Origin of the sequence: Streptomyces sp. NRRL S-646, assembly GCF_000720765.1 — a bacterium.
Lineage (GTDB): Bacteria > Actinomycetota > Actinomycetes > Streptomycetales > Streptomycetaceae > Streptomyces.
This window is the reverse complement of record NZ_JODC01000013.1, coordinates 1-112,595: the sequence shown is the minus strand read 5'-3', so window position 1 is coordinate 112,595 and position 112,595 is coordinate 1. Positions and strand designations below refer to the sequence as shown.

Here is a 112,595-nt window from a genome sequence, read left to right as displayed (position 1 = left end):
CCTGCACGATGGGAGCTGACCTGAGGCGACACCGATTACCCTGCCTTGACCGACTTGCCGTGTGAGGAGCCTTCTTTGGCCTGTGACCTGTGGCTGGTACCGCTCGTCGACGTGTTGTGCCACACCCCCGACAATCCGTTCGCCGAGGAACTCGCGCAGTACAACAACGTGCTCGCCGCCGCCGGGCTGCCTCCGGTGCCGGTGTACCAGTACATGCCCGGCCTGTCCGGGGAGGTCGCCCCGGTGGCCGGCTTCGACTACGACGCGCTGCACTTCCTGCGCCGTGTCTACCTGCTCCAGGTGTGCGGGCTGCCGGTGACGCCGGTCGACGAACTGGGCGGCGACTACGAGCAGTTGCTGGAGATGTTCGAGGCGACGGCCCAGCAGTCGCACCTCGTCTGGCACTACGACCACGCGGGCGCCTACGTCCCCGTGGACTTCCCCCAGCCCCTGTCGAACGACGAGCTCCTCGCCGGCGGCGGCCCGCTGGGCTCTGCCCAGGCCCTGCTGCGTGAACTGGAGTACGTCGCCCCGTCGATCGGCATAGATCCGGCCAACCCTCCGACGCCACCGGAACCACCGCGCGCCCCCACGGAGCTGGAGGAGCCCGCCGTCCCCGCGCCGTACGACCCCAGCCCCTTCGCCCGCGAACGCCATGTGTGGCTCGGCCTGCACGCGGCGGCGACACGGAGCCTGGCCCAGGGGTCGATGATCGTCTTCAGCTGAGGCTCGGAGGATCGTCAGACGCCGGGCAGCTCGGCCAGCAGTGCGCCCGTGGCCAGCACGATGTACGCGCAGACCGTGACCGAGGTGGTCGCCAGCAGCGTGGCGCGCGGCGGCTGACGCACCAGCTGGTAGGCGATCAGGCCGGGCACGATGTAGCCGAGCGTCTGGCTGAAGAGGTACGGGAACTGGTGCCGGAGCGCGAGAGACAGCGCCCCCTGGATCAGCACACCGCACATCAGCACGGCCGCGAACAGCCGCTTGCCGTAAAGGATCACCAGGCGCTGCAGCACCCGTGTGCAGCCGTACGTCACCGCGCTCACCCCGAGCACCATCATGAACAGCCGCCAGTCCGCGAACAGGGTCAGCGTCAGCCAGCCGGGGGTGATCATGCCGCCGGGCGAGAGGTGCGTGGTGAGGTAGCAGATCAGCGAGAAGAACAAGCCGAGTCCGATGGCGATCGCGGCCATGTCGGGGCTGAGGTCGGCGGGGGTCACAGGTCGTTGCCTTCGTTGTATCCGTATCCGTATCCGGAATCGGTGCTGCGCGTGCGCTGAGCGGAGAGGGTGAGGCCGTCGGCCGCCGGGAGCTGCGCGAGCCGCTCCAGGAGGCGCTCGCCCAGGTCGGCGGTGAGCGCGTCGGGGTCGCGGTCCTCGCCGCCGAGGTCGAGGCCAGGGACGAGCCGGCCCATCCGGACGTTGCGTTCGACGAGTGCGAGGCGGCGGCCACGACGGCGAGTCCGCGTCACTTGCCGAAGGCAGACGCAAGGGAGGCCGGCACGGCGTCCGGGGACTGCCGCCCGCCCCGCTCCAGCAGCGAAACGGTGTCGTGCAGATCCGCCGAACTCTGCTTCAGGCAGGGGCCAAGAGAACGGGCGGAATCGACGGCGATATCGCCCTGTGAATCGACGATCGCGCCTGAAACCGCCTGGTCTTCGGATTTCCCGACCGCGCACCGGGCAAGCAGGGAAACAGAAACCGACAAGAGCAGCAGAACCGCTGCGGGAGGCCGGAGACCGCCGAGCAACGGCACGTCCACACGCCTTCGCCGCAGCAGGCGTCGGCGACGGGCAGGCCCGACTGATGCCTGCATGAAATCACTCCTGAGCAGGGGACCAGAAGGGCAGGTGAATTTCCCCGGACCGAAAGGCCCGGGTAAGCATCCTGCAAGACGAAGGAAAGAGCGGACAGGTTCATCAACGCGAGCAAATCAATGCCCGGTTGCCACTGTGATCGACCCCACGCCATTCCTGGGCAACCAGGGTCTAGGCTCGGCGCATCATGCAATTCGCGAGCGAATTCCAGCCGCGCCGCCGCGCGCTCCTGATCGCCCTCGCCGCGGTCGGCACGGCGGCCGCCGTGCCGACGACATACGCCCTTCTCACCCCGGACTCCCCCGCCCCCGGCCCGAGGCTCCGCCTCACCGACGAACTCCGTGAGTACGTCGATCACTTCCCCCGCAACGGCGGCTACCGCACCCCCACCCGCAGCGAACGCACGGCCGTGGCCGAGGCCGTGACGGGCACCCTGCGAGGCCGTCGCTCCATCGCCGCGCAGCACCTGCTACGGCAGATCGACTACCGCCTGACGAGGCATCAACTGGCGGACTCAGGCCGCGAGGTGGCCGAGATCGCCGAGCCGACCGAGCACGGGGTGGGGACGGGTCGCGGCTGGGGCAGGGTCTACGTGGACCTCAGCACCCCGGTCCGCTGGAGCGTCCAGATCCCGCACCCGCGCTCCGACCTGCACACCGAGCTGATCGGCGCCGACCTGTTCGCCCGGGTGCCCGGCGGCGTGCTCGTCCTCGCCGGTGCACCCCGCGACGCCGCCCAGGGCCGCACGGCCGACATGGCCCACCGCAGCCGTACGGTCTTCAACGAGGTGTGCGACGCGCTGGTCACCCGGCGTATCCCGGGCCTCCAGGTGCACGGGTTCGCCGATGACAGCTCCCCGGGCCACGACGTGGTGCTCTCGACGGGTCCCGCCGGCCGCACACCGACGGCCCGCACGGCGGCCGACCGGATCGAGGCGCAGGGCTTCACGGTCTGCCGGGCCTGGTCCGGCGACTGCGGCGGGCTGGAGGGCAGGACGAACGTCCAGGCCGGCACGGCGGCCGACCTGGGCGTCGACTTCCTGCACGTGGAGAACAGCTACAGCCTCCGCTCCACCCCGGCGGCCCGCTCCCGTCTGGTCACGGCGCTCGCCGAGGTCGCGCGGGGCTGGTCGGGCTGATCACACGCGATCAGTGCAACTGGGACTGGGAGAGGCCCTTCTCCACGTCCTCGAGGTTCATCAGCGGGGTGTAATCGATCTTGGCACCCAGGTTGAGGAAGAACGGCTCGCTGATGACCGGGATCTGGGCGACGTCCTGCAGGTCGAAGACCAGGAAGGCGGTGCGTTCGCCCTCGTCGGCGGTGAAGTAGGCCGCTTCGGGCTTGATCTGCTCCACCGACGACTGGATCATCTTCCCGAGGGTGCCGTTCCGGATGGCCTCGTTCGACTTCTCCGTGTCGAAGTGCGCCCTGAGCAGTACACGCATGACTCTCACCTTCTTCGGGTCGGCGCAGACACGTGTACACGTCCACCGTATGCCCGACTTGTACACCATGCCCTGTTATGCCTCGTGGGTGCTCCCTACTCCCCAAGGAGCAGAACAGCTGCATCCCCGCGTGCGACGCGGCGGGCGGCCGGCGCGCGCAGGCTGGGGTCACGACGAGAGGAGACGGCGATGATCCTGGTGACCGGGGCGACAGGGCACGTGGGCGGCGAGCTGGTACGGCGGCTGACGGCCGCCGCCCACCCGGTACGGGCGATGACCCGCCGCCCGGCCGGGGCGGAGCTCCCGGCCGGCGCCGAGGCGGTGTACGGCGACGCGGACGACCCGGCGAGCCTGGACGCCGCGTTCGCGGGCGCGGAGGGCGCCTTCCTGATGTCGGCGCAGGGCGTCGGCACGGCCCCCGGCCCGACCCACGACCTCGCGCTCGCCGAGGCGGCGGCAAGGGCGGGGGTGCGACGCCTGGTGAAGCTGTCCGTCCTGGACGCGGGCGCCGACGCGGGCGCGGACGTGATCGCCCGCTGGCACGCAGAGGCGGAGGCCGCCGTGACGGACCCGGCCCGCGACTGGGCGTGGACCCTGCTGCGCCCCGGCCGCTTCATGTCGAACGCCCTGCAGTGGGCGGGGCAGTTGCGCGCGGGCGACGAAGTGGCCGTCCCCTTCGCGGACCGCCCGGCGGCGAGCATCGACCCGGCGGACCTGGCGGAGGTGGCAGCACTGGCCCTCACGGCGGCCTCGGCCGACGAACACGCGGGCGCAGCCTACGAGTTGAGCGGCCCGCAGTCCCTGACCCCGAGGCAGGAACTGGCCATCCTGGGCGAGACCCTGGGCCGCGACCTGCACGTCCGCCCGGTCCCGGACGACGCGGCCCGCGCGGGAATGACCGAGTACGGATTCCCGCCCGAGGTCGTCGACGCGATCATGCAGCGGACGCTGGAGAGCGACCGTGGCGCGGAGGTCCTCCCGACGGTGGAGAAGGTCCTGGGCCGCCCGGCGCGGACGTTCGCCCAGTGGGCAGGGGCGCACGCGGGGGCGTTTTCGCGCTGACGCGAGTGAGGGGCGCCCGCCGAACGGGCGCCCCTCAACCACGGGCTCAAGACTGCTTCAGTCGCCGACGACCACCCGGACAGCCCGGTACTGAAAGCCGTCCTGCTCAGCGGCTTCCCATTCCAGGGTGACCTTCTCCCCCGCCGCGAGAGACCGGAATCCCTCCCCCTCCACGGCGGAGAGGTGGGCCCAGCACCCGCCGGGCGTCTCCGGGGAATCGAGGACCCCCCAGCCCTCCTCGTCGTCCCATTCGCGAACCGTCGCCAGAATCATGAGAGAAGGCTACGAGAGGAAGGGCGGGCTACGAGAACACCGCCGTCCCGTCCTGCGTCAGCTTCCAGTTGGTCACCGCGAAGTCCTTCGGGTCCAACGCACCCTTGGCCGTCACGTAGTCGATCATCAGCTGGCGGATCTCGTTGGTCGAGCTGTACGCGATGTCGGCGGTGGCGATGTGCGGGTAGCCGGAGCCGCCGTTCGCGCGGTAGTTGTTGACCGCGACGACGAAGACCTGGTCGTCGGCGACCGCCTTGCCGTTGTACGTGAGGTTCTTGATCCGCGAACCCTCCGCCTGTGCGATGTCGATGTCGTACGAGACGCCGGCGGCCGTGTCGTACATGTAGTCCCAGAAGTTGTTGGCGTTGGTCAGCGTCGCGGTGTCGACCTTCGTGCCCGAGGGGACCTGGTAGTAGTACTTCGCCGCGAACTCCAGGTAGTCCTTGAGCTGGGCGCCCGTGAGCTTCTTGCCGTAGAGCGTGTTGTCGTAGATGTAGAGCCCGGCGATGTCCTTGATGGTCACGCTCCCGGCCGGGATGTCGGCGGTGCGGCTGAACGGCGCGGCGACCGAGATCAGGGGCAGCGCGGCGTCGCTCGTCGACAGCCCCGCCTTCACCGACTGCATCTGGACCTCGTGGATGAAGTCCATGATCGGGACGTCCTTCCAGCAGGACTCCGCCGCCGGGAGGTCCTGAGTGCAGGTGCCCACGGCCGTGTTGACGTACTTGACGACGAGGTCGTGGTCGGCCTTGAGGAGCTTGGTGATCTCCGGGTCCTCCTCGACGCCCTTCGGGTCGAGGGTCTGGGCCGTCTTCTTCGTCACCTTCCACTGCCCGTGGTGCAGTTCGAGCTCGAAGTCGAAGACGGTGAGGCGGTAGCCCCAGCAGTACGGCTCGGAGAGGAGGACGTCCTCGCCGGTCTCCTCGTTCTTGACGGTGTACGAGGAGACCTCCTTGTGCGTGTGGCCGACCAGGATCGCGTCGATGCCGGGGACCTGCTCGGCGACGAGGTTGGAGGCGTTCTCGACGTACGGGAGCGCGTCGCCCCAGGAGGTCGACCCGTCGAGCCCGGAGTGGTCCGTCAGGAAGACGACGTCACACCCCATCGCGCGCAGCCGCGGCACGTACTTCTTCGCCTGCTCGACCAGGCCCGGGAAGACCATCTTTCCGCTGACGTTGTCCTTGTCCCACAGCGCGATACCGGGGTTGGTCAGGCCGAGGATGCCGACCTTGATGTCGGGGGCGCCGGGCACGCAGATGCGCTTCACCGTGTACGGGTGGAAGGCCGGCCGCAGGGTCTTCGCGTCGAGGGCGTTCGCGCCGAGCAGCGGGAAGTGGCACTGCTTCTCGAACTTGCGCAGCGTGTCGATGCCGTAGTTGAACTCGTGGTTGCCGAGGGCGGCGGCGTCGTAGCGCATGTGGTTCATGGCGACGGCCATGGGGTGCCTCGGCCCCTTCTTGCCGTCCTTGCCGGTGATCGGGTCGACCCGGGCGAAGTAGTACGCGAGGGAGGTCCCCTGGATGATGTCGCCGGCGTCGACGAGCAGGACGTGCTCTTCGCCCTTGGCCGCGCGCTGCTGCTTGATGAGGGTGGCGACACGGGCCACACCGACGGAGTTGCCTGCCTTGTCGCTGTAGGCGGCGTCCTTGTAGTAGTCCCAGTCGAAGACGTGGCTGTGCAGGTCGGTGGTGCCCAGGATGGAGAAGGTCCAGGTCTTGGGGGACTTCCCCGGCTTCTGGTCGGCGGCTTCGGCGGTGCCGGTGCCGATCGCTCCCGCGGCGGCCACCGCCGCACCGGTGACGGCCGACTTCTTCACGAACTCCCGGCGGTTCAGGGGACTGACGGGCATGTGGGGCTCCTGGAACTGGAGAGAGGTGGAGAGGGACGCGGGACGGCGGCGGGCTACCCGCGTAGATAGTTGCGCCCGCCCCCTCTGCAAAGAACCAGTAACAGGTCATGGACCGGTCAAAGAAGTCCATGACTGGTCCCGGACCGTCAGTCCGGACGGCTGCCGACCGGTCCGTCACCGTCGGCGAACCGTCTGAACGCCGTCCGGGTGGCCTGGTCGACGACGCCTTCGGTCGGGCCCGTGTAGCCGTAGCGGGCCGCCGGCATGCGCTGCAGCGCCGCCACCGTGTCGGTGCCTACGACGCCGTTGACCGCTCCCGTGTAACCCCAGTTCGCCCGCAGACAGCGCTGGAACGCCATCCAGCTGTCGGGCCGCAGCACCCCGTCGACGCGGCCGCTGAAACCCCAGAACCTCTTCAGCCACTGCTGGACGTTCCCGGCTTCCGCCGTGCTCAGGCCGAGGTTGGGATCGGACAGCGGGAGGACGGCCTCGGAGACCGCCGTCGGCCCGGCGTACGCCGCGGATGCCGCGAAGCTCACGCCGGAGCCTCCCGGACGTACTCGCGCACGGCCTTCAGCGGGCTGCCGTACGGCTCTCCCATGACGCCGCGCTGGTACTCCACGCCCCCGGGCCCGTACGCGGCGACGACCGGGAGGCCGGTGGTCAGCGCGGTCGACCGGGCCTCCATGGCCGCGTGGCTGGGCGACCGCAGCGGGGTCAGGTTGACGCCGAAGCCGCTGGGGACGCGGATGCCGATCCCCGCGAGCCAGCTGACCAGTTGGTGGTTGTCGATGATCTGGACTGCCCCTGCCAAAGCCGCTCGGCCCGTGTCCAGTGGACCAAGTTGGCGAAGGTGACGGCCTGTTCCGGCCGGGTGGGGGCGATGGGCAGCACGATCGAGCAGCGCACGCCGGTGTCTGCTTAACAGGTCAGAGCGGTCGGTATCCCGTGCGCGGCGGCCGGAGCGGCGAGCATCAGGTCGGTGTCGGCCACGCCGGACCAGCCGAGCAGATAGCCGACCAGCGACGTACGGCCCGCGGCGCCGGTGTAGAACCCGTGGCGGCGTGCGAGGTCGAGCACCCGGCCCTGGTAGGCGCGGGCCCGGTCGACGAGCCCCGTGGCGCCGGTGAACGCCGAGGCCGTCAGCAGAGCCTGGACCACGCCGCTGGTGCCGTGGCAGACCGACAGCTCCACCGGACCGTCGGCCAGAGCGGTCGCGGCCGCAACGAGGGAGCCGAGCGGTTAGCCCGCCAGCCAGTCACCCCGTCCGGCCGCCTGACAGATCTCGCTCGCCGCGAGGAGGACGCCGGCGGCGCCCTTGCACCAGCCGGTCACGGGTGGCCGGTACCGCTCCAGCCGCGCGGTCAGGTCGGCTGGTCGAGGCCGGTCATGGCACGCATGGTCGTGGACTTGCCCGCGCCGTTGGGCCCGAGAAACCCGGTCACCCGGCCCGGCTCGACACGGAAGGAGAGCGCATCGACGGCGAGCGTTCTCCCGTAGTACTTGGTCAGTTCCTGTACCTCGATCATGCCTTTCATCCCCGTATCAGCCATGCATCGGTCTCGTACGTCGTACGTCGGTCAGAAGTCCTCGCCCGGCTGCTCGCTCACGCGGGCCAGCGCGGCGATCCGTTCGAGTGCGGCGGCATGCCGCCGGAACGCCGCGCGCCCCTCGGGGGTCAGCCGTGCCAGGGTGCGGCGGATGCCCACACCCCGTTCCTTGCGGACCTCGACGTACCCCTCGGTGACGAGCGCGGACAGCTGCTTGGAGAGTGCGGAGTCGCTGGTCTCCAGCGACTCCCGCAGAAACCCGAACTCCGCCCAGCGCACCGGCGCCAGCAGAGCGACGATCGCCAGCCGCGCAGGCACGTGCAGGAACTCGTTGAAGTCACTGTCCATCAGGTGTCGCCCCGCTCTCCGGGCGGCGCACCGGCGGCCGGCGCGCGGCGCACGACCAGTAGACCCAGTGCACACACCACGGCAGCGGCGACCGTGTGCGGCACGGGAACTCCGCCGGCGTGCGCGGCGTCCGACAGCACGGTGAACAGCCCCACCAGGGCCGCGCCGACGCAGGCCGACAGCACAGCGGCACGTCCGCTGAGCGTCACACGAACGCGTGCCCGGCGCAGATAGAGCGCGAACTGCCACGCCAGCACCGCCGCCACCGGGAACAGGACCGCGCCGCCCCACGGGTTCGGCAGGTCGAAGGAGGCGAAGGAGACGAACACGATCAGCGCCGACACCAGCAGCCGCCCGCGGGAGAACTCGTATCCCAGGTACTCGGCATGGGACTGCTTCTGCCTCAGGCGCACATGGTCCAGTGCGGCCTGTGCCTCGTCGGGCTCCATCGGTTTCCGCCCTTCTACGGCCGACGTACTTTCCTAACAGGAAAGTAGCACGTACTTTCCCGACAGGAAAGTGAACAGCCCACCGCCGCCCGGCACGGACGGCCGGACGGCGGTGGGCTGGTGAACGACGCCCAGCGGGCGGATGCGGTCAGATGAACGAGTTGATCTCGATCGTCTCGTCCCGGCCGGGGCCGACGCCGATCGCGGAGATCGGCGCGCCCGACATCTCCTCGAGCGCCTTGACGTAGTTCTGCGCGTTCTTCGGCAGGTCGGAGAAGGACTTCGCCTTGGTGATGTCCTCGGACCAGCCGGGCAGGGTCTCGTAGACCGGCTTCGCGTGGTGGAAGTCCGACTGCGAGTACGGGAGTTCCTCGACGCGCCTGCCGTCGATCTCGTACGCCACGCAGACCGGGATCTCCTCCCAGCCGGTCAGGACGTCCAGCTTGGTAAGGAAGAAGTCGGTCAGGCCGTTCACCCGGGTCGCGTAGCGGGCGATGACGGCGTCGAACCAGCCGCAACGCCGGTCACGGCCGGTCGTCACGCCCCGCTCGCCGCCGATGCGGCGCAGCGCCTCGCCGTCCTCGTCGAACAGCTCGGTCGGGAAGGGGCCGGAGCCGACACGGGTCGTGTACGCCTTCAGGATGCCGATGACCCGGCTGATCTTCGTGGGGCCGACACCGGCGCCGGTGCAGGCGCCGCCCGCGGTGGGGTTGCTGGACGTCACGAAGGGATACGTGCCGTGGTCGATGTCGAGCAGCGTGCCCTGGCCGCCCTCGAACAGCACCACCTTGTCCTGCTCCAGCGCCTGGTTGAGGACGAGGACCGTGTCGGCGACGTACGGCGCGAGCTTGTCGGCGTAGCCCAGCAGCTCCTCGACCACCTGGTCGATGGCGATCGCGCGGCGGTTGTAGAGCTTGGTGAGGATCTGGTTCTTGACGTCGAGGGCCGCCTCCACCTTCTGGGTGAGGATGGACTCGTCGTAGAGATCCTGTACACGAATACCGACGCGGTTGATCTTGTCCGCGTAGGTCGGGCCGATGCCGCGCCCGGTGGTCCCGATCTTCCGCTTCCCGAGGAAGCGCTCGGTCACCTTGTCCACCGTCACGTTGTACGGCGTGATGATGTGAGCGTTACCGCTGATCAGGAGCTTGGACGTGTCGACGCCGCGCTCGTTCAGCCCGTTCAGCTCGGAGAACAGGACCGACGGGTCGACGACGACACCGTTGCCGATGACCGGGGTGCACCCCGGGGACAGGATTCCGGAAGGGAGCAGGTGAAGGGCGTACTTCTGGTCGCCCACGACTACCGTGTGGCCGGCGTTATTGCCGCCCTGGTAGCGCACCACATAGTCGACGGATCCGCCTAGCAGGTCCGTCGCCTTTCCCTTGCCTTCGTCACCCCACTGAGCACCGAGCAGCACAAGTGCGGGCACGCGCGTACACCCCTTCCGGGCGGGGCATGTCCAAGGTCAGGGGCGTACGCGTAAGGTTCACCGCCGCGTGCACCGCGGCCGTCGTTGGCCGCAAACCGTCGGACCGGATGCCCCGGAATAGACGAAGCCCCTGGCGCAATAGCGCAAGGGGCTCTTGCACAAAGATGCTACCCGAGGAAGCGAGGCAGGACCGAGGTGGTGACTTCCGCGACTTCCGATCAGCTGTTGGTGGTCATCGATCCGGTCGCCCGGCGGACGGACGGGGAGTCGGTACGCATCGCAAAAGACGTGCTCAGCGCGGGTGCGCACACCAAGGTGTGTCTGCCGGACGGCCCGGAGGAGTTCGCCCGGGCACTGGCCCGGCGGGGGTCGAGACGGCCGGTGGTCGTGGGCGACGACCGTGCCCTGGTCCGCGCGGTGTCCCTCTTGCACCGGCAGCGGGAGCTGGCCGGTTGTGCACTGTCGGTGGTGCCGGTGGGCAGTCTGCTGTCCGTGGCGCGTTCCCTGGGGGTCCCCACGGGGGCGGTGGCGGCGGCGAGGGCGGTCCTGGACGGGGCCGAGCGGCGCCTGGACCTGCTGGTGGACGAGAGCGACGGGGTGGTGCTGGGCGCGCTCCACATCCCGCCGGTGACCGGGCACACCCAGTCGGTGGAGGCGGGTCGCCCCTGGCTGCGCACGGCCCAGTCCCTCGTACGCACCCTGGTCCCCGCCCGCGAGACCACGGTCCCGCCACCCCGGCCCGCCCGGCTGCGGGTGGAGGTCGACGGCGTGACCCTGCTGGACCTGGACCAGCCGGTGGAGGCGGTGTCGGTGACGCCGGGCTCCTGCGGGGTGGCCGAGGTGGAGGTACGCCCGCTGTCGGTGGGCGCGGAGGCCTCCCCGCTACGGGCCCAGGGCCGGACCGTGAGCGTCTCCGGCGCGGACTTCCGCTACCGGGCCGATGCGGGCGTGTGGGGGCCGGTACGGAGGCGGACGTGGACGGTGCGGGAGGGGGCGCTGGGGCTGGTGCTGCCCGGGGCGTGAACCGGAAAACCAGGGGCGATCCGGGGAGGGGCCCGGTTACGCTGCCCGGCCGTCGAGCGAAACGGGGGCCGCGATGAGCCAGTACTACGAGGTGGACAGAGAGCCCGTCTGGAATCCGGGGACCTTGTCGTCGGAGATGTTTCTGGCGAACGTGCGGGTTTACGAGGGGCTGCTGGAGGTTCCCTCGGGGTTCGGCCCGATGCGCAACGACGAGTGCCAGATCGACCCGCCCGCCTTCGAGGGGTTCGTGAACGCCATGCTCGAGTGGTGGGACCGCACGGGGAGCGTCGTGATCGACGCGCTCGTCCAGGGCTTCATCGCCACGCTGGTGACGCTCGCGGAGCAGGTCGGGGTCGAGGTGCGGTGGCCGGAGCGGAGCGAGGTCGAGGGGCGGGCGGAGGGGGTGCGGCGGCTGGTCGGGGTGCTGCGGGGCTCGATGACCGGTTGAGTACGTCAGGTCTCGGGCTGGTCTTCGGGTTCCGCTTGCGGGGCCTGGAAGCCCGAGGTGTCGAGGACACAGTCGAAAGGAGCTGGGATGGACAGCCTTTCCCCGAACGGCCTGGTGTCCCGTGACTCGTATCCCTTGGACGAGGGGTTCCAGAACACGGTTGCCAGCTCCTCCTGCATGTCGAGGAGGAGGTAGACGGGAACTCCGGCCCTTCCGTAGACCATGACCTTGTCCGTCAGGTCGTCGTCTCGGGTGGACATGGATGTCAGCTCACACGCCAGGAGCAAGGCCTCGCCGTCCCGACGGGTACTGGTCGTCCGGGAGATTCGTCGGGGCGATACGTGGATATCCGGCCCGTACGCGCGTTCGTCCCCTGGAAAGACGTAGAGGAACGGGCCGACGCTGATGCGGTGTCCCTCGGGGAGATGCGGACGCAGCTGATCACAGACCAGCTCCATGACGTCCTCGTAATAAGACTTCGACCACGGCGACAAGACGATGCTCCCCGTGATGATCTCGGCCTTGTAGCCGTCGGGCACAACCAGCTCGTCGAGGGCGTCCAGAAGACCCTCAAAGCTGCGGGGCTCGGTGCGGCTTATCGTCGGTCGCTCAGTCATCAGTGTCATGATGCGCCCTCCCCTTGATGCAGACCAGCCACCACTCAGAGTGGCCGATCGATCACATCAATCTGATCGTCTTCGTCCTTGAGCTCCACCCCCGTCCGCCCCAACTCCCGCCCCCTCCCCATCAACCCCGCCAACTTCCCCGCCGCCACCTCATACGTCAGCCCCAGCGGCGGCCGGATGTTGCTCAGGCAGTTGCGGTCCGCGTCCGTGGTCACACCCGGGACCGGCCGGTACGTCAGATACGCCCCCAGCGAGTCCGCCGCCGACATTCCGGGACGCTCCCCGACCAGGACGACCACCATCGCCGCACCCATCGCGGACGCGATGTCGTCACCGAGAGCGACCCGTGCCTGTTCCGCCAGCACCACCGGTGCGACGCTCCACCCCGGCAGCCGCGCCACCGTCTCCCGCACCATCGTTGCCGCGTGCTCGTGCACCGCCCGGCTGGACAGCCCGTCCGCAACGACGAACACGACATCCCAGTCGCCGCCGGGGAGATGCGCGCGGTCCGTCGCATCCAACCGCCGCCCCAGGTCGGGACGTTGGAGATACGTCAGCCGGTCACCCGCCGCACTGCGCACCCGTACCGTCGGCATCGCGCCCAGACCCGCCGCGACCACCTCCGGCTCGAACGGCGAGTGCACCGCGTCCCGAGCCGCCGCGTGCGCGGTCTGGAGTTCAAGGCGGTGGCGGGTCGGCAGCGCCGAGCCCGCGCGGCCGAGGCCGATACGGGCCTGGGTGTGCCGGCGCATGGCGACCCACAAGTCATCTGTGGCCACAGCGATTTGAGTTTCCGTCATGCCGCAAGTTCCCTTCCGATCGCCGTCAGCGGATGGGACGCCACCTCGCGGATCCCGCCCCCCTCGTCCAGCAGCCCGCTCGACTCCAGCCAGGCCTCGAACTCCGGTGCCGGGCGCAGACCGAGCACCTCGCGGACGTACAACGCGTCGTGGTACGAGGCCGATTGGTAGTTGAGCATGATGTCGTCGCCGCCCGGCGTGCAGATCACGAAGGACGCGCCCGCGACGCCGAGCATCGTCAGCATGGTCGCGACGTCGTCGTCATCGGCGTCCGCGTGGTTCGTGTAGCAGATGTCCAGGCCCATCGGCAGGCCGAGCAGCTTGCCGCAGAAGTGGTCCTCCAGGGCCGCCCGGAGGATCTGGCGGCCGTCATACAGGTACTCCGGGCCGATGAAGCCCACCACCGTGTTCACCAGCAGCGGGTCGTAGCGGCGCGCCACCGCGTACGCCCGCGCCTCCACCGTCTGCTGGTCCACCCCGTGGTGCGCGTCCGCCGACAGGGCGCTGCCCTGGCCGGTCTCGAAGTACATGACGTTGCGGCCGACCGTCCCCCGGTCCAGCGCGAGCGCCGCCTCGTACGCCTCGTCGAGCAGGCCCAGCGTGACGCCGAAGGACGCGTTCGCCGCCTGCGTGCCCGCGATGGACTGGAAGACCAGGTCCACCGGTGCGCCCCGCTCCATCAGGTCCACGCTCGTCGTGACATGGCACAGGACGCAGGACTGGGTGGGGATCGCGTACCGGCCGATGACACCGTCGAGGAGCTCCAGCAGGTCCCGTACGGCCTTCGGGCTGTCCGTCGCCGGGTTGATGCCGATCACCGCGTCGCCGGAGCCGAGCAGCAGGCCGTCGAGCAACGCGGCCGCCACTCCCGCCGGGTCGTCCGTCGGGTGGTTGGGCTGCAGTCGCGTGGCCAGACGGCCCGGCAGGCCGATCGTCGAGCGGAAGGCGGTGACCACCCGCACCTTGCGGGCGACGGCCACCAGGTCGGCGTTCCCCATCAGCTTGGACACGGCCGCGACCATTTCCGGCGTCAGCCCGGGGGCCAGCGCCGTCAGGGCCTGGCCGTCCGCCGCCAGCAGCCACTCCCGCAGCTCTCCGACCGTCAGCCCGGCCACCGGCGCGAAGGCGGCCGCGTCATGCGTGTCGAGGATCAGCCGGGTCACGTCGTCGCTCTCGTACGGGATCACCGGCTCGGTCAGGAAGGTCGCCAGCGGCACCTCCGCGAGGGCCCACCGCGCGGCCACCCGCTCCCGGGCGCTGCCGGCGGCGAGCCCGGCGAGACGGTCGCCGGAGCGCTCGGGGCTCGCGGCGGCGAGCAGCCGCGCGAGGGAGTCGAAGCGGTGGCGCTCGCCGCCGACAGTGGCCGTGTATGTGCTCATGACGGCGACCGTACGAGGGGCGTGTTGCCGCCAGATTTCTAAAGGTCTGGTTGACAAACATTTAACGCCCCGACACCCTTGACCGACTCATTCGGGCTACAGAGTTCCGGTCCAGTACAGCAACGGACCACCAGGAGAGGGGCCACCCGATGGCAGTGGATGAGGGCGTCGCCCCGGCGACGAAGACGGACGGCGACGGCACGGTCCACCGGCTCAAGCCCAACGCCGTGGGCCTGCTGGGGGTGGTCTTCATGGCCGTCGCGACCGCCGCCCCGATCACGGCGATGACGGGCAACGTGCCCTTCATGGTGTCGTCGGGCAACGGCATCGGCGCCCCGGCGAGCTATCTCGTCGCAATGGTCGTCCTGGCAATCTTTTCCATCGGCTTCACTTCGATGGCGAAGCACATCACGTCGACGGGCGCCTTCTACGGCTTCATCTCCTACGGCCTCGGCCGCACCGCGGGCCTCGCGTCGGGCCTCCTCGCGACCTTCGCGTACGCCGTGTTCGAGCCCGCACTGATCGGCATCTTCTCGACCTTCGCCACCGGAACCCTCAAGGACCAGACGGGACTCGACATCCCGTGGTGGGCCTTCGCGCTGCTGATGCTCGCCGTCAACGCGACGGGCACCTGGTTCGGCGTCTCGGTCGCCGAGAAGCTCCTCGTGGTCCTGCTCGGCACCGAGGTGACGGTCCTCGCGGCGATGGCGATCTCGGTCGCCCTGCACGGCGGCGGCCCGCACGGCTTCACCTTCGGCCCGGTCAACCCCATCAACGCCTTCAAGGGCACGTCCGCCGGTCTCGGCTTGTTCTTCGCCTTCTGGTCCTGGGTCGGCTTCGAGTCGACGGCGATGTACGGCGAGGAGTCCCGCGACCCGAAGCGGATCATCCCCAAGGCCACGATGATCAGCGTCCTGGGCGTCGGCGTCTTCTACGTCTTCGTCTCCTGGATGGCCATCATCGGCAACGGCGAGACCGAGGCCGTCAAGGTCGCCTCGTCGGCGAACCCCCTCGCCCTGTTCTTCAACCCCACCGAGCACTACGTCGGCCACTGGGCGGTCGACCTCATGCAGTGGCTGATGATCACCGGCTCGCTCGCCTGCGGCATGGCCTTCCACAACTGCGCCGCCCGCTACATGTACGCGCTGGGCCGCGAGGGAGTCCTGCCCTCCCTGCGGAACACCATCGGCCGCACCCACCCCCGGCACGGCTCCCCGCACATCGCGGGCCTGGTGCAGACGGTGGTGAGCGCCGTACTGATCCTCGTGTTCTGGGCCACGAGCAAGGACCCGGCGAACGCCCTCTACGTCCTGCTCGCCATCCTCGGCACGATGGCGATCCTGATCGTGCAGGCGGTGTGCTCCTTCGCGGTCCTCGTCTACTTCCGCAAGAACCACCCCGAGAGCCGGCACTGGTTCAAGACGTTCACCGCCCCGCTCGTCGGCGGCATCGCGATGCTCGCAGTGGTGCTGCTCCTGGTGTCCAACATGAGCGTCGCGGCCGGCTCGGAGTCCGGCTCGCTGCTGCTGAAGGCGACGCCGTGGCTGGTGGCCCTGGTCGCGGCGACGGGCATCGGCTGTGCGCAGTACCTGAAGTACCGGGCGCCGGAGCGGTACGCGCTGCTGGGGCGGACGGTGCTGGAGGAGACCAAGGAGCGGTAACTACCCGTCCCCGAACATCTCTCGGCGGTGCACCCGCCACCGCTCCATCATGGCCGCGACCTCGCCCTCGACGAACTCGAAGAAGGCGAGCGTCTCGGCCATGCGGCGTCCGGCCGGGGTCTCGGCGCCCAGACTGCTGACACCCTCCCGCAGGGCCCCCTCCCACCGCTTGATGATGGCCTCGCGGTTGGTCAGGGCCTCGTACCACTGATCGCCGTGGACCCGGTAGCGCTCGCGGCGCGAACCGGGCTCCCGCTCGCGCGAGACCATGTGCGTCATGGTCAGATAGCGCACCGCCCCGGAGACCGCCGCGGGGCTGATCTGCAGCTGTTCACCCAGTTCGGCGGAGGTCATCGAGCCTTCGTCGGAGGAGAGCAACGCGGCGAAGACACGGGCGGGCATCCGCTGCATCCCGGCCTCGACCAGCTGCGCCGCGAAACTCTCCACGAACTTGGAGACCGCCTCCGGGTCCCGCCCCACCGCGTTCGACTCCGTCATGGTCACCACCCTAACCGGGCTTCACAGGCTTCCTTAACTTCACAATTTTCTGAAAGAAGCGTACATTCTGAAGAATGACGAAGGCAATCAGCGTCTCCGGCCTCCACAAGTCGTTCGGCCGCACCCCCGCCCTGGACGGCCTCGACCTGGAGGTGGAGTCCGGCGAGGTCCACGGCTTCCTCGGCCCGAACGGCGCCGGCAAGTCCACGACGATCCGCGTCCTGCTCGGCCTGCTGCGCGCCGACTCCGGCGCCGCGCAGGTGCTGGGACGCGACCCGTGGCAGGACGCGGTGGAGGTGCACCGCCGGATCGCGTACGTCCCCGGGGACGTGACCCTGTGGCGGAACCTGTCCGGCGGCGAGGTCATCGACCTGTACGGCCGTCTGCGCGGCGGCCTCGATGCCGGGCGCCGGGCCGATCTGATCGAGCGCTTCGAGCTGGACCCCACCAAGAAGGGCCGTACGTACTCGAAGGGCAACCGGCAGAAGGTCGCCCTGGTGGCCGCGTTCGCGTCGGACGTGGACCTGCTGATCCTGGACGAGCCGACGTCCGGCCTGGACCCGCTGATGGAGGAGGTCTTCCAGCGCTGCGTGGAGGAGGAGCGGGACCGGGGCCGGACGATCCTGCTCTCGTCCCACATCCTCAGCGAGATCGAGGAGCTGTGCGACCGCGTGAGCATCATCCGCAGGGGCCGGACGGTGGAGAGCGGCTCGCTGGCCGACCTGCGCCATCTGACGCGGACGAACGTGACGGCCGAACTCGCCGGTCCGCCCAACGGGTTGGCGCACCTGCCCGGCGTCCACGACCTGGACGTACAGGGAAAGCGGGTGCGGCTGCAGGTCGACACGGACCAACTCGACGCGGTGCTGCGCTCGTTGAGCGAGTCGGGCGTTCGGTCCCTGACGTCGACGCCGCCGACGCTGGAGGAGCTGTTCCTGCGGCACTACCAGGACGAGGTGGCCCGATGACCTCCCTCGTGGGCACCGGGGTGCTGCTGCGTTTCAACCTGCGCCGCGACCGGCTGATGATCCCGGTGTGGGTGGCGGTGAACGCCCTGATGGTCCTCTCCATGCCGAACACCCTGAAGAACCTTTACGGCACCCCGGCCGAACGCGCCGACCTGGTCCACCAGGTGGCGGCCAACGCCTCCTTCCGCGCACTGATCGGTCCCGTCTTCGACACCTCCGTCGGCGCGCTGACGGCCTGGCGCGTCGGCGTGTACGCGGGTGCGCTGGCCGCCGCGATGAGCCTGATGATCGTCGTACGGCACACCAGGGACGAGGAGGAGAGCGGGCGGCACGAACTGGTGGCGTCCGGGATGGTGGGCCGCAGGGCCTCCCTCACGGCGGCTCTGCTGGCGGCGGGGGCCGCAAATGCCGTACTGGCACTGCTGGTTGCGGCCGGACTGGCGGGTCAGGGGGCGTCCGGTGCGGTGGCCTTCGGCCTCGGTCTCGCGGCCGTCGGCATGGTCTTCGCGACGATGGCGGCGATCGTCGCCCAGCTGACGGAGAGCGCACGGCTGGCCCGCGGGCTGACCGCGGGCGTCCTAGGTGCGGCCTTCGTTCTGCGCGCGGCCGGCGACTCGGCGACGGACGACGGCTCCTCGGCCCTGACCTGGATCTCCCCACTCGGCTGGCTGGAGAACCTGCGCCCGTACGCCGACGAACGCTGGTGGGTGCTGGCGCTGTTCGCGGCGGCGGTGGCGCTCCAGGCCGGGGCGGCCTACGAGTTGGCGGGCCGCAGGGATGTCGGCATGAGTTTCCTTCCCACGCGCCCCGGACCGGCGTCCGGCCGCCTGGGCACGGCGGGAGCGCTGGCCTGGCGGCTGCAACGGGGCGCTGTCGCCGGCTGGTCGATCGCCTTCTTCGTCGTGGGCGTCGTCTACGGCGGCCTGACGGACGGCGTGACGAACCTGGTCGGCGACAACGAGAACGCCCGGAAGATCTTCGAGCGGATGGGCGGCCAGAGTGGTCTGACGGACGCCTTCCTGGCCTCGATGATCGGCATGATGGGCCTGATCGCGGCGCTCTACGTCGTGTCGAGCGTGCTGAGGCTGTACGGCGAGGAGACGTCGGGGCGGGCGGAGCCGGTGCTGGCGAACGCGGTGGGACGGCTGCGGTGGGCCTGCGGCCACTTGACGGTCGCGTTCGGCGGGGCGGTGCTGATCATGCTGCTCGCCGGGCTGGGCTTCATCGTCGGCTACGGCAAGGAGGCCGGGCCGATCCTCGGCGCGTGCCTGGTGCAGGTGGCCGCGGTGTGGGTGATCGGCGGGGTGGCGGTCCTGGTCTACGGCCTGGTCCCGCGGGCGGCGATGGCGGCGTGGGGTGTCGCGGGGGCGGTGCTGCTGATCGGCTGGGTGGGGCCTGCGCTGGATGCTCCGCAGGCGGTGCTGGATCTGTCGCCGTTCGGGCATCTGCCGAAGCTGCCGGGTGGGGGGATGGAGTGGGGGGCGGTGCTGGTCCTGATGGGGCTGGCGGTGGTGCTGGTAGCCGGGGGACTCGCAGGGTTGCGGCGGCGGGACTTGACCACGTGACCGGGATCAGTCGGCGTACTGCTTGAGCTCCTCGGTGTCCAGCTCGATGCGGACGGGGTCGGGGAGGGTCACCTTGCCACCGAGCCTGACCACGTGGATGTCTCGATAGCCGTCGTCCAGATCCGGATCGCTATGAACAAGAATGGACAGGTTGTCCCGGTCAATCAGCAGATAGACCGGGATGCCCGCCTCGGCATACGCCCGAGGCTTCTCGACCCGGTCACGCTTGTGGGTGTCCGAGTCGTACGACGTGATCTCGACTGCCATCAGCACGCCGCGGGGATCGGCCCACTCCCCCTGGCCCACGAAGTGATCGACAGGGGCGAGCACTCCATCCGGCCGGGCCCGGCCCTTGCGGTAGGCCTCCACCTTGAGCCCTTGCAGAGGGTTGAGGTCCAACTCGGGCCGAGCACGCATGCACTGACGGATCAGCCACATGGTGATCGTGTTGTGGTTGCCGTTCGTCACTTTCTTGAGCCCGATCCGTCCGTCGATGAACTCGAACCTGACGGTCTCGTCCTCCCTCTCGGCGAACTCGGCGATCCGCTCGAACATGTCCACCGACAACTGAGACGACGCACGCTCTGCCATAACCGTCATGGTGCCTCCCTTCGCAGGCAGGCACCAGCTTGACGAGCCGCTGTCGACCATCGACCGGGATTCGCTCAGCGATCATCCGAACGAGTGATCACCTCACCTCGATGCTCAGCCCTTCCAACCCCCGGATCACAAAGTTCGGCTTCCGCTCCGGCTCCGCCGCCAACCGCAGCGTCGGCGCCTTCTCCAGCAGAGCCGTCATCGAGGCAGCCAACTCGATGCGGGCCAGCGGGGCACCGATGCAGTAGTGGATGCCGGCGGAGAAGGAGATGTGCGGATTGTCCGTGCGGGTCAGGTCGAGCCGCTCGGGGTCCCGGAAGACCTCGGGGTCATGGTTGGCGGAGCCGAAGAGCATGGCGATCTCGGCACCGCGCGGGATGACGGTCCCGTCGATCTCGATCTCGTCCAGCACCCAGCGCTCGAACAGCTGGAGCGGGGTGTCGTAGCGCATGAGCTCTTCTACGGCGGTGGGGACGAGGGAGTGATCAGCGCGGAGCTGTGAGAGCTGGTCGGGGTGCCGGAACAGGGCGTACCAGCCGTTCACGGTGGCGTTCACGGTGGCCTCGTGACCGGCGTTGAGCAGCAGAACGCAGGTCGAGATCATCTCCTGCTCGGTGAGGCGGTCACCCTCGTCGTGGGCGGCGATGAGCCCGGAGATGAGATCGTCGCCGGGATCCTTGCGCCGCTCGGCGATCAGCTCGCGGAGGTAGTCGGAGAACTCGACCGAGGCACGCACCGCGCGGGTGGCCGTCTCCTCGGAGGGGTTCAGCTCGTACATCCCGCAGATGTCGGCCGACCAGGGGCGGAGAGGGCCGCGATCGGCCTCGGGGAACCCCAGCATCTCGGCGATGACGGCGACGGGGAGCGGCTCGGCGACCTCGCTGAGCAGGTCGCCGCCGCCGTTCTCGACGAGCCGGTCCACGAGCTCCCCGGCGAGGTTGCCGACGTACGGCCCCAGCCGCTCGACCGTCCGCGGTGTGAACGCCTTCGACACCAGCCGCCGGATCCGGGTGTGGTCCGGCGGCTCCAGGTCCAGCATCCCGTGGTCGTTGAGGGTGTGGAACGGCTCGTGTTCGTCGGGCGGCGCGGTCCGCCCGAAGTCCTCGTGCGTGAACCGGTGCTGGTACGTCCGCCCGAGCCGCCGGTCACGCAGCAGCGCGGAGACGTCGGCGTGATGCGGGACGAGCCACTGGTTCGTGGGCTCGTAGTAGTGCACGCGGCCCCGGGCGCGGAGGTCGGCGTAGGCGGGGTAGGGGTCGGCGAGGAACGCCGGGTCCCAGGGGTCGAAGGCGGTCATGGACGGACGCTAACCCGGTATCCACCCGCCTGACCAGGGATGTCAGTACTCCGGCACGAGGTGGCGCTGGTACCAGGTCCCCGGATTGCCGCCGACGTGGGCCGGGTCGGCCGGGCCGACCGGAACGAACCCGGCCTTGGTCAGGACCTTCTGGGACGCCACGTTCTGGTGGGCGGTGGCCGCCCGCAGGGTGCGCAGCCCGTGCCGGTCCGCCGCCAGCCGGCACAGCTCCTGGACGGTCGCGGTCGCCACGCCCCGGCCTGCGACGTGCTCCGCGACCCGGTAGCCGAGCTCCGCACCGTGGTCTTCGATGTCGACCAGATTGAACCGGCCGAGTACCGAACCGTCCTCCGCGACGAGCACGTGGAAGGCGCAGATGCCGGCCTCCTGCTCGGCCAGCAAGGCGTCGTACCGATCCGTGAACTGCTCGAAGTAGTCGTCGCCGCGGTCGGTGATCGAGGCGGCGAAGTAGGCGCGGTTCGCCAGCTCGAAGGCCAGGACCGCCGGGGCATGACCGGCATGCAGCCGTTTCAGCTCGGGCACCTGCCCGACCCTACGCAGGTGGTACGCCGAGGCCACCAGGTTTTCCACCGGTGGCCCACGACGACCCCATGCGACGACACCAACGGCCTCAGCCGACGGCGTACGCCCGGTACACGGTCTCCACCGAGCGGTCCCCGGCGGAGTCGGTCACCTCGGAGCGCAGGGCGACGGCGCCGGAGGCGGGGTTGTGGACGGACGCCTGCCAGGTCGAGCCGACGTGCTTGACGGTCGCCGCCTGCCAGGTCCTGCCGCCGTCGGCGGACGACCAGACCCGGACGGACTTGGCGGTCACGTTGGTGAACTTCACGTCCGGGCCCTGGGAGCCGCGCCCGGCACTCACGTCGACGGTCGTGGTGCTGTTGGCTGCGGCCTGGTTGTGGCTGTTCAGCCCGGTGGGCAGGAAGCGGGTCAGGAAGACGGGGGCGACGATCGCCCTGGCCGGATCGGCCACCTTGAAGTGCCAGTCGAGGGTGGCGCGAGACGACAGCATGCCGGCGGGGAAGGTGATGCCCGGACGGTGGCGATGGGCGTCAACGGTCAGGCGGTACCAGCCGGCCGAGCGGATGCCTGCGGAGAACTCCGCGTCGCCACCCCAGTTGGTCAGCGTCTTCTTCTTGATGGTGGTGCTGCCCTTGGACAGGACCACCGTCTCCTGCGTCGGGTCGCCCCAGCCGGCGCCGACGTCGGGGTCACCGATCAGGCCGTCCGGAATGAAGGTGACGGACTTCCGTCCGAGCAACGGCAGATAGTGCATCGGACTCCACACGGCCCGCCCGAAGGACTGGGTGAAGCTCTGCCCCGCCTTCAGCGTCCTGAGCTTCGGGAAACCGCCGCCGACGTCGTCGCCGTTGCTCGCCATGATGTCGTCACGCGGCTGCCAGGTCCCGGGAGTCACGTGGACGGTGGCGCTGTACGGCGCGTTGTCGTCGCGGACCGTGGCCATCAGGTCGGTCGTGCAGTCGTCGGTCTTCGGCTGTGCCTGGAGCGCGGTGTCGTTCTGACGGGCCATCTGTGTACCGCTGCGTACCGAGAAGCGCATCGTCGCCAGCTTCGACCGCTTGAACGACCCACCGGGCGCGGCCGGGATGCCCGTGGTGTTCTTCGCGGCGACGTAGCTGTCGTTGCCCGACCACTGCGCCAGATACCCGAACTGCAGCAGCCTGGACGAGTTCGGGATGGCGTAGAGGGCTCCCTCGTCGTTCCAGCCGCCCGTGCTGAAGGCGGAGGGCATGTTGCCGACGGTGGCGGCGCACACCTGCGCGGAGATCTTCGGCGGTTCGGTCACGTCGGCGGGCGTGTCGAGCGACACCTTGACGGCCTTGCCCTTGCGCGCGTCGAGCGCCACCGACTTGCTGCCCGAGACCTGTACGACCTGCGCGCCGATGGTGTCGGTGCCCAGACCGTCGGTGGTGCTCTCGTAAATGTCGGTCATCGCGAGGTAGCGCCCCGCCGGCAGGCTGATCCGCTTGCCGGACTTCACGCTGTACGTCTGCCCGGACGGCACGGCGACGACGTTGACCGTCGTGGAGACCTTGGCACCGTGCCGCCCCAGCGTGGTGACGACCAGCGAGGCCGACGCCGCCTGCGCCGAAGCGGCGAAAACACCGGAAGCGACCAGCGGCACCAGCGCGGCCACACCGACGAGGCCGAGCGATCTCCGTCGCACCATCATCCTCAATTCCCCCTCCACCCCCCGAAGTCGGCCAATCGTAGCCGTGACACGGACATGGCAGACGGGTCGGGGAACTACGCCTGGTCAAGCTGTGACAAATACTTCAGATGGTCGATGAGGGCGGTGAAGGCGGCGGGCGGGAAGGAGAGGGTGGCGCGAGCCGGGGCCTTGGAGTCGCGGACGGCTATGCGGGTGGGGAGGGGGGCGATCTCGACGCAGGTGTCGCCGTCGCCGCCGCCGGAGTAGGTGGACTTACGCCAGTGCATCACAGCTCCTTTGTCAGGCGGTGGATGAAGTCCCGCGACTCAGCGGGTTCCAGGGACGCCGCCTGCATCTTAAGGAAGAGTGTTCGAAGCTGTTTGAGCTGAGCCTCCGCATCGATGAACGCCACGCCGGTGGGAGCGTCCCGTAGTCCGGTGTCCAATCGAGGCACCGGGCCCCCGGCGTACATCATCGAGATCCCTGCACCGCCAAACCCGTCCTGATCGATGGGGATGACCCGCACTGTGGCGTGCCGCTGCTCGATCTGATCGAGGATCTGCCGGAGTTGGGCGCGGCAGACCCGACGGTCCGCCACACGGGTCCGGAGCGCGAATTCGTGGATCAACGTTTCGTACGGCGTCGGCTTGTCACCTTCGATGACAGCGCGCCGCCTGATCCGGTGCTCCACCCGAGGCTCCAACTCGCTGTCGGGCAGACCGGGATGCACGTACGCATAGACCGCCCGAGCATAGTCGGCGGTCTGCAGCAGCCCTGGAACGTACGTGATCACGACCTCGCGCAGAGACGTCGCATGATGTTCGGTCTCGGCGGTGTCCTGGAACGCCGGTGGCAGCACCCCCCGGTACTCCTCCCACCAGCCACGCGTGCGGTCGGTCGCCATGGCCACGAGGGCATCGATCAATGCCTGGTCCGTGCAGGCATAATGCGCCGCGAGCCGCCGCACTCGCTCCTCGCTGGCACCCGAGAGGCCCAGTTCCACCTGGCTTATCTGAGCGGAGGTCGAGTTCAGCAGCCCGGCCACCTCACGCGCCTTCAGCCCAGCTGCCTCACGCAGTCGACGCAGCTCGGCGCCCAACCGCACCTGCCTCGCGGTGGCGTGACTCCTCGGCGCCATACGCCCTCCTCAACAGCCTTGCTGTGGTGCCTCGTTCGAGCGTCAGGCTACGCCAACCAGTTGCGCGAGGAGTAATTACTCCTCTACCGTCGGTGACGCAACGCACACGCTGCGGAAGCGCACCGCTTCGTCCTGCCGTGACGGTCGCGGCGATGCCACCGCCAAACCCCCACCAGCGAACCGGAGTTGCCGCATGCCCGAAAACGAATCCGAACCGTGGGAGTACACCCTCCACATCCCCAACGACCCCCGCGCCGTCACCGTCTGCCGCCGCACCCTCCGCTTGATCCTGACCCTGCACGGCCTGATCACCTGGCCGACACAGCGGAGCTGGTGTCCAACGCCGTACTGCACACGAAGGGCCCGGCCGCGCTACGGGTGCGCTGGTCACCGCCCGGCACACTGCACCTCGGCGCGTGGGACGCGGACCCCGAGCCGCCGGAGCCCCCGCGACCGCTGGACCGCCTCGCCGACGCCGAGGACGGCCGCGGCCTCGCCCTGGTCCGCGCCTGCGCCGACGTGTGGGGCTGGCAGCCGCAGTCGAGGAACGGCAGCCGGGGCAAGTACGTGTGGTGCGAATTGGCCGCGGCGTGAGTCGCCCCCCGGCGAGGCCGTCAGACGGACCAGGCGAACGGCGCGGAGTGCCCGTTGTGACCCGCCAGGTCGAGGTCGAGACCGAACGCCCGTATCCGGGCAACATTGGACTTCGCGATCGTAACGACCGGGTTGGGCGTGATGGTCATGCCATGCAGAGTCGCGCCTTCGCTCGCGCCTTCATGGAAGAAGTCCTCGACCTCGATGTCGACCGCGTCCCCGATGGTGACGCGGTGGACCCGACCCTCGGAGTCGAACGTGATCGGAGCGGTTTCCACCCCGACGATCTCGCCCACCAGAGGAGTGAGGATCTCCGGCGGCCCGCCCATCGCTCCGCTGAACACCCCCTGCAGCTTCTCGGCCTGCTCGGCCGAGGCCGCCTCGTCGAGGAACAGCCCCACACGCCAGCCGCCCAGGGACATCTGCCCTGGCGCGTCCGCCAGCAGCGCGACGGTGAGCCCACCGACGTCGACACCCTCGACGTCCCCCCGGTCGACGTGGAACACCAGCGTCACCTGACACCGCTCGGTATCCGCCGGCATCGCCAAGGCCGAGACGGTGCACGGACACACCACGTCACAAGGACATGCTTCGAAATACCGGCCTTCCAGACTCCATCCCATCGCCCGCTCCGCTTCACTACTCGTCGGTACTCAGACGGGATCCGTTCTCCGGATATGACTCCAGCATATGTCTGGACCAAGCGGCTCGACAGCCGGTGCGGACGGCCGGCCGTCTTCGTCAGCCCGGCGTCACCAACCGAGCCTCATAAGCGAACACCGCCGCCTGTGTCCGGTCCCGCAGACCCAGTTTCACCAGGATCCTGCTGACGTGGGTCTTGATCGTCGACTCGGCGACCACCAGCTGTTCGGCGATCTCCGCGTTGGACAGGCCCTGGGCGATGAGGACCAGGACCTCCGTCTCGCGTTCGGTGAGGTCGCCGTAGGCCTGGTGGGCGGAGTGCATGGCGCGGGGGGACTCGGAGAGTTTGGAGAACTCCGTGATCAGGCGCTTCGTCACCGAGGGGGCGAGCAGGGCCTCGCCGGAGGCCACCACCCTTACGCCGTCGGCGAGTTGGCGGGCCGAGGCGTCCTTCAGGAGGAAGCCGGAGGCGCCTGCGCGCAGGGCCTGGTAGACATACTCGTCGAGGTCGAAGGTCGTCAGGACGAGGACCTTTGCCGTGCTGTTGGCGGCCACGATCTCGCGGGTCGCCTCTATGCCGTTCAGCTCCGGCATGCGGATGTCCATCAGGACGACGTCGGGGGACAGTTCGCGGACGCGGTCCACGGCCTCGCGGCCGTTCACCGCCTCGCCAACGACCTCGATGTCCGGCATCGCATTGAGCAGGACCGAGAAGCCCTCGCGCACCATCATCTGGTCGTCCGCGATCAGGACACGGATGGTCATGCGTCACCTTCGCCCGCCGGGGCGACCGGCAGGAACACCGTCACCTCATAGCCTCCCTCGTCCGTCCGGGCCGCTGTCATCTCGCCGTTCAGCATGGTGACGCGCTCCCGCATGCCGGTGATGCCGTGGCCGGCGCCCGGTGAGGGCTTCACCAGGGACGGCTCGGGCGGCGGGCCGTTCACTATGCGCAGGCCCAGGCCGCCCAGGACGTACGAGACCTCCACCTTGGCAGCGGCGCCCGGTGCATGGCGCAGGGTGTTGCTCAGCGCCTCCTGCACTATGCGGTATGCCGACAGCTCGACGCCCTGCGGGAGTTCCCGTACCGCTCCGGTCTGCGTCTTGTCGACGCTCAGGCCCGTCTCGCGCACATTGGCGAGCAGGGCGTCCAGGTCACAGAGGGTGGGCTGCGGGGCGTCCGGGGCCTCGTAGTCCTCGGCGCGGACCACGCCCAGCACGCGGCGCAGTTCGGTGAGCGCCGCCACCGCGTTCTCCCGGATCGTGGCGAACGCCTTCTCCAGTTCCGGGGGCGGGTTCTCGACCCGGTAGGGGGCTGCCTCCGCCTGGATGGCGACCACCGACATGTGGTGGGCGACCACGTCGTGCAGCTCGCGGGCGATCGTCGTGCGCTCCTCCAGCAGGGTGCGCCGGGAACGCTCGTGCGCGGTCACCGTCTGCTGGGCGGTCACCTCCTGGCGCGCCTCGCGGCGGATGTGCCTGAGGGAGACGGCGAGGAGGAACATGGCGGAGACGAACAGCAGCTCCATGGTGTCCGAGCCGTACGGGCTGTAGTGGTTGTAGCGGCTGGGGAAGAGCTCCGCCCCGGCGCCGTACACCCCCGTCAGGACCCACATCCACGCCGCCGTGCGCGGCCTCGTGCGGATGGCCACGATCGTGAGCACCATCAGGTGGCAGGCGAAGCTGCCGGGCAGCCACGGCCATTCGCTGCTCCAGTCACCGCCGACTGCGGCGGCGACGGGGGTCGCGATCATCGACAGCCAGAACGCACCGACCGGCCGGACCATGGTCAGCAGGACCGGGGCCAGGGCAAGCAGGCCCAGGACCATGTTGGTGGCCGCGCCGGTGACGCTGCTGTTCGACGCGATCAGCGTCGCGAAGAGGCCGGCCGCCGTGATCAGGGCGTGCGGGGCCCAGATCGCGTACTCCCGCATCCGCCCCAGCCGCCGGGCGAGCGGGCCGTCGGCGCTCGCGCGCGGCAGCGGGCGGTAGGCGAAGGCGTCGTGGAACAGGTCCTGCCGCAGTCCGCGCAGGACGTCCGCCGCCGCCCGGGCCTCCGGGCTGCGCGGCTTGTACGACTCGAACACGCTGTCCGGCGGCTCCACGTGTCTGGTGGGCTCCGGGGGCAGCGGCTGCGTGTGGGGCGTCTCGGTCACGTGGAAAAGGTAGGCCGCGGCGGGGGTCGCGGTCGTCACCAGTGAGAAGGGTCCTTCGGCCTCCCCCTCAGGTACTACGGGTACGGGCTGCGGGACGGACGGGTCAGTAGCCGGACGGGCGTACCAGTCCCGACTCGTACGCGAACACCGCCGCCTGTGTGCGGTCCCTGAGGCCCAGCTTCACCAGGATGCGGCCCACGTGGGTCTTCACTGTCTGCTCGGCGACGACCAGGCGCTGGGCGATCTCCGCGTTGGACAGGCCCTGCGCGATCAGTGCGAGGACCTCCGTCTCCCGCTCGGTCAGGTCGCCGACGCGCTCCTTCAGCGGGGCGCGGGGCTTGTCGTCCAGGCGGGAGAACTGGGCGATCAGCCGCCGGGTGATGCCGGGCGCGAGCAGCGCGTCACCGGCCGCCACCACCCGTACCGCCTCCGCCAGTTGGTCCACCGACGCGTCCTTGAGGAGGAACCCGGACGCCCCCGCGCGCAGCGCCTCGTACACGTACTCGTCGAGGTCGAAGGTGGTGAGAACCAGCACCCTGATGTGCGGTGTCTCGGTGGTGATGCGGCGGGTGGCCTCGATGCCGCCGAGCTCGGGCATGCGGATGTCCATGAGGACGACGTCCGGGGCGAGTTCGGCGACCTTGGCGACGGCGTCCAGGCCGTCGACCGCCTGGCCGACCACCTCGATGTCCGGTTTGGTGTTGAGCAGCACGGTGAAGCCCTGCCGGACCATCTGCTGGTCGTCGGCGATCACTACCCGGATGGGGCTGTTGCTGCTGCTCGTCATGCGGTGTGGTCCTTCGGGTCGGTGGCGGGGTCGGGGGCATCGGGCCGGTCCGCGCCGTCGGCACGCGGGTCGACCGGCAGGAAGGCGGAGACCTGGTAGCCGCCGTTCGGCCGGGGGTGTGCGGACAGGTCGCCGCCGAGCATCGCCGCCCGTTCCCGCATACCTAGCAGACCATGCCCCGCGCCCGGCGAGGACGGAGCCTCATGCAGCGGACGCGAGTTGACGACCTCCACGCGCAGTCCGAAGGGCACGTAGGCGACTTCGACGCTCGCGCTCGCGCCGGGTGCGTGGCGCAGCACGTTGCTGAGAGCCTCCTGCACGATCCGGTACGCCGACAGCTCCACGCCCGACGGCAGCGGGCGCCGGTCCCCCGTGGTCCGCGTGGTCACGGCCAGTCCGGCGGCCCGGGTGTTCTCGACGAGCGCGTCGAGCCGGTCCAGGGTGGGCTGCGGGCTGTGCGGGTCGTTGCCGCCGTCGGCCGGTGCGTCCGTGCCGGGGTCCTCCGAGCGCAGCACGCCCAGCACCCGGCGCAGTTCGGTCAGTGCCTCCAGCGCGTTGTGCCGTATGCCTTCGAGGTTCTCCCTGAGCTCGTCGGGCGGGTTCTCGACGAGGTGCGGGGCGACCTGGGCCTGGATGGAGATGACGGACATGTGGTGGGCGACCACGTCGTGCAGTTCGCGCGCGATGCGGTTGCGCTCCTCAAGGAGGGTGCGCCGGGCCCGCTCCTCGGCGGTGAGCGTGGTCAGCCGTCCGACCTCCGCGCGTGCCTCGCGGCGGCTGCGCAGCACGATGCCGAGCAGGACGGCGACGGCGGACAGGGCGATCGCGAGCGGGCCCGTCGACTGCTGCGGGCCGGCGGACTGCGGGTGCGGCGCCTCCCACAGGCCCTCAAGGACAAGGGTGACGAGCACCGTCAGTGCCAGTGCCTCCACGGACACGCGGGTAGGCACACGCAGGGCGAGGAGCAGCAGCACCAGCAGCTGGGCGATGATCCCGGCCGCGGTCCAGGGCCAGGTGAAGTCGTGCGCCGCGCCTCCGGTCAGGCTGAAGTGCACCACAACGGCCCCCACGACGGAGCCCGTTGTCGACAGCCACCAGGCCGGGATCGGCCGCCACAGCGCCAGCGCCACCGAGCCGCCCTGCGCGAGTCCGATCAGGAAGCCGTAGCCGAAGCCCAGATGTCCGTTGTCGGTGAGCTGCGCGACACCGCCGAACGTGATCCCGAACGCGGCAACACACAGCACGCCGTGCGGGACCCGCCGCAGCCGCCCGAAGGCGGGCAACGGGTCCGCGCGGGCCGTCCACAGGTCGTCGCGGAGCACGCGCAGCCAGCGCAGGACGCGGCCGCCGAACGCCCGCTGGATCCCCGTTTCCGTCACGCGGCCAACCCTAGGCACGATGGGCGGTCCTCGCTCCCGTCCCGTCCGGGCCGCGGTGACGGCGGACCACCCTGGAGGGGCCGGTGCTTCTGCCGCGCGGGCCCCGGCGTTCGTAGGAGTGGAAGGCCGTCCAGCAGACCGTGAGCGCGAGGGCGAACACGGGGAGCCAGGCCAGGCGGAACGCCACCCAGCCGAGGCCGTCGGGGGAGGTGTGCAGGCCTGGCAGACGGCCCGCAGTGAGGGCGGTGGCCGTGGTCGCCATCATGGCCGTCTGGTGCCAGAGGAAGATCGTCATCGCGGAGAGGTTCACGAAGGCCACCGCCGCCCAGGCCAGGGGACGCCGCATCGTGCGGCGCAGCCGGTCGCGCAGGAGCAGGGCCAGGCCGCACTGGGCCAGGCCGAAGGTGACCGCGGCCAGCGTCGGCGGGTTGAGGTTCGAGATCGTCTGCCCCGGGACGCCGACCATCGAGGCCGGGTAGCCCGCGAAGGCGACCAGCAGGGCCGTCGCCGCCGCACCTCCGGCGAGCAGGATCCAGCCCGCGCGGGCGCGTTCCAGTTCGCCGCGGGTCCAGGCCGCGCCCAGGGTGTACGGCACGAGCCAGCCCGCCGCCAGGTTCACCCAGCCGAGGCTCTGCGGGGCGCCGAGGCCGAAGCGGAGAAGGTCCACATGGAGGACGACGGCCAGCGGCCACAGGGGGTTGAGCCGGGTGAGGAGCGGGGTCGCCGCGGTCAGCGCCGCGAAGACCAGCAGGAACCAGAGGGGGGACAGGGCGAGTTTGACCAGCGTGTGGATCGTGTCGGGTTCCGCGCCGGAGAGGAACAGGGCCGTCGCGGCGATCGTCCACAGGACCAGTACCGCGGCCACCGGCTTGAACAGCCGCGACAGACGGGCGGTCAGCCACTGCCGGTACGGCGTGCCCTTGGCCCGGGCCGCCGTGTGGCTACGGGTCGCCACGTGGCCGCCCACCAGGAAGAACACGGCCAGGGTCTGGAAGGCCCAGGAGATCGGGGCCAGCCAGGGCATGTGCTGGAGGGGGCTCGAGGCGTGCAGGGAGCCGCCGTCCGCCACCAGGGCCGTGACCAGCCAGTGGCCGAGGACCACACCGAGGATCGCGAAGGCACGCAGGGCGTCCACGGCGCGGTCGCGGTCGATGGGGGTGGCGGCGTCGATGCGGCCGGCGGCCTCTCGTAGGGCGCTCTGTCGTACGGCGCTCTGTCGTACGGCGCTCTGTCCCGCGGCGCCCTGTCCCAGGGTGCTTTCTCGTACGGCGCCCTGTCCTACGGTGCTTTCGCGTACGGCGCTCGCTCGTACGGTGCGCTCTCGTACGGCGCGGGGTCGTATGCCGTCCCACGCGTGGCGCACGCTCGACTCACGCACGGGTCACCTCCTTTGTGTCGCCCAGGACGATGCGGGTGAGGTTGGCCAGGGAGACCGAGCCCGGCCTGAAGTAGTCGCTGTGGCCGCCGGGGCCCGCCGCGAAGACTCGGGCGCCGAAGGCCGGGGACACGGGGTCCGTGCCGAAGCCGACGGTCCAGCCGAAGAGGTCCGCCCTCACGTGCGGCACCTCCTTGATCCAGTCGTCGGCGCCGCGGGCCGCCCAGACGCGGGCCCTGGTGTGCAGGGCCGCCGCCGTGTCCGCGCCGGTGCCGGGGCTGCCGACGAAGGCGATGTCCTGCACGTCCAGGCCGGCGGCGGCGCGGGCGCAGACGACCGTGCCGTAGGAGTGGCAGAGGAGGGAGATGTTCGCCTTCCGGCCTGCTATGTGGCGTAGTCCGGCGATGAACTCGCGCAGGTGCGGGGCCGCTTCGTCTGCGCGGTCCGTGGTGAGGACGGTGGTGCTGACCGTGCCGGGGGTGCTGTAGCCGAGCCAGGCGACTACGGCGGTGCGGGTGCCCTTCGGGGCCTGCCGGAGCAGGCGGTTGTGCAGGGCGACTGCTGTTGCGCGGAAGCGGTCGTAGGTGTCGAGGGAGGTGTCCGAGCCCGGGATCAGGACGGCGATGCGGGTGGCGTGGGTGAGGTCGCCGAAGACCTCGGTGGCCTGGCCCTCGCCGCGGCCGTCGAAGGTGAGGAATCGGCGGGTGGGGGAGGCCATGGAGTGGTCCGCTGCGGCGCGTTTGTGGTCGCCGTGGGCTGCGGCCATGCGGGACGCTTGCGTGGCGTTGGTGCGGTTGGCCTTGTAGGCCGCGTCGAGGGTGGCTGCGGTGAGGGGGGCGAGGGTTGCCGGGGGTGGGGCGGGGATCTGCGGGCGGGCTGCGCCCGAGAGCGGGGCGACCACGGCGGCGGTGATGAGGGCTGCGAGGGTGGCTCGGCGCCAGTTGTGGGTGCGGCGCCGCTTGGGCTTGGGTGGCGGGGTGTCACTTGCCGGCGCTTGCCGGGTGCCGCCTTTCTTTGGGTCGGGAGCCGCCCTAGGCGGCACGAATGCCCGCAGGCTGCGGCGGCCGTTCGCCGGCGCCCCAGACCGCACAACCGCTCGCAGGCTCCGCAGAGTTGTCTCAAGCCCCATGACGGTCTCCCCCTCCAGTTCGCCCGGCCATCGGGCTTGTCTGGATGGGAAGTTACGGATCGTGATCTGTCGCCCGCGTCACGCCAGGGAGCTGTCCTGAGTCGTAGCTCTCAGGTACTACGGGTATGAAGGGGGCGGGTCACCAGGCCAGTTGGGCGATTTCCTCCGCCACCACCGCGCAGGCGTCCACCGCCGGGTCGATCAGGGGGAAGTGGCCGACGTCCTCCAGGAGCGTGAGGCCCACGACCTCGCCGGCCTTCGCTGCCGCGTCGGCGTACGACTCGGCGACCGCCTGCGGGACGGTGACGTCCGTGCGGCCCTGGACCAGGGTGGTCGCGATGCCCGTCGGCAGCAGGAGCGACGGGTCGGCGTACGGGCGGCGTTCGGCGAACTTCTCGTCGCCGCCCAGCAGTTGACGCGAAGCGCCCCCGCACACGTCCAGTTTGTCGGCGACCTCGAAGTCGGCGATCGGGGCCAGGGCGACGACACCGCGCAGCGGTGCGGGGCGGTCGATGCGCCAGGGGGCGTCGTCGGGCAGCAGATGGCGGGCCGCCGCCCACAGGGCGAGGTGGCCGCCGGCCGAGTGCCCGGTGATCACCATGCGGCGCGGGTCGGCCTGCGGAAGGGCCTCGCGTACGAGGGCGGGCAGCGCGTCCAGCGCGGCCGCGACGTCGTCGAAGGTCTCCGGCCAGCGGCCCGCGACGGCGCTGCCGCCCTGGGCGGGGATCGCGCTCCCCCGCCGGTACTCGACACTGGCGACCGCGAAACCCCGCCGGGCCAGGAAGCCCGCGAACGGCGAGATGTGCCGGCGGTCGTACGGTGCCCGCCACGCGCCGCCGTGCAGCACGACGACCAGCGGGGCGAGGGCGCCGGGCGCCGGCTCGGTGCGCGGGAGGTAGAAGTCGATCAGCTGGTCGGGGTGGTCACCGTACGCGGCGGTGAAGTCGGGATCGACCACCGGGTGCGAGAACGCCGACTCCTCTTCGGCAGCGGCCCGGGCAGCTGCGGCGTCGTCCGGCATGCTCCAACCTCTCAGCGACATAACAGGATTGACGTGTGGCGGACCAGGGAGGGAAACCGGCCGTTGGCGGGGACGGTATCAGGCCGGTGACGTGCGCCGACACGGGGATGTCACGCTCGGTGAGGGGAAACGGTTCTGTAGCCCGTGGGCCGGGCGGTTCCGCGGCCACCGAAGCCACCGCGGACTGCCAACACGAGCCCCCTGGGGCTATCCGGCGAGATCGCCGAGCGTCTCCGCCAGCACCCGGGCCGCCCGCTCCACGTCCCCGAACCCGACGTACAGCGGCGTGAACCCGAACCGCAGGACGTCCGGGTGCCGGAAGTCCCCGACCACCCCCCGCTGGATCAGCCGCTTCATGACGTCACCGGCGTCGTCGCAGCGCAGCGCCACCTGGCTGCCGCGCTCCTCGTGGGCGAGGGGGGTCAGCGACTCCACCCGCCCCTGGGGGACGTACGCCGACACGCACTCCAGGAAGAAGTCCGTCAGCGCCAGGGACTTGGTGCGCACGGCCTCGATCGAGACGCCGCCCCAGACCTCCAGTGCCGCCTCCAGGGCGAGCATGGAGAGGATGTCCGGCGTGCCGACCCGGCCGCGCAGAGCGCCGGACGCCGGTTCGTACGCGTCCCGCATCCCGAAGGGCTCCGCGTGGGAGTTCCAGCCGGGCAGGGGGGAGTCGAAGCGGTCCTGGAGGTCCTCGCGGACGTACAGGTACGCCGGTGAACCGGGGCCGCCGTTCAGGTACTTGTAGGTGCAGCCGACCGCCAGGTCGACGCCGTGCTCGTCCAGCCCGACCGGCAGCGCGCCCGCGCTGTGGCACAGGTCCCAGACGGCCACGGCTCCCGCCGCGTGCACGGCGGCGGTCAGCGAGGGCAGGTCGTGGAGGCGGCCCGTGCGGTAGTCGACATGGTTCAGCAGGACGGCGGCCGTACGAGCGGACAGCGCACCCGGCACCTCCGCCGGAGTCACCGGACGCAGCGTGCACCCCGTCATGCGGGCCGCCGACCCGGCGATGTAGCCGTCGGTGGGGAAGGTCGTCGCGTCCACGAGGATCTCGTCCCGCGTCTCGTCCCCGTGCTCGCTGGAGACCAGCCGTACCGCACCCACAAGTGCCTTGAAAACATTGACACTTGTCGAGTCGCCCACGACGATCTGCCCGGCCGCGGCCCCGACCAGCGGAGCGATCCGGTCGCCGATCCGCTCGGGCGCCGTCCACCAGCCGCTCTCGTCCCAGGAACGTATGCGGAGCGCACCCCACTGCCTGCGTACGACGTCGTCCACCCGCCCCGGGACCGCGGCCGGCAGGGCGCCGAGGGAGTTCCCGTCCAGGTAGACGCCCGCGGCGTCAGCCGCATGATCGGACGCAGTATCGAGGACGAACTGCTTGCGTGTCCCGGCCAGTTCGTCGGCGGCGTCCAGTTCCGCTGCCCTTGCCGTCAGCTCAGACATGGGACCTCGCCGTCCACAGCTCGGGGAACACGTTCTTCTGCGCGCGCTTCTCCAGCCAGGCGACGCCCGCCGAGCCGCCCGTGCCGGGCTTGGAGCCCATCGCGCGGCGGGTGGCGACCAGGTGGTCGTTGCGCCATCGCCACACCAGCTCGGCGACGTCGGTCAGCGCCTCGCCGAGCCGGGCGATTTCGGCGTTCTCGTCGCCCGCGTAGATCGCGGTCCAGGCGGCCTCTACGGCGTCCGACGGCTCGTACCGCCGTGAGACGTCGCGGCGCAGCACGGCCCCGGGGATCGCGCAGCCGCGCCGCGCCATCAGCCGCAGCACCTCGTCGTAGAGGCTCGGCTCGGCGAGTGCCTTCTCCAGTTCGGCGTGGACGCGGGATGCGCCCCGGTGCGGGACCAGCATGGACGCGGACTTCTCGCCGAGCAGGAACTCCATCCGGCGGTACATCGCCGACTGGAAGCCGGAGCCCTCGCCCAGTGCGCTCCGGTAGGAGTTGAACTGGGCCGGGGTCAGCTGGCCGAGCGGCTTCCAGGAGGCGTTCAGCGCCTCCAGCTCCCGTACGGAACGCTTCAGCGCGGCGACCGCGGTCGGCACGTCGTCGGAGCGCAGGGCGTGCGCGGCGGTCTCCCACTCGTGGACGATCACCGTGAACCACAGCTCCATCACCTGGGTCGTGACCAGGAAGACCATCTCTCCGGGGTCGTCGGAGAGGGTGTGCTGGAGGTGGGTGAGCACGTCCGCCTTGACGTAGTCCTCGTACGGCGTCGTGCCCGCGAAGTCGAGATGCGGAGTCTCGGGCTCCGAAGCCTCGTGGGGCTGAGCCTGGTGGGACATCGCTGTCTCCTGTTGTTGCTCCGGGTAGCGGTCCGCCCCTGCCGTTACCGACACGGGGGCCCCGGTCTCCGCCGGGCATCCTCTTCGATGGTCCGCCAGGAACGCAAGGCCCGCCTGGTCACTGGCTCGCCGAGTCGCTGGAGGACCTGCAGTACGCTCGGGCGCCGCGTGACACAGAACCCCTTGAGGAACCCTTTGACGAAAGGCACGGCTGATGTCTGAGAAGAGCACCTCGTCCGAGGTGGTCTCCGTTCCGGTGGGCCGGGTGGTCGGCGGACGCGAGGAGGTCCGTGACGACGACTGGGGGAAGGTCGAGGCCGTCATCCGACTGGACGGCGACCAGTTCGACGCGGACGCGCTGGCGGGTCTGGACGCCTTCTCCCACCTGGAGATCGTCTACCACTTCGACCGCGTGCCCGTGGCGAGGATCGAGACCGGCGCCCGTCATCCGCGTGGCAACACCGACTGGCCCGTGGTCGGCATCTTCGCGCAGCGCGGCAAGAACCGCCCCAACCGCCTCGGCGTCTCCCGCTGCCGCCTGGTGCGCACCGACGGACTCGACCTGCACGTCCAGGGCCTCGACGCCGTCGACGGTACGCCCGTCCTCGACATCAAGCCCTACATGAGCGAGTTCGGCCCCCAGGGCACCACCACCCAGCCGGACTGGGCCACCGACATCATGAGCCGCTACTACTGACCCGGCGGTGCCCTCCTGGGCACACTGCTCGGCGCGGCGCCCGGCCGCGCAGCGCAAGGCCCGCCCGGTCACACCGGGCGGGCCGAGAGGAAACGGCGGCCGACGGCTAGCCCAGGGTCTGGGCCGCCGTCGGCGAGGAGTCCTTCAGGAACTGGGTGCAGCGCTCGTACTCCTCCTGCTCGCCGATGGATCCGGCGGCGCGGGCGAGGGCGTGCAGGGCGCGCAGGAAGCCGCGGTTCGGCTCGTGCTCCCACGGCACCGGGCCGTGGCCCTTCCAGCCGCTGCGGCGCAGGGCGTCCAGGCCGCGGTGGTAGCCCGTGCGGGCGTAGGCGTACGACTCCACGACGCTGCCCCGCTCGAACGCGTCGTCGGCCAGCTGGGCCCAGGCCAGCGAGGACGTGGGGTACTTGGCGGCGACGTCCGCGGGCGCGGTGCCGTTCGCCAGCAGCTCGCGGGGCGCGGGGTCGTCGGGGAGGTGGGTCGGGGGCGGGCCCCCGAGGAGGTTTTCGTGAATCGACATGTTCACCAGTGTCGCCCTTGCCGGGGGCTGCCGCCCCCAGGCCCCCGCTTCGGCCCTTGAGGGGCCCTGTCCTCAAACGCCGGACGGGCTGGTGGTGCCGACCGGGGCTGAAAGAGCCTCGGTCACGCGATCCGCTTCTGCGCCCGCTCCCCCTCCAGCGGCGGCGCCGTGATCGCCCCGTGCGTGCGGCACTCCGGGCGGCGGCAGCCGGGCGGCAGCGGCCGGATGGTCGCGAAGGCGACGACCGATCCCACCACCAGGACGCCCGCGCACAGCAGCATCGCGCGGTGGAAGGCGTCGTCGAAGGCGCTCGGGGAGAGGTACGCGTCCGGGCCCATCCCGGCGAGCAGCGGCAGTGCGGCGACCGCGATCAGGCCGGCCGCGCGGGCCGCCGCGTTGTTGATGCCGCTGGCCAGGCCCGCCCGCGCGGTGTCCACGGAGGCGAGGACGGTGGCCGTCAGCGGTGCCACCAGCGTGACCATTCCGCAGCCGAGGACCAGTACGGCGGGCAGGACGTCGAGCACGTACGAGGCGCCCGGGCCGACCCTCAGCATCAGCAGCATCCCGGCCGCGCACAGGAGCGGGCCGACGGTGAGCGGGATGCGCGGCCCGATGCGGTCGGCGAGGGCGCCCGAGCGGGCGGAGAACAGCAGCATCAGGACGGTCGTCGGGAGGAGGGCCGTACCGGCGGCGAGCGGGGACCAGCCCACGGCGACCTGGAGCTGGAGGGCGGTGAGGAAGAAGAAGCCGCCGAAGGCCGCGTAGACGCAGAGGGTGACCAGGTTGACCGCCGTGAACTCGCGGGACTTGAAGACGTCCAGCGGCATCATCGGGTCCGGGCGGCGCTTCTCGACGTAGACGAAGGCGACGCCCGCCACCAGCCCGGCCACCGCGGTGACGGCGACCACCAGCGAGCCCTGCCGGGCCTCGATCAGGGCGTACGTCACCAGCGCGAGCGCCAGTGCGCCGAGGACCGCGCCGAGCACGTCGAAGCGGCCGTGCGAGCGGCCGTCGGCGGACTCGGGGACGTGGCGTACGGCGATGGGGGCGCACAGCAGCGCCAGCGGGACGTTGAGCAGGAAGACCCAGCGCCAGCCGGGGCCGTCCACCAGCCAGCCGCCCAGGAACGGGCCGACGGCCGCACCGATCCCGCCGAAGCCGGACCACAGGCCCACCGCCCGCCCCCGGTCGTCGGCGTGGAAGGACGCCTGGATCAGCGCGAGGGAACCGGGGGTGAGGAGCGCCCCGCCGACCCCCTGCAGCGCGCGGGCGGCGACGAGCACACCGGCGGTGGGCGCCAGACCGCACAGCAGGGACGCCGACGCGAACCACACCACCCCGATCACGAAGACCTTGCGGCGGCCGTAGTGGTCGCCGAGGGAGCCGCCGAGCAGGATCAGCCCGGCCAGCGTGAGCATGTACGCGTTGACCGTCCACTGGAGGGCGGCGAGGTTCGCGTCCAGGTCGCGGCCGATGCGCGGCAGGGCGACATTGACGACGGTCGAGTCCAGCATGGCCATGCTGGAGCCGAGCACGGTGGTCAGCAGGATCCACTTGCCCTGCGGGGAGGCGATCCGGACATCGGGCATGCCCCCAGGTATACCCAGGTTCGCCTCGCGATGTCCTCATCGGCCGGCGCTGCCGGCCTGCTTTCTGCTGGGGGTCCGGGGGCCCGCGGCGAAGCCGCCGCTGTCACAGCCCCCGGAACAATGCAGTACAGCGAGCCCGGTGCCGTAGCACCGGGCTCGCCAAAGACCGCAGGTCGGTTGGTCGATCACCGAAGGTCGGTGACTCGATCCCGCAGGCCGGTTACTTGATCTTCGTGCCGGCCGAGCGCAGGTTCTGCGTGGCCTCGACGACGCGGGCGGCCATGCTCGCCTCGGCCAGCTTGCCCCAGGTGCGCGGGTCGTAGGTCTTCTTGGAGCCGACCTCGCCGTCGACCTTCAGGACGCCGTCGTAGTTGCGGAACATGTGGTCGGCGACGGGACGCGTGAAGGCGTACTGCGTGTCCGTGTCGATGTTCATCTTGACCACGCCGTTCTCCAGCGCGGTGCGGATCTCCTCCTCCGTGGAGCCGGAGCCGCCGTGGAAGACGAAGTCGAACGGGGACTGCTTGCCGAACTTGGCGGCCACGCCGTCGTTCAGCTCCTTCAGCAGGTCGGGGCGGAGCACGACGTTGCCCGGCTTGTACACGCCGTGCACATTGCCGAAGGACGCGGCCAGCAGGTAGCGGCCCTTCTCGCCCAGGCCGAGCGCCTCGGCGGTGCGGATGGCGTCGTCGACCGTCGTGTACAGGGAGTCGTTGATCTCGTGCGAGACGCCGTCCTCCTCGCCGCCGGTCGGGGTGATCTCGACCTCGAGGATGATCTTCGCGGCGCGGGCGCGCTCCAGCAGCTCCTGGGCGATGGACAGGTTGTCGGCGAGGGTCTCCGCGGAGCCGTCCCACATGTGCGACTGGAAGAGCGGGTTGCCGCCGGCCTTCACGCGCTCCTCGGAGACCGTGAGCAGCGGACGTACGTACCCGTCGAGCTTGTCCTTGGGGCAGTGGTCCGTGTGCAGGGCGACCGTGACCGGGTACTTCTCGGCCACGATGTGCGCGAACTCGGCGAGGGCGACCGAGCCGGTCACCATCTCCTTGCTGTACTGACCGCCCAGGAACTCGGCGCCACCCGTCGAGATCTGGATGATGCCGTCGCTCTCCGCCTCCGCGAAACCGCGCAGGGCCGCGTGCAGGGTCTGGGTCGAGGTCACGTTGATCGCCGGGTAGGCGAACTTGCCTGCCTTCGCCCGGTCCAGCATCTCGTTGTAGACCTCGGGAGTTGCGATGGGCATCTGTCCGCTCCTTGGTATGTGCGGGTTGGCGTGCTGCGTACTACGGCCCTGACCTAGACCTTGGGGGCTGACGTCGTCGTCGGCCCCATCTTTCCAGACTTGGCCTGATGCTTTGCCCGCCGTGTCCGGCTTGTGGACAACGCGGTCGAGGTACCCGCCAGTAGCTCGGCCGGGGGCGTCAGTCGAGGCCCAGCTCGTCCTTGGAGTAGGCGAAGAGGTACGGCACTCCGGCGCCCTCCTGGATCTTCTCGGCGGCGCCGGTGGCACGGTCCACGATGGTCGCGACGGCGACGACCTCGGCGCCCGCCTCGCGCACCGCCTCGACGGCGGTCAGCGGCGAGCCGCCGGTGGTGGAGGTGTCCTCGACGACCAGCACCCGGCGGCCCGCGATGTCCGGTCCCTCGACGCGGCGCTGCAGCCCGTGTGCCTTGGCCGCCTTGCGCACGACGAAGGCGTCGACGCGCTTCCCGCGGGCGGCGGCGGCGTGCAGGATGGCCGCCGCGACCGGGTCGGCGCCCATGGTCAGACCGCCCACCGCGTCGAAGTCGAGGTCGGCGGTCAGGTCCAGGAGCACCTGCCCGACCAGCGGGGCGGCCTCTCCGTCAAGGGTGATGCGGCGCAGGTCGACGTAGTAGTCGGCCTCCAGACCCGAGGAGAGGGTCACCTTGCCGTGCACCACGGCCTTGTCCTTGATCTGCTGCAGCAGCTCGCCACGTACGTCCGTCATGCCGCCCAGCTTAAAGGCGACGCCAAGTCCAGGTGGTCGAGGCCTCGAGCGGCTCCAGCGGGGTGACCAGGCGGGGGACGGTGTTCAGGCCGTTGGGCGGGCCGGTCTGCGGTTCCACGCAGACGGCCTCCTTCTGCTCGTCGTAGACGACGACCCACTCCTCGCGGCTGGTGACCTTCAGTTCCAGCTGACCGGGCCAGGTGAGGGTGACGTCGACGCCGCCGGGCATGCCGAAGCAGTCGTCCCAGGGGCCGGGGCGGGGGTCGACGCGATTGCCGGTGGGCAGGTGGTCGTCGCCGCGCTCCTCCTGCCAGTCGGGGGTGAAGTCGAGCTGTACGTCCTCGCCTCCGAGGTTCCGGTTGAACCAGGGATGCCAGCCGATCTGGGCCGGGAAGGACGAGTCGATCGTCTCCACGGACATCGTCAGGGTCAGCGCGTCCGGCGTGAGCGCGAACTGCTGTGTGACGCGGCCGGCGTAGGGCCAGGGCTCGACCAGGTCGTACGTGAGGACGGCCTCGTCGGCGTTCACACGCGCGGGGTGCCAGGCGCCGTCGCGGACGGTGCCGTGGATGGCGTGCGGCGGGGAGTTGAGCGGCAGCTGGTGGACGGTGGCGCCGTCCCGGAACCGGCCGTCGCGGATACGCCCGCACCAGGGGACCATCGGGAAGCACCCGAACCGCTCGCCCTGGCGGAGCAGTTCGATGCCGCCGACGCGCAGTCCTCCCACCCGGCCGCCGTTGCCCGGCTGCACCGTCACCTCCGCGTCGCCCGCGGTCAGCGTGATGTCTTCGTTACTCACGGGACGACCCTACTGGGGCGATCAAGACCGCCGTCAGTGGCGTCGGCGCAGCAGCCGGCCCACGACGATCGCCGACGCGACTGCGAGGGCCGCCGCCGGGGCCGCCCAGCGCAGCGGGGAGCCGGCCGAGACGGTCTGCGGGGCGGGGACCGGGGCGTAGCGGCCGCGGGGCGGGGCGTGGTCGACCTCCTCCGCGCTGCGGCCGATCATCGTGCGGCGGGCGTGGGCGGCTTCGGCGGGGGGTACGCCCTCGGCGGGGTCGTGTGCGTGCTCTGTGTCCTCCGTGTCCTCGGCGAGCGGGTCGAGGGACGGCGGGGGGACCTCGGTGTCGTGGACCGAGGTGTGTTCGGCGGGCTCGGCGGCGGGGGCGGGCGCGTCGTCGGCGTCCGGGGTCGTTTCGAAGTCGCTGGTCGCCTTGGGCTCGAACTCCTGGGTGACGAGGGGTTCGGGCTCCTCGGCCTCCTCGGGGTCTTGGAGTGCCTCGGGCTGCTCCTGAGCGCCCTCGGCCTCCGCGGCCGCGGCCAGGTTCTCCGCGAAACGGTTCAGCAGGCGGGTCGCGGCCGATGCGACCTGTTCGGCCGGCAGTTCGGTGAGGCGGCCGTCCGCGGAGGCCGTGCCCTCGAAGGTGAGCCGGGAGCCACCTTCGGCGTCCTCCACGCGGAGGATGAGGGCGAGCTTCACCGAACCGGTGCCGCGGGTCTCGGTGGCGTCGCCCTCGGCGGCGTACGAACCGTCGTCCTGCGGGGTGACACGGACGGTGCCGCGGTAGGTGACGGAGTGGCTGCCGACGCGCATTTTCAGCCGTCCGGTGACGGGCTCGGCGCCCGCGTCCTGCTGGAGCCCGGGAACCGCCCGGGCCACCTGCGCGGGGTCGGCGAGGGCCTCCCTCAGCCGCCGGGCCACAACCGGAACGAACACCTCATGCTCCATGTCGGCCGAGCCTACCGTTCCTGCCGAGATCAACCAGGGTTGTCGGTCGACTCTCGAGTACCCGAACTCGTCCCTGCTCGCTCAGTACCGGGGGTGCACCAGTGTCGACGGCGGCAGGTCCGTGATCCGGGTGCGGATCGCCGCCCGGGCATCCGCCGCGAGGGACGCCGGGCCCAGGGTCCGCGGTGGCGGGGCATACGGGTCGAGGCCGACGGGCGGGGCCGTACGGGTCGAGGCCAGGACGAACCCCCAGTCGCGTGCGGCGCGGGAGCCGTCGGCCGTGCGGTCGGGGCCCGCGGCGAATCCGGAGTCGCGGCCGCCCACCCGGTAGGGGGCGGTGTGCAGGCCGGCGGCGCGCAGGGTCGCGACGACCGTCCAGAACACCCGCGGGCGGGTGGCGAACGGCCCGGCGTGCACCACCAGGCGGCCACCGGGCGCGAGGGCACGCCGGGCGAGGCCGTAGAACTCCTGGGAGTACAGCTTGGTGCTGGCCGTGATGCCCGGGTCGGGGAGGTCGGAGATCACCACGTCGTACGTCGAGGTGGGCGCCGTGCGCAGCCAGCGGAAGGCGTCGGCGGTCGTCACGCGCACGCGTGGGTCGTCGTAGGCGTGGCGGTTCAGCCTCGACAGCGCCGGGTCGCGGCGCGCCAACCGGACGATTCCCGCGTCGAGTTCGACGATGTCAACCCGCCGCACGCCCGTGTGGCGCAGCACTTCGCGGGCGGCCAGGCCGTCGCCGCCGCCGAGGATCAGCACGCGCGCGTGCGGGCCGTTCATCGCGGGGTGCACCAGGGCTTCGTGGTACCGGAGTTCGTCGCTGCCGACTCGGAGGCGGCCGTCGAGGTAGAGGTCGAGGGGGCGGCCGTCGGTGCCGCCGGTGAGGACGACCTCCTGGGTGCCGGTCTGCAGCGCCACGCGCACGTCGTGGCCGTACACCGCGTGCCGGGCCGCCTGCTCGAAGTCGTCGACCAGGACGGCGGCGGCCGCGAGGAGGCCGAGCACGGCGAGGTTGGCGATCAGCAGCAGCCAGCGGGCGCGGCGGGTGAGGTCGCGGCGGAACAGGCCGAGGACGAGGGTGCCGCCCGCCACCGCGTTGACCGCGCCGGTGATCAGCGCGCCGGTCAACTGGCCGAGCAGGGGCAGCAGCAGGAACGGGAAGGCGAGACCGCCGACCAGCGCGCCGACGTAGTCCGCGGCGAACAGGTCGGCCACCGCGCCGCCCGCGTCCTGCCGCCGGATGCGCTGGATCAGCTCCATGAGGAGAGGAACCTCGGCGCCGATCAGCAGGCCGATGGTGAGGGAGAAGGCGACCAGCAGCCAGCGTGGGCCGCTCGCCCACAGGCCGCCCCAGTCGCCGGTCCACGCGAACACCGCGTACAGGGCCATCGCGCTGCTGCCGCCGACCAGCGCGAGCGTCGCCTCGATCGCGCCGAAGGCGGCCGCGGCACGCCAGCGCAGGCGCTTCGCCGCGAGCGAGCCGATGCCCATGGCGAACACCATGACCGACAGGACGACCGAGGCCTGGGTGACCGAGTCGCCGATCAAGTACGAGGCCAGGGCGACGAGTTCGAGCTCGTACACGAGTCCACAGGCCGCACACACGAAGACGCATGCGAGCACCAGGAACCGTCCGGTGCTCGGCTGGACGGGCAGCCGCGCCGGGCCCGCCCAGGGGGGCGGGGAGCCGGGTGGTGCCGGCGCGTGCGGTTCGATCACGACTGCGACGTTACGTCACTGCAAGTTCACGCTTCGTCACCCACACGTGTGGAACTGCGGGCAGTTCGTACACCGCGCGTTTGAGACCGCGTGTTCGGGTCAGGCACCCATCGGACTGACCTGCGGGGCGGGAACCCGCGCTCCCACCCGCGTCCGCGTCGCCACCAACTGCCCGTCCTGCGGGTACGCGTGCCAGGTCCGCCAGTGGACCTGGCCCTCGCGCCACTGGGCCAGCAGCGCGGTGAAGGCGTGCGGGCTGCCGGGGAAGACACCCGCCAGGCCGTGCGGATGGTCGGAGACCAGCGCGAGCAACTCCTGCGCGCGCCCCGCGAACGAGCCGGGTGACAGGAACTCCACCCGGGCCGCGAACTCGTACTCCCAGTCGCCCATCCGCTTGGCGACGCCCAGCGGCAGCGGTGTGCTGCTGCCCGGCATGCACGCCACCGTCTCCGAACAACTGCCTCGCTGTTCCTCCAGGAGCACCTGGTGGGACGCGCCCAGGAGTCTCAACTGGAGCTTGGCCCCGGCCAGTTCGAGGTCGAGCGTGGCCAGGGCGGGAAGCGGCTCGCGCCCAAGAGCCCAGGCGAGGTCGGCCGCGCGCGTGTCGGTGTATGAGGTGTTCAGGGTCGTGAGCATGGGTCGGCTCTCCGCTGGCACACAAAGAAAGTAAGGGGGAGGAAGGTGTGGGGGGTCCGGCACACCCGGGCGACGCCGGGGGATCGGCCCGGACGGCCCGGTGGCCCAGTCGGGATGTCAGGAGGTCAGGAAGGTCTCAGCAGGACGTCCGAGGGCCGCACCGGTGTTTTAGAGGGAATCATGAACGGTGACGCCGTCACAGCGTTTTTACCCAACTTCGTCGGGTTTCCATCCCTCAGAGGGCTCCACTGCTCAACTGTTCAACCACGGCGTACGCCACGGCGGCCGAGGCGTACGCCGGAGCGCACGAGCACCCGCCGGGACATGGCCTCCGGCGGGTGCTCGACGGGCGTGACAGGCGGATATGCGGTTCCCCCTGGATGAGTTCAGCTGCCCCGTGTCAGCTGCCTCCCCCACCGCATCCACCGCCACCCCCGCAGGACGACCCGCCCCCGCAGGACGACCCGCCACCACAGGAGGAGTGACCGCCACCGCAGGAGTGGTGCCCCCCGGAGTGATGACCTCCGGAGTGGTGCCCACCCGACGAGCCACCATCCCCGGCCCACCAGCTGCTGCTCCCACTGCTGCGGTCGCCGCTGTACGAGCCGCTCCGGCTCCCCCCGCCGAACGACTTCGCCCCGCCCTTGCCCGCCGCCTTCGCGACGATCGCCACGAACGCGATCACGACCGCCACCACGATGAAGCCGGTAACCATGGCGCCACCGTCCTTTCTTTCCCCCGAAGCAGCCCCCCGTGGGTGCCTCGCTTCTTGCGTGAACGGGGGATGCCCGGCGCTCTCGGCGGTCAAAGCAGAGTTGAGGAACTTCAGAGGGTTCTCGTCCAGAGACAGCCCCTGACCTGCATAGAGGAGCAGGTCAGGGGCCGTCAGTGACTCACTGGGCGAGGCTGGGCGAGGACTGGCCCCTGGACCGAGGGGCTCACCCATTCACCTCGAACCACAACAGCTTCCCGGCACGGCGGTCGAGCGGGCCGTCGCCAAGGGACACCCCACCCCAGCAGTCGGCGTATTCCTGTACGAGGCGCAGGCCGCGCCCCCCGTCGGCATCCAGCGGCGCGGGTGGGACGTGGTTGTGAGGCGGCTCCCCGAAGGGTGCGGGAATGCGGGGATGGCTGTCCCAGACGCCGACGCGCAGACGACCGTCGGCGAGCGCGGTCAGGCGGAGGGATGCGGGGCCGTTGGTGTGCCGGTAGGCGTTCGTCACCAATTCGGAGATCAACAGCTCGACGGCGCCGAGGACTTCGGGCCTGCCGTGGCTGTCGAGCACCGACCGTACGGTCATACGTGCGACCCGTGCCGCGCGGGGGTCGTGGGGCAGGCGGAGGGCGTAGGCCCAGGTGTCGGACGGGGCTACGGTGACCATGAACGGCTCCTACGGTGGAGGGACTTGGTTCGCTCGACGCCCCGGACGGGCGGTGGCAGTGCCGCGCGTGGGCAGGGTGGCGCGGTGCGCTTCCGGCTTGTCGGCCGGGTGTTGAGCGGCTTGGGTTTGACCGTAGAGTGCAAGTGCTGAAGGTTTTGCTCAATTCGGCAAAACCTTCAGCAATCTCCCTTCGTGTGGGTGACCACTACGCCAGGTGTATGAAACGGAGTGAGGCCATGGCACCGAGGCCCGTCCCCACGGCCCGCCGTCTCCGCATCGGGGTGGAACTGCGCCGGCTACGGGAGCGTGCCGGTATGACCGCCGCCGAGGCCGCCAGATCCCTGGGTACGACTCAGGCCCAGATCAGCAACATCGAGGCAAACCGCTTCGGCATCAGCGCGGACCGCGTGCACACGCTCGCCCAGATCTACGGCTGCACGGACCAGCCCCTGGTCGATGCCCTCGCCGCCATGGCCGCGGACCGTACACGTGGCTGGTGGGAGGAGTACCGCGACACCCTGCCGCCCCGTCTCCTCGACCTGGCCGAGATGGAACACCACGCCACAGCGCTGCGCGTGACCCAGGTCATCAACATTCCCGGTCTGCTCCAGACTCCGGAACTCGCCCGCGCGCTGTTCCGCGAAGCCGTTCCGACCCTGCGCCCGCACGAGATCGAGTACCGCATCTCCCACCGCATCAAGCGTCAGGGCATCCTTCATCGCGAGAAGCCGCCGCCGTACACGGCGATCGTCCACGAGGCCGCCCTGCGGATGCAGTTCGGCGGTCGCGATGTGGCCAGGGCCCAGCTGCTCCACCTCACCGAGATGAGCCAGCACCCCACCATCAGCCTCCGCGTGATTCCCTTCGACGGCACCTCGTTCCCCACGACCGGCCACGCCATCGACTACTTCCACGGCCCGGTGCCCGCCCTCGACACCGTCGAAGTGGACACCGCACACGGCAGCGAACTCGTCGACGCGGCGGGACAACTCGAGAAGTACCGACTCGTCCTGGACCGCATGGAGGCCGTCGCCCTGAAGCCCGCCCCCTCGCGTGACGTCATCCACCGCATCACCCAAGACATCTGAGAGGCGAACCGTGACCGAACTGACCTGGCAGAAGTCGACCTACAGCGAAGAAGGTTCGGCCTGCGTGGAGATAGCCACGACCCCGACCGCCGTCCATATCCGCGACTCCAAGACCCCCACCGGCCCCCACCTCGCCCTCCGGCCCACCGCCTGGGCGAACTTCCTCTCGCACACGGCGAAGGCGAGCCACTGAGCGGCTTCCTGCCGCCTCAACCGCCTTCTCCGGAAACAAGGAATGTTGACGGTTTCCAGTAACGGAAACCAAGGCCCCTTGCAGGCTCTCCCACGGGATCGGGACGATCAGACGTAGTAACTGGCCCACGGACACGAGGAGTGCGCAGTGGTGGAGCTGACACGGCTGGTGGGTGAGTGCGATGAGGGTGAGTGCCCGACGCTGTACGCCACCGACCGCGGGACTCTCGTCGTGCAGGGAGGCATTCTGACGGACCACAACAGAGAGGTCCCGGAGCACGAGGCCCTCGTCGAAATCCCCGTCGAGCTGATCCGGAAGGCTGTCCGTGGCAATCTCATCTAGCCGCTCCCTCGGGGACTGGTTCACCGTGTTCGAGCGGGAAGCCTTCCGGCTGGAGACGCTGGACGACTACAGCCAGTCGGGCGGGGTCGACGCCTATCAGGCGTTCCTGGCGGGAGAGGAGCAGCCTGAGTCGTACAAGACATCCGCATGGCTGACGACGGTGGGAAACGCCACCGCGGTCGGCAAGCGCGTGTACCGCGTGCATGTCCTGTCCCGACCGCTGACGGATTACCTCCGGTTTGAACTGTCGTGGGGATATCGCCGGAACATGACCGCTGGCGAGGAGTTCTTCATCCTCGACACCACTGAGCAGGAAAACCCGCTCCCGGATGCACCCGACTTCTGGCTGTTCGACGACCGGGTAGCAGGTGTCATGGCATACGACGAGGATGGAAAGTACCTCGGGAGTGAACTCCTGGAGGAAGACGACCGGCTGCCCACATTCCGGGATTACCGCGACACGGCACTCGCGCAGGCTGTGCCCTTCACGGAATGGTGGACAGAGCACGGGGAGTGAACAGAGCTGAGCTGGGGTCCGCGCTGCGGGCGCTGCGGCAGGCATCCGGGAAGGAAGCCAAAGCAGTCGCCCGTGGCGCGGCCATGTCCGCTTCGAAGCTGTCCAAGATTGAGAACGGCAGCGTCATGCCAAGCGTCGTGGACATGGAGCACCTCCTCACCGCCATAGGTGTCTCCGAAGACGTCAAAGCCGAGTACATGTCGGTCGCTCGGGCAGCGGCGACCGAAGCCACGGCATGGCGCCTGTACCGGCGGCTCGGGTACCACCGGAAGCAGCAGCAGATTAAGGCGATCGAGGCCAGGACGACTCTGCTGCGGCTCTTTCAACCCGCTCTCATTCCAGGCCTGTTGCAGACACCGGAGTACGTACAAGCGGTCCTTGGACGCAGGCAGCTCGGCGACGAACAGCTCGCACGTGCCGTGGGGGCAAGGCTGGCCAGACAGAGGATTCTCTATGAGCCCGGGCGGCAGCTTCGCTTCATCGTGACCGAACCGGTCCTGCGCTGGCGAGTCCTATCGCCTCTGGTGATGGCCGGGCAGCTCGACAAGCTCATCTCCGTATCCCGGCTTCCGAGTGTTGACCTCCGGATCGTGCCGTTGTCGGCGCGACAGACGGACTTCCCCAGCCACTCTTTCTCCATCAAGGACGACCGCATGGTGACGGTGGAAACCGTCCATGCGGAGTTGGCTGTGACCGATCCTCGAGATGTCGCTCTGTACATCGACAAATTCGAGGGATTTGAACGGGTGGCACTGTCTGGTGAAGGAATGCGGAGCTTGATCGAGGGCATCCGCGACGACCTTTTGCGGGAACAGGAAACAGGCTAGAACCGCATCCATAGCCCGCCGAAGATGGCGCCATGGAGAGCGAAGACAGAACTTCCGGTTCACAAATCTCGACCGCTGTCGGGGCGCGCCTGTCGGAACGGCTGTGTGAGCCGTCGCCAAAGCCTGGTTGCGTTGACTGCCTGTCCCTATCGGTGGCCCGCGACAACGCCCGCTCCACAGCAGACTACAGCGCCGCATCCGACGCCAACGTGAGGATGCGCAAGCACCAGGCAGAGGCACACGCGTCGTGAGCCGGAAAACGGATTCGAGCCTCTTTGCCGACCACCCCTTGATGACCATGCGGGTTTCTCATGACTCCGGGAGAACCTGGGCTCCCGAACGAGCTGTGTTTCCCACGGATGATCTGCCGCCCCTGTCCACGACCGCATGGCCACCTTGCCAATGCCGACGCTGCGCGGAACGCAGTAAGGGTGCCGGCGCCTGAGGGAACCCCCCCCTCAGCTCTCCCCGTGAACTCCCGTCCCCGTGGGCGGCGGCGGTCAGTCATGGCCGCGATCAGTTGAACAGGAAGGTGCAGTGATGCTGGACGGAAGTGATCTGTACGCGCTCGACATCAGCGGGGCCTCCTTCGTGAAGGCGTGCGGCGGCCCCTGCACCGAGGGATGCGTGGCCCTCGCCCGGATCGGCGAGGACGCCTGGGCCCTCGGTGACAGCAAGCGGCCGGACGCACCACCGCTGCGGTTCACCACGGCGGAGCTAGACGCGGCCGGCATCGACCCGGCCCGGTTCGGCGCGTCCGCCTGACCCTCGCCCCTCCGGTCGGCCCCTCCCCTCCTTTCACCAACGGGTGGGGCCGACTTCCTCCCCCTCCAACTCCCAACACTCTCAATGGGAACAACTGGTGCACCATCACGGCTATCTGTGGACCGGGGCGAAAGAACGCTACGACCAGGAGGCCCTACGACGGCCCCCGCATCCAGACCCGCCCCCGGCCGGAAGCAAGCCGGAACTGATCCAGCGCTACCGGGAAGTGGCCGCGGAGTTCCCAACCGTCGATCTGCCACCACTGGAGACGGCGTACTGGCTGATCAAGCCACGCTCGTTGGTTCGCGGCACCTGGGACGAGGCCAAGGACGCGGCGGCCTGGATCGGGCAGCAGCTCGCCGACCACGCGCATCGGTTCGCCTCCGCGCAGGACCGAAACACTGCTCGGCTCGCCATGCTCGTCGGATCAGCCGCTGAACAACTCCATACGGGAGCCGACGTGTCGTACGGCTTCTACCTCGAACGCCCCTCGTACCTGCACTTGGCCGTGGTGACCTGTTCCCCGAACCACTCGACGCCCAACCAGCCCTGCCCCCTCGTATGACCAAGACATCGGCCTCAGACGAGGCAAGGGATTAGTTGCGCGACGGTCGCATCAAGGCAGGCGGAGCGCTCTCACGCTTGAGCCCTGCGAGGTGTCCATCTCGCAGGACACCCCCCGCCTCCGACTGAGTTACAACTGTCTCTACTAGTCAGGTAGTCCACCCCGCGGTCGCCCTCGATGTTGCGGTAGACGACGTGGATCGTGAGACCGGAGCGCAGAGGCACGCTGAACACCGGCCACTCCCACTTGACGGAAAGCCCGCGATACAGCTCCATGGCCGCGTCCGAGTCGGCACCGAACGCGGCTCCCTGCGCATCCTCCCCACGCAAAGAGGTGCCGAGATGCACAGGCCAGAACAACGGATCAGCCAGGCACGCGCTGCCCTCGACCAGAGGGCCGTCTCACCGCCGTTCAGGGCAGGCCGGAAGCCGACGGCGAGTAAGCGTCCGGCCGCCCATGGAACCAGGTGAACGACTTCGTACGCACTCCAAGCCCCCACCACCACAGTTGGAAAGAGCGCGCGCGGCCAGCGCTGGCAGGGCACTCTTGGCCATCGGCAAAGCCTGGCCGTCGGTTAGGTCCCGGGCTTGCCCCGGGCCGCCCCCGGACAGAGCCAGGGATGCAGCTGCACTACAGAGCTGGACTCCTCGGAAGCCGACCGCGCGCAGGCGGACACTATCTGGGGGTGCTGACAGTCGGCATCGGTGCGAGGGCGAGCCACAGCCGTACTCTCCGGCTCTCCTGCATACGGGACGCTGGCTGTCGGAGGCCATGGTCCGGCGCCATCTGGGGCCGTCTCTGGGCCGTCCGACACCGCCCGCCGACGACAGATGACGACAGTCGGCAACAGCCCTCCCTCGCCGCACGCGATCAACCCCAAAGCAGAGTTGAGGAACTGCAGCGGGTTCTCTCCGGGCAACGGCCCCTGACCTGCACAGAACGGCAGTTCAGGCCACGGTAGGGTGCACAACCCCAGCCGCAGCCGCAGCAAGGTGCTGAGAGGACCGAATGGCCACCCCGGAGCAAGTGAGAGAAACATTCACCCGCAGGCTTTCAGGGCTGCAGAGCGAGGGAGGAGGAACCTCCCTCGAGGTCCTTGAGATAACGGTGCCGTCGGTCTTCCCGAAATTGCTTCTGGATATCCAGGTCAGCGTCTCAGGGCAGCTGTGGGAAGTCTCGCTTGACTACCAGGGTCATGAAGCGAGTCTGGTGAGCGGAGACCTCACCGAGGACGCTCTGAACTACCTCGGGTTCCTCGTGCGCACCCACCTGTTCGAGTGGTGGCACACGAAGGACACGGAGATGCTTTCGGCGCGTATGGGGAAGCGACTGGCCTGAGGCACCTTCCACTCACCGCTCGGCGGGCACCGGCGTCGGGAGGACCTTCAGATGGGGCGTGTACGAGGCCCTTCCGGGGGCACCAGCACATCTGAGCCCAGTCCCCGCCCTCGATAAGTGGTGAGCCAGCCATGGCCTTCTTTGCGGTCTCCCGATCGCAGCCCCTGAAGTTCCTGTCCGCCACCGATCTGGCCGTGGAGAACGAGCGCCTCGAAGAGGAGTGCGCCCAGCTGGAGCAGGCGGTCAGTTCGCACGCCGTCGTCGACCAGGCCATCGGCGCCGTCGTCGTCCTCGGACGGATAGCGCCGGAGGAAGCCTGGCGAGTCCTGCGCGACGTGTCGCAGCGCACCAACACGAAGCTGCGCGTCGTCGCCGAACATGTCATGGCGTTCACCCAGGGTGCCGAGCTTCCGCAGCCCGAGCGGATCGAACTGCAGCGGGCGATCGCACGGTACAGGTCGTGGAAACGGTGAGTTGAGGAACTCCGCAGTCTGGGCGCAGGATGGCCGGCATGACCTCCAGCACCCGCCCCCTCCTCAACCGCCGCCTCGCCGAGTTCGGGACGACGATCTTCGCCGAGATGTCGGCCCTGGCCGTGCAGACCGGCGCCATCAACCTGGGCCAGGGCTTCCCCGACACGGACGGCCCCGAGGAGGTCCGCGAGGCCGCCGTACGCGCCCTGCGCGATGGCCGCGGCAACCAGTACCCGCCGGGCCCCGGCGTCCCCGAACTGCGCACGGCGATCGCCGCACACCAGGAGCGCCGCTACGGCCTGTCGTACGACCCCGACACCGAGGTCCTGGTCACCGCCGGCGCCACGGAGGCCATCGCCGCCACCCTCCTCGCCCTGCTGGAGCCCGGCGACGAGGTGATCGCCCTGGAGCCGTACTACGACTCGTACGCGGCCTGCATCGCCATGGCGGGCGGGACGCGCGTGCCGGTCACCCTGCGCCCGCACGAGGGCAGCTTCCGGCTCGACCTCGACGAGCTGCGCGCGGCCGTCACCGACCGGACCCGGCTCCTGCTCATCAACACCCCGCACAACCCCACCGGCACGGTCCTCACCCGTGAGGAGCTCACCGCGATCGCCGAGCTGGCCGTCGAGCGCGATCTGCTCGTCGTCACGGACGAGGTCTACGAGCACCTGGTCTTCGACGAGGCCGAGCACCTGCCGCTCGCGACTTTCCCGGGCATGCGGGAGCGCACGGTCACGATCGGGTCGGCCGGCAAGACCTTCTCCTTCACCGGCTGGAAGGTGGGCTGGGTGACGGCCGCCCCGGGACTGGTCTCGGCGGTCCGCTCCGCGAAGCAGTTCCTGACGTATGTCTCCTCCGGCCCCTTCCAGTACGCCGTCGCCGAGGCGCTGGCGCTCCCCGACAGCTACTTCACCGCATTCCGCGAGGACATGCTGGCCAAGCGCGACCTGCTGGCGGCGGGCCTGGCGGACGCGGGCTTCGAGGTCTTCAGGACCGCGGGCACGTACTTCATCACCACGGACATCCGCCCCCTCGGCGAGAGCGACGGCTTCGCCTTCTGCCGGGCCCTCCCCGAACGCGCAGGTGTCGTCGCCATCCCCAACGCGGTCTTCTACGACCACCGCGACCAGGGCGCACCCTTCGTCCGGTTCGCCTTCTGCAAGCAGACTGCGGTACTGGAGGAGGCGGCGAAGCGGCTCAAGGCACTGGCGGGCTGATCCGGGGTCTGTCACGCCGCCACGCCGAACACCGCGAGACCGTACCCGGCCGGACGCCCAGCGCTCGCGCACGCCCCGTTCACCCTGCAATGTGCCGGTGTGACCCACGCCAGCACCCTCACTCGTTCCGCCGTCGCGGAGCCTGCCGCCCAGGGGCGTGTCCATGCGACCCGGGTGGCGGCCATGGCCACCGCGCTCGGTCTGTTCCTCGCCGTCCGGCTGCTCGGTGTCGCCACACTCGCCCTGGTGGCGAGGGCGACGACCGGGCGGGACGCACTCGGTCTGCTCGGGCGGTCCTGGGACTCCGTGTGGTACCTGGGGATCGCCTCCCACGGGTACGGCCGCATCCAGCACCCCCACACGGGTGTCATGTTCAGCGACATGGCGTTCTTCCCGCTCTACCCGGCGCTGGTACGGGCCGTGAGAGCCGTGAGCCCACTGGGCGGAGGCGCGTCCGGACTGGTGGTGTCCTGGGCCGCGGCCGCCGTCGCCGCCTGCGGGATCTACGCGGTCGGCGCCCGGCTGCACGGACGGGCCGTCGCGTTCACGCTGGTGCTGCTGTGGGCGCTGCTGCCGCACTCCGTCGTGCTGTCCATGGCGTACACCGAGCCCCTGCTGACCGCGTTCGCCGCCTGGTCGCTGTACGCGGTGCTCACCGGGCGCTGGCTGTGGGCGGGCTCGCTGGCGGCGCTTGCGGGGCTGGCCCGGCCCAACGGGTTCGCGGTCGCCGCGGCGGTGCTCGCGGCGGCCGCCTGCGAGGTGTGGCGGTGCCTTCGTGAGCGCCGCAAGGTTTCCCACAGGCTGTGGACGGGCGCTGCACTCGCACCGGCCGGGTGGGCGGCATACGTCCTGTGGGTCGGGCACCGCGAGGGCAATCTCCTCGGCGGGTACTTTGCGGTGCAGCGCCGGTGGGGGTCCCGGTTCGACTTCGGGCAGGGCTCGCTCCAGTTCGTACGGCACCTGCTGCTGCACGGGGACCGGTTCGTCTTCCCGATGACCATGGTGATCGTGGCGGCGGGCGTCGTGCTGTACGCCCTCCTCCTCGCCGACCGCGCCCCGCTGCCGCTCCTCGTCCACAGCGGCGTACTGCTGCTGATCGTCCTCGGCGGCTCCGGCTTCTTCGAGTCGAAGCCCCGTTTCCTGCTCCCCGCCTTCCCGCTCCTGCTGCCCCTCGCCCAGGCCCTCGTGCGTACGGCGAGAGCCCGGCCCTGGCACGCGACCGTGGTGGTCGGTGCCCTGGCCGGGCTCTCGTTCGCTTACGGGGCGTATCTGATCGTGATCGCCAACATGCCTCTGTAGGGCTGTGGCGCTGTGGAAGCGGGCGGGAGGACTACTCCTCGTCGTCCCCGGGCTTCTCGTCCGCCTCGTTGATCTCCTCTTCGAGGCCGAGCTGCTCGACGAGCCACTTGTCGAACTCGATGGCGGCCCGCACCCAGCTGACCGTGGAGGACACGAAGTGCTCCAGGGCGACGCCGGTGCCGATCAGCATCTGCGCCTCGCCGATGAGACGGACGGTGCCGTCGTCGTGGGTGTGGCTGTAGACCTTGGGCCACAGGGTCCGCCGGTTCCAGTCGTCGATGGACTCCAGCAGCTGGGGCTTCTCGTCGATCTGGTGCGGCCGGTCGTAGAACGTCCGCACCGAGAAGACCTGCTGGTCGCCCTCACCACGGAACATGAAGTACGTACGGAACTGCTCCCACGGCGCCGCGAGGTCACCCTCGTCGTCGACGACGTACTTGAGCTCCATCTGGTCGAGGAGCTGCTTCACGAGGTCCTGATCCGGGACGACGGGGCCCGCCGGTCCTTGGGGCTGCGGCTCGGGCTGGCCCCCGAAGTTCGGAATCGAGGACGGGTCGATGCTCACCGTGTTTTTCCCTTCGTACGGATACCGCCATCCTCCCCCATGCGGGGAGGGGGGTGGCAACCCCGGGCGGTCCTGTCAGCCCGTGGCTGACACGATCCGGTGTCCCGGGAATGCGTCCTGCGGATACCCGGCCGGTGCGATGATCCTTCGGTGCGTCCACCGAGAGCGCTGCGTTGGTTGCTGTGGACCCTGTGGCTGGGGTGCCTGGTGTTCGCGGTCTGGTTCTTTGTCACCGTGTACCTCGCCATGACCGACGTATGACGTGCGGCGGGCCCGCCACCGGAAGGTGACAGGCCCGTGCGGCACGTGGCAGGTCACAGCGTCTTGCCCGTGGCAGGTCCCACGATCAGCCCCTCCCCGAACGAGTCCACCCGGACCGTGTCGCCGTCCTTGACCTCGCCGGAGAGGATCTCCTTGGCGAGGCGGTCGCCGATGGCGGTCTGGACGAGGCGGCGCAGGGGGCGGGCGCCGTAGGCCGGGTCCATGCCCTCGTCGGCGAGCCAGGCCAGGGCCTCGTCGGTGACCTCCAGGGTGAGGCGGCGTTCCGCGAGGCGCTTGGCGAGCCGGTCGATCTGGAGGCGGGCGATGCGGCTCAGCTCGTCCTTGGACAGGGCCGAGAAGACGACCAGGTCGTCGAGGCGGTTGAGGAACTCCGGCTTGAAGGAGGTCCGGACCACCTCCAGGACCTGTTCCTTCTTCTCCTCCTCGCCGGTCATCGGGTCGACCAGGAACTGGCTGCCCAGGTTGGAGGTCAGGACCAGGATCGTGTTGCGGAAGTCGACCGTGCGGCCCTGGCCGTCCGTCAGACGGCCGTCGTCCAGCACCTGGAGGAGGACGTCGAAGACCTCGGGGTGGGCCTTCTCGACCTCGTCCAGCAGGACCACGGAGTACGGGCGGCGGCGGACCGCCTCGGTCAGCTGGCCGCCCTCCTCGTAGCCGACGTAGCCGGGCGGGGCGCCGACCAGGCGGGCCACGCTGTGCTTCTCGCCGTACTCCGACATGTCGATGCGGACCATGGCCCGCTCGTCGTCGAAGAGGAAGTCGGCGAGGGCCTTGGCGAGTTCGGTCTTGCCGACGCCCGTCGGGCCCAGGAAGAGGAAGGAGCCGGTCGGGCGGTCCGGGTCGGCGATGCCTGCGCGGGTGCGGCGGACGGCGTCCGAGACGGCCTGCACGGCCTCCTGCTGGCCGATCAGGCGGCGGCCCAGCTCCTCCTCCATGCGCAGGAGTTTCTGCGTCTCGCCCTCCAGGAGGCGGCCTGCCGGGATGCCGGTCCAGGCGGCGACGACGTCCGCGATGTCGTCGGAGCCGACCTCGTCCTTGACCATGGTGTCCTTGGCGGCCTCCTCCTCGGCTTCGGAAGCGGCCTCCAAGTCCCTTTCCAGGGTGGGGATCTCGCCGTAGAGGAGTTTCGAGGCGGTGTCGAAGTCGCCGTCGCGCTGGGCTCGTTCGGCCTGTCCGCGCAACTCGTCGAGCTTCTCCTTCAGTTCGCCGACGCGGTTGAGGGACTGCTTCTCCTTCTCCCAGCGGGCGGTCAGGCCGCGCAGTTCCTCCTCCTTGTCGGCGAGGTCGCGGCGCAGCCGCTCCAGGCGTTCGCGGGAGGCCGGGTCGGTCTCCTTCTCGAGGGCGAGCTCCTCCATCTTCAACCGGTCGACGGCGCGCTGGAGTTCGTCGATCTCGACGGGGGACGAGTCGATCTCCATGCGGAGGCGGGAGGCCGCCTCGTCGACGAGGTCGATGGCCTTGTCGGGCAGGAAGCGGGAGGTGATGTAGCGGTCGGAGAGGGTGGCGGAGGCGACGAGTGCGCTGTCGGCGATCTGGACCTTGTGGTGGGCCTCGTAGCGGCCCTTGAGTCCGCGCAGGATCGCGATGGTGTCCTCGACGGTGGGCTCGGAGACCAGGACCTGCTGGAAGCGGCGCTCCAGGGCGGGGTCCTTCTCGATGCGCTCGCGGTACTCGTCGAGGGTGGTGGCGCCGACCATGCGCAGTTCGCCGCGGGCGAGCATCGGCTTCAGCATGTTGCCGGCGTCCATGGCGGAGTCGCCGCCTGCGCCCGCGCCCACGACGGTGTGCAGCTCGTCGATGAAGGTGATGATCTGGCCGTCCGAGTCCTTGATCTCGGCCAGGACGGTCTTCAGCCGCTCCTCGAACTCTCCGCGGTACTTCGCGCCCGCGACCATCGCGCCGAGGTCGAGGGCGACCAGCCGCTTGTTCTTGAGGGACTCCGGTACGTCGCCCTTGACGATCCGCTGGGCGAGCCCCTCGACGACGGCGGTCTTGCCCACGCCGGGCTCGCCGATGAGGACGGGGTTGTTCTTCGTCCGGCGCGACAGCACCTGCACGACGCGGCGGATCTCCTGGTCGCGGCCGATGACCGGGTCGAGCCGGCCCTCGCGCGCCGCGGCCGTGAAGTCCGTGCCGAACTTCTCCAGGGCCTTGTACTGGCCCTCCGGGTCGGCTGTGGTCACCCGTCGTCCTCCCCTCGCCTGCTGGAAGGCCTCCTGCAGCTTCTTCGCACCGGCCCCCTGCCCGGACAGTACGTCACCGGTGGCGCCGCCCTTCGCGGCGATGCCGATGAGCAGGTGCTCGGTGGAGAGGTACTCGTCGCCGAGGTCCCTGGCGCGCTCGGCGGCATCCGCGATCACGGCGAGCAGCTCGCGGTTGGCCTGCGGGGGCGCGACGGTGGAGCCGGTCACGCTGGGCAGCCCGGCGAGGATCTTCTCCGCCCCGGCGCGTACGGCCGCCTGGTCGGCGTCGACGGCGGCCAGCAGGTCGGTGATGTTCTCGTTGTCCTGGCCCTGGAGCAGGGCCAGCAGCAGATGGGCCGGGGTGAGATCGGCGTGCCCGTCGGTCAGGGCCCGCTGTTCGGCCGCCCTGAGGGCGTCCCGGCTCCGGTTGGTCAGCTCGGCGTCCACTGTCGCGTTCTCCTCCTGAGGTCAGCCGTCCGCCACAAGTCCAGTACTGACTCAGTCAGCGTACACAAAGTTGAGTCTATTCCACTCAAGGAGGCGACCGGGAGAGTCCGGGGGCTAAGTTCCGGAGCCATGGCGACCTATTCGCAGGACCCGGGTGCCCCCGACGCCGCGTACCTCGACTTCTGGCGGGAACGGCACCTGTGCACGCTGACGACCCCGCGCCCGGACGGCAGCCCGCACGTGGTGCCTGTCGGGGTCACCTACGATCCCGGCGCCGGCCTTGCCCGGGTGATCACGAACAGGACGAGCGCCAAGGTGCTGAACGTGCTGGCCGCCGGAGACGGGGGCGCCCGGGTCGCGGTGTGCCAGGTGGACGGGCGGCGCTGGGCGACGCTGGAGGGCCTGGCCGTCGTACGGACCGATCCGGAGCGGGTCGCGGAGGCGGTGCGCCGGTACGCCGAGCGCTACCGGCGGACGCCCGGGCCGAACCCGTCACGTGTGGTGATCGAGATCGAGCTGACGCGGGCGATGGGCCTCGCATGACGGCCGTGGCGGCCGGGACTGGTTTCAGTCAGTACCGGGCGACGGCCGAACATGCCGATACCCGGAAATGTCCCGCAAAACTGCAGCGGCGTCACCGTGTTCAGGTCACGGTGACGCCGCTGCGGGGGGAAGCACCTGAGCGATCTGTTACGACGGGGGAATCGCGTCAGGCACTGCGGGGGGTGGCTGAGATGGTCCGAACATCGGGGGTTTCCGGTTCCACCAGCCGGTGGTCTCGTTGGTCGAGGTTCACAAAGATCATTCCGTACCGAATGGCACATCGCACTGGCTGCGGCGCCCCCCGAGGCCGCCGCAGACACCGGTACGCCCGTACGTCCTCGTCCTCGTCGCGCGTGACGACGACCGGCTCACCGAAGACGGTCACCATCAGCGAGTCACCGGCGTGGGGGATCGCGGTGACAAGGTCGATGAAGTGCCAGCCGGAGCGGTAGGCCGTGGCCATTTCGCGGCGGAAGGAGCGGTCGTCGGGTGGGGTGGTCACGTCAGCTCCACACACTGTCGTCCGCGTGGACAGGAGTGTCACCTGTAGCCGCGGTGGCAGCTGTCAACGACCAGACACTGTCCGCCCGTGCGTCACCCTTCGCGCCAGAAAGGCCACTCAGCGTTCCGAAGGCCACAACGGCGGAGAAGGCGGCGACAAGCACCGAGCGAAGCATTCTCTTACGCATAGTCGGCTTCGTCCTCACTTGAAGGTCCCCTCTTCCCCCGTCTCGAGTAAGACGATGGCTCATTCGGGCACGTCATGGCCACACGATCGGTGCATCATGTTCCTGCATGTTCAGGACCCTGGGGGGTGGAGATTTGGAAGCGAATCGGACTAAAGCGACGCATCCCCACGCGGTGACGGAGCTGTGTGAGGAAGGGAGTCGTCTCTACGCGAACGCGCTTCGCACGGGACGTATCGCCCGCGCGGACGTGGAAACCGCCCCTTGTCTGATGGAGTTCGCCCTGCTCCACCCTGATCCCGACGACGCGAACTGGCTGCGCCCCGTTCCTCCGGGGATCGCCCTGGCCCAACGGCTCAATCCCATAGAGCGCGAGATCACGGAACGCCGGCGGCTGTCGATCCAGGTGGCAGACGCATTCGAGCCGTTCATGGCTCTCAGTGCCCAGGTCACGGCGTCGACTCACTCGATCAGCGTATTGGAGGGCCTCGACCGCATCAACGCGGCGCTCGACCTGGCGATCTCGCAGTGCCGGAACGAGATGCTCACCGTCCAGCCGAGCCAACGCCACCCGGAGCGCAGGCTCATGGAAGCCCTGGAGCGCGACAAGCCGCTGATCGAACGAGGGGTGCGGATCCGGACCCTCTACCAGCACACGGCCCGCTACAGCCCGGAGCGGCTCGCCTGGGTGGACCATTTCGCCGACGGGAAGGCGGAGTACCGCACCATCGACGAACTGGTGGAGCGCCTCATCATCTGCGACGAGACCGTCGCGTTCATCCCCACCCGCGACGACCGGCAGGTCGCCCTCGAACTCCGTCATCCCGGTCTCGTCCGGTACCTGATCAAGGTGTTCGAGTTCATGTGGAGCCGTGCCGTCCCGCTGAGCGCCGGCGCCCCCTACGAGACCGCTCCGGACGGCATCACGGACATCCAGCACTCCATCGCCAAACTCCTCGTGGAGGGCCACGTCGACGAGGCGATAGCCCGCCGCCTCGGCATGAACGTACGCACCTGCCGGGCCCACATAGCCAAGCTGGCGACCGCCCTCGGCAGCGGCAGCCGTGCCCAGCTCGGCTTTCTCATAGCTCAGTCGGGGATCCTGAAGCCGGACCAGCCGATACCGGGAGGAGAGGACCACCCGTGACCGCGGCGCATGCGCACGGTGCGGAGGACCTGTGTGCCGCCGGGGCACGGCTGTACGAGCGGGCGGTGAAGGAAGGCAGGGTCCGCACCGAGGACGCCGCACCGGCCCCCTGCCTGCTGGACTTCGGGCTGCTGCACCCCCTGGTCGAGGACCTCGGCCGGCTGGAGCCCGTCTCTCCCGCCGTCGCGCTGCGCCGGCTGCTGCGCACCTCCGAGGACCGAGGGCGCGTGGCGGAGTGTGTGCTGGACGAAGTGACGGACCGGCTGCTCCTCGTCGACCGGGTAGTCGCCTTCGTGCCCGCGAACGCGGACCGCTCGCTCGCGCTGGAGGTGCGGCTACCTCATCGGACGGTCGGGGATTCTTGGCCGGGAAGAGTGACCGAAGGGGTGACGTCCGCCGGATGGCGGGGCCCGTCGAGGCCCACCTGGGCGATACGGACGCCGAGTTGGGTGCGGCTGGCCGCGCCGAGGGTCTCGGAGAGCCGCGCGATATGGGCACGGCAGGTGCGCACGCTTATGCCGAGCCGCTCCGCGATCACCGCGTCCTGGTGCCCCTCCGCGAGGAGCGCCGCGATGGACTGCTCGCGGTGCGAGATGCCCTCGATGCCGGTGTCGGGCAGCGGCGCGGTCAGCGGGATCGCCAGGCGCCAGAGCCGTTCGAAGACGGTGACCAGGTACTCGACCAGCGCCGGGTGGCGCAGCTCCAGCGCCAGGGTGCGGTCCGCGTTCGCCGGGATGAACGCCACCGTGCGGTCGAAGAGGATCAGCCGGTCGATCACCTCGTCGAGCGTGCGGGCCTCGACCGAACCGCCCATCAGCTCCAGGTAGTTGAGCAGGCCCTGACCGTGCCGGGCCACATGCGTGTACAGGTCGCGCATCCGTACGCCCCGTCCGCGCAGCGCCAGCGCCCTGTGCAGCCCCTCGGTCAGCTCGTGCTCCGGGCGGATGCCGCCGGGCTGGACGGTGAGGACCTCCGTGGTGCACGCCTCCGTCGCCTGGTCCATGGCGGCCTGGATGCGGGAGAGCCCGTCGAGGACACGGATCGCGGCACCCTCCGCGACGCCCGGGCCCGCCTGCGTGGCGGGGCCGAGGCCCGAGTACCGCTCGACGGCGGCGACCGCCGCGCCCACCCGCCGCTGGCTCGCGCTGACCTCGTCGTATACCCCGCGCAGCAGTCTGGTCATGACCTCCTGCGGGGACGTCGGGACCAGCCAGTCCATGTCGTCGGGGTCCGGGTGCAGCAGGGCCAGCTCCAGCAGGCACGGCACCGGTTCGGCGTCCCGGCGCGCCACCCGGCCCCGCCGTACGGCCCGGGAGTACACGCGGTCCCCGGCGTCGCACAGTCGGTCGGCACCGTGTGGATGCTCATCCGTCCCGTGCCCGGCCATCGCCCATCCCACCCCCGGTTCCACCGTCTGTCGCAGCGCAACTATGCGCGGCCCGGACCAGCTCCGCAACACGGCTCGGCCCGAACCGAGCGCCCGAAACCACCGGTACATACGGCTGTTTCCAGCCCTCCGCGGTCCTTCCTGCAACAAGCTGACGGCAGTTCGCGGCAACCGCGGGTTGCCCCGCAGAAACCGCTGTCTCACGCAAGCTGCAGGAAATACGTCAGTGATCACCCCGTTACACACCCCACTTAACGTCGGGCCATGGCGGACATATTTGACGCATACGCGTTGGCCGACGCGTGGGACGAGATGTTTGAGCGGCCGGGTGAGGTCAGAACCGCCTACGAGCCGGTACTGGCAGCGCTCCAGCCCATCGAGCCGAGCGAACTGAGATTCCGGGCCGACCAGATGGCCCGCGCCTTCACGGACCGCGGTGTGACCTACGCCTTCGCGGGCGAGGAGCGGCCCTGGCCGCTCGACCTGGTGCCCCGCATCCTCGACGCCCTCGAATGGGATCTCATACAACGCGGGGTGAGCCAGAGAGTCAGGGCCCTTGAGGCCTATCTCGCCGACGCCTACGGACACGCCCGCGCCTTCGAGGACGGCGTCGTGCCCTGGCGGCTGCTGCTCAACTCCCCGCACTTCCACCGGGCGGCACAGGGCGTCGAGCCACCGGGCGGTGTCCGCATCCACGTCGCGGGCATCGACCTCGTACGCGACGAGGCCGGGGACTTCCGGGTGCTGGAGGACAACGTACGGGTGCCCAGCGGGGTCAGTTACGTCATCGAGAACCGCCGGGCCATGACCCGGATCTTCCCGTCGCTCTTCGCCGAGCAGCACGTCCTGCCCGTCGACGGCTACTGCCACCGGCTGCTCGCCGCCCTGCGCGCCGCCGCCCCCGACGGCGTGCAGGACCCGCGGGTCGTCGTCCTCACCCCGGGCCCGAGCAACGCCGCCTACTTCGAACACGCCCTGCTCGCCCGGCTGATGGGCGTGCAGCTGGTCGAGGGGCACGATCTGGTCTGCCGGGGCAACCGCGTGTGGATGCGCACCACGCGCGGCGAGGTGCCCGTCCATGTCGTATACCGGCGCCTGGACGACGACTTCCTCGACCCGCTCCACTTCCGTCCCGACTCGGTGATCGGCTGCCCCGGCATCATGGGCGCCGCCATGGCGGGCAACGTCACACTCGCGAACGCCGTGGGCAACGGGATCGCCGACGACAAGCTGCTCTACACCTACGTCCCGGACCTGATCCGCTACTACCTCTCCGAGGAACCGATCCTCCCCAATGTCGAGTCCTACCGGCCCGACGAGCCAGGACAGTTGGAGGCGGTCCTCGACCAGATCGACCAGTTGGTCATCAAGCCGGTCGACGGCGCCGGAGGGCAGGGCATCGTGATCGGCCCGAAGGCCGACAAGGACACCCTCGAACGCACTCGCAAAGCAGTGACCGCGGACCCGCGCGGCTTCATCGCCCAGCGGCCCGTCGCCCTGTCCACCTCCCCCACCCTCGCGGGCGAGCGCATGGCACCCCGCCACATCGACCTCAGGCCGTTCGCCGTGAACGACGGCAACGATGTCTGGGTGCTGCCCGGCGGGCTGACCCGCGTCGCCCTCCAGGAGGGCAACCTGATCGTCAACTCCAGCCAGGGCGGCGGCTCCAAGGACACCTGGGTGCTCGCGGAGGGCCCCGCCGAGCAGCCGGTGCCCGAACCGGCCGGCGCACTCCCCTCCGTCGCCCCGCGCCGGCTCGGACCCGACGGCACCCGTGCCGTCGTACAGGAAGGGGCCCAACAGCAGTGAACGACGTGATCCTGTCCCGGATAGCCGAGGCCCTGACCTGGACCGGCCGCTACGTCGAGCGCGCCGACGCCACGGGCCGCATCCTCGACGCGTATCTGCACCGCCTGCTGGAGGACCCCTGGCGCGACGAGGACGCGGCCTGCCGGTCGCTGTACGCGATCCTCGGCATGGACGCGGGAGGCGCACGCGTCGACATGCAGCAGGTGCTGGACCAGCTGGCCTTCGACGCCCGCTCGACGGGCTCCATCGAGGGGGCGCTGGGCGCCGCCCGGCTGAATGCGAGGAGCGCCCGTGAGGCCATCTCGTCCGAGATGTGGGAGTGCCTCAACTCCACCTGGCACGCGCTGGCCGACCAGCGGATGGCGGCCCGCCGTACCGGCCCGTACGCCTATCTGGAGCTGGTGCGCCGCCGGGCCGCGCTCTTCTTCGGGCTCGCCGACTCGACCATGAGCCGGGACGACAGCTGGCGTTTCGTGGTGCTGGGACGCAGCCTGGAGCGGGTGGACATGACCGTACGGCTGCTGTCCGTGCGCGTGCTGGACGCCGTGCACGCGCCCGACTGGCCGACACTGCTGAGCGCTTCGGGCGCCGACGAGGCGTACGCGCGCGTGTACGGCGGTTTCGGCGACACCCCGCGAGTGGCCGAATTCCTTCTCCTGGACCGGAACTTCCCGCGCTCGGCCCTGCACGCACTGACCACGGCGGAAGAGTGCCTCACCGCTCTCGGCCGCCCCCGCCAGGACCCCGCGCGCCGCCCCATCGGACGGCTCCGCACCCGTCTCGAATATCTGGACACGCACGCTCTGGAGAACCAGCTGCCCGCGCTGCTGGGCGACCTGCAGCATGCCTGCATGGCCTCCGCGGACGCGGTGGCCGAGCGGTTCTTCCCGTACCAGGGGCCCATCGAGTGGGCCCAGGAAGGAGCGTGAGATGACCACCATGAGCAGCACGGGCACACGCCGCCTCCGTATCAAGCACACCACCCGGGTCTCCTACGCCCAGCCCGCGGCCTCCTCGCACAACGAGGTCCGCATGACCCCGCTGACGCTGCCGGGCCAGACCACCCTGGACGCGCGGGTCACCGTCAACCCCACCGCCCCCACCTGGTCGTACTGGGACTACTGGGGCACCCAGGTCACCGGCTTCGACCTGATGGACCCGCACGGCGACCTCACCATCACGGCCTCCAGCCTGGTCGAGACGTCCCCGCCGGAGGCGCTCCCGCCCGCGCCCACCTGGGCCGAGGTGACCGAACGCACCGCGACCTCCCGCCTGTTGGAGTTCGCGAGCCCCACCGGCCGTACGACGGTCCCGGCGAAGCTGGTGAAGAAGGCGCGGAAGGCGGCGGCCGGCCTCGACCCGCACGAGACGGCGGTCGCGGTCTCGGAGCTGGTCGCCGACCGGGTGTCGTATCTGCCGGGCGCCACCAGCGTGAACACCTCGCCCGCGGAGGCCTGGGAGCAGGGCGCGGGCGTCTGCCAGGACATCACCCACCTCACCGTCGCGCTGCTGCGGGGCGTGGGCCTGCCGGCCCGTTACGTCTCCGGCTATCTCCACCCGGAGCGCGAGGCCGAGCTCCACCGGCCCGTCGCCGGGCAGAGCCACGCCTGGATCGAGTACTGGGCGGGCGACTGGTGCGGCTACGACCCCACCAACCGCACCCGTGCCGACGAGTCCCATGTCGTGGTGGCCCGCGGCCGCGACTACGACGACGTCACCCCGCACAAGGGCATCTACCGGGGTGTGGCGGGCGGTCCGCCGGACGTGTCGGTGGTGTTCACGCGGGTGGGGTGAACCGAACCGACGGCCAAGGGCCGGGGCGCAGCCGCCCCGGCCCTTTCAAGTGCTGCCCGTCTGCGACTACTTGAGGCCGATCGCCGAGCACTCCGAGGCGAACTTCGACGTGCAGATCTGGGAGACCTTGTAGATGCCGTCCGCGACGACCGTCGACTTGATGTTCTTCCTCGTCAGCGCGGTCACGGTGACGAGCTGCGCGGGGATGCCCTTGTCGGTGGGGCTGTCGACGGTGTCCTGGGTGAGGGCGTCGAACTCGATCTCCTTGCCCTGCACCTTGGCCACCGCCATCTGCGCGGCCGCCGCGGCCTCCTGCGGGTACGACTTGTACACGCTCATGTACTGCTCGCCCGAGACGATCCGCTGCACGGCCGCGAGTTCCGCGTCCTGGCCGGTGAGCGGCGGCAGCTTCGTCACGCCGGCGCCCTCCAGGGCCTTGACGATGCCGCCTGCCATGCCGTCGTTGGCGGAGTAGACACCGGCGATGTTGCCCTTGCCGATGGCGTCGATGGCCGCCTTCATGTTGGCCTCGGCGTTCTTCGGGTCCCAGTCCTTGGTGTCGTACGACTTGGCGATCGTCACCTTGCCGTTGAGCTCCGACAGCGCGCCCGCCTTGAACTGCTTGGCGTTCGGGTCGGTGGGCGAGCCGTTCATCATGACGATCTTGTCGGAGGTGTCGACCTCGCTGCCCAGCGCCTCCAGCAGGGTGCGGCCCTGGACCTCGCCCACGAGTTCGTTGTCGAAGGAGATGTACGCGTCGATCGGGCCCTCGGCCAGCCGGTCGTAGGCGATGACCGGGATACCGGCGTCCTTCGCCTTCTGCACCTCACCGGCGATCGCATGCGAGTCCACGGCGTCCAGCAGGATGATGTCGGCCTTGTCGTCGATCATCTTCTGCATCTGGGCCGCCTGCTTGGCCGCGTTCTGGTCGGCGTTCTGGTAGTCGACCTTGCCCTGCTGCTTGGTGAGCGAGGCGACCTGCTTCTTGATGATGGGGTAGTCGAAGTCCTCGTACCGGGTGTTGGCCGTCTCCGGCAGCAGCAGCCCGATGGTGACGTCGTTGCCCTTCGTGGGGCTCGCCGAGCTGCTGTCCCCCGACACGTTCAGCACGCCGCAGGCGGAGAGCGACAGGGTCATCGTGGACGCTGCCACGGCGATGGCGGTACGACGCGTGGAACGCATGGAGGAGCTCACTTCTGGTGTCTTCCGGACATGGGCGCAACTTGCGACCCAGGTGACTGAAAAGCCAACGCGGAGCGGCCCCCGGGCGTCAAGCGCAACTACTTAACGAGTGCGCAACGCAACACTCCGCCGACCATGTAAAGACATGACGGAAACGCCTCCAAAGGTCCTTTACGGACTCTCCATGCAACGGCAGGCAATCGGCAGGCAAAGATCCGTACAACCAACGCGATTCCTCACGAGTCGTGATCACGGCAGCTTGCATCAGCCGTTCCCATCCCGACCAGAGGACCGAATGAACTCAGCCAGACCCACGACCACCGCGGCCACGGCCGCCGTCGTGCTCGCCACCGCGGCCGGTCTGCTCTCCGCGACGGCCGCTCCGGCCGCCGCCGCGACCACCTGCACCTCGCCCGTCTTCAAGCGCCAGTTCTTCGCGAACACGTCGTTCTCCGGCACCCCGAAGAAGACGGACTGCGATGTTGCGATCGACCAGAACTGGGGCACCTCCGCCCCCGCCTCCGGCCTGCCGAGGGACAACTTCGGTGTCCGCTGGACGGTGACGAGGGACTTCGGCTCGGGCGGCCCCTTCGCCCTGCCGGTCGCGACCCAGGACGGCGTCCGCGTCCACCTCGACGGCGTGCGCAAGGTCGACCTCTGGAAGAACGTGTCGACGACGGTGAAGAAGACCGTCAACGTCACGATCCCGTCCGGCAAGCACACCCTGCGCATCGACTACGTCAACTGGACGGGCACGGCGAACGTCTCCTTCGCCTACAAGCCCCGCACCTCCGCCGACGTCGACAAGGTCAAACCCCTTGCCCCGACGGGGACTTCGGTCGCGTACGACCCCGCGTCCGGCAGGGCGAAGCCGACCTGGGCGAAGAGCCAGGAGATGGACCTCGCGGGCTACCGCGTCTACCGGCGGCTCAAGGGCACGTCGTTCGGCGCTGCGCCGCTTGCGACGACGACCTCGACGTCGTACACCGACACGAGCCTGCCGCTGACCGGCGACACGTACTACTACGAGGTGCGTGCCTACGACAGGGCGGGCAACACCTCGGCGGGTTCGGCCGACCAGGGCGTGACGACCGCCGACCGGACGGCGCCCGGGCAGGTCACCGGCCTCACGGCGAAGGGCACCACGGGGGGCAACACGGTCGCGTGGGAACCCTCTTCGGCGGCGGACGTGCACCACTACGAGGTGTGGGGCGCGCCGGAGGGGCAGCAGGATCCGGACGGGCCCGAGACCGTGACCGGCACGTCCTTCACGGACGTCACCGCCGGGACGGGAACTGCCTACGTCTACAAGGTGCACGCGGTCGACGGCGCCCAGAACGTCTCCCCGGTCTCCGCCCCGGTGACAGCCACGCGCCCCGAGCCCAGCGGCACGCCCGCCCCGAGCGGGCTCACCGGCGTCCTCCACGACGACAGGACCGAGATCCACTGGGTGCTCCCCGAGGACGCCCCCCAGTACCGGGTCTACCGCCGCACCGACGGCGGCTGGACGGCCATCGGCGACCTGCACGGCGGCTGGTGGGAGGACCGCCTCGCCCCGGCGGGCAAGGCGTCCTACTACGTCGTCGCCGTGGATGCCGGCACGGGTGCCGAGTCGGCGCCCTCCGCGGAGATCACCGTCGACCGGCTCGCCCGGGCCACCCCGTTCGGCCCGGCCGCACCGCAGCTGACGCTGGACTTCGCCGGGATTCCGGCGCGCTCCCCCGTCAAGGTCACGGCCAGGCCCGGCGCCGGTGACGAGGGGCGGGTGCTGAAGGGCTACTCCTGGCAGATCAGCGGCGCCTGCGGCGACAGCGGCACCCAGCTGTCCACGACCGGCTCCATCTCCTGGACACCGCCCTACAACGGGCCGTGCACGGCCACCGTGTACGCCGTGGACCCCTATGGGCGGCAGAGCGGGCAGAGCTCGTCCCTGGAGTTCTTCGTCGGCCGGTGACATGCGAAGGGGCCCGGAGGTTCAGCCTCCGGGCCCCTGTCACATACCTACCTCAGTCCTGCTGCCGCTTGGGCCGCCACACCACCAGCGCGCTGGTCTGCTGCACCTCCTGGTACGGGACCAGATCGCGGCGGTACGACGCATGCACCGCCGCCTCGCGCTGCTGCATCGCCGCTGCCGCGCCCTCGACCGCCGACTGGAGTTCGACGACGCGCTGCTGGAGCGCGGCGACCTGGTTCTCCAGTTCGATGATCCGCTTGATGCCGGCCAGGTTGATGCCCTCGTCCTGCGACAACTGCTGGACGGTGCGCAGCAGTTCGATGTCGCGGGCCGAGTAGCGGCGGCCGCGGCCGGGGGTGCGGTCGGGCGAGACCAGGCCGAGGCGGTCGTACTGGCGCAGGGTCTGCGGGTGCAGGCCGGAGAGCTGGGCCGCCACCGAGATGACGTAGACCGGGGTTTCCTCGGTCAGTTCGTACGGGTTGCGTCGACGGCCGTCCATCTCTGTCATGCTCCCTTCGCGGCCTGGAACAGCTCCGCCCGCGGGTCCTCGCCCGCGGTCGCCTCGCGATACGCCTCGAGTGCGTCACGAGCCTTCCCCGTCAGGTCCGCCGGGACACTCACCTCGACGGTGACCAGGAGGTCGCCGCGGGTGCCGTCCTTGCGGACCGCGCCCTTGCCGCGGGCGCGCATGGTGCGGCCGTTGGGCGTGCCGGGGGGCAGCTTCAGGGTGACGGGCGGCCCGCCCAGGGTGGGGACCCTGACCTCGCCGCCGAGCGCCGCCTCAGCGAACGTCACGGGGACGGTGACGGTGAGGTTGTCGCCCTTGCGGCCGAACACGGGGTGCGCGTCGACATGCACCGTGACGTACAGGTCGCCCGCCGGGCCGCCCCGCTCGCCCGGTGCGCCCTTGCCGCGCAGCCGGATGCGCTGGCCGTCCGACACCCCCGCCGGGATGCGGACCTGCATGGTGCGCGAGGACTTGGCGCGGCCGCTGCCCTTGCAGACCTCGCAGGGGTTCTCCGCGATCAGACCGCGGCCCTTGCAGTCCGGGCAGGGGTCGGTGAGCGAGAAGCCGCCGCCGGAACCCCGCGCGACCTGGCCGGTGCCGACGCACGTCGGGCACACCCGCGGGTTGCCGTTCGCGTCGCCGGTGCCCGAACAGGCCTTGCAGGGTGCCTGCGAGGACATGCGCAGCGGGACCGTCGCCCCCTCGATCGCCTCGGTGAAACTGAGGCTGACCTCGGTGTCGATGTCCTGGCCACGCCTGGGCTGCACCCGGGTCGTACCGGAGCTGCCCCGGTTGAACAGGCCCCCGAAGACATCACCGATTCCGCCGCCGAAGCCTCCGGAACCCCCGCCCTGGGTGCCGCCTCCGAAGAGGTCGCCCAGGTCGAAGTTGAACGAGCCGCCTGCGCCGCCCGGCCCGGGGCGGAAGCCGCCGTTGCCGAACAGGGCGCGGGCCTCGTCGTACTCCTTGCGCTTCTTGGGGTCGCCGAGTATGTCGTTCGCCTCGGAGATCTCCTTGAAGCGCTCCTCGGCCTTGGCGTTGCCCTTGTTGGCGTCCGGGTGGTTCTCGCGGGCGAGCTTCCGGTACGCCTTCTTGATCTCGGCCTCGGTGGCGTCCTTGGGGACGCCGAGGACCTTGTAGTAGTCCTTCTCGATGAAGTCCTTGGTGCTCATCCCCGACGCCCCTCCTCTCTCATCGATACAGCGGTCGGTACTGCGACCGGTTCAAGCTCAGCCCTCGTCCGGGCCACCGCTCTCCTTGTCGTCGGCCGTCTCCGCCTCGTCGGCCTTGACGGTCTGCGCCCCCGGCTGGGGTTCGGCGACGGCCACCCGCGCGGGGCGGATGGTGCGCTCGCCGAAGCGATACCCGGGCTGCAGAATCGCCACGCACGTCGTCTCCGTGACGTCCGGCGCGTACGAGTGCATCAGGGCCTCGTGGATCGTCGGGTCGAAGGGCTCGCCCTCCTTGCCGAACTGCTGCAGTCCCATCTTCGCCGCGACGGTCTCCAGCGACTCCGCGACGGACTTGAAGCCGCCGACGAGTTCGCCGTGGTCCCGCGCGCGGCCGATGTCGTCGAGCACGGGCAGGAGCTCGGTCAGGAGGTTCGCGATGGCGATCTCCTTGACCGTGATCCGGTCCCGCTCCACGCGGCGGCGGTAGTTCTGGAACTCGGCCTGGAGCCGCTGGAGGTCCGCGGTGCGCTCTTCGAGCGCCTTGCGCACCTGGTCCAGCTGGGCCGTCAGGCCTGCGATCTGTGCTGCGTCCCCGGCCGGGGCCGCCCCCTCCCCCGAGGAGGGGGAGGCGGCCTGCGGCTCGGCGTCTTCGGGGGTGGCGCCGGAGGGGACGTCGGGCTTCTCGTCGAAGCCCGGGGTCTCCTCCGTCACGCGGCACCGTCCTTGCGCTCGTCGTCCACGATCTCGGCGTCCACGACGTCGTCGTCGGCCTTGGGGGCCTCGGCGCCCGCGGCGCCGCCGGCGGCGGCCTGCGAGGACTGGGCGTCGGCGTACATGGCCTGGCCCAGCTTCTGCGAGACGGCCGCGACCTTCTCGGTGGCCGTGCGGATCTCGGCGGTGTCCTCGCCCTTGAGCGCGGTCTTCAGCTCCTCGACGGACGCCTCGACCTCGGTCTTGATCTCGCCGGGGACCTTGTCCTCGTTGTCCTTGAGGAACTTCTCCGTCTGGTAGACGAGCTGCTCGCCCTGGTTGCGGGTCTCGGCGGCCTCGCGGCGGGCGTGGTCCTCCTCCGCGTACTTCTCGGCCTCCTGGCGCATCCGGTCGACCTCGTCCTTCGGCAGCGAGGAGCCGCCGGTGACGGTCATCTTCTGCTCCTTGCCCGTGCCCAGGTCCTTCGCGGTCACGTGCATGATGCCGTTGGCGTCGATGTCGAAGGCGACCTCGATCTGCGGGACACCGCGCGGGGCCGGCGGCAGACCGGTCAGCTCGAACATCCCGAGCTTCTTGTTGTACGCCGCGATCTCGCGCTCGCCCTGGTAGACCTGGATCTGCACGGACGGCTGGTTGTCCTCGGCGGTGGTGAAGATCTCGGACCGCTTGGTCGGGATCGTCGTGTTCCGCTCGATGAGCTTCGTCATGATGCCGCCCTTGGTCTCGATACCGAGGGACAGCGGGGTCACGTCGAGGAGCAGGACGTCCTTGACCTCACCCTTGAGGACACCGGCCTGCAGGGCGGCGCCGATGGCGACGACCTCGTCCGGGTTGACGCCCTTGTTGGCGTCCTTGCCGCCGGTCAGCTCGCGGACGAGCTCGGCGACGGCGGGCATACGGGTGGAACCGCCGACGAGGACGACGTGGTCGATCTCGTTGATGGAGATGCCGGCGTCCTTGATGACGTTGTGGAACGGCGTCTTGCAGCGCTCCAGCAGGTCGGCCGTCAGCTGCTGGAACTGAGCCCGGGTGAGCTTCTCGTCCAGGTGCAGCGGGCCCTCGGCGGACGCGGTGATGTAGGGCAGGTTGATCGAGGTCTCGGTGGACGAGGACAGCTCGATCTTGGCCTTCTCGGCAGCCTCACGCAGACGCTGCAGGGCCATCTTGTCCTTGCCGAGGTCCACGCCGTGACCGCCGGCGAACTGCTTGACCAGGTAGTCGACGATGCGCTGGTCCCAGTCGTCACCACCGAGGTGGTTGTCACCGTTGGTGGCCTTCACCTCGACGACGCCGTCACCGATCTCCAGCAGGGACACGTCGAAGGTGCCGCCACCGAGGTCGAAGACGAGGATCGTCTGGTCGTCCTTGTCGAGGCCGTACGCGAGCGCGGCCGCGGTGGGCTCGTTGACGATACGAAGGACGTTCAGACCGGCGATCTCGCCGGCCTCCTTCGTCGCCTGGCGCTCGGAGTCGTTGAAGTAGGCCGGGACGGTGATGACCGCGTCGGTCACCTTCTCGCCCAGGTAGGCCTCGGCGTCCCGCTTGAGCTTCTGCAGGATGAACGCGGAGATCTGCTGCGGGTTGAAGGGCTTCCCGTCGAGCTCGATCTTCCAGTCCGTGCCCATGTGGCGCTTCACGGAACGGATGGTCCGGTCCACGTTCGTGACCGCCTGGCGCTTGGCGACCTCGCCGACGAGCACCTCACCGTTCTTCGCGAAGGCGACGACGGACGGCGTGGTCCTGGCACCCTCGGCGTTGGTGATGACGGTGGGCTCGCCGCCCTCCAGAACGCTGACGACGGAGTTAGTCGTGCCCAGGTCGATGCCGACCGCACGTGCCATGGTGAATTCCTCCAGCTGACTTGAGTGGAACGGACTCAAGTGTGCACGACGCCCGCCGATGGGTCAACAGACCTGAGTCGGACCGACTCAACTCTTATCCGTTCCTTACACGCAACGGGCCGCTGACCTGCGTCGATTGCGTGGGCACGGGCCGCCGGAGACCGTACACAGGCACCCGAAGGAGCATGAGTACGACGACGAGCGCCACCGCCCCCACCCAGTACACGCCGGACAAAGCAGTCCACCCGATGTGCATGAGCACCCCGACGAACACCGCGGCGAAGGCCCCGATTCCGGGCAGCACGGTCGCCCCCTGCGGGGTGAGCCCCAACCGCCGCAGCCGGTGGGCGACATGGTCCGGCCCGCCGCGCAGCAACGGCCGCCCGGCCAGCCGCCGCGACAGGACCACGAGGAGTACATCGGCGCTCGCCAGGGCGGTGAGCGAGAACAGCACTCCCGCACTGGGGGCGAGCGCGTAGCCCGCACGGGTGAACACCGCCGACGCGGAGAGCAGGAACCCCGTGAACAGCGAGCCGCACGCACCGAGCCCCACGCGCGCGGGCGGCCAGTTGTGCATGAGGAACCCGGTCAGCGCGGCGGCCAGCACGCTCAGCAGCACCGCGAGCCCGTCCATCAGTTCGGCCGCCGCGCAGGCCCCCACCCCGAAGGCGGTGAGGACGCCCACGGTCCCCGCGAGGGCGTCCGCATGGTCGAGCGCCTTGAACCCGATGGTGACGAAGACGATCCACCCGACGGCGAGCAGCCCGGCCGGCACCCCGGTCTCCTCGTACGGCACGACACTGGCCGCCGCTACGGCCGTACCGGCGACGAGGACCCGCGCCTTGACCCGCCCCACGTCCGCGACGAGCCCGAGCGCCGCGACGGCACCACCGGCGACGAGCAGCCGCCCCACCCAGGCACCAAGGGGTGCGACGCCGGTCCGTTCCATGGCCACCGCCACTCCACAGGTGGCGAGCACCACGGCCGCACCGCCGAGCAGCGGCACGGGCCGCTGCCGCTGACGTCTCCGCTCGACGATCCCTAGGCGCAGCGCGGGCACCCGCAGCAGTGCGGTGAGCACGGCGGCGAGCAGCAGGGCGGTGGTGGCGGCGGCGATCCCGTATAGCACGGGTCTAAGTTAGGCGCAAATGTACCAATTTGGCATGAATAACACGATCGCATCGTCACAAGCCTGGTCGCGGACCTTGCCGCGGGCCCTGTCGCGACCCTTAAGGCAACCCTCAGCGACGCAGATCACCGCACGCCCGGTTACAGTGCGACGGAGGATGGGGGTAGTCTCAATCGGACTACATAAGTTACCGCTTAGTAATGACCCTCGCAGTCCCGAGGAGCCCCCAAATGCAACTCGCCGCGATCATCGTGTCGCTGGTGCTGACCGTGGTCGGCGTTGCGCTGCTCGCACGCGCCATCGGTCAGTTCGTCCGGTACTTCAAACTGGGCCAGCCGGTGCCCGCCGGCACCCGGACCGACAACCCGTACGCGCGCAGCGTGACCCTTGTCAGGGAGTTCCTCGGCCACACGCGGATGAACCGCTGGGGCATCGTGGGCTTCGCCCACTGGTTCGTGGCGGTCGGCTTCCTGACCCTGCCGCCGACCCTGGCGCAGGCCTTCGGCCAGCTCTTCCAGGCCGACTGGACGCTACCGGTCGTCGGCGACTGGCTGCCGCTGGAGATGTACACCGAGTTCATCGGTGTGATGACGGTCCTCGGCATCGTCGTACTCATCGCGATCCGCCTGTCGAACCTGCCCTCGCGCCCCGGCCGCAAGTCCCGCTTCGCGGGCTCCAAGTCGGGTCAGGCGTACTTCGTCGAGTACGTCATCCTCACCATCGGTCTCGCGATCTACGTGCTGCGCGGCCTGGAGGGCGCGATCCACCACGTGGACGGCTACGACGCCTCGTACTTCGCGTCGTACCCGCTGGTCCTGGCCTTCAAGGGCCTGAGCGTGAGCGCGCTGCAGAACCTGGTGTACCTGGTCGCGATGATCAAGATCAGCACCTCGTTCATCTGGATGATCGTGGTCTCGCTGAACACCAACATGGGTGTGGCCTGGCACCGCTTCCTGGCCTTCCCGAACATCTGGTTCAAGCGCAACGCCGACGGCTCCACGGCCCTGGGCGCCCTGCAGCCGATGACCTCGGGCGGCAAGCCGATCGACTTCACCGACCCCGGTGACGACGACGTCTTCGGCGTCTCCCAGGTCGAGCAGTTCTCCTGGAAGGGCCTCCTCGACTTCTCCACCTGCACCGAGTGCGGCCGCTGCCAGTCGCAGTGCCCGGCCTGGAACACGGGCAAGCCCCTCTCCCCCAAGCTCCTGATCATGTCCCTGCGGGACCACGCCCACGCCAAGGCCCCGTACCTGCTCGCCGGCGGCGGCAAGAGCATGGAGGGCGAGGAGAAGGCGTCCGAGGAGCAGCTGAAGGACGTCCCCGCCGCGGCTCTCGCCGAGGCCGAGCGCCCGCTGATCGGCACCGCCGAGGAGAACGGCGTCATCGACCCGGACGTCCTGTGGTCCTGCACCACCTGCGGCGCCTGCGTCGAGCAGTGCCCGGTGGACATCGAGCACATCGACCACATCGTCGACATGCGCCGCTACCAGGTCATGATCGAGTCCGCGTTCCCGTCCGAGGCGGGCACGATGCTCAAGAACCTGGAGAAGAAGGGCAACCCCTGGGGCCTGGCCAAGAAGCAGCGCCTGGAGTGGCTCAAGGAGGTCGAGTTCGAGGTCCCGGTCGTCGGCCAGGACATCGAGGACCTCACCGAGGTCGAGTACCTGTACTGGGTCGGCTGCGCGGGCTCCCTGGAGGACCGCGCCAAGAAGACCACCAAGGCCTTCGCGGAACTCCTCCACATCGCGGGCGTCAAGTTCGCGATCATGGGCGGCGACGAGAAGTGCACCGGTGACTCCGCCCGCCGCCTCGGCAACGAGCCCCTGTTCCAGGAGCTCGGCATGGAGAACGTCATGGCACTGAACATGGCGTTCGGCGAGGAGCTCGACGACGACGGCAAGGTGGTCCCGGAGTCCGCCAAGCCCAAGTCGGCGAAGAAGATCGTCGCCACCTGCCCGCACTGCCTCAACACGATCGGCAACGAGTACCCGCAGCTCGGCGGCGACTACGAGGTCATCCACCACACCCAGCTGCTGCAGCACCTGGTGGACGAGGGCAAGCTGGTCCCGGTCACCCCGGTCGAGGGCATCATCACGTACCACGACCCCTGCTACCTGGGCCGCCACAACAAGATCTACACGCCGCCGCGCGAGATCATCGCCAACGTGCCGGGCCTCCGCAACGAGGAGATGCACCGCCACAAGGAGCGGGGCTTCTGCTGCGGCGCGGGCGGCGCCCGCATGTGGATGGAGGAGCGGATCGGCAAGCGCATCAACAACGAGCGCGTGGACGAAGCTCTTTCGTTGAACCCGGACATCGTCTCGACGGCCTGCCCGTTCTGCCTGGTCATGCTCACGGACTCCGTGAACGGCAAGAAGAACGAGGGGAAGGCCAAGGAGTCCATCCAGGTGGTGGACGTGGCCCAGCTGCTCCTCGAGTCCGTCAGGACGCCGGTCGACCCGGCGGGCGACGAGGAGACGGAGACCGCTCCGGAGCCGGAGCCGGTGAAGTAGTCCGTACAAACACGACGGCGCCCCCTGTCTCCTACGAGGCAGGGGGCGCCGCCCTGTGTGTCTACGCGCCCTTCGGGCCCGCGGACTGCACGACGTCGAAGGACCACAGCGTCGAGCCGGAGGCCGCCGGCTTCGGGCGCTCGGCGCCCTCGCCGCCGCCCTGGTGGGCGGACTTCATCGACCCCTGCATCCAGGCCTCGAAGGACGCCTCGTCACGCCACCGTGTGTACACCAGGTACTGGTCGGTGCCCTCGACCGGCCGCAGCAGCTCGAACCACTCGAAGCCGTCGGAACCCTCCACGGCGGAGGCCCGCGAGGCGAACCGCTTCTCCAGCACCTCGCGCTGCTCGGCCGGCACGGTCAGCACATTGATCTTGACTACGCTCATGCCCCCATCTTGGACCCCGCACCGATCCCGGCGGCTGCCGCCCCACCCCGAACATGTGCATCATTGCCCAGGCGTTGTCGACGGTGCTGACGAGGGGGACGGTGCGCGTGCGAAGAGGCGGAATGTGTACGGCGGCCCTCTGCGGCAGCCTTCTGCTCGCCGCCTGCGGCCCCGGTGGGGACGCCGGAGCCGCCCGCCCCACCCCCGTCCGGGTCGCGGACGCCCCGGCCGAACTGCCGATACCCGGCGGCAAGGGCAGCAGGACCCCCGACGACTTCAACGGCGACGGCCACCGCGACCTCGTCCTCGACGCGCTCGTGAAGGCGCAGAGCCATGCCGACGACGCGGGCATAGGCGTCGTCTACGGCAGCGCCCACGGACTCACCCCGGGGGCACGGCAGTTGCTCAGCCCCGCCAGGTACGCGACCCGGACAAAAGGCCGACTTCCCGCCGTCTTCGACGCGGAGGCGAGCTGCGACCTCGACAAGGACGGCTTCACCGACCTGATCGTCTCGACCGACCCGCCCTACGACGGCCAGGGCCGGCCCCCGGTCCCCCTGCAGGTCCTCTTCGGCTCACCCGGCGGCCTGACCCGTGCCGTCGAACTCACCGTCCCCGCCGTCGCCCGCTTCGGCAACGACTGGCCAGACCGGCCGGTGTGCGGCGACTTCGACGGCGACGGCGCTCAGGACCTGGTCCTGCACGCATCCAGGGAGCAACTGAGCTATCTGCGCGGCCCGTTCAGCCGCAAGGGGGCGCCCCGCGCGGCCGGCGCCCCTGTCCCCTCGCCGGGCGAGGTCCCCACGGGCCCGGCGGCCGACGTCAACCGCGACGGCTTCGACGACCTGGTGGTCCGTACGGCGGAGGGCGTGAGCAAGGCGTCCGTCGTCCTCGGCGGCCCCGCCGGCCCCACCCGCACCGGCACCGTCCTGCCCGAGGGCATCGACGTGGCCCTCGGCCGCTTCGGCAGGGGCACCGCCCTCGACGCGGCCGTCGGCACTCTGGACGAAACGTCCCTGCGCTACGACCTCCCGACCGCCACCCGCGCCACCCTCCGCTCCCCCGGCTCCCTGCTCGACGCCGCCGACTTCGACGGCGACGGCCTGAGCGAACTCGTCGCCGGCGGGTCGGGGCTGCGGGTGTTCCGAGGTAGTACGACGGGCTTGTCGAAGGCGGGCATGGTGACCGTGAAGCCACCTGCCCGGGGCACCACCCGGGTGCTGGCCGTCGGCGACTTCGACGGGGACGGGCGGGCGGACCTCGCCGTGCGGACGTACCGCGGCGAGACGCAGGACACCGTCGCCGTCTACCCCGGCGCGAAGAAGGGGCTGGTGGGCGCGGAGCCGGCGGTCACCTTCTCCAGCTCGGAGTTCCTGGCCGACTGACCCGGGAAACGACCTCAGGAATTTACTGAAATCACGTACAACCCTTACACCCCATCACGGGTCTCCTGATCGCCGCCCGATCGTGAACGCGAGGACAACTCCCGGCGAACACGATTCGGCGCGCACCCCATTGACTGTGGATGCCCGCCAGGCATCCCCGCATGCCGCAGGAGAAACCCGCATGCACAAGCCTCTGCGACTCGCCCTCGCGACGGCCACCGCCGTCGCTCTGACGGGCGGTCTGCTCACGTTCTCGGCCGTGAACGCCACGGCCGCGGACTCCACACATGTCCCGCAGGCCGACTTCAACGGCGACGGGACCGGCGACGTCGCCTTCTCGGCCGCCGGCGCCTACGTCAGCGGCCACAAGACCGCCGGCCAGGTGGTCGTCCTCTACGGCACCGCCACCGGCGTGTCCTCCGCCAAGCGCTCCACGATCAGCCAGAACACCACGGGCAACCCCGGCACCGCCGAGACCGGCGACGCCTTCGGCTCGGAGACCGCGTACGCCGACTTCAACGGCGACGGCTACGACGACCTCGCGGTCGGCTCCCCCGGCGAGGACGTGGGCAGCGACACCGACGGCGGCGGCCTCGTGATCCTGTGGGGCTCGGCCTCGGGCATCACCGGCAAGGGCTCCGGCATCGCCGACCCGGCCCCCTCCAGCCACGACTTCTGGGGCAAGAACCTCGCCGCCGGCGACTTCGACGGCGACGGCAAGGCCGACCTGGCCGTCGGCAGCTCCGCCTCCACCATTTACGTCTACAAGGGCGGCTTCAACTCCTCCGGCACCGCGGGCGGCCGCTACACCATCAAGCCGCCCATCCAGTCGGGCGGCGACGCCAACGGCCCGCTCAACCTCACCGCAGGTGACGTCAACGGCGACAAGCGCACGGACCTGGTCGTCGACGGCTACGAGACCGAAACCAGCTACGGCTGGAACCGCAACTACTACATCCCCGGCACCGCGAGCGGCCTGAGCGTCGCCTCCGCCCAGGCCCTCAAGCCCGGTGTGATCACCGCGATCGGCGACATCAACGCCGACGGCCACGGCGACATCGTCAGCGGCGCCTACTGGGACACGACCACCAGCGACGGCACGTCGATCCCGGACTCCGGCAAGGGCGGCAAGGTCTGGGTCACCTACGGCTCCGACGGCGGTCCCGGCAACACCACGGGCATCACCCAGGACACCGGCAACGTCCCCGGAACCGCCGAGAACAAGGACTGGTTCGGCTCCGAGCTCGACCTCGGCGACATCAACGGCGACGGCTTCCTCGACCTCGCGATCGGCGTCGCCGGCGAGAACATCGGTAGCGCCGCCAACACCGGCGCGGTCACGGTCCTCTACGGCACCTCGACCGGCCTGGACACCACCTCCGGCGCCCAGGGCTTCGCCCAGAGTGCCCCGGGTGTGCCCGGCAACGACGAGGACGACGACATGTTCGGCGCCGACGTCAAGCTCGACGACGTCACCGGCGACGGCAGGGCCGACCTGATCGTGGGCTCGTACGAGAACGACGGCAACGGCGCGGTCACCTACCTGCCCTCCGACGGCACCGTGATCACCACGACCGGCTCGCGCGCGATCTCGCCGAGCACCTCGGGTGTCTCGACGACCGGAACGCCGTCCTTCGGCGCCAACTTCGCCGACTGACCCACCCCGTACCGGAGCCGGGCCCTCACCCTCGGGCCCGGCTCCTCCCTGCGCTGCGCGGCCGGTGCCGTAGAGCTTCCCTAGGGGTTCCTTTACCGTCCCCTTAAGGGATGTCACAGCTCGGCAGCAAAGCCGGGCCCGAACCGCCGGGCCCGCCACGTCACTCTCCGGGACCAGGTACGTTCGAAGACGTGGCTGGATTCAGGATCGGACGCGGCGCCCGGAACAACGGCGCTCCGCAAGCGCGACCGCAACAACCCCCGTACGGACAGCAGGCGCCGCAGGGCCGCCCGTCGTACGGCCAACCCCCGGCGCCGCAGCCCCACCCCGGGCAGCAGCAGTACGGGAACGGCGGCGGCCAGTGGCCGCAGGGCAACGGCGGCGGGTACGGCGAGCCGGAGTACTTCGGCGACGGCGGCGGCTACGCACCGCAGGGCAACCCGGACCCGTACGCGGCCAACAACCCGGGCCACACCCAGGCGTTCACGGTCGGCGAGGACCCGTACAACCAGGGCGGCACCTACCGCGCGGGCTCGGCCCCGGCGGCCCCCGCAGGCCCCCGCCTCCGCTGGAAGGACCTCCTGAGAGGAATCATCCTCTCCCCCACCCAGACCTTCCTCCAGATGCGGGACTACACGATGTGGGGCCCGGCCCTCATCGTGACGTTCCTCTACGGCCTCCTCGCGGTCTTCGGCTTCGACGGGGCACGCTCGGACGCGATCAACGCCACCCTGGCGAACGCGGTACCCATCGTCCTGACGACGGCCGTCGCGCTGGTCCTCTCGTCCTTCATCCTGGGCGTGGTCACCCACACCCTGGCCCGCCAGCTCGGCGGTGACGGCGCCTGGCAGCCCACCGTCGGCCTCTCCATGCTGATCATGTCCCTGACGGACGCGCCCCGCCTGGTCTTCGCCATGTTCTTCGGCGGCAACGCGACCTTCGTCCAGGCCCTGGGCTGGGCGACCTGGGTGGCCGCAGGCGCCCTCCTGACGCTCATGGTCAGCCGCTCCCACGACCTCCCCTGGCCGAAGGCCCTGGGCGCCTCTTCGATCCAGCTGATCGCCCTGCTGTCGATCGTGAAGCTGGGCACGTTCTGACAGGACCCCGTACGACGCGAAGGGCTCCCGGCGCACTGCCGGGAGCCCTTCGCGCTGCTGCTCTCAGTACGTGGCTACTGGACGTCCACGAAGTCGCCGGCCGCGTTGACCGCCGGGGTCGTCGCCGTGCCCGCGAAGCTGTAGCGGAAGTAGCCGTCGGTGGAGGCGGTGACGGTCGTCCTGAGGGCGCCCGTCGAGTTGGTCCTGATCGTCTTCACCGTGGTGTAGGTGGTGCTGCCCTTCTTGCGGAACTGCAGCTTCACCGGCTGGTTCGCGTAGCCGTGGTACAGGTTGTCCTCCCAGTTGGCCCGGGAGAGCTTGCCGGTGACCGTGATGGTCTTGCCCTTCTTCACCGGCTCCGGCGAGGCGTCGACCGTCAGCTTCGACGCGCGTTGCACCTTGAACGTGGTGGCCGCGTCCCGGTGGATGTAGTCGAAGTCGTTGGCGGAGACCAGCGTGCGGAGGTTCCAGGTGGCCGCCGCGTTGTTGTCGACGAAGCCGGTCGCCGCCTGCGGGTCGAAGGTGAGCGTGCCCGTGCAGGTCGACGTGGTGTCGCTCAGCTTGACGCAGGTGATGTCACCGTCGTCGTACCAGATCTGCGCGAAGTTCGGGTTGGGACCGAAGGCGCTGATGTACGTGGTCTCCTTGATGCCGGAATTGTCCGTCGCGGTCACGGAGACCTTGGCCGACACCGCGTTGGTGGTACCGACCACGACCGGCTTGCCGCCGTTGACGACGACCTTGTCGATCGTGATGTCGCCCGAGCCGCCGTCATCCGCCTGGGCGGCGGTGGCACCGACTGCCCCGGCAACCAGCGCAAGACTGGTCCCGAGCAGGGCAAGGCGCGCGATTGTGCGCATGAACTGTTCCCCCCACTGAATCCTTGATCGGTCAGAGGGAGCGTACGGCCTTGGCCAAGGCTTTACCACACAGTTGTTTCAACAACTCCACACTCAGAGGGCTTCCTTGTTCACCTTGGCCGCCTCTCCCGACCTGTGCACCGGAGGAAGGACACTCCACGGGAAGTTGATCCAGTCGTCGGTCCGCTTCCACACGTACTCGCACTTCACCAGCGACTGCGACTTCTCGTAGACGACGGCGGACCGGACCTCGGCGACGGTGTCGAGACAGAAGTCGCGTACGAGCTTCAGCGTCTTCCCCGTGTCGGCGACGTCATCGGTGATGAGCACCTTCTTGTCGGAGAAGTCGATGGCGTTGGGAACGGGGGCGAGCATGACGGGCATCTCCAGGGTGGTGCCCACCCCCGTATAGAACTCCACATTCACCAGGTGGAGGTTCTTGCAGTCGAGGGCGTAGGCGAGCCCGCCTGCGACGAACACACCCCCGCGCGCGATGCTGAGCACGATGTCCGGCTCGTACCCGTCGTCGGCGATGGCCTGCGCGAGCTCGCGCACGGCGTGCCCGAACGCCTCGTAGGTCAGGTTCTCCCGCACACCGCTCACAGCAGTCACTCCACTCACACTTGGGTCCGGTGGAAGTTGAGGTAGGACCGGGAGGCGGTGGGACCGCGCTGCCCCTGGTACCGGGAGCCGTAGCGCTCGCTCCCGTAGGGGAACTCGGCGGGCGAGCTCAGCCGGAACATGCACAGCTGGCCGATCTTCATGCCGGGCCACAGCTTGATGGGCAGGGTGGCGAGGTTGGAGAGCTCGAGCGTGACATGCCCGGAGAACCCGGGGTCGATGAACCCGGCGGTGGAGTGGGTGACCAGTCCGAGCCGCCCGAGCGAGCTCTTCCCCTCGAGCCGCGAGGCGAGATCGTCGGGGAGCGTGATGACCTCGTACGTACTGGCGAGGACGAACTCTCCGGGATGCAGAATGAACGGCTCGTCACCCTCGGGCTCCACGAGCCGCGTCAGATCGCCCTGCTCGACGGAGGGATCGATGTGCGGGTAGCGGTGATTCTCGAACACCCGGAAATACCGGTCCAGCCGCACGTCGACACTCGACGGCTGCACCATGGATTGGTCGTAGGGATCGATCACCACCCGCCCGGCGTCGATCTCGGCCCGGATGTCCTTGTCTGAGAGAAGCACGCCCTGAGGATACGCAAGGCGCGCGGACCGGCCACAATCGTGCCGCCCACGCGCCCGCTACTGCTGCGTCACTGCCCTGCTCTGTCCCTAATGCTTCTCAAGGCTGACCGGCACCACACTGCGGAGCCGGGCACACCGTGGACACCGGACGAGCCGGCCGGGGCCGAGTCGCTCGGCCTGCTGCATCGGGAACGAAGCGGTGCTGAACACGTGCCCATCGGCACAACGGACGACGGTGCGCTCCATCAAGTCCAAGAGTCCCTTCCCCAAGAGCCGCGTCTGGCTACTGCTCACCTGACGACAAATGCCACATTACGGGATCAAAGGAACGACTCTCCAGGGGGCTCTCCGACCTCCCCCGGACCCTCACCCACCCCGCCACGGTACGCCCCAACTCCGGCCCCCCGCAGCCTCATCGACCCCCGAAACACAGGCCGGCCCCACGGCTTCAGCGCCGGGGGCCGGGGATGAGGTAAGGTGACGATGCGTTCGGGCACCGGCTCTGGTCGGCGTCTTACGCGGGTGTAGTTTAATGGTAGAACATCAGCTTCCCAAGCTGAGAGCGCGAGTTCGATTCTCGTCACCCGCTCCAGATTGAAACCCCAGGTCAGCGACCTGGGGTTTATGCATTGCTCAAGGCTCCCCAGCAGATTCTGCCCCTTCGAGCACGCAGAGGTCGGGCATGCGAAGGGCACGAGCGCTTGGCGGATGCCATGCAGGCACCACTGACGGTTTCCACATCGCGCCGCTGGCCTGGGATTTCGTGGGACGCACCGGAAGCGTTCACGGACCTGAGTCCTCAGCCTGCTGTTCCCACGCCTGGCTTCAGAAGAGCTTTGAATCGACGGTGGTTACCGCCGCTGAGGGTCTGCGGTCTCCCGTGACCGGATGATCCGGCAGACGACCTGTTCGGCCACCTCCCGGCAGTGCCACGGCGGCCGTGTCCGGGGGGTGGCGCCGGCCCAGTAGTGAGCCGTGACCCGTGCCGGCCGGAGCGGCAGCGATCAAGGCCGCTGGTGATGTCATGCCGTTGGTCAGCCTGGCACGGGACAACGGCCAGGTGTTCGCAGAACGTCCCCATCCGCAATCCGTCGGGCGACAATCCGCCTCAGGCCACGTCACGGACACATGCGCGGGTCCACGCTTCCCCCTCACGAGCACCTCGGAAGGAAGGCATTTCCGCAGGTCAAAGCCATGGAGCACGTCCAGGTGCCGTCGCTTCCCAAGCGGGGAGTGCGAGTTTGCTGTCGGGAGGGGCCACCGGGACCCCTCCCGACGCTGTGCCGGTAGGCATTGCCCGACACACTCGTGAAGGGGGAAGTGCATGGTGCGAGCACGCTCGGGGGCGTTCCCGGCCGACATGGTCCTGGTCGCCGTACTGGTGTCGGCGTGTGGCGCGGCGGCGCCGCAGACGCCGCGGAAGGAGTTGTTCCAGGAGTACGTCCGATCGACCCACCTGCAGAACGACTGGTCGGGCGGCGAGGGCGGGAAGAGTGCGGATCGGATCGCGAACTTCGGCTCTCGCGGCATGCCGACCGACCTGCTGTTCTCCCTACTGTTCGCCCGGCAACGCGATGCCGACGCCGACAGCTCCCCGAGCGGAGCGGCCCGCCAGGCGGTCACGGCGCTCGTCGGCTTCCGCGGCAGAACCCACTCAGGTGGCCTGGACGACTTTCGCCATCACCACGACCTGCTCGGTTCGGACGACGTGATCCTCACGCGGGCCGACATCACCTCCGTATCGAGTGGAGGAAAGGTCGTCGTGGCCCACCGGCGTACAGGGGAGGTACGCCCGTGACCGGCTCGCCGAACGAACCGGGTGCGGCGGAACCCCTGCCCGAGGAGCCCCAGGAGCCCCAGGAGTTCGAGGAGGAAGAGCTGGAGGTGGACGCCCGCAGGCCCCGGGTGATCACCGTGGCGTTCTGGCTGTTGATCACGTCCGCGGTGTTCTGGGTGCCGGTGAGCGGGAGCAGCGCTCCGGGCGACCTGCCGGGGGCCAGTGCGATCCTCGGCGTCTACATCTGGTCCGCCGCACGCATCCGTCGCGGCCGGTGGACAGCCAGGATCCTCGGTACGGCCGCTGCCGTCTGGCTCGTCGTTGGACAGGGGTCCCGGGCGCCGGGCTTCATTGAGTCCCCCTACGGGTGGGAGTTCGCCGTGATGGACCTGATGGCGGTGGTCCTGACCAGCCTGGGTGTGCCCCTGCTCTACGGTCGCGAAGGCAACACGTACTTCCGCCGGCGGCCATGGTGACTGCGTCAGGCCGAGTCGATCAGTGCCAGGTCCATCGGTACGAGCGTGGTCGACGCCAGCAGGGCCCGGATCAGGTGGTCGTTGAGCGCGTTGCCCACCGGCTCGCCGAGCTCCTCGCGGGTCAGCCAGGGCACCCCGTCGCGGGAGAGCTTGGTGCGCACGCCGTTGACCAGGTGCTCGACGCGCTTGTCCGTCCAGCCGGCACCGGGCTGCACCTCGGCGAGTTCGGCGGCGGTCTGCCGCCAGGTCAGCGGCTGTGGCCGGGGTTCGTGCAGCAGGTAGCGCCGGCCGAGGACGACGAGGGCGAGCTTCTCCTGTTCGGTGAGCGTCCACACCCGGGGCGGGCGGGTGACGTCCTCGTGCCGCGGCTGCGGCCGGTCGCCCTCGGGGCCGGTGACGAAGACCTCCAGCAGGTGCTCGCGCCCGTGGGAGCCGCCGACGAACAGCGGGGTGTAGCCGGTGTCGAGCGGCAGTGGCTCCTCATCCCGGAACAGCAGCCGGGCCCCCGCACAACGGATCGGCAGCCGCCCGGAGTTGCTCACCCACCAGCGGCCGTCCCGGTGCGTGAGCGTGCCCTGGTGGCGGCTGACCTGCGGGTCGTCCTCCCCGAGGCAGACATGCACCTCGGGGCGGTTGCGGCCGAACAGGACCTCGCGGCCCTCCCCCGGCCCCAACGTCATACCGCCGGTCAGCGCGAGCGCGAAGACGGTGCCGGGCAGCGGTGCGGACGCGCCACGGGCGAGGCTCCCATGGGTGGCGGGCAGGAGCCGGCCGCCCGGGGCGGGCATGGCCCGCTCTCCGGGCCGACTCCGTGCCGTTTCCCCATCGGTCATGTCACCGCTCCTGCGCTCGCTTCGCGATGTTCTGTACGGCGGTGGTCGCGAACTCCGCGGCGGAGTCGCACAGTTCGGCGGTCGACCGCGGCGCGTACACGGTCAGCTGGAGCAGCTCGACGGTGCGGTCGCCGACGGAGTCCGTGTACGTACGGTGCGGTGTCCGTACGGTGCAGCTGTCGTCCTCGGCCTCGTCCGCCACGTAATAGCTCCGCGTCCCGGCGACGTCCACCGCCGTTCCGTCGTCGGAGTCCAGCGAGTTGTCCCGGCTGAACTGGATCTCGACCTCGCGTGTGCCGTCGTCGCTGGACCAGTCGCAACTCCAGGAACCGAAGCCGCGGTCCCGGTTGTCCGCGTCGACGCCGGGCAGCCGCTTGAGCGCGGTGGCGTCGAGCAGGGTGCAGGTGTCCAACCGGGCCAGGGAGTTCGCGGGCGGCGGCGACGAACGCCGGGGCACCGGGCCGTCGGCCAGCACGCCGACCACGTGGTCGGTGGCGGCGTCGGCCAGCTGGCACGGGTCGGGCGCCGCTTCGCCCAGTTGCTTCCCGATGACGCGGATCTGCTTGCCGTCGGTGGTCAGGACGGCCCGCTCGCAGGCCCTCCCGTCCCGTTTGAGGGTCACGACCGTGAGGCCGCCGACGAGGTGGGTGGATGCGATGTCTTCGAAGTCGTCCCGGTCCGAGTCGAGGTTGACCTGGACGTCCGCGTTGTCGTCACCGCTGTTGTTGCGCACCAGGACGTCGCAGCGGTCGAACTCCCCGTAGTCCGGGTCGAGTACGGTGTCGCCGAAGCGGCTCAGCGAGGCGGCGTCGAGCAGCCCGCAGGGGTCCGCCGTACGCTCGTCGCCGATGGCACCGGCCGGCAACGTGGCCGAGGGTTTCGCGTCGGTCGTACCCGTACGGCCGCCCTCGTCTCCCTCGTTCTTCGAGGCCCACGGGCCGAAGACGACCAGCCCGGCCGTGATCGCGCCCGCCGCGGCCAGCGCCACCGCCGTGATGACCAACCGGCGTCGGCGCAGGGGCTGTTGCGGCTGCGGCCCGAAGGGCGTGGAGTCCTGCGCCCGGCGGACGAGTCGCCGTAGCCGGAGGGTTGGGGACGTCAGGTCCCGCACACGGCTGTCGTGCAACAGCTCCGCTATGTGCGGGGGTGGTGGCGCGGCGCGCGTCAGCAGCCTCTGCGCCCTGGCGGCGTCGGGCCGGCGCCGGGGCTCCACCTCCAGCAGGGCGGTGAGCGGCCCCGCCAGCGGGCCGACCCGGTGCGCGGGCTCGATGTGTCCCTCGACGGCCCGGGCCAGGTAGGCCGCGGGGTGTTCGACCTCGCCGTACGGCGACCGGCCCTCGACCGCCATGAACAGGGAGGCGCCCAGGGAGAACACGTCGGACTTCTCGCCCGCGGGCAGCCCCTTGGCCAACTCCGGGGCCAGATACGGTGGTTTGCCGGGCACACTGCTCGTCCCGCTCTGTGTGACGTCGCTCCACAGCGCCCGCGAGATCCCGAAGTCGGTCAGTCTCGCGACGCCTTCGTCGGTGACGAGGATGTTCTCCGGCGTCACATCGCCGTGCACCACGCCCTCGTGGTGGGACTTCGCAAGCGCGGCCGCGATCTGGCAGCCGATCGAGCAGGCGGCCTCGGGCGTGAGCGGACCGCTCTCCGTCAGGATCTGTGCGAGGCTGCGCGAGGGGACGTACTCCATGATGATCCAGCAGGTGGCGCCCTCGTCGACGAAGTCGAAGACGCCCACGATGTTCGGGTGGTGCAGCCGCCCGGCGTTGCGCGCCTCGCCCATGAGCCGTCGCGTGGCCCGATCGTCGTCCAGGCGTGCGCACTTGACCGCGACCCGCCGTTCGAGCCGCTCGTCCCAGGCCAGCCAGACGACGCCCATCCCGCCTCTGCCGATGGGCTCCTGCAAGAGGTACCGGCCGGCGATCTTGTCCCCGGCCTCCGGTGTCACGAGCACCGCCCCGCCCCTCGCCTCACCGCCGATGGTCCTGCCAGACGACGGAGTGTACTCAGCCCGCACCTGGCTGTGATCTCTTTCACCGGACTTCGCGCGGACCCGTCCAGAACCCCCACAGCGCGGCCGGTTCACGGTCGCCCAGAACCCCCACAGCGCGGCCGGTCCGCGGTCGCCCGGGACCCCTCCCGGGAACGGCGCCGCACCATGCGGGCACCGGACCTGTTCGTGACCGAGACCGGGGGAGATCAGGATGAGCGACCCGACGTACGCCCTACCCACCATGCCGAATGCCGCGCCCGACGAGCCCAGGGCACCCGACCCGGTGGCCGCCGCCCTGGGCAATGCCTCGCTCCTCGGCGTCGGCTATCTGCTGCTGCGGCGACGCCGGCTCGCCCTCGCCGCCGTGGCCGGCAGCGCCGTACTCGTCTTCATGCTCGTCACGACCGCCTCGCGGTCGTACGAGGTGGCCGTGCTGGTGTGGTGGGCGGCCGTGGTCGTCCACGGGTGCTTCCTGGCGCGCGGAGGCGGCGGCCGAGGCACGGCGCGCAGACAGCGCCTGGTCGCGCTCGGCATCACGCTGCCGGTGCTGCTGGTGGTGGGGCTGTTGCGCTTCGACGCGTTCAGGATCGGTCGCAGCGTCACCGAGGCGCGCGAAAGCGGCGACTGCGCACGGGTGTCGACGGCCCAGGACAGCGTGTGGTTCGGGCACCGCGTAGCCGACGCCCCGCTCACCGCCCGCGGTGACGAGGCCGTAGCGGCGTGCGACCGGCTGCGGACGGCCCGGGCCGAGCTGAGCAGGGCGCTGACCGGGGACACCGAGGCCCTGGCGGACGGCTTCGGCACGCTCGCTTCCGTGCTGGCGAAGGACGGCAACGAGAAGACGGTCGAAGCGACCTTGAACGGATTCCTCGGCAGGCTGCCCGCCAAGGACCCCTGCGACACCGCCGCCGTCACCGACTGGCTCCGCGACCGGGGGCGGAGCCACGACGTACTGGACCGGGCGGCCGACACGGCCGCGCTGACCGCGCCCGCGGCGCTCGTCGGATGCGGTGACGACCTCCTGGCGGACGACCGTTGGGAGGAGGCGCGCACGTACTACGAGCGGCTGCTCGACCGGTATCCCGGCAGCGGCCTCGCGGACCGGGCCCGGAAGGGAGCCAGGAAGGCCACCCTGAGCGCCGAGTTGGCGAACGTCAGCAACCTGCTCTCCGCAGAGACCGGCACCCAGCCCGAGTACTGCGCCGCCCCGGCGAAGTACAGCGGCGCCAAGCCCATGAGCAAGGGCACCAACCCCGCGCTGTTCTACGCCTCCGACGAGAACGGCACCGCCTCCGGCTACCCGAAGCGGTTCCCCGGCTCCTGGAAGGCGGACGATGCCACCGACGCGGTGCTGGTGGTCTGCATGGGCGAGGACACCTTCGGGGATTCCGTCGAGACCTGCCCGTACCGGAGCGAGTCCTCCGGCGCCGTCGGGTACGTGAGCTTCCACAAGATCGAGATCCCGGTGAAGGTCTACGAGCTGCGCACCGGAAGGCTGGTCGCCGACCGCAAGATCCAGATCAGCGGTACGAGCTGCCCCTCGACCATCTTCACCGCGGAGAACACGGTCTCGATGTACGTCGACCCGTCCACGTCCGATGTGCGCTCCGCCTTCCGCCCGCTGGTCGTCCGGTGAGCGGCGGCGCGGACCGTGGCTTCGGCGGGGTCATCGCCGGGCGGTACCGGCTCCGGGAGCGGCTGGGTTCCGGCGGTGGCGGACACGTGTGGCTGGCCGAGGACGAGGACCTCCAGGTCCGGGTCGCGGTCAAGGAGATCGCCGTTCCGTACGAGTCGGACGGACCCGGCGACGACCCCGTCCACCGCGGGCGCAGGGAGGCGCTGAAGGCGGCGCAGCTGCGCGAGCACCCGAACGTGATCACGGTGTACGACGTGGTGGAGGACGACGACCGCCCGTGGATCGTGATGGAGTACCTGCCCGGCACCCGGGATCTGCGGGCCGTGGTGGAGGACCGCGGGCCGCTGCCGAGCGAGGAGGTGGCCCGGATCGGGGCGGCCACCCTCGACGCGCTGTCCGCCGGGCACCGGCTCGGCATCATCCACCGGGACGTGAAGCCCTCCAACGTCCTGCTGGCGCCGGACCCGTCCGGAGCCGCCGATCGACGGGTCCTGCTCACGGACTACGGCATCTCGCTGTGGCCCCGGGAAACCCGGGTCACCCGGAGCGGCATGGTGGTGGGCACCCCGGGCTACCTGGCGCCGGAACGACTGTCCGGCGGCGAAGCGACGGAAGCGACCGACCTGTTCTCGCTCGGTGCCACTCTCTACTTCGCCGTCGAGGGCGCCTCCCCCTTCGAGCGGGACACGCTCGACGCCTCCCTCATGGCGGCGCTGACCGCGGAACCCGCCGTACCGCAGCGGGCGAGCGACCCGCTGAGCCGCGTGATCATGGGGCTGCTGGCCAAGGATCCGACGGAGCGTATGCGGGTGGAGCGAGCGCGTGAGCTGCTCGCGGAGGCCGGGGGAACCGGGACCCCTCGTACGCCGCTGCCCGCGCTTCCCGGAACCGCCCGGGAGAGGACCGGATCCGGCGCCGATCCCGCCGCCGCGACCGGCTCCGGGAGCCCCTCGGCCGCCGCTCGCGGGTCGCTCGGCCGGCGAACGTCCGTACTGCTGACGCTCGTTGCCGTGCTGGTGGGGGCCGGCGGATTCGCGCTGGGCGCCGCCACGCACCCGGCGGAGAAGGCCGGGGTGAAGGGGCCGGAGGTCGGTACGAAGGTGGCCGCGAGCCCTTCCCCGACCGTGACCCGAAACGCGTACCCGTACGGACGGCAGGCGGGGCTGCGCGAGGAGCTCACACCGGGACAGTGCGTCGACGCCGACGGGAGGGACGGGAAGTTCAAGGAGCTGCCCAAGGTGAAGGTCGTCGACTGCTACGACGACAATCCCGACGGCCAGGTCATCACGACCGTCGCAGCCGACGGCACGCGGGCGGCGCGGGACGAGTGCACCCGGCGCACCGCCAGGCTGCGGGCGACCATGGCGGACCCGGTGCTGTACGTCCTCACGCCCGGGCCCGGGCAGAGCGAACCGCCGCCCTCGGCCTGCCTGCTCTTGCTGAGGAACGCCACCGCGGGCGGCCCGCTCGGCGACTTCCGCAAGTTCGGCAACGAGGTGTTCGTCACGCAGCTGGGCCCGGGGGACTGCGTCGACACGCGGAAGGACGAGGACGACACGTACACCAAGACCCTGGTGAACTGCGACGGACCGCACGACCAGCAGATGGTGGGCTGGACCCGGGCCTCGGGCGACGGCTCGGCGGACAGTGTCGACGCGGGAGACCTCTGCGACGAGAAGTACGGCGTCAACTGGGCCCGTGGCCAGGGACACGAGATGTGGGGCTGGTACTCCTCGGACGAGGAGTGGGACGCCGGGTTCCGGTGGGTGCTGTGCGGCGTGGGCCGGGAGGACGGGAAGAAACTCCCCGGCGGAACGCTGAAGTCGGCGTACTGACTACCAGCAGGATCACCGGCGCCATATTGCTACCCGACGTCCTTCACCGAGGTCGGCCCCAATTGCTTGGCACTGGCGTACTCCGGCATCGTCATGGGCTTGTCGAACAGGAAGAACGACTGGTTCGTGCCGACCGTGAATTCCATGTACACGCCCGTCATGGCATCGAAACCGTAGTAGGCGTTGCAGGTGGAACCCGACGAATACGTGCCGTCCATGCCGGGCTGCGCGAGGACTGCGACGCCGTTGGAGGAGGACTCCACCCTCTCCGTCGGAGTGAGCATCTTGCAGCGCGGCACCGGCAGGCCCTTCATGATGAAGTACCCGTACTCGCCCTTGGCGTTCTGGATGTAGACGTACGAGAGTTTGCCCCGCTTCCCCCACGTCCTGATCCACTGGTTGATCGCTTCGCGGGTCGGCGAGTACTCCATGCGGCCCGCCGGCTGCTGGGCCACGAGACGGTCGTAGTTGTCCTGCTTGGCCTTGTTCTCCTTGTCCTGGCCGGAGTCGCCGGTGCAGGACGTCAGGGCAAGGCCCACAACGAGCGCGACAACGGTGGCCAGGGCCATGCGTGCGAACTTCTTCATGCGGTGCTGCCCTCTTCCCGGGATGAGATGGGGATCAGTTGGTGCACGTCGTGCGCTCGGCGCCGGCATCCAGCCGGTACGGCAGATCCTTGTCGCGGAAGGGTGCGCGGTGCTCCTGGGCGGCCTTCGCGTTGTAGGTGTTGACCGACTCGATCCGCGTGGCCTTCAGCGCGGTGATCGACTGGTCGATCTGCGTCAGGCGAGTCTCCGAAGCGACCTCCCGCTCCTCCCGGAGCGCCTGGATCGTCCCTTCGGCGTTCTGCACGGCCGCGCACAGATCGAAGAACTCCTCGTACGTGGTCTGCCGGAACTCGCCCGAGCCGCCGGTGTTCTCGCGCTTGTCCGCCGCACCGCGGAACGGGGCGGTGATCCACTCCGCGCCGCCGAAGGCGAGCACCCCGATCACGTACAACACCGCCAGGCCGATGACCCCGCTGACGGCCCAGGCCGCCAACCGTGCACCCTCGCGTACCTGCCCCATGGTCATACCCCTTCACAGGCATCTCCGGCACACACCGCATCTGTGATGACGACCGGGCTTGCGCGTACCGAGGCTAGGAGGAGCGTCCGGGACCGGTCCCGCACGCTTGCAGGCTTTCCCTGCTCATCGGGTTCCCGATCACCCACCGGTCGGGGCACCTCGCCGCCGGGCCGGTGCGGTCGCCGTGCGACCGCCGTGCGACCGCCGACGGCACAACTCCGTTGTCGTTTAAAGGGACTTGGCTCCGCCGCCATTGCATGCGATCGATGTCGTCACCCGCAGCGGGCGGCACGAGCAGGCGCCGCGCATCACGCCTCGGGCCCTTGTCACCGACAGCTCCGCGGGAGTCCGTCCCGCCTGTGATCACGCCCCTCGTCCAACCGCTCCACGGGCACTGATCAACCGGTGACTCGATCCGGAAATGGAAGAAGTTTTCCGTTGACGAGTCTGCTACGCGCCCGACATGCCAATGCAACATCGGGGCCGTTAGCTGCCCCATCAACCGGCCGGCGCGACGCCGGTAGGGGCACCGCAAGAAGGAGCAGGACATGCCGGCCACGGACAGCGCGGACGCGGACAGAACCGCCACCCCGCCCGGGTACTCCCCCCGTCTCTACAACGAGGATCTCGCCCCCGCCACCGAACGCAAGTGGGGCGCCTTCAGCATCTTCAACGTCTGGACCTCGGACGTGCACAGTCTGTACGGCTACTTCCTGGCCGCCAGCCTGTTCCTCGTCGCGGGCAACACCTTCAAGTTCCTCATCGGCATCGGTGTGGGCTCGCTGATCATCTACTGGCTGATGACCCTCATCGGCAAGGCGGGCGTCAAGACCGGTGTCCCCTACCCGGTCCTCGCCCGCGCCTCGTTCGGCACCTTCGGCGCCAACGTCCCGGCTCTCGTACGGGCCGTGGTCGCCACCTTCTGGTACGGCGCCCAGACCAGCGCCGCCGCCGGCGCCATCGTGGCCTTCCTCGTCCGCTACGACGGACCCAAGCATCTGCACGAGACCACTCGGCTCTTCGACCACAGCGGCCTCGAAGTGCTGTGCTACCTCGGTGTGTGGGCCGCCCAGCTGCTCATCATCAGCAAGGGGATGGAAACGGTCCGTCGTTTCCAGGACTTCGCCGGCCCGGCGGTCTGGCTGATGATGCTGATCCTCGCGATCGCGCTGTCCGTGAAGGCCGGGGCGCTGTCCTTCTCCGTCGACATGCCGAGCGGCGACCTTGCCGCACTCGCCAAGAGCGCCACCGGGCTCGACGTCAGCCCGGGCTCACTCGCCGCGATCGCGGCGATAGCCGCCACCTGGGTGACCTACTTCGCCGCCCTGTTCCTCAACTTCGGTGACTTCGCACGCTTCGCCCCGGACGCGAAGGCCCTGAAGAAGGGCAACATCTGGGGCCTGCCCGTCAACCTGATCCTCTTCTCCCTCGTCGCCGCGATCACCACGGCCGCCGCCAGCAAGGTGTACGGGGAGGTCATCCTGGAACCGGCCAAGGTCTCCGCCAAGTTCGACAGCGCGGTCCTCGTCCTGCTCGCCGCCCTGACCTTCGCCGTGGCGACCCTCGGCATCAACGTCGTCGCCAACTTCGTCAGTCCCGCCTTCGACTTCGCCAACGTGGCCCCGAAGTACGTGACCTTCCGGCGGGGCGGCCTCATCGCCGCCGTCATCGCGCTGCTGCTCTACCCGCTCCACCCCTGGGACAACGCCCCCAGCTTCGTCAACGCCATCGGCTCGACGATGGGCCCCATCTTCGGTGTGATCGTCGTCGACTACTACCTCATCCGGAAGACACAGCTGAACGTGCCCGCTCTGTACGACGAAGGCGGGGAGTTCCGCTTCCAGGGCGGCTGGAACGTACGGGCGTTCGCCGCCGGGGTGGTGGGCGCCGTCTTCTCCAGCATCCTCCCCGTCTACGGACCGTCCGGATACGGGGCGACGCTGGGTCCGTACTCCTGGTTCATCGGAGTCGTCGTGGCCGGGGTGCTCTACTTCGCGTTCAGCGGAGGCAAGAGCCCCCTCACAGCGAGGACGGGGGCAACGGAAGCGCCGGAGGCGACCAAGGCATAGCAGTCAGCTTCTTCCAGCAACCCGAGTAGGGCGCCCGACCTGGGGTGATGCCGGTCAGGCGCCCTTTTCCCCGCCGCCGCCCCGGCTCGGCCACTGCCCGAGCCGGGTGGGGAGACCGGGCTCCTCCTGGGCCCGGTCCCAGATTCGCCAGAGAGGCTGTGCGCTCGCGAAGGCTGCCCGAACCGGATATCCGTACCAGCCGAGCCAAGCGCAGAGCCCGTTCCCGCACGCACTCTGCCCGCCGTTCCTCAAAGCCGTGCCCACAGCGTGCCCATAAGAGCGGACAACCATGGTCAACAGGGGCGCGGCCATGCCCGGGCAACGTCGCCAGCACAACGAATCCGTGCAGGTCAGCAGCCCTGCAGCCGCGCAAGCGCCGTCGCTTCCCAAGCTGAGAGCGCGAGTTCGATTCTCGTCACCCGCTCCACGATGAAACCCCAGGTCAGTGGCCTGGGGTTTGTTTGTTGTCTAGACCAATTTGAGGGTGGTGCGCCCTCGGCGTGCCCTAAGTCGATCTCAACGTGGCATCTCATGGGCGTTCGGCGGCCACTTTGGGTGACTCGACTCCCAGGCGCCTCAAACGGCGAAACGCATTTTGAGTTACCTGCGTCACCACCAAGGACTGCGCCTGCGAAGTCGCTTACGCAAAGCCGCAGTTCGCGGCAGTTACGTGCGGACCACGGCACGCCATGGCTGATCGGGAGCCGCGTTGTCAGTGGTGCTCATGAGGCTTCTTGATGTCCCCGACGGCAGGAGGCCGCGCATGGCCGGGTTCGAGATCAACAAGCGGGCCATCGAGAATATGCAGCGAGAGATCGCGAAGGAATTCGAGCGCGCGGCCCGCAAGCATCCCATCCGCGTCCCAGTCCAGGTGGATACCCCCAGAAATCCCGCCTGCTTCACCCGTGAACGCAGACATCGAGAAGGACCCACATCTCTCGCGTCTACTCGTGTGGCTTGACGATCCGGCTGCCCTCCAGCCAGGAGTGGCCGCCGACGTCTCGTCCTATGTCATCCGCCCGCCGCGCACACCGCCGGCATCGTGCGTCGTGTCCGCGCCGTAAGCACCCGGCGCGCTGCGGCTCAGGTGCGGCGGGCCTCGCACTCCGTCTTCGCCCGGACCGTGTCGATGACCGCCTGGACGGCCGTCACGAAGTTCTGGGGGTCGTCCAGGCCCACGAACCGTGGTGCGACCCGCGCGATGTTGGGGTATTTGTCGGACGGCAGCATGCGGTAGTCCGTCTCCCAGGCGTGCAGGTCGGCGTCCCTGAGCTCCGGGGACAGCGCGGCCAGGCTCGCGTCCATGGCGCTGTAGGCCAGCACCAGGTCGGCGAAGACCCGGTAGTAGCGGGCGGCTTCGGCGTCGTCGAGGCCGGCCCGGCGCATGCAGTCCAGTTTGCGTTCCACGGACCGGAACTCGTTTTCCCGTCGGGCGGTGCGCGCGGCGGCCAGGGCCCCGACCCGGGGATGGCGGAGAAACGCCTCGTGGGTGTGGATCGCGATCTGCATGAGGTCGTGAGCCCAGTCGTCCGTGGGCGGTGGGATGTTGGCCAGGGCCTCCTCGTGCAGGGCGTCGATGAGTGCCAGCAGCAGTTCGTCCTTGTTGCGGAAGTGCCGGTAGATCGCGGTCGGGTGGGCGGACAGCTCACGGCCGAGGGCCTGGAACGTCAGCTTCTCCATACCGGAGGAGTCCGCGACCCGGAACGCCGCCTGGACGATCAGCTCCTGGCTCAGGGTGCCTCGCGGCAGCCGGCTTCGGCTCGCCCTCTTGGTCGTCCTGGCACTGCTGTCGGTCATGCTTCCTTCCTCACGTCGATCGCTCCCATGATCGCGTATCCGGCCATGGCGTCAGCCGGCCACCGCCGAACCGTCCGCGCGCGGATCGGTGGCCGCCGCCAGGTGCGGTCGGCCGTCCCCGGGGACCCACCGGACCAACTGGCCGTGGCCCACCCCGTCGTCGTTCACGCCGAGCGACCGGACGGTGAAGCCCGCCCCCTCGATCGTGTGGACGCCGGCGGCAGGGACGTCCCGCTCGGTGCTGACGACGCCCGCGCCGGTCATCACCCCCGCCTCCATGGCTCCGAGGACCCAGCGTGGCACCGACACGGCGTGTTCGGGAGAGGAACCGGCGGCGAGATGCAGGGCCATGTGGGTGTGCACCTGGGGTTGCGCGCGTCCGCCCATGGCGCCGTGCGCGCCGACGAGTTTGCCTCCTTCGCGCACCAGAACCGGCATGAGCGTGTGCAGCGGCCGCTTCCCGCCGGCCAGCCCGTTCGGCGAGGCGGGGTCGAGGGAGAACGAGGCACCCCGGTTGTGCAGGACGATCCCGGTGCCGGGGTCGAGCACGGCGGCGCCGAAGCTGTGGAAGACGCTCTGGATCAGGGAGACCCAGGTGCCGTCCGCGTCGGCCACCACCACCGCGACGGTGTCACCGCTCGCCTTGCGCTGTGCGAGCAGGTCGACCGCCGTGCCCGACAGGGCGTGCTCGGCGACGCGCCGCGCGTACGCGTCGGACAGCAGGTGGTCGACGGGGGCGCTGCTCCACTCCGGGTCGGCGCAGTGGCGGTCACGGTCGCCGGCGGTCCAGGCGAGGACGGAGGCGACCACGCCGGCGTCGCGGCCCAGCGGGTCGAGCGGCCCGCGGACGGTGCGGGCCACGTCGAGTGCCTTGAGGCCCTGGAGGAAGTAGAGGCCCTGCGAATTCGCACCGGCCGACAGGTACTCGACACCGTCGTACTCCGCGGCGAGCGCCTGCGAGAGCTCCACGGTGTGCGCGGCGAAATCCTCCTCCGTCATCGCGGAGCCCCCAGCCGCGAGCAGTTTCACCAGGCTCGCGCCCACCTCTCCGCCGTACATCGCGGCGGGGCCTTCCGCGCCGATCAGGGCCAGGGAGCGGGCGAGGTGGGGCTGCCGCAGCGTCTGTCCGGCCGCGAGGACCTCGCCGTCGGCGAAGAACACGCCGCGCATGCCGGGATCGCGCGCCAAGTGGCTGCTCTCGCGGGCGAGATCGTGGGCCAGCCCGGAAGCCACGGGCACCCCCTCACGAGCGGCGGCCTCGGCGGGCGCGAGGGCCGCGGCGAGCGGACGGCTGCCCCAGGTCTCGGCGAGTACGCCCCACCCGGCGACCGCGCCGGGAACGGTCACCGGCAGGGCGCCGAGCACCGGCATCAGGTCGTACGACGCCGTCAGCGACGCCACGTCGACCGCGCGCGGGGAGCGGCCGCCGGCGTTGACGAAGCGGACGTCGCCGTCCCGGGTGCCCACCAGGGCCAGCAGATCGCCGCCGACCGAGCACTGGTTGGGGTACACCACCGTCAGCATGGCGGCGGCGGCGAGCGCCGCGTCGACCGCGTTGCCGCCACTACGCAGGACCTCGGCTGCCACCTCGCTCGCCGCGGCGTGGGGCGTCGCGACGGCCCATTCCCCGCCCCTCGCGGCGAGCTGACGTTCGGTGAGTGCGGACATCGTTCCCTTTCCGGGCCCCAAAGACATGAGCCCTTTCCGGGCCCAAGGGCATGAGTGCGCCGACGGGAGTGCGCCGACGGCCGCTTGCGGTGCGCCCTGTTAACTCCCGTGTTACCTGGGGCTTATTGACAGTCCGAGAGCGACGGGCCTAGCTTCCCTGTCATAGTCAACGTTATCGACTATGACACTGACTAAATCGCCGCGCAACAGCGAGAACTCGCAAAGGGGTTCGCACATGGCCAGGTCGCTCTCGTTCTCCCGTAGATCGGTGTCCGTGCTGGCCGGCGCCACCGCGGCGGCCGCCTTGGCCCTCGCCGGCTGCTCCGGCGGTTCCGGCGACACCGACGCCGCCGCGAAGCCGGCGTCGGTCAAGGTGCCCTCGGGTGCGCTCGTGAAGAGCGGCCAGATCACCTACTGCTCGGACATCAGCGCGCCCCCGCTGACGTACTACGACGCCGCGCAGAAACCGGTGGGAGCGGAGATCGAACTCGGCGGCGCGCTGGCCGCCGAGCTCGGGGTCAAGGCGAACTGGGCCAACACCAGCTTCAACGGGATCATCCCGGCGTTGCAGGCCAAGCAGTGCGACGCGATCATCAGCCAGCTCTACATCAAGCCGGAGCGGGAGAAGGTCGTCGACTTCGTCCCGTACATGTACGCCTCCAACACCCTGGTCGTGGCCGAGAAGAACGCCAAGGCGATCAAGAGCGCGGACGACCTGTGCGGCAAGAAGGCGGCCGGGCAGACCGGCACGACCGTCGTCCAGTACCTCACCGACCAGTCCAAGAAGTGCACGGCGGCCGGGAAGCCGAAGATCGACGTCCGCCAGTTCACCAAGGACAGCGACGCCCTCCAGCAGCTGCGCCTCGGACTGGTGGACTCCTACGGCACGACGCTGGAGACGGCCGCGTATGTGCTGAAGCAGCAGCCGGGCACCTTCAGCCTCGTCGGCGCCCCGTTCAACCGCATCAAGGTGGGAGCCGCGACCCGCAGGGACGACGCGGCCCTGCACGACGCGCTCACGAAGGCGCTGGCAGCCGTGAGCAAGAGCGGCACGTACGACGCGATCCTCAAGAAGTGGAACCTGTCCGGCGACGACATCGCCGACTGATGCCACGGCAGGCGCGCAGAGAGAAGACGACGTGACCCACGCAACCGTGCTCGCCGACGCAGGGCAGCCGGCCGGCTTCGACTGGCCGTTCTTCTGGCACTACCTGTTCTCGCCCTCCGGGGTGTTCCTCGACGGGCTCTGGCGCACCGTCTACATATCGGTGATCGCCCAACTGCTCGGTGTGCTCCTCGGGTTCGCCGTCGCCCTGGCCCAGCGCAGCCGCTTCGCCCCGCTGCGCTGGGGCGGCCGGACCTATGTCTGGCTGATCCGCGGCACGCCCCTGCTCGTCCAGCTCGTCCTCGTCTACAACGGCCTCGCCGCGGCGGGCATCTACCGCTTCGGCGACCTCCAGGTGGGCGGGCTCGTGTTCCTCGGCGTCGTGCAGGCGGCGATTCTGACACTCGCCGTGAACGAGGCCGCGTACATGGCGGAGATCTTCCGCGCGGCCCTCGACGCCATCGATCCCGGGCAGGCGGAGGCGGCGCAGGCGCTGGGCATGACCCCGGCGATGACCATGCGGGTCGTACTGCTGCCGCAGGCGATCCGGATCATCGTGCCGCCGCTGGGCAACGAGTTCAACCTGATGATGAAGTCGACCTCGCTGCTGTCGGTCATCGGCCTGCAGGAGATGTTCCTGAGCGCGCAGTCGATCAACTCGGCGACCTTCAAGACCTTCGAGATCTTCCTCGTCGTCGCCTGCTACTACCTCGCGCTGACGACGGTGTGGTCGTTCGTCCAGCGGTTCATCGAGCGCAAGCTCGCCGATCCCGGACAGACGATCGCCACGCCCTCGCTGCGGGAGCGGCTCGCCGGTGGCGGCCTGGGCCGCGGCACCGGCGGCAAGGACTCCACGCTCGTCGGCAAGGAGGCCCACTGACATGGAACCCATCACAACTCCGGCCGACGCGACCGCAGTGATGTCGGCGCGCGGGGTGGTCAAGCGCTTCGGCGACGTACGGGTGCTGAACGGCATCTCCATGGACGTCCGGGCCCGCGAGGTCGTGGTCATGGTGGGGCCGTCAGGGTCCGGCAAGACCACGTTCCTCCGCTGCCTCAACCACCTCGAACAAATCGACGAGGGCGAGATCCTCATCCATGGCCTCCCGGTCGGCTACCGGCCGCGGCGGTCCGGCTCCGATCAGCCGGTGTCCGCTCGGCCGGTGGAGGAGCGGCCGAAGGTGGTGGCCGAGCGCCGCCGCAACATCGGTTTCGTATTCCAGCGCTTCAACCTCTTTCCCCATCTGACCGCGCTCGACAACGTGGCCGTCGCGCCGATGAAGGTCCTCGGCATGCCGAAGGCCGAGGCCAGGGAGCAGTCGCAGGCGCTCCTGGCAAGGGTGGGCCTCGAACACAAGGCGTCGTCGCGGCCGTCGGCCCTGTCCGGCGGCCAGCAGCAGCGCGTCGCCATCGCCCGCGCCCTCGCCATGAAGCCGGAGTTGATGCTCTTCGACGAACCGACGAGCGCCCTCGACCCCGAGATGGTCGGCGAGGTCATCGCCGTGATGAAGGAACTCGTCGACGACGGCATGACGATGATCGTCGTCACACACGAGATGGGGTTCGCCCGCTCGGCCGCGGACCGGCTGGTCATGTTCGACCAGGGGGCCGTCCTGGAGGAAGGCCCCCCTGAGAAGCTCATGACCGACCCCGCCCACGAACGCACACGCGCCTTCCTGCGCCGTATCGACGAGGGCGACTGAGCAAGCGCGGCGCAGACACCGATCCCGGGTTCGCATCCCATCTCGGAAAGGGTGTGGGTCTGGGACGTGCTTTCGCCTTGCCATCCGTCAAGGAGGGCGTCGGACTCGCCGCGATGGAGGCACTCGCCGCGGTAGGTCCGCTGGTGGTACGCGATCTGCCCGTACTGCGCGAGGTGTTCGACAGCGCCGCCCGTTTCGCAGCCACCCACCAAGACCTGGCCGCTGGGCTCGGTGCCGCGCTCCCGGACGAGACGCTCGCGCGGCGGGCGTGGGGCCCCGCCGACTCACCGCTCGCCACACCTGAGCCACCGCCGCGGAACGCCACCCGGCGTTCTACGGCTCTCGGCCGAGGGGCCCCGAAGATCCCGGGCAGGACCTCACCGGGAGTTTGCCTACATCCGCAACGTCTCCTCAGCACCTGCTCCCTGGACGAGGCAGCCCATGCGCGGTTGTGCCGCCAGGAGCGTCGGCCTCTCCCCTTCCGAGGTCCGTGCCATCCGCGTGCCCGCAAGAGCGGAAAACAGCGGTCAATAACGGTGCGATCCGACCCTCACAACCACCTCAGAGGGAAGGTATCCACGCAGGCCAAAGCCGTGGAGCCCGCCCAAACACCGTCGCTTCCCAAGCTGAGAGCGCGAGTTCGATTCTCGTCGCCCGCTCTTCTTGAAGCCCCAGGTCAGCGATCTGGGGCCGTCTGAGTTCCCAGCCTCCCCTGGCCGGCACGACAGCGGCACCGCCTCGACGAATACCGCTCCAACGAATTGTCTGAGCGGCGCCCAGGTGGTCCTCGGTCCCGCAAGACGTAAGGACGGCAACCCGTGCGGATTCGCTTCGGCTCAGCTGCGGGTGCCGGACGGCCCCGAGCGGTCGAGTCTCACGAGGGCCTCCCGGGGCGGACCGTCAGATAGGTCCACTGGCTCCATACGCCACCGGTTTGTGCGCCCGTGGCCGGCGGCGTGTAGTAAGCGCGGATGCGGTAGTGGTCGTTGCTCACGAACAGCTTCAGAGCCCGGCCGTAGCCGTACCAGCCGTCGGAATACAAGGGCACGCAACTCTGCGAAGTCACCTGGTGCCAGGCCCCCGAGGAGTAGTGCTCGAGGTACACCGACGTGCAGCCGCCGGACTGATGGGGGGTGACCTGGACGTTGTACCCCATGTTGACCTCGGACTTGTAGAAGACCTGGTAGGTGGTGGCTCCGATGCGGGTGGTCCCCATTGGCCACTGCATCTGCGTCCGGACCGTCGGCGCGACGATCGCACTGGTGGTCACCGTGCGCGGCTCGTAGCGGTAGTCACCGGCGAAGGCCGCGCTGAAGACGGTGTTGCGGGTGATCTTGTAGTACGCGACGAGGTTCCCCTGCGCGTCGACCTTGCCGGTCTTGAGCTGCGTCCGCGACTTGCCCGCAGGTTGGTCGTACAGCGTCACGAGACGGGAGTTGTACGTCGTCCCCAGATGCGCGGTGACCTTGACCGTCGCGCCGGAGTGGTACGACCTCGCGTCGGTCGCCACACTCAGGCTCGGAGTGGCTCTGGACACCTGCACCTTCGCCGACGCCGCGACCGGGAGGTAGGACGTGCCACCGTCGTAGGTGAAGGCGTACGTGTTCGCGCCGCCGGCCTGCGGGGTGTCGTGGAAGGCGAAGCTGCCGTCGGCGGCGACGGGCACGGTGCCCACCGAGTAGCCGGAGGGGTGCGCCAAGTCGGTCTTGACGACGTGGACCGCGCCGGTCGTCACATGTGCATGCGGCCAGGTGAGTTGCCCGGTGACGGTCATCGGTGCGGCACGGTCGGCGGCGGAGGGAGCAGCCAGCGCCATGGTGGGCGCGTACTTCGCGACGGGGATGTCGAAGGTCTGGCTTGCCGGGGCGTAGTGGCCGCTTCCGGAGTAGTCGACGCGGAAGCTCAGTGAGCCGGTGAGGGGAGCGGTGCCGGCGACGTAGTAGGAGCCGAAGAAGTCGGCCGGCGTGACCCGGGTGGTTGTCGGGTCGGGGATGAGCGCGCCGTCCGGATCGGCGTCGTCGTAGCGCGTGATCCGGACGGTGCCCGGCATCATGGAGACTCCGTCGTTGAGACTGAGGGGCGAATCGAAGCCTGTTTGGAAGGAATAGGCCTCGCCGGGGGCGAGCGGAGTCGTGTTTGAGCGTCCGAGGAGCCTGACCCGCGCGGTTTCCGGGTTCCGAGCTGTCCGGAGCGTCGGTGTTCCCCCGGCGGCGTCCACGCCCACGGCGTAGAGCCGGCTTCCGTCCGGTGCCCAGGCAAGGCCGTGTGCGGCCAGGCGTACCGGCGTCTCGAACTCGTACTCGTTGTAGAAGCCCTCGCCCGTTTCCGGAAATGCCTCGAACGCGTAGTCGTTGCAGCCGCAGCCGGCCAGGGTGCCGTCCGCGGCCACGGCGACGGCTTTGGCGGCCACAGGCATGGCAAATCGCCCGTCCACCGCCAGATCCGAGGTGCGGTACCGATTGTCGCTCGCGCCCTTCCAGGACGAGACCGCCAAGTGCTGCCCGCCCGCCGTGACCGCGAAGTCGCTCAGGTCGGGGACGGGCAGCGCCTTCGCGGCCTGCCGGGTCAGCGCATCGCCCTCGGCCCGGTACGTGACGAAGGCGGAGGTGTCGCCCGTCTGCGCGGCGGCCGCGAGTACGCCGGAGGGCGTCGGGGTCGTCGCCAGCATGGGCGGTGCTGCCCAACTGCCGGAATCCTTCCGCAAAGTGACCGTACCGGCCCCGTCGACGGATCCGATGCCGCCGGCGCCCGCCGTGCCGTACCCGAACCAGAGAGTGCCCCCGGCGACGGCCAGCGAGTCCGGATGGGTGGCCGCGCCCGTGCCGTAACGAGCAGACTCCGTCAGGTTGTCCGTGCGGATCGCCGCGATCGCGTCCTGGTCCGGCAGAGCCGCGTACAGTGCGGATCCGTCGTCGGAGAGGGCAAGACCGGTGACCCCCGGCTCGCCACTGATCATCGTCGGGTTTCCGCCGTCGAGGTCGGTGACGAGAATGCCGTCGGTGCCGGAGCCGCCGCTGATGAACAGGTGTCCGTGCGGAGCATCGACCACCATGTGCGAGAAGTGCGCGATCGGCAGTGGTACATCCGACGCCGCGTACGAGTCGACCGCGGCGGGACCGATGACAGTCGTCAGTCCCAGGAACAGCGCTGCGGCGGTCGGCAGCGAGAAACGCGCCAGCTTCATGAAAGGCCCCCCACACAACCTTCACGATCAAGGGGCGCAACCTAGCACGGGAAGGTCGGGCGCCGCCCGGGTGGGGTGGAGATCACCGAGACCCGACCGCGCGTGGATTCGAGGCGGCGCGGGGTCTGGGACCGAGCCGGGACGGTTGCCGGTCTGCTCTCAGCGAGCGCCGTCTCCACAAGGCGCCTCGGCTCAGACCTTCTCCGCGCTCACGTGTGGATGCTCGGCAGTGAGCAGCCCGATGTCTTCCACATCGGAAGTCAGGATCGTCACCCGGCCGGGATGCTGCAGGGCGGTGGCACACAGCATGGCGTCAATGGCGTACTTGTGGCCATCTAGCCGTGCTGCGCGCAGCAAAGCGGCAGCGGATTGCGCGACGGCCTGGGTCACCGGCTCGACGCTCAGGCGGGGCAGGGTCCCCTTCAGGGCGGCGTCGTTGATCTTCGGGTGGATCACCTCTACCAGCACGGCGGCCGAGGTGATCACAGGCAGGTCCGCGTCACGAGCCGCCGTCAGCCACTCGTGGATTTCCCGATCACGCTGTACGGCCTTCGCCAGGCCCTCGCTGTCCAGGACCAGGGCACCACTCACGCGGCCGCCCCGGCATTCGAAGCGCCGCCGGTCAACCGGGCACGCTTGGCCGCCACGGCCTCGGGGTCGGCCGGGCCGTGCACCTTGTCGGAGTCCGCGATCAGCTCGTCCAGGTTGTCCCGCTCGATCTGCCGCTGGGCCGCCTTCTCCAGATACGCCGAGACGCCCCGCTTGCCGACCCGCTCACGGATCGCCTGCAGAGTTCCGGCTGTCAGCGTGACGGAGATACCACTGGTGGGGCCGTCGCCGGGCAGAAAGTCCACGTCGTCATCAGCCACACCCCAAGAGTGCTATTAAAAATGGCTATGCAGCCGCAACGCCCTTTCAAGCTATGGAGCCCGTGCGAGCGCCGTCGTTTCCCAAGCTGAGAGCGCGAGTTCGATTCTCGTCACCCGCTCCATGATGAAACCCCAGGTCAGTGGCCTGGGGTTTGTTTGTTGTCTAGTCCAATTCGAGGGTTGCGTGCCCTTCGCGTGCCCTACCTGGACCGGCCCTCGCGCTTCACGGTCGGCCCAACCAGCCGAAACGTCCTGCTGGAAGATTAGACGGACCGTCACGAAATGGCGCGACGGATGAAGGTGAGCGCGACTTGAGCATTATTTGAGCTCTACGGCAAAGCGGGTGAAGTTCGATGGCAAAGCGATCCCAAAGGACGTTGACCTTTCAAGTTTCGCCGCGCTAGCTTCCAGTCACGCCGCAAAAGACCAGGTCAGACCAGACCAACGCGGCGCAAGGCGGGGGCACAATCAAGGGCGATCGGCCGTGCCCGCCGAATTTTACAGCCGTATTTCGTACGGCTCACTTGACCCGTCGGGCGCCCCGGAAATCCGGGGAGCGTCGATAAATTCGGGGAATCGGGGATTTCCTTCATGTCCAAAATATCTGGCAGACGGCTGACCCTGGCCACTGCACTCAGTGTCGTCGCCGCATCGGCCGTGGTCGGCCTGGCAATAGCCGCACCGGCCCACGCCGTCTGCACGCAGAGCACCGCCGACTCGCCGGGTTGCGGCAGCACCAGCAGCCCGGCCCCCACCACAACGACGGACGACAAGCCCACGGACGGCGGGGCACTGCCCTCGAGCGGACCGACGATCACCGCGGCGCCCAGCCCGAGCACCCTGCCCCCCGTGTCCGGCGCCGCCACGGTCAAGGGCATCTTCACCCTGGGCAACGGCTCACCGCTGGCCGGCGCCACGGTGACCCTGACCCCGGTGGACGAAGCGCTGCCGGCGGACGGCAGCACCATAACGCCGACGACCGTGGGCACGGCGACCACGGCCGCGGACGGCAGCTGGTCGTTCACGCTGCCCTCGACCCTCCCGAGCAATCTGCAGACCTACGCGGACGACAACGGAGGCGTGCTCTCCCTGGAAGCGTCCTTCTACGGTCAGGCCCCGGACGGCACTGTGCTGACCGGTACCGACTACGTGGACGCGGGCGTGGCCACCGGTTCCGCGACCACGGAGGGCTCGGCCGCGGCCCGTGCCGAGGCGACGGACACCGTGGCGATCCACCCCGACACGGACGAGACGCAGGTGACTCCAGCGGACTCGACCCTGGTCGACACCGCGGACACCCCCTCCGACACGCCCATGAGCACCTGGCAGTCGGCGGACGGCACGTCGGCCACCACCTTCAATCCGAACGTGGTCGACGGCGTGGACTACAGCGCCGTGAAGCCGAAGATCGGCGTGCCGACCTGCGTGCCGAGCAAGCACGTCATCAAGCAGCACGACTACTACACATCCGTCGGTGAAGCGCACGCGTACTACGACACCACCGCCGCCTTCGAGTACAACAACACCCTGTCCAGCACCTGGGGCGTGGCAACCAGCGTCGACGGCGAGCACTGGTCCATCACCGGAAAGGTCTCGCGCAAGAGCAGCACCGGCCACGCCGTGGGCTTCGCGAACCAGGGGCCGCACTGGGCCAAGCGATTCCAGATTCCGGTCGAATACCAGGACGTCGACCATCAGCTCGCCTGCCCCAACCACAAGGTCACGCATTCGTACTCCATCCTCCCGGTCAAGTACGACATTCCTGCCGGGGGTGACACGGCGAGATACGGCGGCGATGTCCGCAACAAGGACGGAGTGGCGGCGTACCGGAACTCCAATCCGGCCTATCGTGCGGTTCTCGGAAAGAAGCAGTACGCGACCATCACCTCCGGAACCTCCATCACGATCGGCTACGCCGCCAAGGTGTTCGGAGTGACGATCAGCCTCGACACCGAGTACGGCACCTCGCACTTCCAGAAAATCACCGCGGGATCGGGTGGCGAGGAGCACGACATCTGGGGCGCCAAGGGCAAGATTTCGGGGAACCCCGGTGTCATCTACTCGTACTAGCGGCCGCGGCCGCGCCTGGGCGCTCGCCGTGACAGCGCTGCTGGCTTTCGCGACAGGTTGCGCGGGTGCCACCGGCACGGACCGGGTCACGGCGGGGACGGCGCTGCAGGCGGAGGGGCCGGGAACATCCGGTTCCCTCGGCTTCTCGAACGTGAAGGTCGGCGACGTCTACCGCATGGCCTTCCCCCTCACGAGGAACACGTCCAAACAAGCCGTCTCCGTCACCGGGGTCAAGCTCCTCAACGTCCCGGCGGGTGCCAAGGTGCTTGGTTACGCGGTCTACTCGGTGAAGGACACACCCGGCTACCGGCTGGGCTACCAGGAGACCACCCACCCCACCGCCGGCGACGTGGACCTCGACAAGTACCCGAACTACGCCGGGCATCCGTACACGATCAAGCCGGGGGTGCTCAGCGACAAATACGCGGTGGTGCGGCTCAAGGTCACCGCAAAGGTGACCAAGCCCATCACAGGCTGCGAGGCGGACTACACCCAGTCCGGGCAGTCCTACCGCCAGACCCTCACCTGCAAGTTCGGGCTCGACATGGCCTGAGCAAGGGTGACGGCACGGCGATCTCCCGCCTCGTACACCGCATGATCCATCGGTGGTGCCCTGTCCCGACTTCCTACGGGGCAGGGCATCGTCTCTTCAGCGCGACGGCCAGACGTCAGTCGGCGGATTCCAGCCGGAGCACCCCTAGGACGACGTACATATCGGCGTGCCGGTGGTCACCACCCGGCACCGCTCGACGGCGAATCCCGCTACCAGCCGCGCAAATGGACCGAGACCCTGGCCATCGACAAGTCCTCCGACGCCGCAGCCTTGGAGTACGCCCTGGACACGGCCCTCGAAGTGATTCCCCACCTGGTGCTGGAGGACCTGTGCGAGACACCGATCCTTCTGGCCGCCGGTCGTGTCGAACTGAGCACCCTGCGCCGGGAGTGTGCATCTGCAACGTGCCGTGTCAGCAGCGCCCCTCCCCCGGAGGGCCGGCACCGCAACGAACCATTGGATCCCTCGCATGGCATCGTTCCGTGGGCTCGTGCCCAAAGCGTGCCCATAAGACCGGACACCCGCGGTAAACAACGGTGCGAAGCCGACCCTCCGAACTGAACAGCCGAGGGGGTATACGCAGGTCAGAGGCCATGTGCGTATCCAAGCGCCGTCGCTTCCCAAGCTGAGAGCGCGAGTTCGATTCTCGTCACCCGCTCTTTTTGAAGCCCCAGGTCAGCGGCCTGGGGCTGGTGTTTGGCGGGAATTCTGCATCGGTTTCGACCCGGCAAGCGCAGGAAGAACGGGCACACAGAGGGCACAAGTGCTTGGCAGGTGCCGTGCACGCATCACCCACCCAAGTCGCCGTCGGTGGACTGAACTTGGGCACCGGGGAGCTCGCGGCACAGTCAGGTCAGGGACCGACGCACCATCGCGGGGCTTCCGTCAGGCTCTGCGCAACCGTCGCCCGGAGCAGCGTTCCCGCAGACGGTAGGTCACGACGGTCGGTCATGGACATGCTGTTAGGCTCCCGTCACGCGCATGGGGGGAGCGGCCGGGGGGCCGGGGGGAAGCGCCAAGGCGTTGCCGTACGTCCCGTCATGCCTTCTTCTTGCCTTTCAGGAGGAACGGTGGCTCGACTCGGCCGACGCCGACACAGACAGGCTCATGGTTCACGCTCAGCACGCCTCGGCACGTCGGCGACACGTACCGCCGCCGTCCTGGCGACGGCACTGAGTCTCGGCCTTCCGCTCGCTGCTGTACCGTCCTCGGCGGCAGCCGCTCCGCTGTCGGCAGCCGCGGCCGACGAGGTCGTGCTGCCTGCCGCCCCACGTGCCGTCCCCAGGGCCACGCAAATCCTCAACGCGGGGACCAGCGGATTCCTTTGGACCCAGGAGGGCGACGACCGGTTCCTGTGGACGGACTACGCCACCGGCACCACAACCGCACTGGAGAAGCGGCTGGACGTCCCGGTGCAGTACGACATCGACAGCGGCTACTTCCGTGAGGCCGCGTCCTTCCAGCCCGGCTACTACGGGGACGGGTCCGACACCGTCGCCCTCTACTCGGAGGAGGACTCCCAAGTCACCCTCCTCCAGGGCGCGGGCACTTCGGGCAGCACCGCCGTGGTGCCCGTGCCCAACCATCACACCTACCAGGGCACCTTCGGCAGCACCGTCCTCACCAGCACCAGCGGCGTCAGCGGAAACCCGAACGCCTACCAGCTGTGGCGCGTCCAGGACGGGGGCGGGGTCGCTGAGGCGCCCGTGACCGGGCTGCCGGAGGGCGCGTCCAACGTGGTGGTCGAGGACGGCGACGCCCGGTCCGTCATCCTCCGCTACAACACCGGCGACAGCGAGGAAAGCTGGGGCCACTGGGGCATCGTCGACCTCGCCACCGGCGCGCTCGGCGCGCTGCCCGACCGGGTCAACCCGGAGGACGGCTGGGAGGTGACCGGCTTCCGGCTGGGTGCCGACTCGGTGGTGCGGCTGCGCAGTGGGCGCGGCAAGGTGGACGTGTACGACCGCGACGACCTGTCCGCCGCGCCTCGTACCTTCGACACGGGCGCCCTGACCTACCAAGCCGCGTACGGGATCGTCGGCGACAAGCTGCTCGGTGTCGAACCGGTGTCGCCCGGCGACAACATGTACCGGGGCCAGCCGCTGTGGGCCCTCACGTCCGACGGCACGGACACCGACCTGACCAAGGTCATGGACCCGGCCGCCCATCAGATCGTCCAGGCGCCGGACGGCTCGGTCCTCGTGGCGGGCGCCGCGCAGTACGTCGAGCAGGGCGACCTCGACTGGGGCGTGTACCGAATCGCCCCGGCCGCCGACGGCTCGGTCACCCGCAGCCGCTTGACCGCCGTGCAGCCGATGCCCGCGCAGATCAACGGCCTCTCGCTCGGCAGCGGCATCCTCACCACGGCCGACAACAGCACTTTGTACGAACCCCAGACGATTCTCGGCGCCTATCGCAGCACCTGGCTCACTACCAGCGGCACGCCGAGCGCCGCCAGAACCACCGTGGACGGGCTGGTCAGCGGATGGGACGGCGACTGCTCCGCCGGCGCCACCCGCTGCATCCCGATGTTCGCCGACGGGACCGGCCACCACGGCCGCCGCGACGCCACCGAGTCCGGCCTGACCATGCTGCGCACCAACGGTGCCACCACCTGGGGCCCCACCCTCGACACGGGGGACGACAGCCCGCAGCTCAAAGACCTCTCCGGACGGTACGCGGTCGTCGACGGCGCCTCCTCCGGCACCCAGTACGTCAGCGAGTTCCCCGACGCCTCGGCGGGCAAGGTCCTGCAGAAGCGCGACCGGGTCGCCGCGGCCGTCTGGGGCAACACCCTGTGGAGCGGCGCGGCCACGGGAGGCAAGGTCACGGCCACCCGGCTCCCGTCCGGCACCGCCGTGGAGTCCTTCACCACCCGCAACGGCTGCACCCCGTCGGACCTCCAGGCCGTGGGCCGCTGGGTGTACTGGACCTGCGTGGACGCCTGGGGCGACGTCCAGGGCTCAGGTGTCTACGACCGTACGACCAAGCTCACCGCCACCGCCCCGGCCAGCAGGGTCCTCCTCGGAGACGGTTACCTCGTCCAACACGTCGGCGGCACCAACTCGGACAGCGGGCTGACGCTCATCGACCTGCACGGCGGTCTGCCGTCCAGCGGGTCCTACACCGACCTGCCGAGCCGCAAGCTCGTCAACTGGACCGAACTCGGCCGGTACGGAACCGGGGTCAGCGGGGTGCGCACCAGCTGGACCGTGGACCGCTTCGGCGGCGGTGTCGCCTATGCCGACGACGAGCAGCGCGTCCACCTCGTGAAGACCGGCGTTCCGGCGTCCGCACTGTCGGCCATCGACTCCACGGTCACCCCTGGGACCGCGAGCTGGTCCGGCACCTGGTGGCTGTCGAAGCCCGCCGCCTCCTGGAAGGTGATCGTCCGCCACAAGGCGTCCGGCGCCACCGTGCGTACCGTGTCCGGCTCCACCGCCCGCGGTCTGCTGACGGCCGCCTGGGACGGCAAGGACTCCGCGGGCCGCCTCGTCATCAACGGCACCTACACCTGGACACTCACCGCCCAACCCGCCGACGGCCAGGGCGCCGCCCTCAGCCTCTCCGGCAACCTCGCGGTGACGGCCGGAGCGGCGGCACCGCGCGACTACGCGGGCAACGACGGCGTCGGCGACGTCCTCACCCTCAACTCCTCCGGCACCCTCACCATCCAGCGCGGCACCGGCACGGGCACGCTGGGCAGCCCGGTCTCCGGTACCGGCTGGCCGACCACCGCGAAGTTCGTGCCGTTCGGCGACCTCAGCGGCGACCGGTGCAACGACGTCCTGGTCCGGCTGAGCAGCGGCGCTCTCCGCGCCTACCGCCCCTCCTGCGGCAAGGCGGCGACGCCCTCGACGCCGTACACCTCACTCGGCACCTCCGGCTGGGGCCAGTACGACGAGCTGACCGCGCCGGGTGACGTGAGCGGCGACGGTCGCCCGGACCTGATCGCCCGCAACGCCTCGACCGGCACGGTCTACCTGTACAAGGGCACCAGTACGGGCGAGCTGTCGGCGCGCGTGAAGCTGTACGACAACTGGAAGACGTACAAGAGGGTCGTCGGGGCCGGCGACCTGAACGGCGACGGCATCGGCGACCTCCTCGCCCAGGACACGTCGAACAACCTGTACCGGTACGACGGCACCGGCAGCGGCACTTTCAAGGCCCGCGTGAAGGTGTTCTCGAACTGGGGCGCTTCCTACAATGCGGTCGTCGGAGTCGGAGACATCACCGGCGACGGCAGGACGGACCTCGTCTCGCGCGACACCAGCGGCAACCTGTACCGCAACAGTGGGGACGGCAAGGGGTCGTTCGGCGGCCGTACGAAGATCGCGACGGGCTGGCAGGGGTATAGGGCCGTCGCATGAGGAACAGCGACGTGGTGTCGCCCGCTGCCGGACCCAGCTCCCTGGGCGCGGGCCCGGCAGTTCGCCCGCTCCGCGAACTGCCGGGCCTCCGCCTGCGGGGCAGGTTCCCCCGTCACGTGGCCGCCCGAGCGCCGTCGCTTCCCAAGCTGAGGGCGCGAGTTCGATTCTCGTCACCCGCTCCATGATGAAACCCCAGGTCAATGACCTGGGGTTTATTTGTTGTCCAGTGCTGTGACCGAGAAGGTTCACCGGGTTTGGGTCTCCCGTCAGCGCTGACGATCTCGGAGTATCGAAGGATGGGGAATCGGGGGGATCCGGCCGAGGCGTTTCGGGCGGAGGTGCGCGTTGAGTTCGCCTTCCTGGTCGAGGACGCCGGCTTTTCGGGCCCGGAGCAGACTGACAATGGGCTTCTCTTCCATAGCGTCGGCCTGGACGTGGAGGTCTGGTTCCTGGACGGGCACGAGCCCGTGGTGACGACGCTGGTTGCTCCGGTCGCATCGGA

The 112,595-nt window shown here is 69.7% G+C and carries 108 protein-coding genes, 1 tRNA gene and 2 pseudogenes (1 of these 111 running past the window's edge); 44 read left to right on the top strand and 67 right to left on the bottom strand.

The window, feature by feature from the left end; genetic code table 11:
- Window positions 1-19 carry the final stretch of a dolichyl-phosphate beta-glucosyltransferase gene (locus IH68_RS0132765; RefSeq protein WP_030942239.1) on the top strand. 2,492 nt of this gene lie to the left of the window's left edge, so only the last 19 of its 2,511 coding nucleotides appear in the window; its start codon lies beyond the left edge, outside the window; it ends in the stop codon at window positions 17-19.
- A 56-nt stretch (window positions 20-75) separates the two neighbouring features.
- On the top strand, window positions 76-726 hold the full coding sequence (locus tag IH68_RS0132760) for a hypothetical protein (protein WP_030942237.1): 651 nt from the start codon (window positions 76-78) through the stop codon (window positions 724-726).
- A gap of 14 nt (window positions 727-740) precedes the next feature.
- Here the strand turns inward: IH68_RS0132760 and IH68_RS0132755 are convergent, their stop codons facing one another.
- The 3 genes from IH68_RS0132755 to IH68_RS55575 are packed head-to-tail and all read right to left on the bottom strand — an operon-like array spanning window position 741 to window position 1,815.
- Complete coding sequence (locus IH68_RS0132755; RefSeq protein ID WP_030942235.1) at window positions 741-1,220, bottom strand: poly-gamma-glutamate biosynthesis protein PgsC/CapC; 480 nt, start codon at window positions 1,218-1,220, stop codon at window positions 741-743.
- Complete coding sequence (locus tag IH68_RS0132750) at window positions 1,217-1,471, bottom strand: hypothetical protein (RefSeq protein ID WP_159403750.1); 255 nt, start codon at window positions 1,469-1,471, stop codon at window positions 1,217-1,219. The genes IH68_RS0132755 and IH68_RS0132750 overlap by 4 nt, the downstream gene beginning before the upstream one ends.
- A complete protein-coding gene (locus IH68_RS55575) occupies window positions 1,468-1,815 on the bottom strand; it encodes a hypothetical protein (RefSeq protein WP_159403749.1) in 348 nt (115 codons plus the stop codon). The genes IH68_RS0132750 and IH68_RS55575 overlap by 4 nt, the downstream gene beginning before the upstream one ends.
- A 188-nt stretch (window positions 1,816-2,003) precedes the next feature.
- Between IH68_RS55575 and IH68_RS0132740 the strand changes: the two genes are divergently transcribed.
- Window positions 2,004-2,954, top strand: coding sequence for a hypothetical protein (locus IH68_RS0132740; RefSeq protein ID WP_051833850.1), 951 nt, complete (start codon window positions 2,004-2,006; stop codon window positions 2,952-2,954).
- 10 nt (window positions 2,955-2,964) lie between these two features.
- On the opposite strand, the gene IH68_RS0132735 is transcribed toward IH68_RS0132740, so the two are convergent.
- A complete protein-coding gene (locus IH68_RS0132735) occupies window positions 2,965-3,261 on the bottom strand; it encodes a hypothetical protein (RefSeq protein ID WP_030942227.1) in 297 nt (98 codons plus the stop codon).
- A 189-nt stretch (window positions 3,262-3,450) separates the two neighbouring features.
- Between IH68_RS0132735 and IH68_RS0132730 the strand changes: the two genes are divergently transcribed.
- On the top strand, window positions 3,451-4,323 hold the full coding sequence (locus tag IH68_RS0132730; protein ID WP_030942226.1) for an NAD(P)H-binding protein: 873 nt from the start codon (window positions 3,451-3,453) through the stop codon (window positions 4,321-4,323).
- Between the two features lie 57 nt (window positions 4,324-4,380).
- Here IH68_RS0132730 and IH68_RS0132725 read toward each other — a convergent pair whose 3' ends face one another.
- From IH68_RS0132725 to IH68_RS0132680, 9 genes and pseudogenes are all read right to left on the bottom strand, one after another.
- Window positions 4,381-4,596 (bottom strand): cold shock domain-containing protein, encoded by a 216-nt coding sequence (locus IH68_RS0132725; RefSeq protein WP_030942224.1) that lies wholly within the window; start codon window positions 4,594-4,596, stop codon window positions 4,381-4,383.
- 28 nt (window positions 4,597-4,624) lie between these two features.
- Window positions 4,625-6,445: a bifunctional metallophosphatase/5'-nucleotidase gene (locus tag IH68_RS0132720; protein ID WP_030942221.1), complete on the bottom strand. Its 1,821-nt coding sequence runs from the start codon at window positions 6,443-6,445 to the stop codon at window positions 4,625-4,627.
- A gap of 146 nt (window positions 6,446-6,591) precedes the next feature.
- Entirely contained in the window at window positions 6,592-6,984 is a 393-nt protein-coding gene (locus tag IH68_RS0132715; RefSeq protein WP_051833849.1) for a hypothetical protein, read from the bottom strand.
- Window positions 6,981-7,259: a hypothetical protein gene (locus IH68_RS50390; protein WP_030942217.1), complete on the bottom strand. Its 279-nt coding sequence runs from the start codon at window positions 7,257-7,259 to the stop codon at window positions 6,981-6,983. The genes IH68_RS0132715 and IH68_RS50390 overlap by 4 nt, the downstream gene beginning before the upstream one ends.
- Before the next feature lie 107 nt (window positions 7,260-7,366).
- Window positions 7,367-7,639, bottom strand: a complete 273-nt coding sequence (locus IH68_RS0132705; protein WP_030942215.1) for a lanthionine synthetase LanC family protein — start codon at window positions 7,637-7,639, stop codon at window positions 7,367-7,369.
- 173 nt (window positions 7,640-7,812) lie between these two features.
- Window positions 7,813-7,974 (bottom strand): annotated as a pseudogene (locus tag IH68_RS53795) (ATP-binding cassette domain-containing protein); the annotation flags it as partial.
- A gap of 51 nt (window positions 7,975-8,025) precedes the next feature.
- The gene (locus IH68_RS0132690; protein ID WP_030942213.1) at window positions 8,026-8,343 is read right to left on the bottom strand and encodes a transcriptional regulator; all 318 of its coding nucleotides are present in this window, start codon (window positions 8,341-8,343) and stop codon (window positions 8,026-8,028) included.
- Window positions 8,343-8,792 carry a hypothetical protein gene (locus IH68_RS0132685; RefSeq protein ID WP_051833848.1) on the bottom strand — a complete coding sequence of 150 codons (450 nt, stop codon included), beginning with the start codon at window positions 8,790-8,792 and terminating at the stop codon, window positions 8,343-8,345. The genes IH68_RS0132690 and IH68_RS0132685 overlap by 1 nt, the downstream gene beginning before the upstream one ends.
- Window positions 8,793-8,940: 148 nt before the next feature.
- Window positions 8,941-10,224, bottom strand: coding sequence for an adenylosuccinate synthase (locus IH68_RS0132680; protein ID WP_030942209.1), 1,284 nt, complete (start codon window positions 10,222-10,224; stop codon window positions 8,941-8,943).
- Window positions 10,225-10,419: 195 nt separating this feature from the next.
- On the opposite strand from IH68_RS0132680, the gene IH68_RS0132675 reads away from it, so the two are divergent.
- Together IH68_RS0132675 and IH68_RS0132670 are read left to right on the top strand one after the other, a co-directional pair.
- Entirely contained in the window at window positions 10,420-11,247 is an 828-nt protein-coding gene (locus IH68_RS0132675) for a diacylglycerol kinase family protein (protein WP_030942207.1), read from the top strand.
- 73 nt (window positions 11,248-11,320) lie between these two features.
- Window positions 11,321-11,695, top strand: coding sequence for a DUF6086 family protein (locus tag IH68_RS0132670; RefSeq protein ID WP_051833847.1), 375 nt, complete (start codon window positions 11,321-11,323; stop codon window positions 11,693-11,695).
- 5 nt (window positions 11,696-11,700) lie between these two features.
- Here IH68_RS0132670 and IH68_RS0132665 read toward each other — a convergent pair whose 3' ends face one another.
- Genes IH68_RS0132665 through IH68_RS0132655 form a run of 3 tightly spaced genes read right to left on the bottom strand, consistent with a single transcriptional unit; the run spans window position 11,701 to window position 14,500 of the window.
- Window positions 11,701-12,321: a Uma2 family endonuclease gene (locus IH68_RS0132665; RefSeq protein ID WP_037885623.1), complete on the bottom strand. Its 621-nt coding sequence runs from the start codon at window positions 12,319-12,321 to the stop codon at window positions 11,701-11,703.
- A gap of 35 nt (window positions 12,322-12,356) precedes the next feature.
- Window positions 12,357-13,121 carry an ethanolamine ammonia-lyase subunit EutC gene (eutC, locus tag IH68_RS0132660; protein ID WP_030942202.1) on the bottom strand — a complete coding sequence of 255 codons (765 nt, stop codon included), beginning with the start codon at window positions 13,119-13,121 and terminating at the stop codon, window positions 12,357-12,359.
- Window positions 13,118-14,500, bottom strand: coding sequence for an ethanolamine ammonia-lyase subunit EutB (locus IH68_RS0132655; protein ID WP_030942200.1), 1,383 nt, complete (start codon window positions 14,498-14,500; stop codon window positions 13,118-13,120). Before IH68_RS0132655 ends, eutC begins: the two co-directional genes overlap by 4 nt.
- Before the next feature lie 149 nt (window positions 14,501-14,649).
- Here IH68_RS0132655 and IH68_RS0132650 point away from each other — a divergent pair, with 149 nt between their 5' ends.
- Entirely contained in the window at window positions 14,650-16,161 is a 1,512-nt protein-coding gene (locus tag IH68_RS0132650; RefSeq protein ID WP_030942198.1) for an APC family permease, read from the top strand.
- Here IH68_RS0132650 and IH68_RS0132645 read toward each other — a convergent pair whose 3' ends face one another.
- The gene (locus tag IH68_RS0132645; protein ID WP_030942196.1) at window positions 16,162-16,659 is read right to left on the bottom strand and encodes a GbsR/MarR family transcriptional regulator; all 498 of its coding nucleotides are present in this window, start codon (window positions 16,657-16,659) and stop codon (window positions 16,162-16,164) included.
- 74 nt (window positions 16,660-16,733) lie between these two features.
- Between IH68_RS0132645 and IH68_RS0132640 the strand changes: the two genes are divergently transcribed.
- Both IH68_RS0132640 and IH68_RS0132635 read left to right on the top strand, forming a co-directional pair.
- A complete protein-coding gene (locus IH68_RS0132640) occupies window positions 16,734-17,627 on the top strand; it encodes an ABC transporter ATP-binding protein (protein ID WP_030942194.1) in 894 nt (297 codons plus the stop codon).
- On the top strand, window positions 17,624-19,192 hold the full coding sequence (locus IH68_RS0132635) for an ABC transporter permease (protein ID WP_030942192.1): 1,569 nt from the start codon (window positions 17,624-17,626) through the stop codon (window positions 19,190-19,192). The genes IH68_RS0132640 and IH68_RS0132635 overlap by 4 nt, the downstream gene beginning before the upstream one ends.
- A gap of 6 nt (window positions 19,193-19,198) precedes the next feature.
- Here the strand turns inward: IH68_RS0132635 and IH68_RS0132630 are convergent, their stop codons facing one another.
- The 6 genes from IH68_RS0132630 to IH68_RS0132600 form a co-directional block, all read right to left on the bottom strand.
- Window positions 19,199-19,792: a Uma2 family endonuclease gene (locus IH68_RS0132630; protein ID WP_030942190.1), complete on the bottom strand. Its 594-nt coding sequence runs from the start codon at window positions 19,790-19,792 to the stop codon at window positions 19,199-19,201.
- Between the two features lie 88 nt (window positions 19,793-19,880).
- On the bottom strand, window positions 19,881-21,086 hold the full coding sequence (locus IH68_RS0132620) for a cytochrome P450 (RefSeq protein WP_030942188.1): 1,206 nt from the start codon (window positions 21,084-21,086) through the stop codon (window positions 19,881-19,883).
- Window positions 21,087-21,128: 42 nt separating this feature from the next.
- Window positions 21,129-21,629 carry a GNAT family N-acetyltransferase gene (locus tag IH68_RS0132615; protein WP_030942186.1) on the bottom strand — a complete coding sequence of 167 codons (501 nt, stop codon included), beginning with the start codon at window positions 21,627-21,629 and terminating at the stop codon, window positions 21,129-21,131.
- An 88-nt stretch (window positions 21,630-21,717) separates the two neighbouring features.
- The gene (locus IH68_RS0132610; protein ID WP_030942185.1) at window positions 21,718-23,301 is read right to left on the bottom strand and encodes a hypothetical protein; all 1,584 of its coding nucleotides are present in this window, start codon (window positions 23,299-23,301) and stop codon (window positions 21,718-21,720) included.
- Window positions 23,302-23,375: 74 nt separating this feature from the next.
- Entirely contained in the window at window positions 23,376-23,567 is a 192-nt protein-coding gene (locus IH68_RS0132605) for a DUF397 domain-containing protein (protein WP_030942183.1), read from the bottom strand.
- Window positions 23,567-24,418 (bottom strand): helix-turn-helix domain-containing protein, encoded by an 852-nt coding sequence (locus tag IH68_RS0132600; RefSeq protein WP_030942181.1) that lies wholly within the window; start codon window positions 24,416-24,418, stop codon window positions 23,567-23,569. Before IH68_RS0132600 ends, IH68_RS0132605 begins: the two co-directional genes overlap by 1 nt.
- A gap of 193 nt (window positions 24,419-24,611) precedes the next feature.
- On the opposite strand from IH68_RS0132600, the pseudogene IH68_RS50385 reads away from it, so the two are divergent.
- Window positions 24,612-25,012, top strand: a pseudogene (locus IH68_RS50385) (ATP-binding protein).
- A 20-nt stretch (window positions 25,013-25,032) separates the two neighbouring features.
- Here the strand turns inward: IH68_RS50385 and IH68_RS0132590 are convergent.
- The 10 genes from IH68_RS0132590 to IH68_RS0132545 all read right to left on the bottom strand — a co-directional run bounded on the left by IH68_RS0132590 (window position 25,033) and on the right by IH68_RS0132545 (window position 35,785).
- Window positions 25,033-25,635 carry a DUF1326 domain-containing protein gene (locus IH68_RS0132590; RefSeq protein WP_030942179.1) on the bottom strand — a complete coding sequence of 201 codons (603 nt, stop codon included), beginning with the start codon at window positions 25,633-25,635 and terminating at the stop codon, window positions 25,033-25,035.
- A gap of 118 nt (window positions 25,636-25,753) precedes the next feature.
- Window positions 25,754-26,419: a response regulator gene (locus IH68_RS0132585; protein ID WP_030942176.1), complete on the bottom strand. Its 666-nt coding sequence runs from the start codon at window positions 26,417-26,419 to the stop codon at window positions 25,754-25,756.
- Window positions 26,416-27,810 (bottom strand): histidine kinase, encoded by a 1,395-nt coding sequence (locus IH68_RS0132580; protein WP_420719019.1) that lies wholly within the window; start codon window positions 27,808-27,810, stop codon window positions 26,416-26,418. The genes IH68_RS0132585 and IH68_RS0132580 overlap by 4 nt, the downstream gene beginning before the upstream one ends.
- A gap of 103 nt (window positions 27,811-27,913) precedes the next feature.
- Window positions 27,914-28,597, bottom strand: coding sequence for a response regulator (locus IH68_RS0132575; protein ID WP_030942174.1), 684 nt, complete (start codon window positions 28,595-28,597; stop codon window positions 27,914-27,916).
- Entirely contained in the window at window positions 28,594-29,976 is a 1,383-nt protein-coding gene (locus IH68_RS0132570) for a sensor histidine kinase (protein ID WP_051833846.1), read from the bottom strand. Before IH68_RS0132570 ends, IH68_RS0132575 begins: the two co-directional genes overlap by 4 nt.
- Window positions 29,977-29,986: 10 nt before the next feature.
- Window positions 29,987-31,228, bottom strand: a complete 1,242-nt coding sequence (locus tag IH68_RS0132565) for an acyltransferase family protein (protein WP_030942172.1) — start codon at window positions 31,226-31,228, stop codon at window positions 29,987-29,989.
- Between the two features lie 118 nt (window positions 31,229-31,346).
- The gene (locus tag IH68_RS0132560; protein ID WP_420719018.1) at window positions 31,347-32,252 is read right to left on the bottom strand and encodes an alpha/beta hydrolase; all 906 of its coding nucleotides are present in this window, start codon (window positions 32,250-32,252) and stop codon (window positions 31,347-31,349) included.
- Window positions 32,253-32,619: 367 nt separating this feature from the next.
- The gene (locus IH68_RS0132555) at window positions 32,620-33,501 is read right to left on the bottom strand and encodes an alpha/beta hydrolase (protein WP_030942170.1); all 882 of its coding nucleotides are present in this window, start codon (window positions 33,499-33,501) and stop codon (window positions 32,620-32,622) included.
- A 207-nt stretch (window positions 33,502-33,708) separates the two neighbouring features.
- Window positions 33,709-34,947, bottom strand: a complete 1,239-nt coding sequence (kynU, locus tag IH68_RS0132550) for a kynureninase (RefSeq protein WP_030942167.1) — start codon at window positions 34,945-34,947, stop codon at window positions 33,709-33,711.
- On the bottom strand, window positions 34,940-35,785 hold the full coding sequence (locus tag IH68_RS0132545; protein ID WP_030942165.1) for a tryptophan 2,3-dioxygenase family protein: 846 nt from the start codon (window positions 35,783-35,785) through the stop codon (window positions 34,940-34,942). Before IH68_RS0132545 ends, kynU begins: the two co-directional genes overlap by 8 nt.
- 214 nt (window positions 35,786-35,999) lie before the next feature.
- Here IH68_RS0132545 and IH68_RS0132540 point away from each other — a divergent pair, with 214 nt between their 5' ends.
- Complete coding sequence (locus tag IH68_RS0132540) at window positions 36,000-36,482, top strand: SAM-dependent methyltransferase (protein ID WP_030942164.1); 483 nt, start codon at window positions 36,000-36,002, stop codon at window positions 36,480-36,482.
- Window positions 36,483-36,588: 106 nt separating this feature from the next.
- On the opposite strand, the gene IH68_RS0132535 is transcribed toward IH68_RS0132540, so the two are convergent.
- The 10 genes from IH68_RS0132535 to IH68_RS0132495 form a co-directional block, all read right to left on the bottom strand.
- Window positions 36,589-37,002, bottom strand: coding sequence for a DUF3151 domain-containing protein (locus tag IH68_RS0132535; RefSeq protein WP_030942162.1), 414 nt, complete (start codon window positions 37,000-37,002; stop codon window positions 36,589-36,591).
- Between the two features lie 122 nt (window positions 37,003-37,124).
- On the bottom strand, window positions 37,125-38,591 hold the full coding sequence (locus tag IH68_RS0132530) for an MFS transporter (protein WP_030942160.1): 1,467 nt from the start codon (window positions 38,589-38,591) through the stop codon (window positions 37,125-37,127).
- 220 nt (window positions 38,592-38,811) lie between these two features.
- Entirely contained in the window at window positions 38,812-39,834 is a 1,023-nt protein-coding gene (fbaA, locus tag IH68_RS0132525) for a class II fructose-bisphosphate aldolase (protein ID WP_030942158.1), read from the bottom strand.
- Between the two features lie 178 nt (window positions 39,835-40,012).
- Window positions 40,013-40,561, bottom strand: coding sequence for an orotate phosphoribosyltransferase (pyrE, locus tag IH68_RS0132520; RefSeq protein WP_030942156.1), 549 nt, complete (start codon window positions 40,559-40,561; stop codon window positions 40,013-40,015).
- A gap of 10 nt (window positions 40,562-40,571) precedes the next feature.
- Window positions 40,572-41,360 (bottom strand): aldose epimerase, encoded by a 789-nt coding sequence (locus tag IH68_RS0132515; RefSeq protein WP_030942154.1) that lies wholly within the window; start codon window positions 41,358-41,360, stop codon window positions 40,572-40,574.
- Window positions 41,361-41,393: 33 nt separating this feature from the next.
- Window positions 41,394-42,290, bottom strand: a complete 897-nt coding sequence (locus tag IH68_RS0132510; protein WP_030942152.1) for an SRPBCC domain-containing protein — start codon at window positions 42,288-42,290, stop codon at window positions 41,394-41,396.
- 81 nt (window positions 42,291-42,371) lie between these two features.
- Window positions 42,372-44,006: a polyamine aminopropyltransferase gene (locus IH68_RS0132505; RefSeq protein WP_030942150.1), complete on the bottom strand. Its 1,635-nt coding sequence runs from the start codon at window positions 44,004-44,006 to the stop codon at window positions 42,372-42,374.
- A 99-nt stretch (window positions 44,007-44,105) separates the two neighbouring features.
- Complete coding sequence (locus IH68_RS0132500; RefSeq protein WP_030942148.1) at window positions 44,106-44,642, bottom strand: DUF2617 family protein; 537 nt, start codon at window positions 44,640-44,642, stop codon at window positions 44,106-44,108.
- A gap of 400 nt (window positions 44,643-45,042) precedes the next feature.
- Window positions 45,043-45,357, bottom strand: a complete 315-nt coding sequence (locus IH68_RS53790) for a hypothetical protein (RefSeq protein WP_078912710.1) — start codon at window positions 45,355-45,357, stop codon at window positions 45,043-45,045.
- 223 nt (window positions 45,358-45,580) lie between these two features.
- Complete coding sequence (locus IH68_RS0132495; RefSeq protein ID WP_030942146.1) at window positions 45,581-46,024, bottom strand: ATP-binding protein; 444 nt, start codon at window positions 46,022-46,024, stop codon at window positions 45,581-45,583.
- Between the two features lie 236 nt (window positions 46,025-46,260).
- Between IH68_RS0132495 and IH68_RS0132490 the strand changes: the two genes are divergently transcribed.
- The 11 genes from IH68_RS0132490 to IH68_RS0132440 all read left to right on the top strand — a co-directional run bounded on the left by IH68_RS0132490 (window position 46,261) and on the right by IH68_RS0132440 (window position 54,651).
- The gene (locus IH68_RS0132490; RefSeq protein WP_030942145.1) at window positions 46,261-47,112 is read left to right on the top strand and encodes a helix-turn-helix domain-containing protein; all 852 of its coding nucleotides are present in this window, start codon (window positions 46,261-46,263) and stop codon (window positions 47,110-47,112) included.
- Between the two features lie 10 nt (window positions 47,113-47,122).
- Window positions 47,123-47,305 carry a DUF397 domain-containing protein gene (locus tag IH68_RS0132485; RefSeq protein ID WP_030942143.1) on the top strand — a complete coding sequence of 61 codons (183 nt, stop codon included), beginning with the start codon at window positions 47,123-47,125 and terminating at the stop codon, window positions 47,303-47,305.
- A 150-nt stretch (window positions 47,306-47,455) separates the two neighbouring features.
- Window positions 47,456-47,647: a hypothetical protein gene (locus tag IH68_RS0132480; protein WP_030942141.1), complete on the top strand. Its 192-nt coding sequence runs from the start codon at window positions 47,456-47,458 to the stop codon at window positions 47,645-47,647.
- Window positions 47,648-47,672: 25 nt separating this feature from the next.
- Complete coding sequence (locus IH68_RS0132475) at window positions 47,673-48,164, top strand: DUF6879 family protein (RefSeq protein ID WP_234341684.1); 492 nt, start codon at window positions 47,673-47,675, stop codon at window positions 48,162-48,164.
- Window positions 48,161-48,991, top strand: coding sequence for a helix-turn-helix domain-containing protein (locus IH68_RS0132470; protein WP_037885618.1), 831 nt, complete (start codon window positions 48,161-48,163; stop codon window positions 48,989-48,991). The genes IH68_RS0132475 and IH68_RS0132470 overlap by 4 nt, the downstream gene beginning before the upstream one ends.
- A gap of 540 nt (window positions 48,992-49,531) precedes the next feature.
- Window positions 49,532-49,756 carry a DUF397 domain-containing protein gene (locus IH68_RS0132465; protein ID WP_030942135.1) on the top strand — a complete coding sequence of 75 codons (225 nt, stop codon included), beginning with the start codon at window positions 49,532-49,534 and terminating at the stop codon, window positions 49,754-49,756.
- A 97-nt stretch (window positions 49,757-49,853) separates the two neighbouring features.
- Entirely contained in the window at window positions 49,854-50,321 is a 468-nt protein-coding gene (locus IH68_RS0132460) for a hypothetical protein (protein ID WP_030942133.1), read from the top strand.
- A gap of 1,008 nt (window positions 50,322-51,329) precedes the next feature.
- Window positions 51,330-51,659: a hypothetical protein gene (locus IH68_RS0132455; RefSeq protein ID WP_030942131.1), complete on the top strand. Its 330-nt coding sequence runs from the start codon at window positions 51,330-51,332 to the stop codon at window positions 51,657-51,659.
- A gap of 131 nt (window positions 51,660-51,790) precedes the next feature.
- Window positions 51,791-52,132: an ANTAR domain-containing protein gene (locus tag IH68_RS0132450; protein WP_030942130.1), complete on the top strand. Its 342-nt coding sequence runs from the start codon at window positions 51,791-51,793 to the stop codon at window positions 52,130-52,132.
- Window positions 52,133-52,161: 29 nt separating this feature from the next.
- Window positions 52,162-53,352 (top strand): pyridoxal phosphate-dependent aminotransferase, encoded by a 1,191-nt coding sequence (locus tag IH68_RS0132445; protein WP_030942128.1) that lies wholly within the window; start codon window positions 52,162-52,164, stop codon window positions 53,350-53,352.
- Window positions 53,353-53,451: 99 nt separating this feature from the next.
- Entirely contained in the window at window positions 53,452-54,651 is a 1,200-nt protein-coding gene (locus IH68_RS0132440; protein WP_420719017.1) for a mannosyltransferase family protein, read from the top strand.
- Window positions 54,652-54,682: 31 nt separating this feature from the next.
- On the opposite strand, the gene IH68_RS0132435 is transcribed toward IH68_RS0132440, so the two are convergent.
- Window positions 54,683-55,216, bottom strand: coding sequence for a YbjN domain-containing protein (locus IH68_RS0132435; protein ID WP_030942124.1), 534 nt, complete (start codon window positions 55,214-55,216; stop codon window positions 54,683-54,685).
- Between the two features lie 314 nt (window positions 55,217-55,530).
- A complete protein-coding gene (clpB, locus tag IH68_RS0132425) occupies window positions 55,531-58,128 on the bottom strand; it encodes an ATP-dependent chaperone ClpB (protein ID WP_030942123.1) in 2,598 nt (865 codons plus the stop codon).
- A gap of 129 nt (window positions 58,129-58,257) precedes the next feature.
- On the opposite strand from clpB, the gene IH68_RS56570 reads away from it, so the two are divergent.
- A complete protein-coding gene (locus IH68_RS56570) occupies window positions 58,258-58,671 on the top strand; it encodes a pyridoxamine 5'-phosphate oxidase family protein (protein ID WP_030942120.1) in 414 nt (137 codons plus the stop codon).
- Window positions 58,672-58,837: 166 nt separating this feature from the next.
- On the opposite strand, the gene IH68_RS0132415 is transcribed toward IH68_RS56570, so the two are convergent.
- Window positions 58,838-59,173, bottom strand: coding sequence for a hypothetical protein (locus IH68_RS0132415; protein WP_030942119.1), 336 nt, complete (start codon window positions 59,171-59,173; stop codon window positions 58,838-58,840).
- Between the two features lie 293 nt (window positions 59,174-59,466).
- Between IH68_RS0132415 and IH68_RS0132410 the strand changes: the two genes are divergently transcribed.
- Window positions 59,467-60,504 (top strand): helix-turn-helix transcriptional regulator, encoded by a 1,038-nt coding sequence (locus IH68_RS0132410; protein WP_078912707.1) that lies wholly within the window; start codon window positions 59,467-59,469, stop codon window positions 60,502-60,504.
- Between the two features lie 340 nt (window positions 60,505-60,844).
- Here the strand turns inward: IH68_RS0132410 and IH68_RS0132405 are convergent, their stop codons facing one another.
- Entirely contained in the window at window positions 60,845-61,891 is a 1,047-nt protein-coding gene (locus IH68_RS0132405; RefSeq protein ID WP_030942115.1) for a helix-turn-helix transcriptional regulator, read from the bottom strand.
- A gap of 264 nt (window positions 61,892-62,155) precedes the next feature.
- Between IH68_RS0132405 and IH68_RS0132400 the strand changes: the two genes are divergently transcribed.
- From IH68_RS0132400 to IH68_RS0132390, 3 genes are read left to right on the top strand one after another with little or no spacing between them, the layout of a single operon-like run.
- Window positions 62,156-63,700: a circularly permuted type 2 ATP-grasp protein gene (locus IH68_RS0132400; protein ID WP_030942113.1), complete on the top strand. Its 1,545-nt coding sequence runs from the start codon at window positions 62,156-62,158 to the stop codon at window positions 63,698-63,700.
- Window positions 63,697-64,629: an alpha-E domain-containing protein gene (locus IH68_RS0132395; protein ID WP_030942111.1), complete on the top strand. Its 933-nt coding sequence runs from the start codon at window positions 63,697-63,699 to the stop codon at window positions 64,627-64,629. Before IH68_RS0132400 ends, IH68_RS0132395 begins: the two co-directional genes overlap by 4 nt.
- Window position 64,630: 1 nt before the next feature.
- Window positions 64,631-65,494: a transglutaminase family protein gene (locus tag IH68_RS0132390; RefSeq protein ID WP_030942109.1), complete on the top strand. Its 864-nt coding sequence runs from the start codon at window positions 64,631-64,633 to the stop codon at window positions 65,492-65,494.
- Window positions 65,495-65,560: 66 nt separating this feature from the next.
- Here IH68_RS0132390 and IH68_RS0132385 read toward each other — a convergent pair whose 3' ends face one another.
- Window positions 65,561-66,676 carry a sugar ABC transporter substrate-binding protein gene (locus IH68_RS0132385; RefSeq protein ID WP_030942107.1) on the bottom strand — a complete coding sequence of 372 codons (1,116 nt, stop codon included), beginning with the start codon at window positions 66,674-66,676 and terminating at the stop codon, window positions 65,561-65,563.
- A gap of 295 nt (window positions 66,677-66,971) precedes the next feature.
- On the opposite strand from IH68_RS0132385, the gene IH68_RS53765 reads away from it, so the two are divergent.
- The gene (locus IH68_RS53765) at window positions 66,972-68,630 is read left to right on the top strand and encodes a PA14 domain-containing protein (protein WP_078912706.1); all 1,659 of its coding nucleotides are present in this window, start codon (window positions 66,972-66,974) and stop codon (window positions 68,628-68,630) included.
- Window positions 68,631-68,682: 52 nt separating this feature from the next.
- Here the strand turns inward: IH68_RS53765 and IH68_RS0132375 are convergent, their stop codons facing one another.
- The 5 genes from IH68_RS0132375 to IH68_RS0132355 form a co-directional block, all read right to left on the bottom strand.
- Entirely contained in the window at window positions 68,683-69,129 is a 447-nt protein-coding gene (locus IH68_RS0132375; protein WP_030942103.1) for a heat shock protein transcriptional repressor HspR, read from the bottom strand.
- A 5-nt stretch (window positions 69,130-69,134) separates the two neighbouring features.
- Window positions 69,135-70,310 carry a molecular chaperone DnaJ gene (gene dnaJ / locus IH68_RS0132370; RefSeq protein ID WP_030942101.1) on the bottom strand — a complete coding sequence of 392 codons (1,176 nt, stop codon included), beginning with the start codon at window positions 70,308-70,310 and terminating at the stop codon, window positions 69,135-69,137.
- A 57-nt stretch (window positions 70,311-70,367) separates the two neighbouring features.
- Complete coding sequence (gene grpE, locus IH68_RS0132365; protein WP_030942099.1) at window positions 70,368-71,021, bottom strand: nucleotide exchange factor GrpE; 654 nt, start codon at window positions 71,019-71,021, stop codon at window positions 70,368-70,370.
- On the bottom strand, window positions 71,018-72,862 hold the full coding sequence (gene dnaK, locus IH68_RS0132360) for a molecular chaperone DnaK (RefSeq protein ID WP_030942097.1): 1,845 nt from the start codon (window positions 72,860-72,862) through the stop codon (window positions 71,018-71,020). The genes grpE and dnaK overlap by 4 nt, the downstream gene beginning before the upstream one ends.
- A 94-nt stretch (window positions 72,863-72,956) precedes the next feature.
- Window positions 72,957-73,991, bottom strand: a complete 1,035-nt coding sequence (locus IH68_RS0132355; RefSeq protein ID WP_030942095.1) for an MraY family glycosyltransferase — start codon at window positions 73,989-73,991, stop codon at window positions 72,957-72,959.
- Window positions 73,992-74,221: 230 nt separating this feature from the next.
- On the opposite strand from IH68_RS0132355, the gene IH68_RS0132350 reads away from it, so the two are divergent.
- Window positions 74,222-76,504, top strand: a complete 2,283-nt coding sequence (locus tag IH68_RS0132350) for a (Fe-S)-binding protein (protein ID WP_030942093.1) — start codon at window positions 74,222-74,224, stop codon at window positions 76,502-76,504.
- Between the two features lie 61 nt (window positions 76,505-76,565).
- Here IH68_RS0132350 and IH68_RS0132345 read toward each other — a convergent pair whose 3' ends face one another.
- Window positions 76,566-76,892 carry an antibiotic biosynthesis monooxygenase family protein gene (locus tag IH68_RS0132345; RefSeq protein WP_030942091.1) on the bottom strand — a complete coding sequence of 109 codons (327 nt, stop codon included), beginning with the start codon at window positions 76,890-76,892 and terminating at the stop codon, window positions 76,566-76,568.
- Between the two features lie 122 nt (window positions 76,893-77,014).
- On the opposite strand from IH68_RS0132345, the gene IH68_RS0132340 reads away from it, so the two are divergent.
- The 3 genes from IH68_RS0132340 (at window position 77,015) to IH68_RS0132330 (ending at window position 81,031) form a co-directional block, all read left to right on the top strand.
- A complete protein-coding gene (locus IH68_RS0132340; RefSeq protein WP_030942089.1) occupies window positions 77,015-78,277 on the top strand; it encodes an FG-GAP repeat domain-containing protein in 1,263 nt (420 codons plus the stop codon).
- Window positions 78,278-78,458: 181 nt separating this feature from the next.
- Entirely contained in the window at window positions 78,459-79,934 is a 1,476-nt protein-coding gene (locus tag IH68_RS0132335) for an FG-GAP and VCBS repeat-containing protein (protein ID WP_030942087.1), read from the top strand.
- A gap of 110 nt (window positions 79,935-80,044) precedes the next feature.
- Complete coding sequence (locus tag IH68_RS0132330) at window positions 80,045-81,031, top strand: Yip1 family protein (RefSeq protein ID WP_078912705.1); 987 nt, start codon at window positions 80,045-80,047, stop codon at window positions 81,029-81,031.
- A gap of 74 nt (window positions 81,032-81,105) precedes the next feature.
- Here IH68_RS0132330 and IH68_RS0132325 read toward each other — a convergent pair whose 3' ends face one another.
- The 3 genes from IH68_RS0132325 to dcd form a co-directional block, all read right to left on the bottom strand.
- On the bottom strand, window positions 81,106-81,891 hold the full coding sequence (locus IH68_RS0132325; RefSeq protein ID WP_030942083.1) for a hypothetical protein: 786 nt from the start codon (window positions 81,889-81,891) through the stop codon (window positions 81,106-81,108).
- A 93-nt stretch (window positions 81,892-81,984) separates the two neighbouring features.
- On the bottom strand, window positions 81,985-82,494 hold the full coding sequence (locus IH68_RS0132320; protein ID WP_030942082.1) for a phosphoribosyltransferase: 510 nt from the start codon (window positions 82,492-82,494) through the stop codon (window positions 81,985-81,987).
- Window positions 82,495-82,508: 14 nt separating this feature from the next.
- Window positions 82,509-83,084: a dCTP deaminase gene (dcd, locus tag IH68_RS0132315; RefSeq protein WP_030942080.1), complete on the bottom strand. Its 576-nt coding sequence runs from the start codon at window positions 83,082-83,084 to the stop codon at window positions 82,509-82,511.
- A gap of 518 nt (window positions 83,085-83,602) precedes the next feature.
- On the opposite strand from dcd, the gene IH68_RS0132305 reads away from it, so the two are divergent.
- The 3 genes from IH68_RS0132305 (at window position 83,603) to IH68_RS0132295 (ending at window position 85,337) form a co-directional block, all read left to right on the top strand.
- Window positions 83,603-83,676 (top strand) — tRNA-Gly (locus IH68_RS0132305).
- A 732-nt stretch (window positions 83,677-84,408) separates the two neighbouring features.
- Window positions 84,409-84,882, top strand: a complete 474-nt coding sequence (locus IH68_RS0132300) for a hypothetical protein (protein ID WP_030942078.1) — start codon at window positions 84,409-84,411, stop codon at window positions 84,880-84,882.
- On the top strand, window positions 84,879-85,337 hold the full coding sequence (locus IH68_RS0132295) for a hypothetical protein (RefSeq protein WP_030942076.1): 459 nt from the start codon (window positions 84,879-84,881) through the stop codon (window positions 85,335-85,337). Before IH68_RS0132300 ends, IH68_RS0132295 begins: the two co-directional genes overlap by 4 nt.
- 5 nt (window positions 85,338-85,342) lie before the next feature.
- On the opposite strand, the gene IH68_RS0132290 is transcribed toward IH68_RS0132295, so the two are convergent.
- Both IH68_RS0132290 and IH68_RS0132285 read right to left on the bottom strand, forming a co-directional pair.
- Window positions 85,343-86,170, bottom strand: coding sequence for an FHA domain-containing protein (locus IH68_RS0132290; RefSeq protein ID WP_234341683.1), 828 nt, complete (start codon window positions 86,168-86,170; stop codon window positions 85,343-85,345).
- A 1-nt stretch (window position 86,171) separates the two neighbouring features.
- Window positions 86,172-88,127 (bottom strand): serine/threonine-protein kinase, encoded by a 1,956-nt coding sequence (locus IH68_RS0132285; protein WP_030942070.1) that lies wholly within the window; start codon window positions 88,125-88,127, stop codon window positions 86,172-86,174.
- A gap of 250 nt (window positions 88,128-88,377) precedes the next feature.
- Between IH68_RS0132285 and IH68_RS58410 the strand changes: the two genes are divergently transcribed.
- Together IH68_RS58410 and IH68_RS0132275 are read left to right on the top strand one after the other, a co-directional pair.
- Complete coding sequence (locus IH68_RS58410; protein ID WP_234341682.1) at window positions 88,378-89,802, top strand: tetratricopeptide repeat protein; 1,425 nt, start codon at window positions 88,378-88,380, stop codon at window positions 89,800-89,802.
- On the top strand, window positions 89,799-91,637 hold the full coding sequence (locus IH68_RS0132275) for a serine/threonine-protein kinase (protein WP_037885614.1): 1,839 nt from the start codon (window positions 89,799-89,801) through the stop codon (window positions 91,635-91,637). Before IH68_RS58410 ends, IH68_RS0132275 begins: the two co-directional genes overlap by 4 nt.
- A gap of 29 nt (window positions 91,638-91,666) precedes the next feature.
- Here the strand turns inward: IH68_RS0132275 and IH68_RS0132270 are convergent, their stop codons facing one another.
- Entirely contained in the window at window positions 91,667-92,224 is a 558-nt protein-coding gene (locus IH68_RS0132270; protein ID WP_030942064.1) for a hypothetical protein, read from the bottom strand.
- Between the two features lie 34 nt (window positions 92,225-92,258).
- Window positions 92,259-92,711: a hypothetical protein gene (locus IH68_RS0132265; protein ID WP_030942062.1), complete on the bottom strand. Its 453-nt coding sequence runs from the start codon at window positions 92,709-92,711 to the stop codon at window positions 92,259-92,261.
- A 542-nt stretch (window positions 92,712-93,253) separates the two neighbouring features.
- Between IH68_RS0132265 and IH68_RS0132260 the strand changes: the two genes are divergently transcribed.
- Window positions 93,254-94,774 (top strand): NCS1 family nucleobase:cation symporter-1, encoded by a 1,521-nt coding sequence (locus tag IH68_RS0132260; protein WP_030942060.1) that lies wholly within the window; start codon window positions 93,254-93,256, stop codon window positions 94,772-94,774.
- Between the two features lie 712 nt (window positions 94,775-95,486).
- On the opposite strand, the gene IH68_RS56565 is transcribed toward IH68_RS0132260, so the two are convergent.
- The 3 genes from IH68_RS56565 to IH68_RS0132250 form a co-directional block, all read right to left on the bottom strand.
- Window positions 95,487-95,693, bottom strand: a complete 207-nt coding sequence (locus tag IH68_RS56565) for a hypothetical protein (RefSeq protein ID WP_159403748.1) — start codon at window positions 95,691-95,693, stop codon at window positions 95,487-95,489.
- A gap of 164 nt (window positions 95,694-95,857) precedes the next feature.
- Window positions 95,858-96,571 (bottom strand): TetR/AcrR family transcriptional regulator, encoded by a 714-nt coding sequence (locus IH68_RS0132255; RefSeq protein WP_030942058.1) that lies wholly within the window; start codon window positions 96,569-96,571, stop codon window positions 95,858-95,860.
- Window positions 96,572-96,622: 51 nt separating this feature from the next.
- Window positions 96,623-98,239 carry a gamma-glutamyltransferase family protein gene (locus IH68_RS0132250; protein ID WP_051833844.1) on the bottom strand — a complete coding sequence of 539 codons (1,617 nt, stop codon included), beginning with the start codon at window positions 98,237-98,239 and terminating at the stop codon, window positions 96,623-96,625.
- A 235-nt stretch (window positions 98,240-98,474) separates the two neighbouring features.
- Here IH68_RS0132250 and IH68_RS0132245 point away from each other — a divergent pair, with 235 nt between their 5' ends.
- From IH68_RS0132245 to IH68_RS0132235, 3 genes are read left to right on the top strand one after another with little or no spacing between them, the layout of a single operon-like run.
- Window positions 98,475-99,347: an ABC transporter substrate-binding protein gene (locus tag IH68_RS0132245; RefSeq protein WP_030942056.1), complete on the top strand. Its 873-nt coding sequence runs from the start codon at window positions 98,475-98,477 to the stop codon at window positions 99,345-99,347.
- Window positions 99,348-99,378: 31 nt separating this feature from the next.
- Complete coding sequence (locus IH68_RS0132240; protein ID WP_063763563.1) at window positions 99,379-100,224, top strand: amino acid ABC transporter permease; 846 nt, start codon at window positions 99,379-99,381, stop codon at window positions 100,222-100,224.
- A gap of 1 nt (window position 100,225) precedes the next feature.
- On the top strand, window positions 100,226-101,047 hold the full coding sequence (locus IH68_RS0132235; protein WP_051833843.1) for an amino acid ABC transporter ATP-binding protein: 822 nt from the start codon (window positions 100,226-100,228) through the stop codon (window positions 101,045-101,047).
- Between the two features lie 874 nt (window positions 101,048-101,921).
- On the opposite strand, the gene IH68_RS51920 is transcribed toward IH68_RS0132235, so the two are convergent.
- From IH68_RS51920 to IH68_RS0132220, 3 genes are all read right to left on the bottom strand, one after another.
- On the bottom strand, window positions 101,922-104,231 hold the full coding sequence (locus IH68_RS51920) for a hypothetical protein (protein ID WP_051833842.1): 2,310 nt from the start codon (window positions 104,229-104,231) through the stop codon (window positions 101,922-101,924).
- Between the two features lie 192 nt (window positions 104,232-104,423).
- Entirely contained in the window at window positions 104,424-104,822 is a 399-nt protein-coding gene (locus tag IH68_RS0132225) for a PIN domain-containing protein (protein ID WP_030942050.1), read from the bottom strand.
- Entirely contained in the window at window positions 104,819-105,100 is a 282-nt protein-coding gene (locus tag IH68_RS0132220) for a hypothetical protein (protein ID WP_030942047.1), read from the bottom strand. The genes IH68_RS0132225 and IH68_RS0132220 overlap by 4 nt, the downstream gene beginning before the upstream one ends.
- A gap of 591 nt (window positions 105,101-105,691) precedes the next feature.
- On the opposite strand from IH68_RS0132220, the gene IH68_RS0132215 reads away from it, so the two are divergent.
- The 3 genes from IH68_RS0132215 (at window position 105,692) to IH68_RS0132205 (ending at window position 112,093) form a co-directional block, all read left to right on the top strand.
- Entirely contained in the window at window positions 105,692-107,170 is a 1,479-nt protein-coding gene (locus tag IH68_RS0132215; protein ID WP_159403747.1) for a hypothetical protein, read from the top strand.
- Window positions 107,151-107,723 (top strand): hypothetical protein, encoded by a 573-nt coding sequence (locus tag IH68_RS0132210; protein ID WP_159403746.1) that lies wholly within the window; start codon window positions 107,151-107,153, stop codon window positions 107,721-107,723. The genes IH68_RS0132215 and IH68_RS0132210 overlap by 20 nt, the downstream gene beginning before the upstream one ends.
- 1,070 nt (window positions 107,724-108,793) lie before the next feature.
- Window positions 108,794-112,093 carry an FG-GAP-like repeat-containing protein gene (locus IH68_RS0132205; protein WP_234341681.1) on the top strand — a complete coding sequence of 1,100 codons (3,300 nt, stop codon included), beginning with the start codon at window positions 108,794-108,796 and terminating at the stop codon, window positions 112,091-112,093.
- Window positions 112,094-112,595: the final 502 nt, after the last annotated feature.

What these genes read in the sequence shown, in the direction of transcription:
- IH68_RS55575 (WP_159403749.1), bottom strand. Translation starts at nt 1,815, where the DNA reads ATGCAGGCATCAGTCGGGCCTGCCCGTCGCCGACGCCTGCTGCGGCGA.
- IH68_RS0132740 (WP_051833850.1), top strand. Translation starts at nt 2,004, where the DNA reads ATGCAATTCGCGAGCGAATTCCAGCCGCGCCGCCGCGCGCTCCTGATC.
- IH68_RS0132735 (WP_030942227.1), bottom strand. Translation starts at nt 3,261, where the DNA reads ATGCGTGTACTGCTCAGGGCGCACTTCGACACGGAGAAGTCGAACGAG.
- IH68_RS0132730 (WP_030942226.1), top strand. Translation starts at nt 3,451, where the DNA reads ATGATCCTGGTGACCGGGGCGACAGGGCACGTGGGCGGCGAGCTGGTA.
- IH68_RS0132725 (WP_030942224.1), bottom strand. Translation starts at nt 4,596, where the DNA reads ATGATTCTGGCGACGGTTCGCGAATGGGACGACGAGGAGGGCTGGGGG.
- IH68_RS0132720 (WP_030942221.1), bottom strand. Translation starts at nt 6,445, where the DNA reads ATGCCCGTCAGTCCCCTGAACCGCCGGGAGTTCGTGAAGAAGTCGGCC.
- IH68_RS0132690 (WP_030942213.1), bottom strand. Translation starts at nt 8,343, where the DNA reads ATGGACAGTGACTTCAACGAGTTCCTGCACGTGCCTGCGCGGCTGGCG.
- IH68_RS0132685 (WP_051833848.1), bottom strand. Translation starts at nt 8,792, where the DNA reads ATGGAGCCCGACGAGGCACAGGCCGCACTGGACCATGTGCGCCTGAGG.
- IH68_RS0132670 (WP_051833847.1), top strand. Translation starts at nt 11,321, where the DNA reads ATGAGCCAGTACTACGAGGTGGACAGAGAGCCCGTCTGGAATCCGGGG.
- IH68_RS0132665 (WP_037885623.1), bottom strand. Translation starts at nt 12,321, where the DNA reads ATGACACTGATGACTGAGCGACCGACGATAAGCCGCACCGAGCCCCGC.
- eutC (WP_030942202.1), bottom strand. Translation starts at nt 13,121, where the DNA reads ATGACGGAAACTCAAATCGCTGTGGCCACAGATGACTTGTGGGTCGCC.
- IH68_RS0132655 (WP_030942200.1), bottom strand. Translation starts at nt 14,500, where the DNA reads ATGAGCACATACACGGCCACTGTCGGCGGCGAGCGCCACCGCTTCGAC.
- IH68_RS0132650 (WP_030942198.1), top strand. Translation starts at nt 14,650, where the DNA reads ATGGCAGTGGATGAGGGCGTCGCCCCGGCGACGAAGACGGACGGCGAC.
- IH68_RS0132645 (WP_030942196.1), bottom strand. Translation starts at nt 16,659, where the DNA reads ATGACGGAGTCGAACGCGGTGGGGCGGGACCCGGAGGCGGTCTCCAAG.
- IH68_RS0132640 (WP_030942194.1), top strand. Translation starts at nt 16,734, where the DNA reads ATGACGAAGGCAATCAGCGTCTCCGGCCTCCACAAGTCGTTCGGCCGC.
- IH68_RS0132635 (WP_030942192.1), top strand. Translation starts at nt 17,624, where the DNA reads ATGACCTCCCTCGTGGGCACCGGGGTGCTGCTGCGTTTCAACCTGCGC.
- IH68_RS0132630 (WP_030942190.1), bottom strand. Translation starts at nt 19,792, where the DNA reads ATGACGGTTATGGCAGAGCGTGCGTCGTCTCAGTTGTCGGTGGACATG.
- IH68_RS0132620 (WP_030942188.1), bottom strand. Translation starts at nt 21,086, where the DNA reads ATGACCGCCTTCGACCCCTGGGACCCGGCGTTCCTCGCCGACCCCTAC.
- IH68_RS0132610 (WP_030942185.1), bottom strand. Translation starts at nt 23,301, where the DNA reads ATGATGGTGCGACGGAGATCGCTCGGCCTCGTCGGTGTGGCCGCGCTG.
- IH68_RS0132605 (WP_030942183.1), bottom strand. Translation starts at nt 23,567, where the DNA reads ATGCACTGGCGTAAGTCCACCTACTCCGGCGGCGGCGACGGCGACACC.
- IH68_RS0132600 (WP_030942181.1), bottom strand. Translation starts at nt 24,418, where the DNA reads ATGGCGCCGAGGAGTCACGCCACCGCGAGGCAGGTGCGGTTGGGCGCC.
- IH68_RS0132590 (WP_030942179.1), bottom strand. Translation starts at nt 25,635, where the DNA reads ATGGGATGGAGTCTGGAAGGCCGGTATTTCGAAGCATGTCCTTGTGAC.
- IH68_RS0132585 (WP_030942176.1), bottom strand. Translation starts at nt 26,419, where the DNA reads ATGACCATCCGTGTCCTGATCGCGGACGACCAGATGATGGTGCGCGAG.
- IH68_RS0132575 (WP_030942174.1), bottom strand. Translation starts at nt 28,597, where the DNA reads ATGACGAGCAGCAGCAACAGCCCCATCCGGGTAGTGATCGCCGACGAC.
- IH68_RS0132555 (WP_030942170.1), bottom strand. Translation starts at nt 33,501, where the DNA reads ATGCCGGACGACGCCGCAGCTGCCCGGGCCGCTGCCGAAGAGGAGTCG.
- kynU (WP_030942167.1), bottom strand. Translation starts at nt 34,947, where the DNA reads ATGTCTGAGCTGACGGCAAGGGCAGCGGAACTGGACGCCGCCGACGAA.
- IH68_RS0132545 (WP_030942165.1), bottom strand. Translation starts at nt 35,785, where the DNA reads ATGTCCCACCAGGCTCAGCCCCACGAGGCTTCGGAGCCCGAGACTCCG.
- IH68_RS0132540 (WP_030942164.1), top strand. Translation starts at nt 36,000, where the DNA reads ATGTCTGAGAAGAGCACCTCGTCCGAGGTGGTCTCCGTTCCGGTGGGC.
- IH68_RS0132535 (WP_030942162.1), bottom strand. Translation starts at nt 37,002, where the DNA reads ATGTCGATTCACGAAAACCTCCTCGGGGGCCCGCCCCCGACCCACCTC.
- IH68_RS0132530 (WP_030942160.1), bottom strand. Translation starts at nt 38,591, where the DNA reads ATGCCCGATGTCCGGATCGCCTCCCCGCAGGGCAAGTGGATCCTGCTG.
- fbaA (WP_030942158.1), bottom strand. Translation starts at nt 39,834, where the DNA reads ATGCCCATCGCAACTCCCGAGGTCTACAACGAGATGCTGGACCGGGCG.
- pyrE (WP_030942156.1), bottom strand. Translation starts at nt 40,561, where the DNA reads ATGACGGACGTACGTGGCGAGCTGCTGCAGCAGATCAAGGACAAGGCC.
- IH68_RS0132510 (WP_030942152.1), bottom strand. Translation starts at nt 42,290, where the DNA reads ATGGAGCATGAGGTGTTCGTTCCGGTTGTGGCCCGGCGGCTGAGGGAG.
- IH68_RS0132500 (WP_030942148.1), bottom strand. Translation starts at nt 44,642, where the DNA reads ATGCTCACGACCCTGAACACCTCATACACCGACACGCGCGCGGCCGAC.
- IH68_RS53790 (WP_078912710.1), bottom strand. Translation starts at nt 45,357, where the DNA reads ATGGTTACCGGCTTCATCGTGGTGGCGGTCGTGATCGCGTTCGTGGCG.
- IH68_RS0132495 (WP_030942146.1), bottom strand. Translation starts at nt 46,024, where the DNA reads ATGGTCACCGTAGCCCCGTCCGACACCTGGGCCTACGCCCTCCGCCTG.
- IH68_RS0132490 (WP_030942145.1), top strand. Translation starts at nt 46,261, where the DNA reads ATGGCACCGAGGCCCGTCCCCACGGCCCGCCGTCTCCGCATCGGGGTG.
- IH68_RS0132465 (WP_030942135.1), top strand. Translation starts at nt 49,532, where the DNA reads ATGCTGGACGGAAGTGATCTGTACGCGCTCGACATCAGCGGGGCCTCC.
- IH68_RS0132455 (WP_030942131.1), top strand. Translation starts at nt 51,330, where the DNA reads ATGGCCACCCCGGAGCAAGTGAGAGAAACATTCACCCGCAGGCTTTCA.
- IH68_RS0132450 (WP_030942130.1), top strand. Translation starts at nt 51,791, where the DNA reads ATGGCCTTCTTTGCGGTCTCCCGATCGCAGCCCCTGAAGTTCCTGTCC.
- IH68_RS0132445 (WP_030942128.1), top strand. Translation starts at nt 52,162, where the DNA reads ATGGCCGGCATGACCTCCAGCACCCGCCCCCTCCTCAACCGCCGCCTC.
- IH68_RS56570 (WP_030942120.1), top strand. Translation starts at nt 58,258, where the DNA reads ATGGCGACCTATTCGCAGGACCCGGGTGCCCCCGACGCCGCGTACCTC.
- IH68_RS0132410 (WP_078912707.1), top strand. Translation starts at nt 59,467, where the DNA reads ATGTTCAGGACCCTGGGGGGTGGAGATTTGGAAGCGAATCGGACTAAA.
- IH68_RS0132405 (WP_030942115.1), bottom strand. Translation starts at nt 61,891, where the DNA reads ATGGCCGGGCACGGGACGGATGAGCATCCACACGGTGCCGACCGACTG.
- IH68_RS0132400 (WP_030942113.1), top strand. Translation starts at nt 62,156, where the DNA reads ATGGCGGACATATTTGACGCATACGCGTTGGCCGACGCGTGGGACGAG.
- IH68_RS0132390 (WP_030942109.1), top strand. Translation starts at nt 64,631, where the DNA reads ATGACCACCATGAGCAGCACGGGCACACGCCGCCTCCGTATCAAGCAC.
- IH68_RS0132385 (WP_030942107.1), bottom strand. Translation starts at nt 66,676, where the DNA reads ATGCGTTCCACGCGTCGTACCGCCATCGCCGTGGCAGCGTCCACGATG.
- IH68_RS53765 (WP_078912706.1), top strand. Translation starts at nt 66,972, where the DNA reads ATGAACTCAGCCAGACCCACGACCACCGCGGCCACGGCCGCCGTCGTG.
- IH68_RS0132375 (WP_030942103.1), bottom strand. Translation starts at nt 69,129, where the DNA reads ATGGACGGCCGTCGACGCAACCCGTACGAACTGACCGAGGAAACCCCG.
- dnaJ (WP_030942101.1), bottom strand. Translation starts at nt 70,310, where the DNA reads ATGAGCACCAAGGACTTCATCGAGAAGGACTACTACAAGGTCCTCGGC.
- dnaK (WP_030942097.1), bottom strand. Translation starts at nt 72,862, where the DNA reads ATGGCACGTGCGGTCGGCATCGACCTGGGCACGACTAACTCCGTCGTC.
- IH68_RS0132350 (WP_030942093.1), top strand. Translation starts at nt 74,222, where the DNA reads ATGCAACTCGCCGCGATCATCGTGTCGCTGGTGCTGACCGTGGTCGGC.
- IH68_RS0132345 (WP_030942091.1), bottom strand. Translation starts at nt 76,892, where the DNA reads ATGAGCGTAGTCAAGATCAATGTGCTGACCGTGCCGGCCGAGCAGCGC.
- IH68_RS0132340 (WP_030942089.1), top strand. Translation starts at nt 77,015, where the DNA reads ATGTGTACGGCGGCCCTCTGCGGCAGCCTTCTGCTCGCCGCCTGCGGC.
- IH68_RS0132335 (WP_030942087.1), top strand. Translation starts at nt 78,459, where the DNA reads ATGCACAAGCCTCTGCGACTCGCCCTCGCGACGGCCACCGCCGTCGCT.
- IH68_RS0132330 (WP_078912705.1), top strand. Translation starts at nt 80,045, where the DNA reads ATGTCACAGCTCGGCAGCAAAGCCGGGCCCGAACCGCCGGGCCCGCCA.
- IH68_RS0132325 (WP_030942083.1), bottom strand. Translation starts at nt 81,891, where the DNA reads ATGCGCACAATCGCGCGCCTTGCCCTGCTCGGGACCAGTCTTGCGCTG.
- IH68_RS0132300 (WP_030942078.1), top strand. Translation starts at nt 84,409, where the DNA reads ATGGTGCGAGCACGCTCGGGGGCGTTCCCGGCCGACATGGTCCTGGTC.
- IH68_RS0132290 (WP_234341683.1), bottom strand. Translation starts at nt 86,170, where the DNA reads ATGACCGATGGGGAAACGGCACGGAGTCGGCCCGGAGAGCGGGCCATG.
- IH68_RS58410 (WP_234341682.1), top strand. Translation starts at nt 88,378, where the DNA reads ATGAGCGACCCGACGTACGCCCTACCCACCATGCCGAATGCCGCGCCC.
- IH68_RS0132270 (WP_030942064.1), bottom strand. Translation starts at nt 92,224, where the DNA reads ATGAAGAAGTTCGCACGCATGGCCCTGGCCACCGTTGTCGCGCTCGTT.
- IH68_RS0132265 (WP_030942062.1), bottom strand. Translation starts at nt 92,711, where the DNA reads ATGACCATGGGGCAGGTACGCGAGGGTGCACGGTTGGCGGCCTGGGCC.
- IH68_RS0132260 (WP_030942060.1), top strand. Translation starts at nt 93,254, where the DNA reads ATGCCGGCCACGGACAGCGCGGACGCGGACAGAACCGCCACCCCGCCC.
- IH68_RS56565 (WP_159403748.1), bottom strand. Translation starts at nt 95,693, where the DNA reads ATGTCTGCGTTCACGGGTGAAGCAGGCGGGATTTCTGGGGGTATCCAC.
- IH68_RS0132255 (WP_030942058.1), bottom strand. Translation starts at nt 96,571, where the DNA reads ATGACCGACAGCAGTGCCAGGACGACCAAGAGGGCGAGCCGAAGCCGG.
- IH68_RS0132250 (WP_051833844.1), bottom strand. Translation starts at nt 98,239, where the DNA reads ATGTCCGCACTCACCGAACGTCAGCTCGCCGCGAGGGGCGGGGAATGG.
- IH68_RS0132245 (WP_030942056.1), top strand. Translation starts at nt 98,475, where the DNA reads ATGGCCAGGTCGCTCTCGTTCTCCCGTAGATCGGTGTCCGTGCTGGCC.
- IH68_RS0132235 (WP_051833843.1), top strand. Translation starts at nt 100,226, where the DNA reads ATGGAACCCATCACAACTCCGGCCGACGCGACCGCAGTGATGTCGGCG.
- IH68_RS51920 (WP_051833842.1), bottom strand. Translation starts at nt 104,231, where the DNA reads ATGAAGCTGGCGCGTTTCTCGCTGCCGACCGCCGCAGCGCTGTTCCTG.
- IH68_RS0132215 (WP_159403747.1), top strand. Translation starts at nt 105,692, where the DNA reads ATGTCCAAAATATCTGGCAGACGGCTGACCCTGGCCACTGCACTCAGT.